The organism is Sporichthya polymorpha DSM 43042, assembly GCF_000384115.1.
GTDB lineage: Bacteria > Actinomycetota > Actinomycetes > Sporichthyales > Sporichthyaceae > Sporichthya > Sporichthya polymorpha.
The window spans coordinates 745,643-858,290 of sequence record NZ_KB913029.1 but is presented as its reverse complement, the minus strand read 5'-3'; the positions used below and the strand labels follow the sequence as shown (position 1 = coordinate 858,290).

Genomic DNA, 112,648 nt, shown 5'->3' with positions numbered 1-112,648 from the left:
TTCTTCGAGGCCTACGGCGAATGGATGATGACCCCGCCCCCGTCCTGGGAGGACGTGGCCTGGCTGCGCTCGCAGTGGGACGGGCCGTTCCTGCTCAAGGGCGTGTGCCGGGTCGATGACGCCAAGCGCGCGGTCGATGCCGGGGTCTCGGCGATCTCGGTGTCCAACCACGGTGGGAACAACCTCGACGGCACCCCCGCGGCGATCCGGGCCCTGCCCGCGGTCGCGGACGCCGTCGGCTCCCAGATCGAGGTCCTCTTCGACGGCGGCATCCGCCGCGGCTCGGACGTGGTCAAGGCCGTCGCCCTCGGCGCCCGTGCGGTCCTGATCGGCCGCGCCTACCTGTGGGGCCTCGCCGCCAACGGACAGGCCGGGGTCGAGAACGTCCTCGACATCCTCCGCGCCGGCATCGACTCCACCATGCTCGCCACCGGCAAGTCCGACGTCAGCGAGTTCTCCCGCTCCGACATCCTCATCCCCGACGGCTTCACCCGCACCCTCGGCGCGGAGTGACGGCTGATCAGCCGGCGGGGTTCTGGATGACGGTCACCCGACCGTCCCACGCGCCCCCGCCGGTGGTCTGCACGCTGCCGACGGGAAAGGCGAGGTTGCTCGGCATAGCAGTCGGGGCGGCCGCCGGTGGCGAGTAGGTCCGCCAGTGGCCCTTGTCCTGGATCGTGACGAGGTCGACCGTGTAGATCCCGGGCGGGAATCCCTGCGGGACGACGAACTTCAGCAGCCACCAACCGTCGGTGCGCGTGCCCTGGTGGAGCTTCGCCTCGTCCGCGTAGACCATCGGTGACGAGGAGCCGGGGTCCAGGTCGCGAAGAATGGCGCGCACTCCGGTCACTCCCTCGCCGGCGACGTCAGCGGCGCGCACGTACAGCTGGACCACCTGACTGCCTGGGAGGGTGTCGACCGAGGTGCGGTCGATCTTCATCGCCTTGGCCCACGCCGCGGTGGTCTCCTGGGTGCCGAGCACGGCGAACCGGCCGTTGGGGAGGAGATGGAAGCGTGGTTCGATCGGCTGACCGGGCATCGTTTGGTCGGTCCAGGACCGGTACTCGTCCTCACCGAACCAATAGTCGGGCGACCCGGCCTCGACCCGATCCTCGGTCAGGACGCCGAAGTTCCAGTCCCCGCCGAGGGAGCCCTTCGGGATGGTGAAGGTCCGCCGCCACGTGCCGTCCCGGCTGGTGCCGGAGATGCGCGTCAACGGCTGGCACTCCATCTGAAGCATCACGCCGTCGCCGGGCGCATACAGGCAACCGGTGACGTCCGCTGTGCCGGACAGGTCGTCGGTGACGCGAGCGGTCATCGTCAACGAGGCCGACTTCGAGCGGACGTCGAAGGAGCGCGCGTTCAGTCCGGCGCTACGAACGATGGGGTTCTGAAGATCAGGATTGCGGTCGACCACGCGGAGGGTCTCCGGTCGGCTCGCGAACGCCGATCGGCCGATCCGGTCGCTCAGGGACAGCTCGAGCGAGTAATTGCCCGCCGCCCAGTAGCGGGGCACGGTGGCGAGTGCCTGCCACACGCCGTCACGGATCGTGCCGGACACCAGGTGCGCGCCACGGAATCGCAGACCCGGCGCGCCCGGGGCGCGGAAATCCTGGGCGAACAGCTGAACGGCGTTGAGCGACCCGACGCCGGTGTCGTCGATGATGCGCATCCGCGCAGTCACCTCGGCATCCTTCGCGGTCACGTCGACCGACGACGGGGACAGCGTGATCCAGTCCGCCGATGGAGCTGTGCGGTCGTAGACGCACGCCTTCTGGGTGTCGGTGGCTCCGACGGTGCACCAGTTGGTGCCGGTGCCGCCGTCGAGGGTGTCGCGGCCGGACTGACCGTCCAGGTCGTCGTTGCCGGCGCCACCGAGCACGAGGTCGCCGCCGTTTCCTCCGGTGACGGTGTCATTGCCGGGCCCACCGTCGAGCCGGTCGGTCCCGCCGCCTCCCTCGACGCGGTCCCGTCCGCCGCCGCCGAGACCGCAGATCACGTCGCGGCCGGGCGTGCCCTTGAGAACGTCGTCGCCGGAGGTCCCCACGACCGTGCAGCGGTTGCCGGCCGCGCTGAAGACGCCGGCGGATGCAGGGATCGGCGCGGTCAGCGTCGTCAACAGGGCCAGGGGCGCGACGATGGCGAGGCGGCGAAGAAGTCGACGGGCGTGCGGCAGCGGGCGGAGACAGTCCACGACCCCAGGGGACCCGTTCCGGCGGCCCGCGGTGGCGTAACGACCTGGGGCGGGACCTTCGGCGACCAAGTCCGGCCGAAAGTCCTACTGCCTGCCGCCAGGGGGTTGCGACGATCGAACAGACGTACTATTATTCGAACATATGTTCGAGCAGCTGATCGAATCGGACGAGGTCGACGCGATCGACCTCGCTGAGCTGCGCGCGGGTCTGTGGCACGTGCCGGACGACGAACCGCCCGCGGAGCATGTGGAGGCCACGCTGGCGCGGGTGCTCGCGGAGGCGGACGCGCGGGAGTGGGACGAGGTCCCGGACGAGGTGTTCGCGTCGGGCCCGCCGCGCGAGGACGTGTTCTCGGTCGCCGATGAGGAGCTGTGGCGGGAGCGGGAGGCGACCGCGTTCGCGTTGTGGGAGCAGGAGTACGCCACCACCGACGGGATGCTCCAGCGCATCGTCCGCTCGCGGGCCGATGCGGCGCGGTGCAACGGCTCGGAGTTGCGGGGGATGGCGGAGTTCGCGATGCAGCGGGCGCAGGAGGCCGCGGTTGCGGTCGCGCAGGCCGCGGCCGAGGGCGCCACCCGTGAGGAGCTCGAAGCGGTGATCGAGGCCGCGGAGTCCTCCGCCGCGGCCGAGCTCGGGGTGGTGTTGCACCTGTCTCCGGCCGCGGCCCGTGCGCGCAGTGATTTCGCCTCGGGGTTGTTGCGGCGCCTGCCTGAGACCTTGAAGGCCCTGGAGGCCGGGGTTCTCACCGAACGGGCGGCGAAGGTCTTGTGGGAGGAGACCCGGGACCTGAATGTCGCCGATGCGGCGCGGGTCGAGCGGGACTGCCTGGACAAGGCCAAGAGCCTGACCCCGGCCTCGTTCGGGCGCCGGGTGCGTAAGCGGGTGGAGGAACTCGACCCCGCCGCCGCGCGTAAGCGCCATGAGCGGGCCCGCACCGAACGCCGGGTCTCGATGAGTCCGGCCGGGGACGGGATGGCGTGGATCTCCCTGTTGCTGCCGGCCGAGGAGGCCATGGCGGTCTACGGGGTGATCGATGCCGCCGCCCGCCTGAAGGTCCCCGGCGACCCGAGGACCCTGGATCAGCGCAAGGCCGACGCCGCGGTCGACCTGATCACCCGCCCCGGCAACCAGGACCCCCGCGTCGGCTACGTCGTGCACATGCACGGGAGCACGCCGCCCACCCCCGAACCCACGCACTCCGCCGCGGACCCCACCGGCGGCGGCGCGGACGCCGCGCACCCCACCGGCGGCGGCGTGGACGCCGTGGACGCCGCGGACGAGGGGTTCGTGCAGGTGCAGGGTGGGGAGCGGATCCCGGCGGCGCGGGCGCGGGAGAAGGCGGACCTGACGGTGTATCACCCGTCGGTGCCGGTGGACATCGCCGCGCTGCTCGAGGACTACAACTCCCGCGCCGATGTGTACCGGCCCCCCGCGAGGCTCAAGCGGGCGGTCCGGGCGCGGGACCGGCACTGCCGGTTCCCCGGGTGCCGGGTCCCGGCCGACCGGTGCGAACTGGACCACACCATCGCCTTCGAGATCGGCGGCCGGACGGTCTATTTCAATCTGTCCGCGTTGTGCAAGTTCCACCATCGGATCAAACACATGCCGGGATGGACGTGCTCGCAGGACGAGCACGGGGTCCTGACCTGGACCACCCCCACCGGGCAAGTGTTCATCACCCGACCACCCCCACCGGTCGGGGACGAACCCCCCGACTTCGAACAACCCGCCCCCACACCCTGGGCCCGGGCTGCTTCGACCCGGGCGACCGCGACACCGGCACCCGGACCCGACGACGAACCGCCCTTCTGAGGACAACCATGCCGCGGTCTCGCGCGTCTGCTGAGTGGATGCCGACCGTAGCGGCGGGCGGGGACATGGGGGCGGGGGGATGACGGACTTGAGTGCCGACGTGGGTGGTTCTGATCTGAGGTCAGAGGGCAGGGGAGTTCAGGACCTTGGTCCCTGGGCCCGCACCCCGCGTCCGCGATCTCCTAGGGACATGACGACGACCCTCGCCCCGGCACCCGAGTCCGCGGGCTCGGCGGCCCCGTTGCGACGGACGAGTGCGGACTTCCTCTCCGAGGCCGCTCGTGCCGCCCGAGTGGATCGCGTCCGCGCCCGGGAGGCCCGGGCGATGGCGGCGGCGTGCGAGCACCGTGCGCGCCGGGTGCCGGGTCAGTCCGCGATGTACCAGCGCGAGGCGATCCGGCTGCGCCGCGAGGCGGCCGCTCTTGAGATCGACGCTGCCCTCCACGACGAAGCCATCGCCGCGGTGTGGCAGTTGATCGATGCCGGGGATGTCCGGGCGGCACACTGACGATCCGTCAGCGGTATCCCACCTACTGGCTGAAGGACCCGTGTCGCCCGGCACCCCCGGCGAACCGAGACGCACCCGCCACGCTCTCGCCGCTCTGCAAAACGGCCAGCCCGCCCCGCGCCTCGTTCTCGAGCGCCGCCGCGGCGTCCAGCCCGTCCTGCGCGTACGTCGACGCCCGGTCGGCCAGCACGCACGTCTGCGGGAACTCGGCGATCTGGCGCGCGAGCTCGACCGCCGCGGCCAGCGTCTGCCCGGACGGGACGACCCGGTTCGCCAGCCCCATCGCCAACGCCTCGTCCGCGCCGACGGGCCGACCGGTGAGGATCAGGTCCAGCGCCCGGCTCTGGCCGATCAGCCGCGGCAGGCGCACCGTTCCGCCGTCGATCAGCGGCACACCCCACCGCCGGCAGAAGACGCCGAACACCGCGTCCTGCGCGATCACGCGCAGGTCGCACCACGCCGCGAGCTCCAGGCCGCCCGCCACGGCGTGCCCCTCGACCGCGGCGATCGTCGGCTTCGGCGGCACGTCCCGGCTCGGCCCCATCGGACCCGGCTGCCCCGGCCCCAACTCCGTCAGGTCCTCGCGGTCCAGCCCCGCCGCCGCGAAGGCGGCGAGGTCGTACCCGGCGCAGAAGGCGCCGCCGCGGCCGGTGAGCACCGCCGTCCGCACCGCGTCGTTCGCCGCCACCCACGCGAACGCCGCGCGCAGCTCCTCGGCGGTCTGCGGGTTCACCGCGTTCCGCACCTCCGGGCGGTTGATCGCCACGATCGCGACCGGCCCCTCGACGTCGAGCTGCACGTTGGCCAGCGCCGGCGTGGCGCCGTTCTCGCGGGACGCATCCATGCCCCGCATCGTGTCACCGCCCGGCCTGCGGGTAGTGCCTCCCACACCTCAGCACGTGAACGAAGGGGTACCACCTTGGAGCGACGGGAGCAGCGCAGCCGGTCGAGCGAGCGGTCCGGCCGGACCCGCGACAACGTGACGGTCTTCGAATGGGACGGATCCACGGACCCGCGTGCGACCGTCCGTCCGCCGCGCGCCGGCACGAAGCCGCCGGCCCCGAAGAACTGACCGGGCGCAGAACGCGTCAGCCCCGCTTGCTCCAGTTGTGCACGAGGTAGGAGACGACGAGCACCAGAACGGCCAGGAGAATGAGAATCCTCATGCTGGATGTGTACCGCAGCGACGGCCGCGTGCTCACGAATCCGCGAAATCGATCGGCGCCGCGGGGGATCGACGCGCAGGCAAGGCTGCCCTAAGCTCGGCCGCGGACGCCCGCCGTCGCACGCCCCAGCCCCCTGCTGCCCCGGGATCCGTCATGCGCCGAACGACCGCGCTTGCCTCCGCGCTCGCCCTGACCCTCGCGCTCGCCCTTCCCGCGTGCAGCGGGGACGACGAGGATCACCACGACGGCGCCTCACTGGCCGCGTCGGGCGACGGCACGGACCGCACGTACTACATCGCGGCCGACCCGGTGAACTGGAACTACGTGCCGGACGGCAAGAACCTGATCACCGGCCGGGCGTTCACCGCCGACGAGCGTGTCTTCACCGCGGCCGGCGACGGACTGATCGGCCCGACGTTCCGCAAGTGTCTGTACCGCGGCTACGCGGACGCGAGCTTCAAGGCTCCGCAGCAGCGCCCGGAGTCGGAGGCCTACCTCGGCTACCTGGGCCCGGTGATCCGCGCCGAAGTGGGCGACACGATCACGGTGGTGTTCCGCAACAACTGCTCGTTCCCGACGTCGGTCCACCCGCACGGCGTCCTGTACGAGAAGGCACACGAGGGAGCCGGTTACGCCGACGGGACGTCGGGCGACGACCGGGCTGACGACTCCGTTCAGCCGGGTGGCGAGCACACCTACCGCTGGCTCGTTCCCGAGCGCGCGGGCCCCGGTCCCATGGACGGCAGCTCCGCCGTCTGGATGTACCACGGGCACCAGGACGAGGTCGGTGACGTCTACGCCGGGCTCAACGGCTTCCTCGTCGTCACCGCCGCGGGCAAGGCCCGGGACGACGGGACGCCGAGCGACGTCGACCGCGAGGTCTTCTCGATGTTCCTCGTGACCGACGAGAACGCCTCGCCGCTGCTGCGGGAGAACCTTCGGCGCGTTCAGGGCGAGCGGCTGCCCCTCGACGACGAGGGCTTCGTCGAGTCCAACCTCAAGCACACGATCAACGGCTACCTCTACGGCAACGGCCCCGTGGTCACGATGAAGCGCGGCGAGCGTGTGCGCTGGTACTTGATGGCCATGGGAACCGAGGTCGACCTCCACACCCCCCACTGGCACGGCCACACCGCCGTCGTGAACGGGATGCGCACCGACGTCACCAACCTGCTGCCGGCCTCGATGCTGGCCGCCGATCTGGTCCCCGACGTCCCCGGGACGTGGCTGTTCCACTGCCACGTCGCAGACCACATCACCGCCGGGATGCAGTCCCTCTACCGCGTCGAGGCGTGAGCGACGGCCCAGCAGGAGCAGCACGGCGCCGGCCGCCATCAACGAGAGCCCGACGCCGATCCGACCGGCCGGCGTGGTCAGGACCGCCAGCCGGAGAAACGGCCAGCCCGCGTAGGGGACGACGACGTGCACCTCGGCGAATCGCGTCCGGGAGACGTCGAGGGTCCAGGGGTCGGGTTCGAGATTCCGATCGCCCTTCGTCCGAGCCGTCAGCTGACCATCCGTCAGCTTGAGCTCGATGATCCGGTGCGCCACCGGGTGGTTACCCGGCGGCTCCCACGGCGCCGGTGGGACGAACATGACGACGTCGCCGACCGCCAGGCTCCGAGCGCTGGTCTCCACCGCGATCGCCAGGTCCCCGCGGTCCGCGTGCCCCGCCATCGACCCCGACAGCACCGGCTGCACCGCCACCCGGCCCGAGAGCATCGCGACCGCCAGCAGGATCAGCAGAATCGCCACCAGGTCCGCGACCACCCGCCCGGTCGCCCGCAGCACCCGGCTCATCCGTTGGTCCGGTTCGCGCCGCCGCCGATCGGAGTGATCGCGAACGAGTTGGCCGCCATGGTGACGTTGAGAGCGAGGCCGAGGATCCCGGTGGCCTGCACCGCGACGTACCGCGTCGCACCTGCCGGCAGGCTCGCGGCGAGCGTCTTGGTTCCGGGTGCGTTTCCGAGATCAAGGCGGGTCCCGGAGCAATTGATCCCCGAACCGAAGGGCACCGTGCAGGTGTAGACCTTCACCGATCCGAGGTTCAGGCCCGTCGACGCGACGTGCGCCTCGATCGTCTCCGGAACCGTTCCGGTGTTGGTGACGGAGAACTGATCCGTCGCCAGCCCCAGCAAGCTGAGCACGACGGACCAGTTGTAGCCGCCCCCGCTCGTGTTCGACCCGCTCAGCGAGTAGCCGAGCTTGGCCGAGGCGAGCGAGGCGTTCCGGTTCCCGGTCCCGTGCCAGGCGCCCCAGGCGCCGGGGGAGACCAGCGAGAGCACCGCCGCCGCGGCCACCCAGAAGGTGGCGCGCGGCTTCATGCTCAGCCGTTCGTACGGTCGGCGCCGCCACCGTTGTTCGCGGTGCCGGTGAACGCCAGCGTCAGGGTCGAGTTCTGGTTCTGATAGGTCGTCTGGTCCGCGGACGCGCTGAACACCACCCGCACCAGCAGGTGCTTGCTCGCGCCGGCGTTGATCGTCCCGAGGTTCGAGAGCGACCCGAACGCGGCCGGCGTACCGCTGGTGCCGAGGTGGTTCGTGCTGGTGCCGGTGCAGTTCGTCGACCCCGCGGCGAAGGCGACGTCGCAGGAGGAGATCCAGGCGGTCAGCGCACCCGGCAGGGTCGCGGTCCCGGACAGGGTGCCGGCGAACTCCTGCGGCACGCTGCCGGTGTTCGTGACCGTCACCCAGCGGTGGAAGTAGTCCCCGGGCAGCAAGTTGGTGATGCCGGTGGTCCAGGTGGCCTGACCGGTGCCGGCGTCGGCGACGTTGACGGTCACCGTCGCCGAACTGACCGACTGGGTCAGGCTGCCGGTGGACTGCCAGGCGGCCCAGGTGCCCGACGCGGTGATCACCGCGCCGACGGCGAGGAGCAGGGCGGCCGCACGGCGCCGCCGGGGGCGGCGGGGGGTGGTCGGCTCGGTCATGGCGGGTCCTCTCGGCACCTGGTCAGGTCCTTCACGGCCCTCATCGACCGGCCCGCGACCAAGCTGAGGTTCCGGCTCTCGCCAGCTCGGCAAACGCATGCCCATTGGACGGTTCGCTTAAGGTTTTTGTCCGATCCGACAGGTTTGAGTCGAGCTCAGCTAACCCATAGCGCCTATGCGACTACAGAAAGTAGTCGCTTTTTCGCGTTGGAGCCCCCCACTCCCGGCCTGCGTCCCGAAAGCACGCCGGGCCCAGGTGACAGCGCGTGTCGATTCGAGAGCTTGCTCCGCCCTGCGCGGAGTCGAAGGGAAACACGACAGATGGGAATGCACTCCAAGCCTTCGCGAGCGGCCCTGGTCGCCAAGACCGGGGCGTGCTCGGGCGCTGCTCTGTTGCTGAGCGCGTCCGGCATCCTGCTCGCTCCGCCGGCGGGCGCCGACGGCACACCTCCGGGTGAGGCCGCGACGACCTCCACGCCGACGAAGGCCAAGAAGAAGTCGGTCAAGCAGGCCGACCGGCCGGCGGACGTCAACTCCGCCGGTGACCCGGCCGAGGACCCCGAGGTCGAGGGCGCCGACGCCCCGACCGACGACCCGACGGTCACCGTTCCCCGCGACCGCAACGTCAACGGGGTCGTCAACGTCGCCGACCTGAACGTCCAGGTCGTCGGGCAGGTCTGCAACAACTTCGTGCCGGTCAACGTCCTCGGCGGACAGGGCGCCGGGGAGGCGGTCACGGGCGGCCTCGCGCTCCTCGGCGACGCGGCCGGGGCGAACGCCGAGAACCTCAAGGCCTGCGAGCAGGCCGTCGACCAGAGCATCGGCGCGGGCGGCGACGACGCTGATGACACCGACGGCACCGACGGCGGGGCCGTCGCGGGCGGGACCGAGAACGTCAACGGCCTCGTCAACGTCACCGACAACAACATCCACGTGCCGGTGCAGGCCTGCAACAACTACGTGCCGGTCAACGTGCTCGGTGGGCAGGGCAGCGGAGAGAACGCGAGCCTCGCGGGGGCGCTCGGGATCCTCGGCGGTGCGCCGGCGGCCGAGTCGACCGCCGAGAGCTCGAAGTCCTGCGACCAGGACGCGGGGCAGCACGACCGCGACGGGGCCGGCGGCGACCGCAACACCAACGGCCTGATCAACGTCACCGACAACAACATCCACGTCCCGCTGCAGGGCTGCAACAACTACGTGCCGGTGAACGTCCTGGGCGGCCAGGGCAGTGGCGAGTCCGTCACCGGCGCCGGCGCGTTCGACCTCGGGGGTCTGCTCGGGGAGGACGACGACCCCGCGACGGCGAACGCCGACGCGAGCAACTCCAAGTCCTGCGACCAGGACGCGGACCAGCAGGACGACGACTGATCAGTTCGGCGAACGAGCCCTGCTGACGGGCGGGGCTCGAAGACAAAGCAGCTGCACGGAACGGCGCCGGGGGCCCCCGGCGCCGTTCGCCGTCTCCGGGGCGGCGAGTTGCGTCGGGCCTGCGCTACCGCTAATGATAATCGTTATCAATAAGTGGAGGGAGTGCGCCATGTCGGCAGCGGGGTACACGGTCGTCGTCTGTCAGTCCGACGGGTGCCGCAGCGGTTTGGGGCTGATGCCCGCCCTGCGCGCACTCGTCCGCGCCACCCCGCACGCGGTGCTGGTCTCCTCCGGCTGCACGGTCGGGACCCTCACCTGCCGATCCCGCGTCCCCGGGCCGGTCGTCCTCGTGCAGCCCTGCGACGAGCAGCGGCGTCCCGTCGGCCCGGCCGTCCACGTCGGCCCGCTGCGCACGCGCAGCGACGTCGCCGACCTGATCGCCTGGCTCCGCACCGGGGACCTCGACCCCGCCGACCTGCCCTGGTGGCTCCGGCTGAACGTCGGCCTCGACGCCGCCCGCCGGGCCGCGCTGCACAACTGACCCGGACCGACCCTGCGAACCCACCCCCAAGAGAGGCCGCTCATGGTTCCCCTCGTCGTCGTCTCCTCGATCGACCCCGTCATGCCGCAGGTGCTCGCGAGCGGGCTGCTCTGCGACGTCCCCGACCTCACGGTGATCCGCCACGAGATCTCCGCCGTCGAGCACCGGTTGCGCCGGGTGGTCACGCGCGCCGACCGGGTCGAGGAGGACGTCGACGTCGAGCTCGAGCACACCTGCCTGTCCTGCGCGCTGCGCGCGGACATCGTGCCGACGGTGGTCCGGGTCGCGGCGCAGCAGCCGGCGGCGATCGCCCTCGTGCTGCCCGTCACCGCCGACCCGGTGCCGGCCGTGCACGCCCTGGCCCGGCTGCGCGGGGACGGCGTCCGGGTGCGCGCGACGGTCGCGGCCGTGGACGCCCACCGCTTCGAGTGGGACCTGCTCGGCAACGACCTCCTCGCCGAGCGGGACCTCGCGTTCACGCCCGAGGACCGGCGCTCGGTCGGGGAGGCGCTCGCCCGCCAGGTGGAGAGCGCGGACGTGCTCGCCCTTGACGGCGACCTCGGCCGCCGCGCATCGGTGCTGCTCGACCATCTCGTCGGCGGCGAGCCCCGCCGGGTCGGCCTGCTCGACCTGCAGCCCGCCGACGTCCTCGACCCCGCGACGCCGTTCTCCTGGATCGGGCGCGGCGACCCGGCCCGCGCGCGCCCGACCGGCGCCGCCGCCGATTGTGGGATCTGGACCGTCGACCTCCAGTCCTGGCGTCCCTTCCACCCGCACCGGCTCCGCGAGCAACTCGAACGCCTCGGCACCGGCCCGCTCCGCGCCCGCGGCTACTTCTGGCTGCCCACCCGCTCCGGGATGCGGTTCGTCTGGGACGGCGTCGGAGGGCAGCTCTCCGTCGGTGACGTCGGCTCCTGGGCCGGTCCGCCCTCCACCCGGCTGGTCATCACCGGCACCGAGCGCGACCCCGACGACCTCCGCGACGCCTTCGACACCGCCCTGATGACCGAGACCGAGCTCGTCGACGGCGGGGACGGCTGGCGCGACCGCGAGGACGGCTGGGACGAGTGGCTCGGGCGCTGATCCGGCGTCAGCCGGGTGCTCATCCGGTGACGGGGAGGATGTGCGCCGAGACGATCCGGCCGTCGCCGAGCTCCAGCACCCCGAGGGTCCCGTGCGGCTGGCGGCGCTTGTCGGTGGGGGAGCCGGGGTTGAAGATGCGCAGTCCGTCCTCGGTGAGGTCCATCGGGATGTGGGAGTGCCCGTAGACGACGAGGTCCGCCTCCGGGAAGCGGCGCCGCATCCGGCGGACGCGTCCCGCGGCGGCGCCGGCGTCGTGGATCATCGCGACGCGCACGCCCGCGAGCTCCAGCTCGAGCGTCTCCGGGGCGCCCCAGGCCGCGACGTCCGGGCCGTCGTTGTTGCCGAGAACGACCGAGACCGGCGCGTAGGCGGACAGCTCGTCCAGGACGTCGGCGGTGCAGACGTCGCCCGCGTGCAGGATCCGGTCGGCGCTGCGCAGTCGGTCGGCCACGCGCGGTGGACAGCTCTTCCAGAACCGCGGCGCGTGGGTGTCGGAGAGGACGACGATCCGCACCGGTCCAGTGTGTCCGGTCAAGGTGTCCCCGTGGGCCCTGCCCCTGCTCGCAGCGCCCGCAAGTAGGTTGGCTCGGCAGGACCTTCCCGAGGATGCGGAGGATTGATGGCCGAGGGCGCCCTGATCGGTGTGGTCAGCCACGCGGGACACGGGGAGACCCGTGTCGCCGCCACCCCGGCGACCGTCAAGCAGCTGATCGGGCTCGGCTACCGCGTGCTGCTGGAGTCCGGCGCCGGCGCGCTGGCCGGCTTTCCCGACGACGCCTACCGGGCAGCCGGGGCCGAGGTCGGCGACACCAAGGCGGCCTGGGGCGCGGACGTCGTGTTCGCGGTGCGCGCGCCCGAGACCGAGGAACTCGCGCTGATCCGCGACGGCGCGACGCTGATCTCGATCCTTGCGCCCGGCCTCAACCCCGACCTGGTCTCCGCGCTCGCGGCCCGGCCCATCACGGCGCTGGCGCTGGACGCGGTGCCCCGCATCTCGCGCGCCCAGTCGATGGACGTGCTCTCCTCCATGGCGAACATCGCCGGGTATCGCGCCGTCGTCGAGGCCGCGCACGTGTTCGGTCGGTTCTTCACCGGGCAGGTGACCGCGGCCGGCAAGGTGCCTCCGGCCAAGGTCCTGGTGGCCGGGGCCGGCGTCGCGGGGCTCGCGGCGATCGGCGCCGCCTCGTCGATGGGGGCCATCGTCCGCGCCACCGACCCGCGGCCCGAGGTCGCGGACCAGGTCAAGTCCCTCGGCGGCGAGTACCTCGCGGTCGACGTCGAGATCGAGCAGAGCGGAACCGGCTACGCCACCGCCACGCCCGAGGAGTACAACCGCCGCGCCGCCGAGATCTACTCCGAGCAGGCGGCCGACGTCGACATCATCATCACCACCGCGCTGATCCCGGGCCGCCCGGCGCCGAAGCTGATCACCGCCGAGGACGTCGCATCGATGAAGTCCGGCAGCGTCATCGTCGACATGGCGGCCGCGCAGGGCGGCAACGTCGCCGGGACGAAGGCCGGCGAGGTCGTCGTCACCTCCAACGGCGTCACGATCATCGGCTACACCGACCTGCCGGGGCGGCTGCCGGCGCAGGCGTCGCAGCTCTACGGGCAGAACCTCGTCAACCTCATGAAGCTGCTGACGCCGGAGAAGAACGGGACGATCGTCCTCGACCTCGACGACGTCGTGCAGCGCGGCATCACCGTCGTGCGCGAGGGCGAGAACCTCTGGCCCCCGCCGCCGGTCCAGGTCTCGGCGGCCCCGGTGGCCAAGCCCGTGGCCGCGCCGGTCGCGAAGCCCGAGAAGAAGATGTCGGCCCGACTGCAGCTGGGGCTCGTCGCCATCGGCGCCGCGGCGCTCTTCCTGCTCAACGCCTTCGCGCCCGATCCGATCCCCGAGCACTTCACCGTGCTGACGCTCTCGGTCGTCGTCGGGTACTACGTCATCGGCAAGGTGCACCACGCGCTGCACACACCGCTGATGTCGGTCACCAACGCGATCTCCGGGATCATCGTCGTCGGCGCCCTGCTGCAGATCGCGCACGACGACACGACGATCCGGACGCTGTCGTTCCTCGCGATCCTGCTCGCGTCCATCAACGTCTTCGGCGGCTTCGCCGTGACCCGCCGCATGCTCGGCATGTTTTCCAAAGGCTGAGCCTCGAAGGGCTGAGGGGTATTCATGGACGCCGAATCCATCGCGCACGCCGCGTACATCGTCGCGGCCCTGCTGTTCATCCTGTCGCTCGCGGGCCTGTCCCGGCACGAGACGGCGCGTCAGGGAATTATCTACGGCATCGCCGGCATGGCCATCGCGCTCGCCGCGGTCATCGGCCTGGCGACCGAGGACATCGACGCCACCGGCGGCATCCTGATGGCGGTCGCCGTCGGCATCGGCGCCGTCATCGGGCTCTGGCGGGCGAAGGTCGTCGAGATGACCGGCATGCCCGAGCTGATCGCGCTGCTGCACAGCTTCGTCGGCCTCGCGGCCGTGCTCGTCGGCTGGAACGGCTACTACGAGGTCGAGGACGACCCGACCCAGACGCACTACACGGGTTCGCTGCTCGACATCCACCACGCCGAGGTGATGATCGGCGTCTTCATCGGCGCGGTCACGTTCACCGGCTCGGTCGTCGCGTACCTGAAGCTCTCGGCGAAGATCAAGTCCGCGCCGCTGATGCTGCCGGGCCGCAACTACCTCAACCTCGGCATGCTGGTCGCGTTCGCCGCGTGCACGGTCGCCTTCACGATCGAACCGAACCTCGGGCTGCTCATCGCGGTCACGGTGATCGCGCTCGTGCTCGGCATCCACCTCGTCGCGGCGATCGGCGGCGGCGACATGCCCGTCGTCGTCTCGATGCTGAACAGCTACTCGGGCTGGGCCGCGGCCGCCGCGGGCTTCCTGCTCTCGAACAACCTGCTGATCACGACCGGTGCGCTCGTCGGCTCCTCCGGTGCTTACCTGAGCTACATCATGTGCAAGGCGATGAACCGCTCGTTTATCTCCGTCATCGCCGGCGGGTTCGGCATGGAGGCCCCCTCCGGGGACGCGGGGGAGCAGGGCGAGCATCGCGAGATCAACGCCGACGGCGCGGCGGAGCTGCTCGCCGACGCGGAGTCGGTCATCATCACCCCCGGCTACGGCATGGCCACCGCGCAGGCGCAGTACGCCGTCGCGGAGCTGACGCGGAAGCTGCGCGAGCGCGGCATCGACGTCCGGTTCGGCATCCACCCCGTCGCCGGCCGGCTGCCCGGGCACATGAACGTGCTGCTCGCCGAGGCGAAGGTGCCCTACGACATCGTCCTGGAGATGGACGAGATCAACGACGACTTCCCGTCGACGTCGGTCGTCCTCGTCATCGGCGCCAACGACACCGTCAACCCGGCGGCGCTGGAGGACCCGGGCAGCCCGATCGCCGGCATGCCCGTTCTGCCGGTGTGGGAGTCCCGCCACGTCATCGTGTTCAAGCGCTCGATGGCGACGGGGTACGCGGGCGTGCAGAACCCCCTGTTCTTCAAGGAGAACACCTCGATGCTCTTCGGTGACGCGAAGGCCCGGGTCGAGGACATCCTCCGCAGCCTCGACGCCCTCGCCCCCGCGGGGGCCGGGTCGGCGTCGCGCTAGGAGTCGCTCGGCCGCCCGTTGGCGCGGGACAGGAACTTCTCCGCGTCGACGACGGCCCGGGTGACCTGGCCGCTGGCGACGAGGCCGCCGTCGGCGTGCTCGGCGGCGACCTCGAAGCGCATCTGGCGGCCGTCGACGTCCGCGAGCCGGGCGTGGACGATCACCTCGGCGCCGAGCGGGCTGGGCCGCATGTGCTCGATCTGGACGCGCATGCCGACCGAGGTCTGGCCGGGCGCGAGCTCGGCAGCGCCCGCCTCGACGGTCGCCGCCTCCATCAGGGCCAGCAGGCGGGGGGTCGCGAGGACCTCGACGCTGCCGGAGCCGAGCGCGAGCGCGGTGTCGTCCGGTCCGACGACGTGACGGACCGTCGCCTGCCTGCGGGAACCGGGGGCCTCCACGGCTTCGAGATTAGCCTCCTCGACGATCTTCGTCGCCTGTGCTGTTTGTGAGAGTCTGCAGCCGTGGGCGCGAATTCCTCCGAGGCGCTGGCCGAACTGACGGCCGCTCTGCCCGACGGCGTGGTCCTGACCGACCCCGACGGGCTCGACAAGTACCGCTGGGACCGGGCCCTCGACCCGGCCGCCGAGCCGCCCCTCGCGGCCGTCCGGGCCGAGTGCACCGAGCACGTCCAGACCACGATGCGCTGGGCGAGTCGGCACCGGATCCCGGTCGTCCCCCGCGGCGCGGGCAGCGGCCTGTCCGGCGGGGCGGGAGGCATCGCCCGCGGCGTGGTCGTCTCCACCGAGCGGATGCGCGAGATCTCCGTCGACCCCGTCACCCGGATCGCGGTCGCGCAGCCGGGGCTGTTCAACGCCGAGGTGAAGAAGGCCGCCGCCGAGGTCGGGCTCTGGTACCCGCCGGACCCGTCCTCGTTCGAGATCTGCTCGATCGGCGGCAACGTCGCCACCAACGCCGGCGGCCTGTGCTGCGTGAAGTACGGCGTGACAACGGACTACGTGCTCGGCATGCAGGTCGTCCTCGCCGACGGGCGGGCCATCCGCCTGGGTGGGCCCCGGGTCAAGGATGTTGCCGGGCTCTCGCTCACGAAACTCTTCGTCGGCAGTGAGGGGACGCTCGGCATCATCACCGAGGTGACGCTGCGCCTGATGCCGGCGCAGCCGCCCGCCCACACGCTGGTCGCGACGTTCCGGGACACCCGCGATGCGACCGCCGCGATCCTGAGGATCACCTCGACCATGCGCCCGTCGATGCTCGAGTACATGGATTCCGCCTCGATCAACGCGGTCGAGGACGTCATGAAGATGGGCCTCGACCGCTCCGCCGCCGCGATCGTCGTCGCCAAGTCCGACGCGGGCGACCGGCGCGAGATCGACACCCTCCTCGACGCCTGCCACTCCAACGGCTGCACCGAGTGCTTCGACACCGACGACGAGACCGAGGGCGAGATGTTCGTCGCCGCCCGCCGCGGCGTCATCCCGTCGGTGGAGCGGAAGGGCCGGCTGCTGCTCGAGGACGTCGGCGTCCCGGTGCCGCGCCTGCCCGACCTCGTCGCCGGGATCGAGAAGATCGCCGACGACCGCGGCGTCGTCATTGCCCTGATCGCCCACGCCGGCGACGGCAACACCCACCCGCTGATCGTGGTGGACCCGTCCGACCCGGACTGCGAGCGGCGGGCCACCCTCGCCTTCGGCGAGATCATGGACCTGGCCATCGCCCTCGGCGGCACCATCACCGGCGAGCACGGCGTCGGCCGCCTCAAGCGCCCGTGGCTCCGGGATCAGGTCGGCGACGACGTCCTCGACGTCACCCGCGCGATCAAGAACGCCCTCGACCCTCTCGGCATCCTCAACCCGGGGACGATCCTCGACTGACCCGCCCGCCTGTCAAGAAAGGGTGTCACCCTTTCTTGACAGCGCCGGCCGGGGTCAGCCGGTGACGGGGGTGAGGCCGGCGGCCTCGATGCCGGCGACGGCGGCGGCCTCGTCGTTGTCGGAGGTGTCGCCGGAGATGCCGACGGCGCCGGCGGTGGTGCCGCCCTCCTTCACCAGCACCCCGCCGGGGACGGGGATCAGCGCGCCGCCGATCGCGGCGCCGGCGGCGGAGACGAAGTACGGCTGCTGCTCGGCGCGGGCCATCAGGGCGCGGGAGCCGACGCCGATCGAGATCGCGCCGAACGCCTTGCCGTGGGCGATCTCGAAGCGCTTGTTCGACGACCCGTCCTCCCGCTCGACGGCGAGGACGTTCCCACCGGCGTCCAGGACGACGACGGTCAGCGGCGAGAAGCCCTTGTCCGCGCCGAACGTCCGCGCGGCCGCGATGATCGTGCGCGCGGTCTCCAGGTTGATGCTCACGAGCGCTGTCCCATCTGTGAAAGGCCCTTCTTGGCCTCAGCCCGGAGGGCGTGCAGGATCGGTTCGGTGTAGCCGGACGGGGACTCGGTGCCCCGGAAGATCAGGTCGTGCGCGGCCCGGAACGCGGGGCCGTCGAAGCCCGGCGCCATCGGCGTGTAGAGCGGGTCGCCGGCGTTCTGGCCGTCGACGACGACGGCCATCCGGCGCAGCGAGTCCTCGACCTCCTCGGCGGTGACCACGCCGTGCCGGAGCCAGTTCGCGATGTGCTGGCTGGAGATCCGGCAGGTCGCGCGGTCCTCCATCAGGCCGACGTTGGAGATGTCCGGAACCTTCGAGCACCCGATGCCCAGGTCCACCCAGCGCACGACATAGCCCAGGATCCCCTGCGCGTTGTTGTCGAGCTCGGCCCGGCGCTCCTCACCGCTCCAGTCGGCGGCGGGGGCGAGCGGGACCTGCAGCAGCTCGTCGAGCGATGCCCGGGTCTGTCCGGCCAGCTCCTGCTGACGGGCCGTCACGTCCACCCGGTGGTAGTGCGTCGCGTGCAGGGTGGCGGCGGTCGGGGACGGCACCCAGGCGCAGTTGGCGCCCGCCTGCGGGTGGCCGATCTTCTGTGTCAGCATGTCGGCCATGCGGTCCGGCGCGGCCCACATCCCCTTGCCGATCTGGGCGCGCCCGGCCAGTCCGCAGCGCAGACCGACGTCGACGTTCCAGTTCTCGTAGGCGGCGATCCAGGTCGTCGCCTTCATGTCGTTCTTCCGGACCATCGGGCCGGCGTGCATCGAGGTGTGGATCTCGTCGCCGGTGCGGTCGAGGAAGCCGGTGTTGATGAAGACGACCCGCGAGGACGCGGCGCGGATGCACTCGGCGAGGTTGACGGTGGTCCGCCGCTCCTCGTCCATGATCCCCATCTTCAGCGTGTCCGTCGGCAGGGCCAGCGTGCGCTCGACCGCGGCGAACAGGTCGGACGTCAGCGTGACCTCGTCCGGGCCGTGCATCTTCGGCTTCACCAGGTAGATGGATCCCGCGGGGGAGTTGCGGTCCGCGGCGTCGCGCAGCCGGTCGTGCAGCGCGCAGGCCGAGACCACGAACGCGTCGAGAATGCCCTCACCGATTTCGCGGCCGTCGCGGTCGAGCACGGCGGCGGTCGTCATCAGGTGGCCGACGGTCCGGGCGAGCAGCAGCGACCGCGCGCGGAGCCGGGCCGACGACCCGTCGGCCGCGGTGTACTCGCGGTCGGGATGAACGGTGCGGGTGAACGTCTGGCCGTTCTTGTGCACCGGGGCGGCCAGCGACCCGCGCATCAGGCCGAGCCAGTTCCGGTAGGCCTCGACCTTGTCCTCGGCGTCGACGCAGGCGACCGAGTCCTCGAAGTCCATGATCGCGGTGATTGCCGACTCCAGGACGACGTCCGCGACGCCCGCGGCGTCGGTCGCGCCGACCGAGTGCGCCCGGTCGATCTTGATCTCGATCCCGAGGCCGTGGTTGCGCAGCAGCACGGCGGACGGCGTGGCCGCCTCACCGATGTGGCCGGCGAACGCGGCGGGGTTCGCCAGGCCGACGGTCCGGCCGTCGTCGAGGGTGACGCGCAGCGCGCCGTCCGCGACGGAGTAGGCGGTCGCGGCGGAGTGGGAGCCCTCGGCGAGCGGGACGACGTCGTCGAGGAACGCGCGCGCCCAGGCGATCACGTGCTTGCCCCGGTCGGGGTCGTACGGTCCGGGCGGCGGGGCCTCGCCGAGGGCGTCGGTGCCGTAGAGCGCGTCGTAGAGCGAGCCCCAGCGCGCGTTGACGGCGTTGAGCGCGTAGCGGGCGTTGGTCACCGGCACGACGAGCTGCGGTCCGTTGATCTCCGAGATCTCGGGGTCGGTGTTCGTGGTCGTGACCGTGAAGTCCGGGCCGGGCGGGACGAGGTAACCCAGGCCCTCCAGCAGGCTTCGGTACCCGGCGGGGTCCCCGAGGCCGCCGTGGCCGGTGTGCCAGTCGTCGATCGCGGCCTGCAGCCGCTCCCGGACCGTCAGCAGCTCCCGGTTCCGCGGGCCCAGGGTGTGGACCGCGTCGGCGAGGCCCGCGAAGAACTGGTCCACGGACACCCCGGTCGGGGGCAGGACCTCGGTCGTGAGGAACTCGTGCAGTCCGGCGTCGACCGTGAGGTCGGCGACGGAGACCGACGTGGGGCTGGAGGACATCGGCGTACTCCCGTCTGTATGGCCCATCCGCTGAGCTCGGCCCTACCTTTTCATCTCAGGATTCACCTGAAGGCGTGCCCCGAACTCGTCGGGGAAGTCAGGGGACATGGCGATGGTCTCCGAGTCCGTGTCCGTCGAGCGCGACGACTCGCTCACCGAGTACCGGCGGAAGCGGGACTTCGAGAAGACACCCGAACCGGCGGGTGGACAGAGCCCGGAGCCGGGGGCGCGGCCGCGGTTCGTCGTCCAGCGGCACCGGGCGCGGCGGCTGCACTACGACGTCCGCTTCGAGATCGACGGGGCGCTCGCCAGCTGGGCCGTCCCGAAGGGCCCGACGCTCGACCCCTCCGCCCGGCGGATGGCGGTCCACGTCGAGGACCACCCGATCGAGTACATCGACTTCGAGGGCGTCATCCCCTCCGGCGAGTACGGCGGGGGCGACGTCATCGTCTGGGACACCGGCGAGTGGGAGCCCCACGGCACCGACGACCCCGCCGCGGCCGTCGCCAACGGCGAGCTCCATGCCGAGGTGTTCGGCGAGAAGCTCCGCGGGCGGTTCGTGCTCGTGCGCCGCGAACAGGACGGGTCGAGGAACGGCAAGGAGAACTGGCTCCTGCTCCACAAGAAGGACGACCACGCCGTTCAGGGCTGGGACCCCGAGGAGCATCCGCACTCGGTGCTGTCCGGCCGGACCAACGACGAGGTGGCGGTCGCGCCCGACAAGGCGTGGCACTCGGACCGGCCCGCGGCGGAGGCCGCCGAGGTGCTGCGCCCGGAACCGGTGCCGGGGCCGAGCGAGGACGAGCTCGCCGCGCTGGACGAGTTCGGCAGGTCCGGGTCGTGGGAGATCTTCGGCCGGCGGCTCAAGGTCACCAACCTCGACAAGGTGCTGTTCCCGGGTCGCAAGGGCGGGAAGCCGATCACGAAGCGGGAGTTCCTGCGCTACGCGGCGACGATCGCGCCGGTCGCGCTGCCGTACCTGCAGGGCCGGGCGCTCAACCTGCACCGCTATCCGGACGGGACGGAGAAGAAGGGCTTCTGGCACAAGCAACTCCCGCAGCACGCCCCGGAATGGATCGCCCGCTGGGACAACCCCGAGGCCGACCCGGGGGAGACCACGACCTACCTCGTCGTCGACGAGCCGGCGGCGCTGATCTGGGCGGCGAACTTCGGCGCACTGGAGTGGCACCCCTGGACCTCGCGCACCGAGGCGATGCACGAGCCCACGTACGCGCTGATCGACCTCGACCCGGGGCCGAGGACCAGCTGGGACGAGCTGCTCACCCTCGCCCGGCTGCACCGGACCGCGCTCGAGCACCTGGACGTGATCGCGCGGCCGAAACTGACGGGGAGTCGAGGAATTCAGATCTGGATCCCGATCGAACCCGGCCCGTCGTTCGACGAGACCCGCGCCTGGGTGGAGAAGGTCTCGCGCTCCGTCGGTGCCGTCGTCCCGGAACTCGTGTCCTGGAAGTGGGAGAAGAGCGACCGCAACGGGCTCGCACGCCTCGACTACACCCAGAACGCGATCAACAAGACACTCGTCGCGCCGTACAGCCCGCGGCCGTCGGCGGGCGCTCCGGTGTCGGTCCCGATCGAGTGGGACGAACTCGAGGACGAGAAACTCCGCTCGGACACCTTCACGATCCGGACCGTGGGCGACCGCCTCGCCGAACGCGGCGACCCGTTCCGCGCCCTGCTCGGGGTCCGGCAGCAGCTGCCGAAGCTGACCTGACTGCCCGTTAGCCTGAGCGCGATGGACGACCTGCTCGAACGCCTGCTGACGCCGGCGGAGCGCAAGCTCCTGCGCCCGGCGAAGCCGGGTTTCGTCACGCCGATGCTCGCCTCTCCCGCGGACCGGCCCGCGACCGGCGACGGGTGGCTGTACGAGCGCAAGCTCGACGGCGTCCGGATCCTCGCGGTCCGGGGGGACCAGAACACCCGGCTCTACTCCCGGATCCAGCGCGACAACAGCGCGACGTTCCCGGAGGTGGTCGCGGCCCTGAACGTCGCCGCGCCGCCCGGCCTGGTCGTCGACGGCGAGGTCGTCGTGTTCGACGGGGACTCCACCAGCTTCGGCCTGCTCCAGCAGCGCCTCGGCATCAACGACGTCCGGCGGTCGCTGGCGGTCGGGGTGCCGGTCCACTACTTCCTCTTCGACGTCCTCGTCCACTCCGGCCAGGATCTGACGCAGCTTCCGTTGCGTACGCGCAAGCAGGTGCTGGCCGAGGTCGTCACGTACGTCGACCCGCTGCGGTTCAGCGAGCACCGCGAGGGTGACGGCGTCGAGTTCCTCCGGGAGGCCTGCGCCGGTGGCTGGGAGGGGCTGATCGCGAAGCGGGCTGGAGCCCGGTACGAAGCGGGGCGCCGGTCCTCGCACTGGCTGAAGCTCAAGTGCGTCCGGGAGCAGGAGTTCGTCGTCGGCGGGTTCACGGTCTCGGCGGCGGCGGGGCGCACCGGCTTCGGTGCGCTGCTCGTCGGCTACTACGACGGCGACGATCTTCGCTACGCCGGCAAGGTCGGTACAGGCTTCGACCAGAAGACGCTGCTCGCGTTGCGGGCCGCACTCGACGACCTTGCGCTGCCGGAGTCCCCGTTCGTCGACGCCCCGCGGTCGAAGGACGCGCGGTGGGTGGACCCGGTCCTCGTCGCGCAGGTCGGCTTCACCGAGTGGACCCGCGACGGCAAGTTGCGCCACCCCCGGTACCTCGGTCTGCGCCACGACAAGGACGCGCGCGACGTCACGCGCTGAACCTGTCCGGACAGGCCGAAACTTCTCACCCCGGAGACAGTGGTCGTTGCCGGCACGAACCGGGACTTTGGTCCCACACGTCCTGGGACGAAAAACCCCTAGGACTGGCCGGTTCGTGGGGGAACGCTGTCCGGCATGGGGGATCCGGGGGGTCCGATGTTTCCGACATTCGTCGCGGCCGCGGTCGCGCGGGCGCGGCGGCGTTTTGCCGACCGTGGCGCGAATTCGCTGTGCCTCGAGGTGACCGGTCGGCTGGTGACGCTGCGTGGACCGGAGCGGTCGGAGGACCCGGCGCAGTTCCTCGAAGCCGGCGCGGCGTTGTTCGACCTCCGGGTGGGCGCGGAGGAACGGGGACTGCGGGTGGAGGTCGCGGTGCGGCCGCCCGAGGACGCGACGGCGTGGGCGACGGTGACGCTGCACCCCCGCGCGCTGGGCACGGACCCCGGCGAGATCGCGTGGCCGGCGCGGCCGCGGTTGCTCGGGGCCGGTCGGTCGGGACGCCGCAGCGCCCGTGAACTCGTCGCCGCCTGCGAACGGGGTGCGGCGAGTGAGGGCGTCGGCGTGCGCGTCGCGCCGATGCCGCTGCCCACGCACGTCGGTCTGGTCCTGCGCGCACGGGGTGACGACCCCGCGGACTGGATCGCCCTCGGCCAGTGCTGGGCGGGGATCGAACGGCTCGCCGAACGTTGCGGGTGGATCGCGCACCTGCGGTCGCGCCCGGGATCGACCCCGACCCTCGGCCGGTTCCTCGGCGCGCAGGTCGAGGTGTGGCTGTTGGCGCGTGAGGCGAAGGCCGCCGGGGGAGCCGCGGTCACCTCCGACGAATGGTGCGGGTTCTGAGCGCGGACGCGGTGCGCCCCGCCCTGACGGTGTTCGTGGTCGACGCTCACGAGTTGATCCGGCGCGGCATCGAGAAGGTGCTGGAGGCGACCTCGGACCTTCGGCTGGTCGGCGAGGCCGTCACCGCGGCGGAGGCCCTGGTGCGGATGCCCCTCCTCAAGCCGGACGTCGCGATCCTCGACGCGCGGCTGCCGGACCGCAGTGGCATCGACCTCTGCCGCGAGCTGCGGGCCGCCCTGCCGCAGACGCGCAGCATCATCCTCACCGGCACGCCGGCCGACGACGCGATCCTCGCCGCGGTGATGGCGGGCGCCGCGGGCTACCTGCTCAACGATCTACGCGGGCGCGAGCTCGTCGAGGCGGTGCGCCGCGTCGGGGCGGGGGACTCGCTGCTGGACCCGATGGCGACCGAGCGCCTGCTCGCGCTGCTGCGCGGCGACGACGCGACCCGCGCGAACCTGCGCCTGCTCTCCCCGCGCGAGCGCGAGATCCTCGGCCTCATCACCGACGGCAAGACCAACCGACAGATCGCGGCGGAGCTCTTCCTCGCCGAGAAGACCGTGAAGAACCACGTCTCCCATCTGCTCGCCAAACTCGGCCTCGACAGCCGGACCCAGGCCGCCGTCCTGGGCGCCTCGATCCGCCGCGCCCCCGCGGAGGACTGACGGTCGGTGTGCAAGGGTGACGCCCATGCGGAGTCATCTGTTCAGCGCCAACGTCGAGCTCGAGACCAGCGACTACATGTCGCTGCAGAACCCGAAGCTGCTCAAGGTGAAGCTCAACGGCGAGCTGCTCGCCCGCCAGGGCGCGATGGTCGCGTACCAGGGCGCGATCGAGTTCGCCTACGAGGGCGCCGGCGGCATGAAGAAGCTGATCAAGAAGGTCGCCACCGGCGAGGGCGTCCCGCTGATGCGCTGCCGCGGCCAGGGCGACCTGTTCCTCGCCCAGAACGCCTACGACCTCTATCTCGTCGACCTCGAGGGCGACTCCCTCACCGTCAACGGCGCCAACGTCCTCGCGTTCGACCCGAACCTGACGTGGGACATCCGCCGCGTCGAGGGCGCGTCGATGCTCGCGGGCGGCGTGTTCAACATGGTCTTCACCGGCGTCGGGCGCATCGCGCTCTCCTCGTTCGGGACACCGGTCGTGCTCGACGCGTCGCAGGCGCCCACGTTCGCCGACCTGCAGTCCGCGGTCGCCTGGTCGTCCTCGCTCTCGACCCGACTCGTCCGCACCGCCGGCGCCTCGGCCCTGATCGGCCGCGGCTCCGGCGAGGCCTTCCAGCTCGCGTTCGAGGGGCAGGGCTTCGTCGTCGTCCAGTCCTCCGAGGGCCCGTTCGTCGTCCCCCACAACCACTGAGCTCGTTGCGTCCGAACATGTGGTCGCTATTGCAGCCACATCGTCGGACGCAAGAATGGTTCGGCACCCACACCACGGGAGACGAGATGCCCACGCGCACCGCACGCACCGCCTGGACCGGGACCCTCGAGCAGGGCAGTGGCAAGGTCGAGCTGACCAGCTCGAAGGTCGGGACCTACGACGTCTCGTTCCCCAAGCGCGCCGCGGACGACGCGGACGGCACGACCAGCCCCGAGGAGCTGATCGCGGCGGCGCACTCCGCCTGCTACGCGATGCAGCTCTCCGCGCTGATCGGCCGGGCCGGCGGCACCCCGCAGGCGCTCGACGTCCAGGCCGATGTCGACCTCGGCCCCGACCCCGCCGGCGGCTTCCGTCTCACCGGCATCCGGCTCACGGTCCGCGGTGAGGTCGACGGGCTCGACGCCGACGGCTTCGAAAAGGTCGCCAACGAGGCCAAGGCGGCGTGCCCGGTGAGCAAGGCCCTCACCGGCGTCGAGATCTCTCTCGACGCCGCGCTCGAGAGCTAGCCGCCCGGTCCGGGGTTCGCTCGACGCTCAGGCGGCGGGCGCCCGGACCAGGTGCACGTCGCCGCGGCCGATGCGGGCGCGCAACGAAACGGCGCGCGAGCCCGCCTTCGGGCCGTCCTCGACGGGCAGGTCCGAGCGCAGGACGCCGGACCCGGTCCGGACGTCGAGCCGAACTGACACACCCTCAGGAATGCCGACGGTCAGCGTGCCCGAGCCCGCGGCCAGGTCGACGTCGCCGTGCGCGGTCCCGACGCTCGTGGACCCCGCCCCGACGCGGGCGCGCAGGTTCCCCGTCACGGTGGCGACGTCGACGACCGCGGTGCCGGCCGCGACGTCGGCGTCGGCGAGGCGGCCGGTCACCGAGATGTCCGCGGTGGCCGTGGCCAGCTTGGCGGTGGTCCCGGCCGGAACGACGATCGTCACGTCCACCGCGCCCCGGCCGCGGCGCCAGCCGGAGTTCCGCGGGGCGTGGACGACGAGCGTCCGGCCGCGCAGGTCGACCGTGAACCGGTCGAGCCCGTCGGCGTCGACCGGCGTGAGGGTGACGACGGCTTCGGTCACGTCCTCGCGGGCGTCGATCGTGAGGCTGCCGTGGCCGAGGCGGACGGACAGGTGGAGCGGGCCGTCGACGGGCCACGCGTAGGTCTGCGGGGTCATGCGGATCGCCTCCAGGGCGGGTGCGTGCGTGAGCTTGTGTGGGCGGGTCAGCCGTTGATCCAGCCGGAGATCCGGCCGGGTCCGCTGCTGGTGGTGTGGGCGGTGCGGCCGGGGCCGAGCGCGGAGGTGGCCGCGCGGAGCAGCCAGGTGTTCACCGAGACCCCGGCGGCGCGGGCGGCGGTGTCGATCCGGTCCTTCAGTGACTCCGGGAGCCGCAGCGAGATCCGGGCGTCGTTCTCGCCCTCGTCCGGCGCGGGCGGGGCCGGCTCCGCCGGGGGCCCGGTCCGGACGTCGATGCGGACCTCGTCCGCTTCGAGCCGCACCGACACCCCCGGCGCGCCGGGGACGTCGAGCAGAGCGGCGGTGATCTCGTCCGCGGCGGCGGAGACCGCCTCCAGGACCGCGAGCCGCACGGCCGGGTCGGCCGCGGTGGCCAGGGCCTGGGCCGTCTGCTGGGTGCGTTCGTCCCCGAGCGCGGCCGCGGCGAGGAGCTGGGCCCGCACGCCGTCGGTGAAGGGTGGCAGCTGCATGGCGCCAGCATGACATCACGATGATGTCATCGCAACCCGGTTTGCTGTCAGAGGGCGGGATGTCCGCTATGTCCGGCGTGGCGCGCGGGTCGCTCCGGGCGGCTGGGTCACGCTGGAACCATGCGAAACGGGGGAGCGATCCGGCGGGTCGGGAGCGGCGGGCTGTTGACGTCCGTGCTGGTGGCGGGCCTGGTTGCCGGGACGGCCACCGTCCCGGCGGCGGCGAGCACCGCGAGCGGTTCGGCCGGGACTGCCGCGTGCAGCTGCGGCGAGCAGCGGTCCGACGGGGACCAGCGACAGCGCGCCGACGTCGTGTTCGAGGGAACGCTGGAGGGCTCGACGAGCTCGGCGAGCACGGACGCGAACGGCAACGTCGTCGAGTCCGGCCTCGTCCACCAGTTCGCGCCGGGGACGGTCCACAAGGGCTCGGTACAGGACCCGCAGTACGTCGTCGAACTCCCCGACCGCCCCTGCGACCTCGGCCTCGCCGGCCCCGGCCCCTACCTGGTGTTCGCCGAGCGGCCGTCCCGCGTCGAGCAGAAGAAGTACTCGCTCAACCCCGACGACCTGATCGCCCACCCCTGCGGCGGCACCCGCGCGCTGCCGGCGGAACAGCCGGCCCCGGCGCCCGCCCCGGAACCGACGCCCGCACCGCCGAAGGAAGCGGGCTCCGACGACTCCGTCGACCCCGGGTCGCGGGAGGGGCTGACGCTGAACCGGCTGCTCGGGGAGACGCTCGGCGACCTGCTGAGCGGCCTGCTGGACGCCCTCGGGCTCGGCTCGGACGACGCACCACGCCGCTGAGGGCCCCGCGCCCAGCGGGCTCATAGAGAGCTCATAGGAATCGCACCTACGCTCCGCGCAAATCCGTCCATCTCGGGCGGTCGCCTGGGTAGGAGCGGTGCATGAGGGTGAAGACGCCGAGAGCGGTCGTCGCGGCGGCCGGGGTGCTCGGCCTCCTGGCTGCCGTCACGACGGGGGTATCGACCACCGCGCGCGCCGCGGACTCGCCCGCTGAGTCCGCGACGCGCGCCGGTAGCGCCCCGGACACCCTGCACCTGCCCGAGGTGACGAGCCTCGTGCTCTCGCCCCAGCTCCAGGAGATGCTCGGGACGACGACGATCGACCTGGACACGCTTGCGAAGCTGCGCGCGGCGCGACCCTCGATCCCGGGGGAGAAGACCCCGCCGGTCGGGACCACGCTGCTGTGGCCGGCGCTCGACGCCGCCAAGGGCGGGCCGATCGGGGTGTACCTCAAGCAGTACACGCTGCGGGCCGTCGGCAACCACGTCGAGGTGTGGGTGGCCTCGGGGCAGGACAACGTCTCCCAGGGCATCCGCTTCCCCGAGGGCGACTGCCGGAACGACGTCCCGGGCTCGGTCGAGATCACCGACGCGCAGCTCAAGGGCCTGGTCTCGGAGTTCGACAACAACATCTACCCGAAGGAGACGGCGGCCTTCTCCACGCCGCGGGACCGGGCGGGGATCAACACGGTCCCGGGCCTGTCCGCGGCCGGCGTGAACTTCGCCGGCGACGGCGACAACACCGTGACGCTCGTCGACAACGTGCGGGACCCGAACTTCTACGAGTTCCCGGAGAACCGGTCCTACATCGCCGGGTTCTTCATGCCGCTGCTGAACGAGCTCACCGACCGCAACATCATGACGATCGACGCCTTCGACTGGCTGCACCGCACGGGCGTGAACCCGAAGGACGAGCCGGACGACGACCTGTGCAAGTCGCGTCCCGCGCGGCCGCGGTCCTACGAGGGCACGTTCGCGCACGAGTGGCAGCACCTGCTGCACTACTACCAGGACGCGCTCGAGCACACCTGGGTCAACGAGGGCCTGTCCGAGTTCACCGAGACGCTTGTCGGTTATGCCGACGCGACTCTGACGGTGGATCAGGCCGGGTCGCAGGGCGCGCTGCACTGCTTCCAGGGCTGGTCGATCGTGAAGGCCCGCGGCAACCCGAATCCGCAGGCGTGCGGTGGTCCGCAGAACTCGCTGACCAAGTGGGGTGACGAGGGCGAGGGCTCGGAGATCCTCGCCGACTACGGCAACGGCTGGTCGTTCATGCTCTTCCTCTACGACCGGTACGGCGTGGACATCCTGGCCGGGCTGCACCGGGACTCCGAGGCGCAGGGGCTCGTCAGCGTGCAGCGGCAGCTCGATCAGGTCGCGTCGGGGACGAAGGTCATGGACGTCGTGCACGACTACCAGTTGATGAACCTCGTCGACCGGTTCGTCGACCGCAAGGACGCGCAGGTCCGCGGCATCGCCAAGGAGCGCGTGACCAGCAAGAGCCTGAACGCCACCGTGAACCTCGACAACCCGGCGTCGTACGCGAAGCCGGGCGCGGCGCCGAACGGCGCGGACTACCTCGTGCTGCGCAAGGGCAAGGACGCGCTGCCGAGCTCGTTCGGCTTCACCGGCGCGAAGATGCTCCCGGGTGCGCAGGAGACGTCGTCGAGCGAGGGCGACCCGGTCGCGCTGCTCGACGAGATCCTCTTCGGTCCGCCGGAGGAGGGCGCCGGCACCGTCGCGAACTGGCACGTCAGCCTCGTCGGCATCGACGCCAAGAAGCACCGCGTCCTCGTCCGCTCGGTCGACGGTTTCGACGCCTCGTTCAGCGCCAAGGACCTCGCCGCGTTCAAGGCCTACCCGCTGCTCGTCGCGGTGATCAGCCACGACGACCCGGTCGACACCGAGACCGAGTCCGACGAGAACGCGCCCTACACGTTCACCGTCAACGGCCGGGAGCAGACGGGCTGACGAGGCGCACGACGGTCTCGCCGATACCGAGCGAGAGCTCGGTGAAGAACCGGCGGCCGGCGGTGTGGAACGCCTCGCCGGTGCTGGCGCCGAGCGCGAGGAACAGCAGCAACTGCCCGTCGTAGTGGATCGGGACGGTCACGACCGAGGACACGCCCTGCTTCTCCAGCAGGTGGTCGACGATGGACTCCCGGTCCTCGCCGACGAGGAACGCGGTCGGGTTGCCCTCGCGCAGCTCATCGAGGACGCGCAGGATGATCTCCGAGATCGTCGCGTTGATCTCGGTCCCGGGGTCGAAGACGCTCTCCGCGAGCGACCAGGACGCCAGGATCCGGATCGAGGGCTCCTCGGACGGCTGCGCGCAGAAACTCGCGTGCCAGAGGTCGAACCGGGGCCGGAGGAGCCGGACCACCCCGTGGAGCGCGTCGTCCAGGCTCGCCGCGTCCTGCACGGCGGCGACCGTCTCCGCGACCAGCGTCGCGTCGTCCTTGGCCATCTCGCCGGTCCTCCGATCCCCTCGTCAGAAGGGTGATTCCGACCTTAGTCCGGTCTCTCACGTCCGGGTATCCCGCGGATCGCGGCCGCGATAACCTGACCGCGTTTGGTTACTGCGACGGAGAGGCCGGCCCGTGTCGCAGCAGTACGTCGAGGGCCGGGTGCGCCTGATCGGAATGCTGATCGCCACCTGCGGCGCCGCGACCAGCGTGTTCCTCACCCTTGGGGTCACCTTCTCCGGCGCCCCGCAGATCGCGGCGGCGCTGCGGGCCGACCAGGCCGACCTGCAGTGGATCGGGGACGTGTACCCGCTCGTGGTCGCGGCGATCCTGCTCCCCGCGGGCGTCCTCGGCGACCGCCTCGGCCGCAAGAAGGCGCTGGTGGCCGGCACGGCGGTGCTCGCGGCGGGGATGTTCCTCGTCGCCCGGGCGGACTCGCCCGGCGCGATGATCTCCGCGCTGTTCTTCTCCGCGCTCGGGGCGGGGGTCGCGTTCCCCGCGACGCTCGCGACGATCACGGTCGCCGTGGCTCCGGCCCGGCGCAGCACCGCGGTCGGGATCTGGGCCGCGGCCGTCCCGATGGGCGGCATGGTCGGGACGCTGATCGGCGGGGTGCTGATCACCGTCACCGACACCTGGCGCGCGGGCTACGTGGTGCTCGGCGTGCTCGCGGTGGTGTTCGCGCTGCTCGCGGTGGTCGCGGTGCCGGAGACGCGCGACCCCGTCCGGCAACCGCTGGACCCGGTGGGCGTCGTCCTGTCGGTGGTGGGCATCGCGGCGCTGGTGCTCGGCGTCACTGAGGGGCCGTCCCACGGCTGGACCGATCCGGGGACGCTCGGCCGGCTCGCCCTCGCGGCCGTCGCGCTGGCGGCGTTCGTGCGGTGGGAGCTGAGTCGCTCCCGCCCGCTGCTCGACCTGCGGCTGTTCCGCGAGGAGGGCGTCGCGCCCGCCGCGGTCGCGATCTGGGCCGTGTTCTTCGGCATCTACGCGATGGCGTTCCTGTCGTTCCAGTACCTCGCGTTCGCGCTGGAGTTCTCCGCGCTGCGCGCGGCGCTGGGCCTGCTCCCGTTCGGCGCGACGATGATTCCGCTGGCGGTCCTGGGCCCGCGGCTCGCGGCGCGGTACGGCACGCGTGCAGTGGTGGCGGCCTCGCTGCTGGCGGGCGCGATCGGCGCGAGCCTGTCGGGCGTGCTCGCCGTGTGGCACGGCTACTGGGGTCTCGCGATCGGTCTGGCCGTGCTCGGGGCGATCGGGCTCGGCGGCGGCCCGGTCACCGAGGAGATCACCTGCCGCCTGCCCGCGGCGAAGCAGGGCGTCGCCTCGGCGGTGAACAACCTGACCCGCGAGCTCGGCGCGGTCTTCGGCGTCGCGTTCACCGGGACCGCGTTCAACATCGGCTACCGGCACGAGATCTCCTCCGCGCTCGACCCCGCGGCCGACCCGCTCGCCGCGCTGGCGCAGGACTCCCCGGCGGCCGGGTTCGCCGCCGCCGGCCAGGCCGGGACGGAAGCGCCGACCTATCTGACGGCCGTCCTCGACGGCGTCGACACCGGCTGGCTCGCCGCGATGGGCACCGTCGCCGCGTTCTCCGCCCTCGCGACGGTGTACTTCCTCGCGCGCTACCCGGGCCGGGAGACCGTGACGACGGACGACGGCGTGGCGAGCGGCGAGGTCAGAGACCCGCGTCCGACAGCGACCGCAGCGTCTGGCTGATCGCCTGGGCGAGTCGCGGGTGCTGGGCCTGCCAGCGGTCCTCGGCGTCCTCGAGAATCTCGACGATCCGCGAGTGCTTCTCGGGGTCCTCGTCCGCCGGTCGCTCGGAGGCCAGGTGGTCCGCGACCTCGGCGCGAAGCTCGGAGAGGGACTCCCCGTTGTCGGTGGCCTCGTCCGCGTCGTGGCGGTCGAGGATCTCGTCCAGTTCGTCGAGCAGGCGCCGGAAGGGATTCACGGGCCCAGCCTAGGGGGCTGATCCCGTGTGAGACATCTTGCATGCAAGCTTGCATGCAAGCGGGTTATGCTGCTCGGCATGACTTCGGCAGCGCCCGCGGCCCAGCGCGTCTACGACCGAATCCGGCAGCAGATCCTCGACGGGACCCTCGCCGGTGGCACCCTGCTCAGCGAGGTGGAGGTCGCCGCGCGGCTCGGGGTCAGCCGGACGCCGGTGCACGAGGCGTTCCGCAAGCTCGAGGCCGAGGACCTGCTCGAGCTCGCCCCCCGGCGTGGCGCGATCGTCGTCCCGGTCCGTCCGGGGGAGGCGGCGGACGTCCTCGAGATCCGCCACGCCCTCGAGGTCTCGGCGGCCCGCCGCCTGGCGCACGCGGACCCCGCGGTGCGCGAGGCCTTCCGTGCGGCCGCCGCCGAACTGCTCGCCGAGCAGGACCGCATCGCCGCCGCCGGCGACCTCGCCGCCTTCGCGGCCGCCGACGCCGACTTCCACCGCGCCATCGTGACCGCCTCGGGCAACCTGATCGCCGACCGCGTCTATGCCTCGCTCGCCGACCGTCAGCAGCGCATGACGATCGGCGCCGTCGGCGCGCGCACCGATCGCCTGCCCGTCCTCGCCGACGAGCACCGGCAACTGGCCGGGCTGGTCGTCGACGCCGAGGTCGCAGCCTTCGAGACGCTGCTCGCCCGGCACTTCCTGACGACCCATCAGAGTGTGCTCGGCCAGGCCGGGACGCAGCCGATCTTCGCCGTGCGGGAGGACGCGTGAGCGTCGACGCCTCACTCCGTCCGCCGGCGGCCGATGCCGCGACCGATGTCGCGACCCTGGTGGCGGACCCGGTGGCGGACCCGCACCCCCACGCGTGGCGCCGCGTCGCCGCGGCGATGTTCGTCATCGGCTGGGGCGGCAACCAGTTCACGCCGCTGCTGTCGGTCTACAAGGAGCTCGGCGGGTTCACCCAGCTCGACGTCGACGTCTTCCTCGGTGCGTACGTCTTCGGTCTGATCCCGGGCCTGCTCGTGGCCTCGGCGCTGTCGAACCGGCTCGGCCGCCGTCCGGTGCTGCTGGCCGGTCTGTGGTCCGCGCTCGTCGGCACGCTCCTGCTCTCGCTCGGTGTCCAGGGCGGCTACGCCGGCGTGGTCGGCGGCCGGATGCTCAGCGGCGTCGCCGTCGGCATCGCGATGTCGGTGGGCACGACGTGGGTCAGCGAACTCGCGACGCGGTCGGGGAACCGCTCCGGCGCCGGTGCGCGCCGGTCCGCGCTCTGGCTGACCGCCGGACTCGGGCTCGGGCCGGCCTCGGCCGGTCTGCTCGCGCAGTACGCGACGCCCGCGCTGACGTGGCCGTTCCTGACGCACGCGCTGCTGTGCGTGCCCGCGATCGTGCTGCTCACCACGGCGCCCTGGGCGGAGACGCGGGCGCGCAGCGCCGAGCCCCTGCGCCTGGCCGACCTGCGCGTGCCGGCGGCGCGGCACCGCCGCTTCGTCCGCGTCGTGCTGCCGATGGCGCCGTGGGTGTTCGGCTCCGCCGCCGTCGCGTACGCGATCGTGCCCCAGCAGGTCGAGGGTGCGGTCGGGGAGTGGGCGCTGTTGTTCGCGGCCGCCCTCGCCGTCGGGACGCTCGGGACGGGCGTGCTCGTCCAGCCCGTCGCCCGTCGACTCGACGACGCCGGCTCGGCCCGCGCGATCGTCGTGTCGATGGCGCTGATGACTGTCGGCGTCGCGCTCGCAGCCGTCACGGCAGCGACCGGGTCGCCCTGGCTCGCCGCGCCGGTCGCGCTGCTGCTCGGCGCCGCGTACGGCATCGCGGTCGTGTCCGGTCTGCTGGAGGTGCAGCGCATCGCGCGGCCCGACGAGCTCGCCGGTCTGACCGGGGTCTACTACGCGCTCTGCTACGTCGGCTTCCTGCTCCCGGCCGTCCTTGCCGGGCTCGCGCACTGGTTCGGGTACCCGGCGATGCTCACCGCCGTCGCCGTCCTCGCCGCCGGCTGTGCCGTGGTCTGCGCCGCCCACTGGGCCAAGCACCTGCCCGCCGCGGTCTGAGCCGGCCGTCACGCCGAGCCGGAGCTCTGTCCGGTTTGCCCGCGGTTGTCCGACCGCGATTTCCAGGGGTTACCCAAAGGCAAGGCAACCCGGAGAACGATCACGCCCGCGTGCGGTCCACTGAGCGATAACTACGGGTTGTAGGTGAACCCTCGGAGCAAGGAGAGCGCCAGATGAAGATCGCCGTGCGGGCTGGTCGTACCGCCGCCGTCGTGGCCGGTGCCGTGGTGTGTGCGGCGGTCGCGCTGCCCACGATCGCGAAGGCCGACGCCGGGGACACCGCCGAGTGCCCCGCGGCCCGCGTCACCGGGCTCTCGTCCGCGCTCGACACGGTCGGCACCGCCGCGGCCGCCGGCCCGTCGATCGCCTTCGGCGTCCTGCTCGTCCCGCTGTCGCAGCCGCTGCCGCCGCCGTTCGACGCCGCCCAGTCCCAGGCGCTCTCGGGCGCGGCCGACGGCGTCCAGCAGCTCCGCGCCGACGCCCCGGGCTACGTCGAGCAGCTGCGCGCGGGCATCGCCCCGTTCGCGGCCGGCAACGAGTTTGCGAACCAGGGCGTGAATGCGGTCGCCGACACCCTCGACACCGTCGCCGACACCGCCGGCCCCGCGATCGCCCCGGCCGACCGGACCCTCCACGAGACCGCGACGATCGTCCGCTCCAACGCCGAGGTCTCCGCCTCCTGCTGACGTCACCCACGTAGAGTTTCGCGGTCGTCGGAAGGACCGCGGGGGACAGGGCGCGTGAGCAAGCAGTCGTACACCGCTGAGGTGACCGCGGTGACGCGGCAGTCGCCGAGCCTGGTCCGCGTGGAGCTCGGCGGCGCGGGCCTCGCGGACTTCCGCTCGCTCGGCGTCCCCGACGAGGCGTGCGTGTTCGAGTTCCCGACGCCCGACACCCCGCGCCGGCACCTGCCCGAGCCGGGGCGGTGGTACTCGCTCGCCGAGGTCGGGCCGCAGCGGATGGCTCTCGGCATCGTCCTGCACCCCGGCGGTCGGGGATCCGGCTGGGCGGAGCGCGCCACGGTCGGGGAGACGCTGCGCATCACCGAGCACAACAGCTGGTTCAAGCGTCCGGACGACGCGGCCTGGCAGATCCTCCTCGGTGACATCACCGCCCTGCCGGCGTTCGCGCGGATCTGTGCCGAGAGCGCGCTCCCGACGCAGGTCGTCCTCGAGGTCCCCGACCCGGGCGACGAGGTCCCGATCGCCGGTGGTGCCGGTGCGGTCGACGTCCGCTGGGTCCACAACGCCGACCTCGCCGCGTCCAGCACGCTCGGCGACCTCGTCCGTGAGCTGCCGCGCCCCGAGGGTCCGGGATACGTCTACGTCGCGGGGGAGTCCAAGGCCACCCGCACCGCCCGCAAGTTCCTCCGCGACGAGTGGCGTCTCGGCAACGACCGCTTCGGAGCGATCGGCTACTGGCGCCACGCGCGCTGACATCCGGGCGCTGTTGAGTTCGGCGCAGCCGAAAAATCGGTCGCATCACCAACTTTTGTGCTCGCGACCTCTTTACGGGACGGCTCGACGCGGGTGAGATATGTCCGGGCGTTTTCCTGACAAACGCCCCTCGTTGTCACGATTAGCCGAACCGCCCCCCGGCCCCGGTTCGGTCGCGAGGAGGACTCGGCATGCCCAGCCACCGCCATCGGAGCAGCGCCGTCGCGGCGTCGATCACCGCGTTCGCCGTTCTGCTGACGGGGTGTGGAGGAACCCGTGTCAGCGACGAGGCGATCGAACGTGCCGCCGGCGTCGGCCAGGCCGTCCAGGTCGCCAACCCCGACGCGGCCGCCGCCGTCGTTCCCGACGCCACCGGCGCGGTCGCTGCTGTGCCCGGTGCCGTCGACCCGGCCGCGGCCGCGAACCCCGCGGCGGTCGACACCGGTCCCGCCACGACGACGAACGCCACGACCGCGGTGGCGAACACCGCGGGCGGCACCAAGTCCAACGCGCAGACCGCAGCGTCGGGCGGCAGCAAGGCGAGCGGCAGCAGCGGCAAGTCGTCCGGTCCCGCCACCGGTCCGGTCATCCGCGTCGGCGCTGTGGGCACGTTCACCGGCCCGGTGGGTGCGCTGGTGAAGGACACCATCACCGGCATCCGCGTGTGGATGCAGTGGATCAACGCCCGCGGCGGCGTCGCCGGCCACCCGGTCGAGGTCCTTGTCGGCGACGACGGCGGCGACCCCGCGCGGTTCAACTCGATCGAGCAGCAGTTCGTCGAGCAGAAGGGCGCGGTTGCGTTCCTCTACGCGACGCTCGGCTTCTCGCCCAACGGCAACAACAAGTACCTGGACTCGAAGAAGATCTTCACGCTCGGAACCGAGGGTGGGTTGGAGACCGCCTACAACAACCCCTACGTGCTGACGGCGACCCCGACCGGCAAGGTCAACGCGGACTCGATCCTGCTCGCGCTCGGCGACGTCGCGCGTCCGCTGGGCAAGAAGAAGTTCGCCGAGTTCGCCTGCAGCGACTTCGGTCTGTGCGACAACTTCGACCAGCGCTGGTCGAACCCCGAGGCGCTCAAGGCCGTCGGGTTCGAACTCGTCGCGCGCGGCCGCCCGTCGCTGACGCAACCGGACTACACCGCGCAGTGCCTGTCGGCGAAACAGGGCGGCGCCGAGGTCATCATGCTCGCGCTCGACACCGCCAGCCTCCGTCGGTTCGCCGGCGACTGCGCGCGGCAGAACTACCGCCCGATCTTCGGCACCGCCGACCTGCTCGCGCTCTCCAGTCTGCCGACTGACCCCAATGCGGACGGCATGATCATCGCCTCGAAGATGGCGCCCTGGACGGACACGTCCGTGCCCGGCATCGCGAAGGTGACCCAGGCGTTCGCGCAGTACGCGCCGGGCGCGCCACCGACCGGCGGCAACACGAACGGCTGGATCCTCGGCCGGTTCTTCGAGTCGATCGGGAAGAACTTCCCGGCCGGCCAGGTGACGACCGCCGACGTCGAGGCCGGCGTGTACGCGGTGAAGAACGACAACCTCGACGGGATGACGTTCCCGATCACGATGGTCAAGGGTCAGCCGATGAAGCGGCAGCTCTGCTACGGCGTCGTCGTGATCAAGAACGCGAAGTACTCCCGCTTCCCGGGGAAGGCCCTGCGCTGCACCGGGACGCTGCCGGGAGCCAGCGGCTGAGCTCGTCGGACCCGCTCTCTCCGCGGCCCCTCACCCTGCCGGGGTGGGGGGCCGCTGGGTGTTTGGCGGGAACACCAAATAGCGGTCATTCGTCATCTAAAGTCTTGTCCGGGGCGGACCTGTGCATTAGATTACAGAGCGCATCTTAAAACAGCCCGAGTGCGCGCTGCGCCGGCCGGAGTGACGTCCTCCGGTCGCCGAGCTCTCGGGCGCACGCCCCCTCCATCTCGTCGTCGAGGGCGACGAGGGGCACTGCCCCCTGCCCCGCGACGAAACCCGATGCCGGTCTCCCCCGAGCCGGCGTGAAGGGAACGGTTCCATGTCTGCATCTCCCCGCCCGGATGTGGCTTCTGCGATCGACGCGATCGCCCCGACCGGCACCACCCGCCGTCAGTTCGTCGGGTACGTGCTCGCCGGCACGACGCTGGCTGTCACTGCCGATCTGACGCTCACTCCGAGCGCTGCTCGCGCTGCGGGCGCCACCCCCATCCCGAGCAACCCGACGCTCTCGGACGCGTACGACTTCCTCGACGCGTACCGCGACGCCTGCCTCCCGACCAACCACAACCTGAAGATCGAGATCACGTCGCAGGGCAAGGCGGTCTTCGCCCTCCCGCGCCAGGAGGCCGGTCAGGGCATCACCACCTCGTTCGCGCAGGTCATCGCCGACGAGCTCGACATGCGCATCGAGGACGTGAAGGTCACCCTCGCCGACGCCCGCCCGGAGCTGATCTTCAACCAGCTGACGGGTGGTTCGACGGCGCACTTCTCGCTGTGGATGCCCATCAAGACGATGGCCGCCACGGCGCGCACCGCTCTCGCCGTGGCCGCCGCCGAGAAGTGGGGCGTCCCGGTCTCCGCGGTCACGACCCGCGACGGTGCCGTCTACGGCCCGGACGGTCAGAAGGCCACCTACGGCGCGCTCTCGGCGCTCGCGGCCTCGACGATCACGAAGCCGCTCGACGTCAAGCTCAAGAGCACGTCGGGCAAGTACGTGGGCAAGGACGTCGGCCGCGTCGACGCGCTCGACATGGTCACCGGTGCGAAGAAGTTCGCCGGCGACCTGCCGGTGCCGAACGCCCTGCCGACGATGATCTGCCGGCCGCCGACGATCAACGGCACCGTGCAGTCGATCGAGAACCTCGAGAAGGTCAAGGCGATGCCGGGCGTCACGGACGTCGGCGCGATCTCGCGCGGTGTTGCGGTCCGTGCCCGCACGTTCGGTCAGTGCATCGACGCCATTCGCGCACTGAAGGTCACCTGGGGTGGTGGCACCGTCGACAACGAGAACAACGACACCCTCACCGAGAAGGTCACCTCGGTCCTGCTTCCGCTGGCGCCGACCCTCCCGACCGACGAGGTGATCCAGGAGGACTACGTCTGCCACTACCGCTCGGGTTCTCCGATGGAGCCCAACACCGCGGTGGCGGACGTGCGCACGGACCGGGCCGAGGTCTGGGGCGCGGCGAACATGCCGATCGTGACGCTCCAGCGCATCGCGATGATGCTGAACCTCCCCGAGGACAACGTCACGCTGCACTGCCCGCCGGCCGGTGGGTCGTTCGGCCGCAAGCTGTTCTCCGACGCGATCTACGAGGCCGTCGAGGCCTCGGCGCTGTTCGGCAAGCCGGTCAAGCTGATGTGGCACCGCGCCGACGACGCCCGCCACGGCCGCATGCACCCGATGATGGTCAACCGCGTTCGCGCGACGAAGCAGGGTGGCAGCATCACCAGCTTCGCGATGAGCAGCGCCTCGAGCGCGTGCGACTGGACCCACGGTCTCGGCGAGATCATCTCCGGGTCCGCCGCGGCCCAGGACCCGCGTCTGGGCTTCACGGGCAACAAGGAGCTCGGCAACCTCTCGGTGGCCGTGGCCTTCTACCAGCTCGTGACGACCGTGCCGTACAACTTCGGCCCGACCGCGCTGTACCTCAACGAGGTCTTCTCGTACGACACGCTGCCGACCTCCGCGGTCCGCAACGTGTACTCGCCGGACGTCGCGGTTTCCCGTGAGCTGTTCGTCGACAAGCTCGCTGACAACTTCGGCATGGACGGTTACGAGTTCCGTCGCGCGTTCCTCAAGAACGACCGCATGCGTGCGGTCCTCGACAAGGTTGCCGAGATGGGCAACTGGGGTCGCACCATGCCCGAGGGCACGGCGCAGGCCATCGCGTTCCACGAGGAGTACCAGGCCTACGTGGCGACGCTGATGGAGATCGACTGCCGCCCGGCGATGGTCAACCGCAAGATCCGTGAGGCCTACACCGGTCCGCGCATCACCAAGGCGTTCATGGCGATCGACGTCGGCAACCCGATCAACCCGCGCAACATCAAGGCGCAGCTCATGGGTGGTGCCATGGACGGCATCGCGCAGGCCCTCACCGCGGCCTGCCACATTAAGGACGGGACCGTCCAGGAGGCCTCGTGGGACAACTACCGGTACACCCGGCAGTGGAACGTCCCGTACGTCTTCGAGGCGCACGTCATGGAGGCCAACCGTGAGATCGGCGGTGGCGTCGGCGAGGCCGGCGTCGCGGCCGCGCAGGGTGCGGCGGCCTGTGCCTACGCCAAGGCCACCGGCAAGGACATCACCGAGATCCCGGTCAACTTCCGGGAGCCGCTGGGCTTCGTCGTCAAGCCGACCGTCCCGCCCATTCCGCAGTCGCCCGTCAACGGCCGTCGCTTCGCGCGCTGACCAACTCCGTCCTAACGGGTACTCAGAAAGGGAAATCCCGTGCCCAAGCACTCGTTCGTCCTGAACGGCAAGAAGGTCAGCGTCGACATCGAGAACAACGTCCGCATGCTGTGGGTTCTGCGTGACGTCCTCGGCGTCACCGGCCCGAAGTACGGCTGTGGCATCCGTGTCTGCCAGGCCTGCACGTCTCACCTGAACGGCAAGCACTTCAACCCCTGCTCGGTCCCGGTGTCGGACATCCGTTCCTCGGACCGGATCACGACTATCGAGGGTCTGGCCAAGACCGCCAAGGGCAAGCTGCACCCGGTCCAGGAAGCCTGGATCAAGTACGACGTCGCCCAGTGCGGTTACTGCCAGCCCGGCCAGATCATGGCCGCGACGGCGCTGATCAACCGCGTGAAGAAGTCCGGCCGCAAGATCTCCGAGGCCGACCTCGACACCCTGCGCAACGTCTGCCGCTGCGGCACCTACCCCCGCATCCGCGAGGCGATCAAGTACGCCGCCAGCAAGATGTAGGAGCTCCGCGGGAGCGTGCACCGTGGACGGCCCCCCACCCGAGTTGCTCGGGTGGGGGGCCGCTTCGTTTGCGGGTTACTGGTTGAGGCGGTCGCGGGCGGCCGCGAGGAACTCCTCGGACAGGGCGTCGCCGGCGGTGGCGCGGGCGAGCAGGAGGGCGCCCACGAGGATCGAGAAGTCGCAGATGATCCGCTCGCGCTGGACGGCAGCGTCGGCCTCGTCGGTCGCGGTGCGCTCCGCCAGGACGTCCAGCAGCGTCCGCATGCCCTCGGTGTAGGCACTGCGGGGCGCGCTGCCGGGCTCGGTCCGGGAGATGCCGCTCGCGAACGCGCTGGGGCACCCGTCGCCGGGGTTGTCGCGGTGGGCGAACGACAGGCAGAAGTCGACGAAGGCCTGCCGGGTCGCGATCGGGTCGTGGTCGTGGGCCTCGGAGAACGCATCGAGGCGCTCCAGGTGCTCGGCGAAGGCCTGTTTGACCGCGGCCGCGACGAGGGCGTCCTTGGACTCGAAGTGCTTGTAGAAGCCGCCGCGCGTCAGGCCGATCTCACCCATGACGTCGGGCACGCTGACGGCTCCGAGGTCGCGCTCCCGGAACAGGCGGGCCGCGGCTTCGATGAGTTGTCGGTGGTGCTGGTCGGCGACCGCACGCGACGCTCGGCCCATCTCAACGCTCCGGGACTTGGTGGCGGGCTGAGTCCGAAAATAGCAGTTATGTGACATCCAATACAGGGACGCCGGCAGAAATCGCGGATGGTCCGCGCGATCGACCGGCGGTTGCGCACCGGAGCGGGCCGCCAGAATGGGTGCCCATGAAGCGCATCGTCTGCACCTCGTTCGACCTGGACGCCCTCGCGCTCGTCGAGGAACCGACGCCGGAACCCGGGCCGGGCGAGGTGCTCGTCGAGGTCGCCGCGGCGGGGGTGAGCTTCGCCGACGGACTGATCGTGCGCGGGCTCTACCAGGTGAAGCCGCCACTGCCGTTCACACCGGGCACGTCGTTCGCCGGCACGATCGCGGCGGTCGGGTCCGGGGTCGACTCCGTCGCGGTCGGGACGCCGATCGCCGGGTCGGGCTTCACCGCCGGGGCGTACTCCTCGCACGTCGTGGTCCCCGCGGCGGCGGTGGTGCCGCGGCCGGACGGGGTCGACGCCGAGGTCGCCGCGAGCGTCCTGGAGAGCTACGGGACGCTCGTCTACGCGGTGACGCGGCGCGTGACGATCGCGCCGGGGGAGTGGGTCGTGGTGCTCGGTGCGGGCGGGGCGATCGGCCTCGCCGCCGTCGACGTCGCCCGCAGCCTCGGCGCGCGGGTCGTCGCCGTCGCGTCGTCGGAGGACAAGCGCGCGGCGGCCACCGCCGCCGGCGCCGAGACCGCGATCGACTACACCGACCTCAAGGACGGCATCCGCGCCGCGACGGGCGGCGGTGCCGACGTCGTTCTCGACCCGGTCGGCGGGGCCGCGGCCGAATCGGCGCTCCGGGCATTGCGCGCCTCCGGCCGCTTCTGCGTCCTGGGCTTCGCCTCGGGCGAGATCCCGCGCCTGCCGGCCAACTTGGTGCTGCTGCGCAACCGCACGGTCGTCGGCGTCGACTGGGGCGACTGGGCCCGCGAGGTCGCGACGGTCGAGGAGAACGCGGCGCTGCTCGCCGACGTCCTCGACCGCATCGGCCGCGGCGAGCTCCACCCGGGGCGTCCGACGGCCGTCCCGCTGGCTGACACGGCGTCAGTTCTCCGGGGCTTCGCCGACCGGTCCGCGACGGGGCGATACGTCCTCGTCCCCTGATTTCTTTGTGGTCCCGGCCAAACGCCCCATCGTCCGTCAGGTCGGGGGTTGGTGCGCGGACCGGCCCGGGTGATACTCGGCGCCATGTCCGCCCGGCTCCGCCTCGCCGTGCCCGCGATCGCGGCTGCTGTTGGGCTGCTCGTGTCCGGGTGCGGGACGCGGATGAGCTCGGACGAGGTGCGCGCCGGGGTCGAGACCGGCGCGGTCGAACTCGCGCCCGGGACGCTGGAGCAGCTGCGCGCGGCCCGCTCCGCCCCGGTCGTGCCGTCGGCCGGTGACCCGGCCGGGCCGGCGGCCGCGCCGGCACCGGGCGGGTCGGTGCCGGGCGGGTCGGTTCCGGGTGACGGTGCGGCCGCGGCGCCGGCGGCCGCTCCGGCTCGCGTCGAGGGCGCGGTGCCGGCGGAGGCGCGGGGCTCCGCGCCGACCGCGGCCCGGCCGGCGGCCTGCACGGGTCGGGAAGCTCCGCTGGCGATCGGCCAGATCGGCAGCTTCAGCGGGGTCATGGGGCCGATCACGGCCAGCGGGCGCACCGCGCTCGCCCTCTGGGTCAAGCACGTCAACGCCACCGGCGGGCTCGCCTGTCACCCCGTCACGGCCTACGTGATGGACGACGGCATGGATCCCAGCCGCGGCGCGGCCGCGGTCGGCACCCTCGCCACGCAGCGCAAGGTGCAGGCGCTGGTGTCGCTGTGGGCGCCGTTGTCGATCCCGGCGATGCGGTCGGCCATCGAGCGGTACCAGCTCCCCGTCGTCGGCGGCGACTCCGTCATGCCGGACTGGTACTCCCACCCGCTGCTGTTCCCCCAGGGCGCCGGCCTCAACGGGGCCGTCGCCGGCGCGCTGCGCCAGGCCGTCGACGCGGGGTTCACCAAGATCGGGATGCTCTACTGCGTCGAGACGCCGCTCTGCGCCGGAGTGCAGGATGTCGTGTCGAAGTACGCCGAGCAGATGGGCGCCGAACTCGTCTACAGCTCGCCGGTCTCGCTCACGCAGACCGACTTCACGGCCCAGTGCCAGAACGCCAAGAACGCCGGCGTGCAGTCGTTCGGGATGTGCGTCGACGGGTCCACGATCACGCGGGTCGTGCGCTCGTGCGCCGCCCTCGGCTTCCGTCCGCAGCTCATCTCCGGCGCGATGCTCGTCAGCGCGGCGCAGGCGACCGACCCCGGGATGCGGCAGAACACCCTCTCGGTCTCGACGCCCAACGCGCCCTGGATGCTGACCGAGAACGCGGGCCAGAAGGAGTACGCCGCGATCCTCGAGCGGTACGCGCCGGGGACGCCGCGCGACGCCGTCTCCCTCGCCTCGTGGGCCGCCGCGAAGCTGTTCGCCGCGGCGATCGGGAACCTCGGGGACGCCGCCCGAGCCGGGCCGATCACCTCCGCGGACGTCCTGACCGGGCTGGGCAGGGTGAAGAACGAGACCCTCGACGGCCTCGCCCCGCCGATCACCTTCTCGCCCGGCCAGAAGGCGGCCCGCGAGCACAACTGCGTCTACTACGCCCTGCTCACCGAGCGCGGCTGGGAGGCCCCGCGGGGCAACAAGTACGTCTGCTTCTGATCCACCCTCAGCGGCGGCGGGGCGGGCGTGACGCGGACCTCTGTTTGTGCGGAATCGGGGCGGGCAGCCAGACCGCACGAAGCATGCAGCATTCGTCCAGCTTCGTCCGCTTTTCCCCGGGCGGGCGAGACCCAGAGGAGTTGTGAATGCGAACCGCCCCCACGCACATCCGAACTCGATCCCTCGCGACCCGGCTCGCGGCCACCGGCGCGGCCGCGATCCTCGCGGCGACCGGCCTGGTCACGGCGGCCGACAGCGGCGCCGAGTCGAGCAGCACCCAGGTCGCCTTCGTCGACCCGGTCCCGCTGTTCCCGCTCCCGATCCCGTGCACCGGCGCGCCGCTCGACGCGCAGACGACCTGCGCCGGCGGCGGCCACTACAACAAGGGTGGCGACCGCGGTGACGGCGTCGGCGGCGACACCCCGTCGCTCGGCGGCAACAGTGGCGGCGAGAGCGGCGGCGGCGGCGAAGGTGGGCCGTCCGCCTGAGTCCACGCTCGCACCTTTGTGGGACAGAACAAAAACCCCTGATTGGCGGTCAGAACTGACCGCCACTCAGGGGTAAGACTTTTGTTGGTGCTGTCACACAACTTTGGTTGGACGCCTTTCGGGGGGCCCGCTCAGCCGTTAACCTGCGAGCTGCCCACCTTGTCCGGATTTGCCCCGCCGGACCGGTTTAACGATTGGGAGCGTCCCCATGCACAACACCTCGAGCGGTGGTCGTCACCGCAAGCCCAACCGCACCCGCGCCATCGCGCTGCGTACTGCTGTGTCGGCCGGCGCCGCGGCGGTCGCGGTCCTGGCGACTCCTGCCGCCGCGAGCGCCAGCACCCCGGGTGCCGCCCCGCCGTTCCCCTGCACGGGGAGCCCGCTGGACGGCTTCACCACCTGTGGCGCCTCCGGCTACTACGGCAACGGCGTGACCGGTGGCAACGCCGGTGACTTTGCCGGTGGAGACACCCCGGGCGGCAAGTAGCCCCCACGGTCGCAGCTCGACCGCACGAGCTCGACCTGTCGAACGAACTGAAGACCTCCCGCCGGAAGCGGGAGGTCTTCGGTCGTTAACCCTGGCGCGAGGTGACCGTGGCCGCGGTCGTGTGTGCGACCGGGGCGCCGGCGCCGGACTTGCCGGGCTGCTTGGCCGGCAGCTGGTAGGTGATGACCACCAGGCCGTCGTTGGTCGAGCCCTGCCCCATGAGCAACTGCACGGAGGCCAGGTCGGGGAGGCGCCACGCGGAGATGTAGCCGCTGCCTCCGCCCCCGCCGCCGCCGGCGGTCGCGCCGGCCGAGCCGCCACCCCCGCCGGCGTAGCCGCCGCCACCACCACCGGCGCCGACGGTGCCGCCGGCCCAGTTGCCGGAGTGCTTGATGGAGTTCGACGTGCCGTAACCGCCGGCGCCGCCGCCTCCGCCGTACTGCTCGTCGAACCCGTCGTGGCCGTCCTGGCCCGCGACCGTGTCGACGGCCGCGCCGCCGCTCGGGCCGACGGCGCCGATGCCGCCGGGACCGAAGAAGTCGCCGCCGCCGTCCTCGCCGCGCTCGCCGCCGCCACCACCGCCGCGGGCGTCCGCGGCGAACGTCGTCAGCGTGCCGCCGCCGCCACCACCGCCGCCGGCGACCAGGAGGCGCGCGTCGTGGCCGGTGCCGTTGAGCAGGACGCTCGAGGCGCCGCCGCCTCCGCCGCCGGCCGGGGCGCCCGCGCCGCCGTGGGCGCCGCCGTAGCGGCCGGCCGCACCGGGCTTCATGCCGTTGGCGTTCGTGCCGTGGCCACCGACCCGGACGTGGAGCTGGTCGCCGGCGCGGACCGGGAAGGTCGCGGCGACCATGCCGCCCGGCCCGCCCGGTGCGGGGGCGACGTCCGAACGCAGGACGCCGCCGGCACCGCCGGCCGCACCGTGCGCGGTGATGCGCACGTCGCGCACGCCGGCCGGGACGCGCAGGAGGTAGTCAGTGGCTGACGGGTCGTCATATGTGCAGGTGACGACCCCGAGAGCGGTGGGTGAACTGCACTCGCCGGCGACGCTTGCTCCGGCGGCCGGGACGCCCGTTCCGCCGAGCACGACCGCGAGCGTTCCGCCGATCGCTGCTGCTCTCATGTTGTTTGGCCCTTCGTCTGGCGCTGCCTCGAGAGAGCTTCGGAAGGAGGCTAACCCGATGTCTGTGTGCGGAGCGAGGGCCCGTCCGGCTCTTTCGGCCGGACGGGCCCTCGTGTTTCCCCGATGTCGCGCAACCGCCCGGAGCGCGACTACCCACTGATTGATGTCACCAACACCCAGCGGGGGCTCTTACATGTTTCGTGAGGCCTCCTTGATGGCCTCCCGGATACGCGGGTACGTGTTGCATCGACAGACGTTGCGCAGGTTGTCCAGGTCGGCGTCGGTGACCTTCCGACCCTTCTTCTTGGCCTTCTCGATGAGGTCGACGGCCGCCATGATCTGACCGGGCTGGCAGTACCCGCACTGCGGGACCGAGTTCTTGATCCACGCCTCCTGCACGGGGTGCAGTCCGTTCGGGCCCTTCTTCTTGCCGGCCGTGTCGGCCAGACCCTCGATGGTCGTGATCCGGTCGGTCGGCTTGATGTACTTCACCGACACCGAGCAGGGCGTGAAGGCCTTGCCGTTGATGTGCGACGTGCAGGCCTTGCACTGATTGATGCCGCAGCCGTACTTGGGGCCGCGGACCTTGAGGACGTCACGCAGAACCCACAGCAGGCGGACGTCGTCCTCGATGTCAACGCTGACCTTCTTGCCGTTCAGGATGAACGAGTGCTTGGACACGGGAAACTCCTTTCTTTCGCTCGAAGGTCAGCTGGGCAGGACGCGCGTCGGGCTCTGCGGCACCGACGGTGACTTGGGAATGTGCGTGAACTGGCTCGGGGTGTCCCGGAAGTAGACCGGGAGCTCGGTGATCTTGCGGCCGAGGACCTTCTGCAGCGCGATGGCCGCAGCGGCGTAGCCGGCGCCGTTGCCGGTCTCGCCGGTGCCCGAGGGCACCAGGCTGCCGTCGTCGATGACGATGGCCTCGAACTCGAGAGGCGACATCCACTGCCGGGTGAACATGTAGTCGTCCCAGCCGCCCTCGATCGGGAGGCCTTCCTCCCAGTGCAGGGCCTCGGTGAAGGCGGCCGCGATGCCGTCGATCATGCCGCCCATGAACTGGGCCTTGCACTGGTCCGGGTTGACCGGGACGCCCATCGCGCCGGCGAAGATCGCCTTGGTGATGCGCGGGCCCGGCCAGCCGCGGCGGGTCCGCCGACGTGTCGTCTCCGGCCGGTTGTCGATCTCCATCAGGCACGCGAGGTTGCACTTGTACTCGCTGTGGATGGCGATGGCCTGGGCCATGCCGGCCGGCATCTTCCGGCCCCAGTTGCCGCGCTCGGCGACCGCGTCGAGCGCGGCCTTCATGTGCTCGCTCTTCGCGAACGCACGGCGGAACTCGTACCCGTCCATGCCGAACGACTCGGCGAGGTCCTCGACGAGGAGCTCACGGGCCACCGCGACGTCCGGGGAGTACACGTTGCGCACCGCGGATGTGGGCAGGTAGTCGTACTGGAACGCCTCGGTGAGGGCGGTCTTGGTCGGCCCGAAGTTGTACGGGACCGAGGTGACGACCTGGTAGAAGTAGTCGGTGACGCCGGTATTGCCCGCATAGCGACCGGGCTCCTTCTTCACCGCGCGCCCGGAGATGACGTCGCCGAGACTGTGGGTGAAGTCGCAGGCCCCCGACGCGTGCCACTGGGTGAAGCTGGTGACGCTGTTGCCGACCTTGGTGGCCCGCACGTGCGAGATCGCTCCGGGGTGCTGACGACCGTGGCGGATGTCATCGGTGCGGTGCCACATCAGGCGGACCGGCTTGCCGAACGCCTTCGACGCCCGCGCCGCTTCCAGGATGTGGTCGCCGTGCAGCTTGCGGCCGAACGAACCGCCCGCGTACACGACGTTGATGACGACCTTGTCGAGGGGCAGGCCCAGCTCCTCGGAAAGCATGCCCAGCGGGGTGCCGGGGATCTTCGAGGCCGCCCACACCTCGCACTTGTCGTCGGTCACGTCGGCGACCGCGCTGTTCGTCTCGAGCGGAGAGTTGCTGCGGAACTGGAAGGTGTACTCGCCCTCGATCACCTCGGACCCGGGCAGTGCCGGCTCCATCGGGAGCCGCACCTTCTGGACCTCGGCCATCAGGCCCTCGGAGTTCACCTTGCCGGTGTCGCCGACCTCCCAGTCGACCTTGAGCGCGCGAATCGCGTCGACGCACTGACCGAACGTCTTCGCGCGGATGGCCACGGCCGAGGAACGGTGCGTGGACTCGATGACCGCGACGTCGGTGACGCCCGGCATCCCCTTGATCTGCTCCAGATTGTTGATCTTGCCGACCCGGCCGTTGAATGTCGGGGGCCGCGCGAGCATCGTCGGGAGCGCGTTCGGGATGTCCAGGTCCATCGCGAACTTCTTGGCGCCGGTGACGATGGCCTTGATGTCCTTGCGCGGCACCGACTTGCCGATCACGCCGCCCTTGGGCGGGCCGATCGCGGCGTCGAGCAGCGCACCGACGAGCTCGTTCTGGGGCGAGCCGATGGCGAGGGAGCCGTAGGGCGCCCGCTGGCCGTCGGGGCCGAAGACGAAGCCGTCCTTGGTGCGCAGGACGTCGGGCGAGACGTTCCACTTCTGGGCCGCAGCGCCGACGAGGCGCTGCCGCGCGAGCTCGCTGAGCTCACGCAGCGGCTCCCACAGCGAGTACAGCGACGAGGACCCGCCGGTGAGCTGGGCGGCGAACAGGTCCGCCCGGGCCTTGGACTGGGTGATGTCGACCTGCTCGTACGGGATCTCCATCTGGTCGGCGATGATCTGCGCGACCCCGGTCTCGACACCCTGTCCGACCTCGCAGCGCGGCATGTCGAAGCGGACCCGGCCGTCCTCAGAGACCTCGAGCGTGAGCAGTGGCGTCACGGCGCGGGTCTGGTCGCGCATGAGGTCCATGAAGTCGTAGTGGTCCGACGGCAGGTCGTTGCTCAGGATGGGGGTGGCCCCGCCGGCCGCGGTGGCCGGGCGCGAGTCGACCACGTACTGACCAGCCACGGTCAGCGTTGTCCCGGCCATGACATAGCCGACGAAGCGTCGACGGCTCAGGCCGTTCGCGGTCTCCTCAGGCCCGGTAGTGCCGAAAGCGTCTGCAGTTTGCGTCATGAGCGTGCTTCCTTTCGCGCCGGCTCGGGGGAGACCGGCTCAAGAGGCGTCGATCGTCAGCGGGCGGGGGCGTTCACGATCAACTTCAGGTCAATGCCCTTCGGCTGAAGAGCATGGCGGGTGGGAGTACTCACCACCTGCGCCCATGGCGGATGGGTGCCAGAACTGCGGAGGCCCTGGCGTGGGGCGGTGTTGTACACAGCGGGCGGAATGTGTGCACATCGGAGTAAGTGACGCGGACCACGAGGGTCTTACTGAGAAAATGTCCGGTCAGTTCAACTTGTCCGATCGCACCAAGTTCTGTGACGGCACGTCAGGGTTCGTCCGGTAAGAACCAAAGGTCGTGACGGCACTGACGAGGGTGAGTCGCCTCCTTCCGCCAGAGGAGCGAAGAGTCGTCGCGCGGAAGAGAAACGGACAACATCCCCATGCGGTTGCTGCCCTCGCCACGTCCCCGGCCCTCCACCTGCCTCTTCTCGGTGCTGGCTCTCGCCTGCTCCGTCGTCGCGGTCGCCGCCCCCACGCCGGTGGCCGCGGCGCCGGTCACCACGATCACCTCGACGTGGACCTCGGACGACGGCCAGGACTTCACGATCACCAACCACCTCAGAAACTTCCCCGGGGTGGACCGGGACGCGGCGGCAGCGCACGAGTACCTCGTCGTCTGGGCCGGCGACGTCAACGCCGCCGACCTCGAGTCCGGGGCCGGCGGCAAGCTCCACAACCTGCCGGGCGCGGCCGGCGAGGCGATGGATTCGCTCGGCCGTCCGCACACCCCCGCGGTCGGGCCGGACTTCCTCGCGGTGATCGACGTGCAGAAGGGCGCGCCGACCTACGGCAAGGTCGTCAACACCGTCACGGTCCCGCTCGCGGAGAACGAGCCGCACCACATGCAGTACGAGTGGCACCGCGGCGACACCATCTTCGCCGGCGGCCTGTACAGCGACGTCGCGTTCGCGCTCGACGCCACGAACCTGCCGGTGCTGACGCTGCGCGGCGTCAACCTGCCGACGGACACGCCCTGCGGCTCCGTGCCCGACGCGTTCTGGACGATGAGCGACGGCACGGCCTACGGCACGTGGATGGGCGGCCCGAACCTGCCCGGTCCCTGTACCTACACCAACGGTGAGACGCGGATGGGCAACGGCTTCGGCGGTGCCCCGGGTTCGGTCGTGCTGCTGGACCGGAACGGACGGACGATCTCCGAGTCACCCGCCGCGACCCCCGGGATGGAGCCGGTGCCGCACGAGTGCGCCATGACGCCGCCGGTCGAGCCGCGCTCGTGCGCGAACCCGCACGGCATCCAGCTCCGCGAGGACCTGAACCGGATGATCACCGGTGACTTCGCACAGCCGTCGGTGATCATCGAGGACCCGCTGCCGGCGCTGCCGCCGGTCGACGTGAACATGGTCCGCCGCACGGTGCGGATCTGGGACATCAGCGACCGGAAGAACCCGAAGGTCGTGTCGGTCTCGCGGCTGCCGGACGGACCGCGGAAGACCAAGCCCTCGGACGCCGAGAACATGGGCTTCATGGAGGTCACGGTCACGAACCGGCCGGGCCACAAGGGCGCCTTCGCCTCCTCGATGTGCGCCGGGGCGATCTACTACACGCCCGACATCACCGTGAAGGATCCGAAGTGGCGCGAGGTCTACGACCAGGCCGCCGTCTACCGCGCCATGAACGAGCGCGCGAAGGCCGGCATGGCCGGCAGCGGTGCCGGGCACCACGGCTTCGCCGACAGCGGGTGCGAGGGCAGCGGCTGGCTGCAGACCTCGCCCGACGACCGGTTCCTCTACACGGTGACGATGGGCCGCCGCGCCCACACCGCGAACACCTCCGACCCGGGCACGCCGGGCATCGTTCTCTCGCTCGACATCCGCAAGCTGCTCGCTGCGGGCAGTGACTACAAGTGCGAGATCGACACCGAGGCCGAGGCGTTCAACGGCGGCGCCGAGAAGGACTGCCCCACCGTGCACTCGGTGCTGCCCGTCGACGACCCGACGAGCGGCGGTCCGCACTGGGGCGCGCTGGACCACTTCGTCCAGGGCCCGGACGGGAAGTTCTCCGAGACGCGTGACCCGCGCCGGCTGGCGTACTCGAACTACTTCGTCGCCCGCACCGGCTGGGACGGTGACCACAAGGTCTGCCTGGTGACGATCGACGACCAGCACCGGCTCTCACTGGACCGCGACTTCAAGGACGAACACACCGGCGCACCGTGCGTCGACTTCAACCGCGTCTGGTGGCCCCACGGCCCCTGGGGTGACGCGAAGCCGCACTCGATGATCTTCGTGGTGCCCGACGCGGCGTTCCGCGACTGACATGGCGGCCCACCCCGGAGTTCGGCGCGTGCTGTCGCGCGCCGGGCGAGTGACGATCGGACTCGTCGCCGTGGTGGCCGCGGTGGCGACCGGCGTCGTCGTCACCGGGGTGTTCGCGGGCGGCGTCGGCGCGGGACCGCCGATGCCGCCCCAGGCCGCCGGCGGGCAGCCCGTCGTCGAGCAGGTGTCGGTCGACGGGCGCACGGCGCAGGTCGTCGTCGTCCCGCACCGGCCGGGGCCGAACCTCGTGTGGGTCGACGGCGAGGGTTACCTGGTCGGCGTGGGCGACGCGCTCGTCGCGGCGCAACGTCGGGCCGGTGCCCCGGGCGCCTGGGCGCTCGTCGACCTGCCGGCCGGCCCGACGACGCTGTGGGTCGAGCACTCCGGACGGCGCGCGGCGCTCGACGTGCATCCCGACGCGACGGTCCCCACCCTGCCGGCGATCACCACCGCCGCCGGCCCCGAATGCCTGTCGGCCGTCGTCGGCGCGGCCCTGGCCGGCGCGGTACCCCCCAGCCGCTGCCCGAACCAGGCGCTGACGGCGGCCGACCGGACCGCGCTGCGCGGGATGCTGCGCTCGATCGCGGACCGCGGCGTCCCCGGCGTCCGGCTCGTGGGCGGCGACTCGCCCCGGGCGGACGCGGCCGAGCGTCTCGTGCGCCGCGAGGCGGCGCGGCTGAACCTCCCCGTGGACGGCGTCCGCCATCCGCTCGACGCCCGCGTCGTCGTCGGGGACTGGTCGGCCGCGGAGCGGGCGCTGGCGACGCAGGCGCGGAAACCCGCCCGCTCCGGGGTCTACCTCGCGCCCTGGCTCGGCAACGGCACGTTGCTCGGCTACAGCTCGGGCGCGGTCGTCGTGCTGAACTACGACACCACCGCGGGCCCGGCGGCGGAGTACATCGCCGAGCTCGACAAGTACGCGCTGCGCAAGCTGGCGTCACCGGCCGGGTTCACGACGTGGCTCGCCGCGACCGGCCGGCCCGCCCCCGCCGGCCCGCCGCGCCTGTACGCCGCGCTGGCCGGGTTCAGCCTGATGGGTGTCGACCTGTCCCACCGGGGCGGCGGCATCGGCACCGGCGGCTGGGTGCCGAACGGGCGGCTGACCACGGTGAGCAAGCCCCTCACCACCGAGGGTTCGGCGAGCCGGTGAGCGCGAGCCTGGTCACGGCCCGAAATTTCGGGGTAAGACTTCGGGACCAGGCGACACCAACGTGGATACCTGCTGTATCTCTCCCCGAGCAGCTCGAAGAAACGGTCGTAGTGGAAAACTCCGACGCCGCCCCGTCGGACGAGAAGTGGATAGCCGATCTGACCGCGGACGGTCCGGACGGCGATGCCGCCCTGCGTCGACTCCATGAGCTCCTCCTGCGGGCGAGCCGGCACCAGGTGTATCGGCTCCGCGGCATGCTTCCGCACGCCGGCCCCGAGGAGCTCACCGATCTGGCGATGCAGGCCGCCGACGAGGCGACGGTCTCCGTGCTGCGGCGGCTGGACACCTTCGAGGGCCGGAGCCGTTTCTCGACCTGGGCCTACAAGTTCGCGGTCTACCAGGCCGGGGTCGAGGTGCGGAAGCAGGCCTGGCGACACAAGGAGATCTCGCTCTCCGACTCCGTCGACCTGGTGGGGATGGTCGACCACAGTGCTTCCCCGTCCGAGCTGGCCGAGGCGACAGAGCTGGCCCGGGCCGTGGAGAAGGCGATCCGCACCGCGCTGACGCCGCATCAGCGGCGCATCGCGATCGCACTCGTCATCGACGAGGTTCCGATCGACGTCCTGGCCGATCGGTTGGGCACCACCCGCAACGCGCTCTACAAGACCCTGCACGACGCCCGTCGGCGGTTGCGAGCCGCTCTTGCCGACTGCGGGCACCTGGATGCCATCACCGACCGGAGTACCGCATGAACGCTCCGCCCCCACCACGGTCGCTCGCCGAGGTCGTTGCCGGACTCACGGCCGACGCGGACCCCTACTTGTCGTGCGACGAGTGCTTCGATCAGATCTGCGCGTACGTCGAGCAGGTCGCCGCGGATCCCGCGTACGAGGACGTCGTGATGCGAAGACACTTGGATACGTGTGGCGCCTGCGCCGAGGAGGCGGCCACACTGCTTGAGCTCGGGGCTCTGGACCTCACGAGCTGACCCTCTTCCCCGCTTCTCGACCGCCTGGCAGCGGCACTTCGTGCTGCCCGCGTTCGGCCGGGGGAGGCCTGGGGTGTCGGCGGTCCATGACCGCCCCCGGCACCCGAGGAGATGTGCTGTTGTGTATACATCGTAACACGATATAAATCCGCCGCAAGACCCCTCCTGCGGCATTTCGCGGTGGGACCACGTCGGTGATGGCGATGCAGCCTGGGGCCCGCGGCCATTCGACTCGCGCGATACCGCGGAACTCGCGACCCAAACCTATCTGATATTCCGTCAGATTATGACGTGACGCACAAAACCATTAGACGTAAAGCTATGACCGCTCGTCGACGGACGGGCAAATCGGGCGATCTTCGCGTGTGATCCGGTGAACACTCGACGGGAAGCGAAGGCCGAACCAGGTCCCGTGTCCGTGCGCAGCCAGATCACCCGTCCAGGACCGGGACGCCCGCCCCAGGCTTTGCGCGAAGAGGCTGCCGCACGTTGTCCATCCCGTCGCCCGGCGGGAGCAGAACTTCCGCCGTGTCCGCGACGGCCCGAAAGCCGGTTCCCCCGAGCCGGCGTGAAGGGAAAACAGTTCATGTCACCAACACCCAGCCCCGACCCGACCACGCTTGCACCGCCTGCCGCACAGCCTTCGGGCACCTCGCGGCGCCAATTCGTCGGGTACGTGCTGGCCGGCACCACGCTGGCTGTCACTGCCGACATGGCATGGGAAGGCACAGCGTCGACGGCCCACGCGGCCGGTGCCTCCCCGATCCCGAGTAACCCCACGTTCTCGGCCAACTACGACTTCCTGGACGCGTACCGGGACTCGTGCCTCCCGACCAACCACCACCTGAAGATCGAGCTGACGCCCAAGGGCAAGGCGCGCTTCGCGCTGCCTCGCCAGGAGGTCGGTCAGGGCATCACGACCTCGTTCGCGCAGGTCATCGCCGACGAGCTCGACATGTCGATGGACGACGTGGAGGTCTACCTCTCCGACGCCCGTCCCGAGCTCGTCTTCAACCAGCTGACCGGTGGTTCCACCTCGCACTTCTCGCTGTGGATGCCGATGCGCACGATGGCGGCGACGGCTCGCACGGCGCTGTCCTCGGCGGCGGCGGAGAAGTGGGGAGTCCCCGTCTCCGCGGTCGAGACCCGCGACGGCGCCGTCCACGGCCCCGACGGTCAGCGGGCCACCTACGGCTCGCTGGCGGAGCTCGCGGCCTCGAAGGTCACGAAGCCGCTGGACGTCAAGCTCAAGGGCAAGCCCGGCAAGTACGTCGGGAAGAGCGTGGGCCGCGTCGACGCCGTCGACATGGTCACCGGCAAGAAGAAGTTCGCGATGGACCTCGCGGTCCCGAACGCACTTCCGACGATGCTGTGCCGGCCGCCGACGATCAACGGCACCGTGCAGTCGATCGACAACCTCGAGCGCGTGAAGGGGATGCCGGGCGTCACCGACGTCGCGGCGATCTCCCGTGGCGTCGCCGTGCGTGCGCGCACCTTCGGTCAGTGCATTGACGCGATCCGCGCGCTCAAGGTCACCTGGGGCGCCGGGACCGTCGACAAGGAGAACAACGAGTCGCTGGCCGCGAAGGTCGCGTCCGTCCTCCTGCCCGTGCCGCCCGCGGCGCCGACCGACGAGGTCATCGACGAGGACTACACGTTCCACTACCGCAGTGGTTCGCCGCTCGAGACGAACTGCGCCATCGCCGACGTCCGCAAGGACTCCGCCGAGGTGTGGGGCACGAACAAGATGCCGATCGTCACGCTGCAGCGGATCGCGCTGATGCTGGACCTGCCCGAGGACGCCGTGACCGTGCACTGCCCGCCGGGCGGTGGCTCGTTCGGTCGCCACCTGTTCTCGGACGCGTCCTACGAGGCCGTCGAGGCGTCGAAGACCTTCGGCAAGCCCGTCAAGCTGATGTGGCACCGCACGGACGACAACCGCCACGGGCGTATGCACCCGATGATGGTGAACCGCGTGCGCGCCACGAAGAACGGCAACAGCGTCACGAGCTTCACGATGTCGAGCGCGTCCTCGGCGTGCGACTGGACGCACGGACTCGGCGAGATCATCTCCGGTTCGGCGACCGCGCAGGACCCGCGTCTGGGCTTCTCCGGCAACAAGGAGGCCGGCAACCTCTCGGTGTCGATGGGCTTCTACCAGCTCGTCACCGACGTGCCGTACCACTTCGGCCCGACCGCGGTGTTCCTCAACGAGATCTTCGCCTACGACACGCTCCCGACGTCCGCGGTGCGAAACGTGTACTCGCCCGACACCGGGACGGCGCGTGAGCTCCACGTGTCGAAGATGGCCGACGCGTTCGGCATGGACGACTACGAGTTCCGTCGCTCCTTCGCGGCGAACGACGGCTGGCGTGCGGTTCTCGACAAGGCCGCCGAGGCCGGCAACTGGGGCCGCACGATGCCGAAGGGCACCGCGCAGGCGATCGCGCTCCACAGTGAGTACCAGTGCAAGGTCGCGTGCTTCATGGAGCTCGACGCCCGGCCCGCCATGGTGAACCGGAAGATCCGCGAGGCCTACACCGGTCCGCGTGTCACGAAGGCGATCATGGCCGTCGACGCGGGACGGGTCATCAACCCGCGCAACTTCCAGGCGATGATGATGGGCGGTTGCATGGACGGCATCGCCCAGGCCCTGACGGCGAGTCTGCACATCGAGGACGGCCTGCCGCTCGAGGGCTCGTGGGACAACTACCGGTACACCCGGCAGTGGAACGTCCCGTACGTGTTCGAGTGCCACGTCATGCCGGACAGCCGTGAGATCGGTGGTGGCGCCGGCGAGACCGGTGTGGCCGCCGGCCAGGCCGCCGCGGCGATCGCCTACGGCCGGGCGGTGGGCAAGCTCCCGACGATCAACCCGGTCAACTTCAACGAGCCGCTGGGATTCGTGGCGAAGCCCAAGGTGCCACCGATCCCGCAGTCACCCGTCAACGGCCGCCGCTTCGCGCGCTGACCTGATTACCCGGAAGGAGGAGACTTCATGAGTAAGCACACGTTCATCCTGAACGGCAAGAAGGTCAGCGTGGACGCCGAGAGCAACGTCCGCATGCTGTGGGTGCTCCGCGACCTGCTCGGTGTCACCGGACCCAAGTACGGGTGCGGCATCCGGGTCTGCCAGGCGTGTACCTCGCACCTGAACGGCAAGCACTTCAACCCGTGTTCGGTGCCGGTCTCGGACATCAAGTCCTCGGACCGCATCACCACGATCGAGGGTCTGGCCAAGACGGTGAAGGGCAGCCTGCACCCGGTGCAGGAGGCCTGGATCAAGTACGACGTCGCTCAGTGCGGTTACTGCCAGCCCGGCCAGATCATGGCCGCGACGGCGCTGATTCAGCGGGTTAAGAAGTCCGGCCGCAAGATCTCCGAGGCCGACCTCGACACCCTGCGCAACGTCTGCCGCTGCGGTACGTACCCGCGTATCCGTGACGCCGTGAAGTACGCGGCCGCCAGGATGTAGCGACGCCGCCCCGTATCGCGCACCCACGGCCCCCTCCGGTACCCGGAGGGGGCCGTGGCGGGTCGTCAGTCGCTGACCTTGCTCGCCGGCCGGCGGTAGTCGAGGTCCCGGTACTCCGGGTGCCGCCCCATCCAGCCCTGGACGAACGGGCAGATCGGGAGCACCTGGAGCCCGAGCGTCCGGACGTGGTCGAGTGCCGCGCGCACCAGCTGGCCGCCGATGCCCTGACCTTCGAGCGCGGGGTCGATCTCGGTGTGGGTGAAGACGATCAGCTCCGCCGTCTTCTGGTACGCCGCGTGGCCGAGCAGCTGCCCGTCCCGCCGGATCTCGTACCGGTTCTCGGCAGGATTGTCGCGTACCTGGGTGGTCACAGGGTTCCTCGTCTCGATCGGTTGCTCAGCCGTTGACGAACGTGCGGAGCTCCACGATGACACCGTCGCGGCACTTCTAGCGTCAGCGGGATCGCGCGTTATAGCGCGCGATCCCGCTGACGTTAAGGCTGCCTTCGACGGTCTTGTGCTTGTCGGCGCCTGGTCCTATACTCGAACATACGTTCGAACTGGGTTGGAGGTTTCGTGCCGGTCGGGTTGGTTGAGCGCGAGACCGCGGGGTGTGAGCTCCCGTGGGAGCCGGGTGACCGCCCGCCCGCGCCCGGGCATCCGGACTACGCCTCCTACCTGGACTACTGCGCGTACGAGGCGCGGCGGGATGCGTTCTGGTCCGCCCACGCGAACGGCCCGGTCCTGCCGGTGGATGCGCCGATCGACATGACCGCGGCCCGTTCCGACGCCGAGCTGGTCTGGGAGGTCGCGGACGCCGACCGGCTGGAGAACGCCGCGTACGGGGCGAAGTGCCGGGCGGTGTCGAACCTGGCGCTGCGCAAGCTGCGCGACCCGGATGCCGACTACGACCCCGAGTATCTGCGCCGTTCGGTCGAGGCCGAACTCGGGTGCCTGCTCAAGCTCTCCCCGGCGGCGGTGCAGAACCTGTGCCACGTGGCGATGGAGTTGACCCGCCGCTACCGAAAGACCTTTGCCGCCCTCGAACGCGGCGAGGTCAACCGGGTCCAGGTGCAGGCCATCGTGGACGAGGGCGCCGATTTGGATGTCGCCCAGGCGTCCCGGCTTGAGGACGCGGTGCTGCCCGAGGCGAAGGAACGGGGCGGGCGCTCGTTCCGGGACCGGGTCCGCCGCGAGGTCAAGGCCATCGATGAGGACGCGGTCCGCAAGCGGGAGCAGCGGGCCCGCGAGGAACGCTGCGTCTACGTCCGCCCGGAGTACGACGGCATGGCCACTCTGTGCCTGTTCATGCCCGAGGACGAAGCGAAGCGCATCTTCAAAGCGCTCAAGGAGCGCGTCCACCACGACCGGGCGGTCCAGAAAGAGCAGGCCGCCGAAGCGCCGCTGGTGATCGCCCGCCGGGACGAGCGCACCATCGCCGCCCAGGAGCTCGACACGATCCAGGCCATCCTCGGTGAGGCGCTCGGGCTCGACCCGACCGAGCCGGAGATCCGGGCCTCCTCCGCCCTGTCGGCCGAGGCAATCGAGCTGCTCGACCTGCACGCCGACAACTACGCGCCCACGGCGAAGATGAAGACCGCGGTGCGGAACCGGGACAAGCATTGTAGATTCCCCGGCTGCCGGCGCCCGGCCCGCCAGTGCGACATCGACCATTCGATCCCGTTCACGAAGGTCAAGGGCAAGGTCGTCCAGGGCTGGACGCGTTACTGGAACCTCGGCTGCCTGTGCCGGTTCCACCATCAGGTCAAACAGATGCCCGGCTGGCATCTGGAACAGGACCGGGGCCGGTTCATCTGGACCACCCCGACAGGGCTGAGGTTCATCACCTATCCCGGTGCGGATGACCCCGACGCTGAACTACCGGACTTCATCAAGGACCTGACCGCGCCGGTCCCGTTCTGACCTGACGGATCGTCAGGGGGTGCCGCGCGCCGTTGAGCTGGACCCGCAGGTCCGCCGGGGCCCGGCGGGGCGGCGGAGTTCGGGGTGTCCTCAAGGAGCGTCAAGCCGACCCGCGTGGCCGAAGGACACGCGAGCAGGACGCGCGGCCGCCGACCGTCACCATGCACCCACGCGGTCCGCGCGGCCGGGAGGTCAGCGACGGAGGACATCCCGAACGGAGCCGTCCCGCCCCACTTCGGTCAGTACCGGTAGACGCCGGCCGCGGCGAAGCGGCGGCGACGCTTGGCCACCTTGAGCGCCAGCACGCCCAACGCGGCCGCCACGGCGAGCAGGCCGCCGGTCATCGCCGAGGTCTTGGCTGAGAAGCCGCCGACCAGCAGGTCGTCGGAGTCCGACGCGTTGGCGACCGAGGTCGGCCGGATGTCGTTGGTACTGACGCCGACGACGGGCGCGAGGTCGGCCTCGCTGACGACCGCCTTGGACAGCGGCTCGACGAGCTGGCCGACCGGCTCGACACGGCCGGAGTTGGCGAAGCCCCACTCCAGCAGCGCGGCGGCGTCGGGGGTGATGCGGCCCTGGGGCGTGAACATCAGGCTGGCGACGATCCGGCGTCCGTCGCGCTCGGCCGCGGCGATCATCGTGTTCTGCGCCTTGGTCGTGTAGCCCATCTTCACGCCGATCGCGCCCGGGTACTCGTTCTGCACGAGCCGGTTCTCGGTGCGGGCGTACATCGCCTCGTCCTTGTACTTCGAGTCGGCCGGGACGGAGACGGCGTTGAACGAGTGCCGGACGGTGGTCATGTACCTGCGGAGGTCACCGCGCTGCAGGGCGGCGCGGCCCCAGAGGGCGAGGTCGTAGGCGGAGGAGAACTGGCCGTCCGCGTCGAGGCCGCTCGGGTTGACGACGGTGGTGTCGTTGGCCTGCAGGCGCCGGGCCTCGGCCTGCATCATCGCGATGCCCTGCTGGAGACTGCCGGCGCCGGCCTTCGCGAGCGCGGTCGCCGCGTCGTTGCCCGACTTGAGCATCAGGGCGTACCAGAGGTCCCCGACCTTGTACGTGTGGCCGGGCCACAGGCCGATGCGCGTGCCCTCCTGGTTCGCGTCCTCCCAGTCGGCGACGTAGAGGTCGGTGTTGTTCAGCCGGGGCGCCATCGTCAGGGCGAGCAGCGTCTTGAGCGTGCTGGCGGGACGCAGCTTGCGGTGCGGGTCGCGCGCCGCGAGCACCTGGCCGGTGTCCGCGTCGGCGACGACCCAGGCCGCCGAGGAGATGTTCGGCAGCGCCGTCGCACCGGAGGGGACGACGAAGCCCTGCTCGGCCATCCGCGGACCGCCGATCACCGAGCCCGTGTCGGCGGCCGCCGTCGACGGCACCGTCGCCGGCAGCAGCGCGGCGAGAACCAGTCCGAGCCCGGCGACACCCAGCCGCCCACGTCGAGAACGCATCCGCCCCTGCTCCTTGCCTCGCCGCAGAGTGCGGCCCCCCAGCGGAGGCGGGCGCGGGTGCATGCCTCCGTGCGTCGAATTTAACGGCGAAGATCCCGCCGCGGTGGGCCTTTGACCTGATCGGGCGCCGCCCGGTGGCGGGTCGTCCCGTTGTGTCCGGAAAGGTCGTCGGTCGGCGCCCCACTCGGTTCCGGACAGGCGGGACTTAAGGCCCTCAAGTGCGAGACGTGCCACACCGAAGTTCCCTCCGTCAGGGGAGAGCTTTGGGGGTGCTCGATGACGGCAGACGCCGACCCCGCACTCCCGGACCTGTTGCTCGGCCGCTATCGGGTCCTCGGTGCGCTGAAGGACGGACATCCGGTACGCACGGTCCTCGCCGAGGACGTGCGGACCGGGATGCGGGTCGTGGTCAAGACGGCCGCAGTCCCGCGCCTGCTGCCGGCGGCCCGGCTGCGCCTGGAGCACGAAGCCGCGGTCCTGCGGCACCTGCGCAGCGAGTGGGTCGCCCCGCTGCTCGACTTCGACCGCGACGACGAGCTCGCCTGCCTGGTCACCCCGCTGATCCCGGGCGTCAGCCTGGAGGAGCGACTGGCCACCGGGCCGCTGTCGCTCGACGACGCGCTGACCGTCGCCCGCGCCGTGCTCTCCGCCCTGCGGGACGCGCACGACCAGGGCGTCCTGCACCGCGACGTGAAGCCCTCGAACATCATCGTCGGCGAGGAGTCCCCGCTCGTCCGCGCGACCCTCATCGACCTGGGTCTCGCCCGCACCGAGTGGCTGCACCCGGAGATCCGCGACGTCCCGGTCGGGACGGTCCGCTACATGTCGCCCGAGCAGGCCGGCCTGATCGAGCGCAGCCCCGACGAGCGCTCCGACCTGTACTCCGCCGGCGTCGTGCTCTACGAATGCCTCGCGGGACGTCCGCTGTTCTCCGGCACCACGCTCGGCGAGGTTCTGCGCCGGCACTTGTCGACGTCAGTGGCGGACTTCGGTGCCCTCGTCGGCGAGGTGCCCCGCGCCGTCAACCAGGTGCTCGGCCGGCTGCTGACACCGGATCCCGACGACCGGTACCAGTCCGCCGACGCCGCGCTGGCCGACGTGTCGAGCATCGTCGCCGCGCTCGGCCGCGGTGAGCCCGAGCCCCGCATCGTCGTCGGCGCCCGGGACCGCAGACGCACGCTCGCCGAGCCGGCCTTCGTGCACCGCGACGCCGAGATGACTGCCTTGCTTTCCCAGGTGACGCAGGCTCAGATCGGTCACGGCGGGGTCGTTCTCGTCGAGGCGGAGTCCGGCGGCGGCAAGAGCCGCCTGCTGGAGGAGTTCGCCTCGCGCGCCACGGCCGGCGGTGCCCGGATCTACCGGGGGCAGGGCGTCGACCAGGCCGCCCAGCGTCCCTTCGAGGTGCTCCGCGCGATGGCCGCCGAGGTGCTGGCCCAGACCCGCGCGGATGCGACCGTGGCCGAGGCATTGCGTGAGCGCCTGGGCGACCGCCGGGAGGCGCTCAGTGCCGCGCTGCCCGATCTGGAGGAGATCTTCGGTCGCAGCGCCGAGCCGCTCGGGCCGGAGGCGTTCGCCGAGATCCGCACGATCGAGGCGATTGCGGCCCTGCTCGAGGCGATCGGGATGCCGGACCGCCCGGCGGTCCTGCTGCTCGACGACGGGCAGTGGGCCGACGACCTCAGTCTCAAGCTGCTGCTGCACTGGCACCAGCAGGCCGGGGCGGCGCCGCGGCACACGCTGGTCGTCGTCGCGTTCCGGACCGAGGAGGTCGAGGCCGCGCACCCGCTGCGCCGGCTCACGACCGCCGAGCGACTCGAGCTCGCGCCCCTCGGCGCGGAGCAGGTCGTCGAACTCGCGGAGTCCATGGCGGGCCCGCTGCCGCGGGAGGCCACGGACATCCTCGTCCGGCTCTCGGACGGCATCCCGTTCATGGCGGCCGCGGTCCTGCGCGGTCTCGTCGAGTCCGGCGCGCTGTTCCGCGAGGACGGTGGCTGGGGGACCGACGCGGTCGCGCTCGCCGACGTCCGGGCGTCCCAGCGCGCGGCGGCCTTCCTCTCGCGCCGGATCGGCCTGCTCCCGCCGGCGGCGCGCGAGCTGCTGTCGGTCGGGGCCGTGCTCGGCAAGGAGTTTGACCCCGAGTTCGCCGCCGAGCTCGCCGGTCAGCAGCCGGCCGCCGCCTTCACGGGGCTGGAGGAGACGCGCCGCCGGCACATGATCTGGATCCGGGCCGACCGGTGCGCGTTCGTCCACGACAAGCTGCGGGAGACGTTCCTCGAGCTGCTTCCTCCGGCGGAGCGCCGCCGCCTGCACCGCCTCGCCGCGGAACGGCTGGAGGCGCGCGACCCGGACAACACCTTCGACCTCGCCTTCCACTTCGACGCGGCCGGCGAGCCGGAGCGGGCGCTGCCGCACGCGTTGCTGGCGGCTGAGGGCGCCCGCCGGCGCCACGCCCTGTCGGCGGCCCAGCAGCAGTACGAGATCGCCGAGCGCGGTGCGCCGGGCGCGGACGTGGCGACCCGGCTCGCGATCGCCGAGGGCCTCGGAGACGTGCTGATGCTGCGCGGGCTCTACGACCTCGCCCGGCACCACTACGAGACGGCCCGGGACCTCGCCGGCGACGCCATCTCGACCGCGCGCCTGCAGGGCAAGCTCGGCGAGCTGGCGTTCAAACGTGGCGAACTGGAGGTCGCGAACACGGCGCTGGAGAGCGCCCTGCGTTCGCTCGGCCACCGCGTCCCGAACGGCCGGTTCGGCTTCTTGCTCGCCGCGATGCAGGAGCTGCTCGTGCAGCTGCTCCACACGCTGCTGCCGCGCTTCTTCGTTGGCCGCCGGGCGGTGGGACCCGAGGAGGAGTTCGTCGCGATCCGGATCCACAGTCGGCTCGCGCACACGTACTGGTTCTCGCGCGGTTCGCTGCCGACGTTGTGGACCCACCTGCGCGGCATGAACCTCGCCGAGCGGTACCCGCCGTCCGCCGAGCTCGCGCAGGCGTACTCCGAGCACGCCCCGGTGATGACGCTGATCCCGTGGTTCGAGCGCGGCATCCGCTACAGCGAGCGGTCCCTGCAGATCCGCCGCGACCTCGGTGACATCTGGGGTGAGGGTCAGTCACTTCACTTCCTGGGTGCCCTGCTCTACAGCGCTTCCCGGTTCGAGGAGTGCATCGCGCGCTGCCGCGAAGGGGTTCGCCTGCTCGACCGGACCGGCGACCGGTGGGAGGCCAACACCGCGCGCTGGCACATCGCGTTCTCCCTCTACCGGCTCGGCGACCTGCGCGGCGCGGCGGAGGCCGCGCGCGCGGTCTACGCCTCGGGCGCGGAGATCGGTGACGCGCAGGCGCGCGGCATCGCGCTCGGTGCCTGGTCGAAGGCCAGCGGCGGTCACGCCCCGGTCGAGTTGATCGAGGCCGAACTGAGCCGTCCGACCCACGACGTGCACACCAGCGCCGAGGTGCTCCAGGCCCAGGGCGTGCGCCTGTTGGCCGAGGGTTCGCCCGCTGCGGCCGCCGCCGTGCTCACCGAGGCAGCCGGCATGGTTCGGTCCGCCGGACTGCGACAGGAGTACGTGGCCCCGGTCTGGCCGTGGCTCACCACCGCGCTGCGCCTGCAGGCCGAGACCCTGCCGGCGACCCTGCCCGCTCGCCGGCGCGCCGTGCTGCGCGCGGCGGCTCGCGAGGCCCGCCGGTCCCGCCGGCTCGGCCGGTCCTACCGCAACAACCTCCCGCACGCTCTGCGCGAGGCCGGCCTGATCGCCGCGATGCGGGGACGCTCGCGGAAGGCGCGTCGGTTCCTGCAGCGCAGCCTCGCCGTTGCCGATCAACTGAGGATGCGTCACGAGCACGCGCAGTCCGTCGTCGCGCTCGCCGCACTCGAGCCGAACCTCGACCGGCGCGACGTCGGACTCGACCTGCAGACCGCCCGCGCGGTCCTCGGCGAGCAGGAGTGGCGCGAGCCCGAGACCGACGCGGTCACGCCGTCGCTCGTCGACCGCTTCGACGCGATCCTGGAGTCCGGGCGGTCGATCGCCTCCGCCCTGTCGCGTGGTGCCGTGTATTCCGCGGTGCGCGACGCCGCGGCCACCCTGCTTCGCGGCGAGCACTGCCTGGTGCTGGAGGCGCTCGACGGGCCCGACGGGGATCTCGTCGCCGTCGCGGGTCACGCGCCGGGGGAGTTCAGCCGAGCCGTCGCCCGGCGTGCGCTCGCCGAGGGCCGGCCCATCGTTCCGGACGACGAGACCGCCGCCGACGCCAGCGAGAGTCTCGTACTCTCCGGCATCCGCTCCGTGCTGTGCGCCCCGATCCACGTGCACGGCCGCCCGGTCGCCTGCGTCTACACCGAGCACCGTCGCGTCGGTGGTCTGTTCGGGGAGAACGAGGCGCAACTCGCCGAGTTCATCGCGACCCTCGCCGGCGCGGCGCTGGAGAACGCCGAAGGCTTCGCGGAGATTCAGGATCTGACACGCACTCTGGAGCAGCGGGTCGAGGAGCGGGCCGCCGAACTCGCGGAGGCTGTGGCCGAGGTCGCCGCCGCCCGTGACGCCGCTCTCGCCGCCGCGGCGGCGTCGTCGACCTTCCTCGCGACGATGAGCCACGAGATCCGGACGCCGCTGAACGCGGTCATCGGGTTCACCGGGCTGTTGCTCGGATCGCCGCTCTCCGACGAGCAGCGCGACCTCGCCTCGTCGGTGCGGACGAGCGGTGAGGCGCTGCTCGACATCATCAACGACATCCTCGACTACTCGAAGATCCAGGCCGGCGAGCTGCACATCGAGCGGGCGCCGTTCGACGTCGTCGACCTGCTCGACAGCGCGGTGGAGCTGGTCGCGAACACGGCCTCGCTCAAGGGCCTGGAGCTCGTCAGCACGGCCGACGGGTCGTGCCCGGCCGTCGTCCTCGGCGACGTCACGCGGCTGCGCCAGGTCGTGGCCAACCTGCTCTCGAACGCGGTGAAGTTCACCGTCTCGGGCTCCGTCGCCGTCCACGTGCGCGCGGTGCCGGACTCCGACCCGGACGACCTGACCCTGGAGATCGCGGTCTCGGACACCGGGATCGGCATTCCGGCCGACGCGATCGAGCGCCTGTTCGCCCCCTTCAGCCAGGTCGACGCCTCGACGACGCGGCTGTACGGCGGGACCGGGTTGGGCCTGGCGATCAGTCGCCGGCTCGCGACCGCCATGGGCGGCGAGATCTCCGTGCGCAGCGAGCCCGGGGTGGGTTCGGCGTTCACGGTCCGGGTGCGGGTGGGGCGGGCGTCGACGTCTTCGCTCGACCACGCGGCGGCCCTGCGGTCCCGGTCGGTACTCGTCGCCCTGCCCGAGGGCCTCCTCCGCTCCGCGCTGGTCGACCAGCTGACGGCGTGGGGCCTGAAGTGCCGCACGACGGCCGAGGGCAGGTGGGACGTCGCGATCGTCGACCAGGGCATCGCGCCCCCGGAGGCGCAAGCGCTCCGTCGGGGCGGGGCGCCGCTGGTGGCGATCACCTCCATCGGGGACGGGCTCGCCGGTGGGGACCGGCGGCTCTTCGCCGCCACCGTCACCAAGCCCGTGCGGCTGCGGGCGCTCGCGGACACGCTGCTGCGGGTGCTCGAGCCGACGCGGGGCATCCCGGCGCAGTCTCCGCCGGTCGGCGCCGAACCGGTCTCGGCGGGCGCGCTGCGCATCCTGCTCGTCGAGGACAACGCGATCAACCAGAAGGTCGCCCGGTTGCAGCTGAAGAACCTGGGGCACGACGCGGTCGACGTGGCCGGCAACGGCCTCGAAGCGGTCGCGGCGCTGGAGGCCCAGGCCTACGACCTGGTCCTGATGGACGTCCAGATGCCGGAGATGGACGGGCTGGAGGCCACGCGCACCATCCGGCGCATGACGTTCCCGGACGGACCGCCCCGCATCGTCGCCATGACCGCCGGCGCCCTCGCCGCCGAGCGCGACGCCTGCACCGCGGCCGGCATGGACGCCTACCTCGCCAAACCCGTCCGGCTCGACGAGCTCCGCGACGTCCTCACCGAGGTGCTGGGGCCCGTGCAGTAGTCGGCCGCTTCCGGGGAAGATGTGCGCCCATGGCGCAGATCGTGCAACTCGTGGGGGCGTTCCTGGTGCTGGCCGGGTTCATCGGCAACCAGCGGTTCGGGCTCTCGACCGGGAGCCCGTGGTATCTGCTCGCGAACGCGCTGGGGAGCTCGATCCTCGCGACCGTGGCCGCGACGAGCGGCAACTACGGCTTCCTCCTGCTCAACGTCGTCTGGGCGGTGGTCGCCGTCCTCGGCCTCGTCCGTCTGGCGCTGGGGCGGCCCGCGACGGCGTGAGCCGGCGGGGTGCCGTCACGGGCTGAGCAGGGGGTCCTCGGCCCGCAGGGGCTCGTAGAGGGCGGTGGCAAGGGCGGCGAGTTCCTCGGCCTCGGCGACCGGAAGCGCCTTCGCCCAGATCTCGGCCTCGCGGGCGTCGGTCAGGTCCTCGGCCGCGCGCTTGCGTTCCTGGTAGCCGTCGGCGGGCGGGAACGGCTCGGACCAGCCGAGCATCCTGGCGTACTCCGCGCCCTGGTTCAGCAGGTGCGCCTCGAGCATCGGCAGGCCGACGGCGGTCATCGCGGCCAGGTGCAGCCCGAAACGCAACTCGCGCAGCAGGACGGCCACCTGCAGGGCCCGGCCCGGGGCATCGGACGCACGGGGCAGCGTCACCTGGACGGCGAAGAGCGGAAGTCCCGTCGTCGGAGCCCCGGCGAGGACCTTCTCGCCCAGTTCGACGAACCGGGCCGTACCAGGGGCGTCGGCGAAGCGTGACCGGCCCCAGTCCGCTGCCTGGGCGAAGTACAGCTCGGCGCCGCCGCGGGCCCCGTGTGGGCGTACCGCCAGCGGCCAGAACTTCGCGGCGAGCCCCGGGCCGAGGATGCCGAGGACCGCGTCGACGACCGTCGCGCTCGTGTCGCCGAGCAGTCCGGCGCGCCCCGCGAGGTAGCCGGCGTAGGGGTGCTCGTAGCCGGCCTTCGTGCTGGCCTCGAACTGCTCGGGGTGCAGCATCCACACCGAACCGATCCGCTGGATCGGGTGTGCCGCAGCCCGTGCGGCGGCGGCGACGGCGGGGTCGGTCATGGGCGTCCTTCGTTCGAAGCGGCCGGTCCCGATACCCGTATCACAGGCGGGTGCGCGAGGATCCTCGGAGAAGGTCCGCCAACCCCGGGGAGCTCCGCCGTGTCGATCGCCGATCTGCAGAAGCTGGAGTCCGGCGCCACCGCGGCGCAGGCGTGGGAACTGTTCGACTCGCTGCCCGCGGTCCGGGCCGAGGACCTGCGGGGCCGGTGGCGCGGCCGCGAACTGCCGACCGGCCACCCGATGGACGGGATCCTCGAGGCGTCCGGCTGGTACGGCAAGCAGTTCGACGACGCCGAGTCGGTGCACCCGCTGCTGTTCGCGATCGGGGGCGACCCGGACTCGGTGTTCGCCGTCGACCCACGGCGCGTCCCGGTCGGGCTCGCGGACAAGGTGCCGCCGTCGCTGGTGGCGAAGGGGCGCGGGGTGCTCGGCGTCCTGCGGCCGGGCCTGCGGACGCGGCGCCACCGCGCACGGCTGCGGAACCTCGAGCATCGCGGGGTCGTCACCGCCGCGATGGTTTACGACCACCTGCCGATCATCGACGTCTTCCGCCGGGTCGACGAGACGACCTTGCTCGGCGTCATGGACCGGCGCGGGATGCCGGAGCCGTACTTCTTCGTCCTGGCCCGGGAGTCGGCGTGAAGCGCCAGCGCGTCACCGAGGTCGCGCGGATCCTCGGTGAGCTGCTGACGAGCGAGGCGACGCGGCAGGCGCGGCGGATTCGCCGGACGGACGTCGACCCGCTGGCGGCCGAGCGCGAGCGGGCCCGGGCGCTGCGCGAAGCGTTGGAGGGTCTGGGCCCGCTGTACATCAAGATGGGCCAGGTCCTCTCCACCCGGCCGGACATGGTGTCGGCGACGATCATCGAGGCGCTGCAGGACCTCCACGAAGAAGTGATGGTCCGTCCGTTCGACGAGTTCGAGCACGTCCTGGTGAAGAACCTCGGGCCGGACTGGCGCGCCCGGTTCGCGACGATCGAGACCGAGCGTCCGCTGGGTGCCGCGTCGATGGCGCAGGTCTACGCGGGGACGCTGCACGACGGCCGCGAGGTCGTCGTCAAGGTGCTGCGCCCGCACGTCGCGGCGCAGGCGCGCCTCGACATGGAGATCCTCGCGCAGGCCGTCCGGCTCGTGATGCGGCGTTTCCCGGTCCAGGCCGAGCTGTTCCAACCGGAGGCGATGCTCGAGAGCATCTTCGTCGCGATGCGCCCGGAGATCGACTTCACCGTCGAGGCGGCCAACATCGAGGCCTTCCAGAAGTACACCCGCGACTACAAGCACCTGACGGTGCCGGACGTGGTGGAGGTGACGAAGGAAGTCCTGATCATGACCCGTGCGCCGGGTCGTTCGATCCGTTCGGCGGACCTGACGCAGTTCTCGGGCGAGGAGCGCCGCGCGATCGCGCGGGACGCGTCCGAGTTGCTGTTCCGGGGCTTTCTCGTCGACGGGGTGTTCCACGCCGACCCGCATCCGGGCAACATCTTCGTCGCGGTCGGGGAGCCGGCGACCCTCATCGACTTCGGGATGATCGGCCGGATCGACCGCCGGACCGCGCTGGGCTACACGCGGTTCATGCTCGCGATGGCGTTGAACGACGGGCAGGCCGCCGGTCGCGCCGTCGTCGAGATGTCGACGCTGACGACGAGGTCCGACGTCCCCGGCTTCCTCAACGACATGGGGCGTTGGGTCCCGTCGGTGGTCAACCTCTCCCTCGACAACGCCGAGTTCGGCGCGACGTTCAACCAGTTCCTGGTCTTCTGCTCCAAGCGTGGCATCGCGGTGAACCCGGCCGTCGCGTTGTTCGGCAAGGCGTCGGCGAACCTCGAGGGCACGCTGCGCGCGATCGCCCCGGAGCTCACGCCCGTCGAGGTGTTCCGCGAGGTGATGGCCGACGTCCTTCGCGACCAGGCCAAGAGCATGGCCGCCGGCGGCGAGCTCATGCGCCTGGCCAACGAGACCTTCATCGCCGCGTACTCGCTGCCCGAGCAGGCCCGGTACCTCGCCCAGTCCGTCTTCGACGGGCAGTTCGTCCTCCGCACCCGCGACGACGCGCTCCTGATCGCCCAGGACCGCGAGGACGCCCGGGCGAAGAAGATGCGCCGTCTGATCCTCGGCCTCGGCGCCGCCGCCCTGTGGGTGAGCTACCGGAACCAGAGTTGAGATGAGCGAGGACCGGAGCCGGGTCTGGGCCGCGGACATGTCCGCGGCGTACGACCGGTACCTGGTGCCCGCGGTGTTCCGGCCGTTCGCCGACGACCTTGCAGCGCGGGTGGCGCGGCACCGGCCGCGGCGGGTCCTCGAACTGGCCGCGGGCACCGGAGCGCTCACGCAGGCCCTGACCGCCTTGCCGGGCACGGAGGTGGTGGCCACCGACCTGAACACCGCGATGGTCGAGGTCGGGTCCGCGCGTGTCCCGGCCGCCACCTGGCGCGCGGCGGACGCGATGGATCTGCCCTTCGAGGACGACGAGTTCGATCTCGTCGCCTGTCAGTTCGGCGTCATGTTCTTCCCGGACCGGCCCGGGGCGTACGGCCAGATCGCGCGCGTCCTGCGCCCGGGTGGTCGGTTCCTGTTCAACTCCTGGGGTCCGCTCGCCGCCCACGAGGTGGAGGCCGCGGTGATCGACGCGCTTGCCGGGTGCTTCCCGGACGACCCGCCCACCTTCCTCGCCCGCGTGCCCCACGGTTACTCGGACGCCGACCGCATCCGGGCCGACCTCGCGGCGGCGGGCCTCCGCTCCGCCGAGGTCGAGACCGTCGACGCGGTGTGTCGTGCCGACAGTGCGCTCGACCTCGCGACCGGCTACTGCCGCGGCACACCGCTTCGGTTCGAGATCGAGGCGCGCGGCGACCTGGAGTCGACCACCCGAGCGGTGGAGGCCTTCCTGGCAGAACGCTACGGGCCCGGTCCGGTCGCCGGGAGGATGAGCGCGCTGGTCGTCTCCGCAGCGAACTGACGCTACGTCATCCGGTCGCGCAACGCCTGCTTCGCGATGATGACCTGCTGGATCTGGCTGGTGCCCTCGTAGATCCGGAACAGGCGGACGTCGCGGTAGAAACGCTCGACGGCGATGCCGCGCATGTACCCGGACCCGCCGTGGACCTGGACGGCGCGGTCGGCGATGCGGCCGACGGCCTCGGAGGCGAAGTACTTCGCGGCGGACGGGCCGAGGCGGCGGTCGGCGCCGGAGTCGAAGTCGCGCGCGACGTCGAGAACGAGGCTGCGCGCGGCGCGGTACTCGGTGACCGAGTCGGCGATCAGGCCCTGGATGAGCTGATACTCGCCGATGAGCTGCCCGCCCTGCTCGCGGGTCGCGGCGTAGCCGACGGTCTCGTCGACGAGCCGCTCGGCGAGGCCGACGCAGACCGCGGCGATGTGCACCCGGCCGTGGGCGAGGCACTGCATGGCGGTGAGGTAGCCGCGGTGCAGACCCGCGTCGCCGCCGATGAGGTTGGCGTGCGGGACGCGGACGTCGTCGAGGTAGACGTCGGCGGTCCAGGCGCCGAACTGACCCATCTTCGCGTCCTTGGGCCCGACGGTCAGGCCCGGACTGTCCTTCGGGACGAGGAAGGTCGAGATGCCGCGGGCCGGAGCGGCGTCCGGGTCGGTGCGCGCGTAAACCATGAAGACGTCGGCACCCGGCGCGTTGGTGATGAACCGCTTGGTTCCGTTGAGCACCCAGTCGTTGCCCTCGCGGCGGGCCGAGGTGCCCAGCCGCGACGGGTCGGACCCGGCCTCGGCCTCGGTGAGTGCGAAGGAGGCGACGACGTCCCCGCTCGCGATCTTCGGCAGCCACTCCGCCTGTTGCTCGGGTGAACCCCCGGCCATCAGGGTGTGCCCGGCGATCCCGTTGTTGGTCCCGAACAGCGACCGCAGCGCCGGCGTCGTGTACCCGAGCTCCATGACGAGCCGGACCTCGTCGTACATCGACAGCCCGAGCCCTCCGTGCTCCTCCGGCAGCGCGAACCCGTAGAGCCCGAGCTCCTTCACCGCCTTCCGCAGGTGGGCGGGGACGTCGTCGTTGGCGTCGATCTCCGCCTCGAGCGGAACCACGTCGTTCCGGATGAACGACCGGACGGTGACCAGGATCTCCGACACGGAGCTTTCTTCGAGCACGGCCCGAGTCTTTCCGATCGGCCCGCCCGGCGCCAGCGTCCGAGCCGTGCAACGCAAGGACCTCCCGGCGACCGGCCGGGAGGTCCTTGGTACGACAGGGGGCGTGAGGGTGCGTCAGGCCTTCTTCGCCTTGTAGATCTGGCCGCCCTCGACGATGATCGGCTTCTTCGGCAGCGGCTTCTTGGCCGGACCGTCGAGGACCTTGCCGCTCTTGATGTCGAACTTCGCGCCGTGGCACGAGCAGTTCATCTCGCCGGGGGTGTCGAAGGCGTCGACGGGGCAGCCCTCGTGGGTGCAGAGGGAGTCGTAGCCCAGGAACTGGCCGGCCTTCGGCTGGGTGATGATGTACTCGTCCGCCTCGAAGAGAGCCCCGCTGTTCACGGGGATGTCCTCGGTGGAGGCGATGGGGGTGTCGCCGTCCTTGACGAGCTTGCCGCCCTTGGCGGCGCCCTTCTTCTTGCCCTTCGCCGCGCCCTTCTTCTTCCCCTTCTTCTTGGGGTCGGGCTTCGGGAGGGGAGCGGTCTCGGCCTCGGTCGTCGCGACGGCGTTCGAGCTCAGGGCCATCGGGACGGTGAACGCGGCGAGACCCATCGCCGAGATTCCCCGCAGGACGGCGCGCCGGCCGGGTGCGCCTTCCGGTTCGTCGGGGTGATGGGGCGTTTCCGCAGCAGCCATGATGCCTCCGATTCGGGCGGGCGTGAGAAAAGTACGGGTTTGGGCGTTCTGACCCTATTTCGCAGCGGGGTGGAAGTACCTCGGCCGGAAGCCCCCGTGTTGTGGACAGCCGGTGCGGTCGCCAACCGGTCGCCCACCTGCGCCGAGCGGCCGAGTTTGGCCGACGAACGGTTCAACTCCCGGGGCAGCGGAGATGGCATCTCCACCGCCGGGCGTTGCGTCCGGGAAAGTGGTCGCCGGAGCAACCATTTTCCCGGACGTTAGGCGCCTTTCTGCGATGCTCGCCGCCGGCGATGGCGACGCAGAAACCGACGATCAGAAGCAGTCGGTCGCGGCCGATACTTCGGTCCTGGGCCTTTGGGGTGAGAAGCGCTTCATCCCTGCTCCGGGCTGGCCGGAACCGCCACCGGGGTGGGTGCCGCCCTGGGGTTGGCGACCGGACCCCTCGTGGCCGCCTGCGCCCCCAGGGCACCGCTGGTGGGGGAGGCCGAAGCGCACCTGGGGCCAGCGAGTCGCTCTGCTCGGGGTGGCCTGCGCCGGAGGGGCGGTCGTCCTGAGTTTCATGCTCGGAGCTCTGCTGGCTGCCGGCTGGTACCTCGAGGAGTACGGCGATCCGATCTACGGACACAACGCCTGCAACGACCGGTGGGGCGGCAACGACTACATCGAGGACGCCATCATCGACGACATCCCGGAAGGATTTCTGCGCGGCTACCTGGACATCGGCCCCGACTGTGACGACCGCCGGACCGGATCCGTCGGCGCCGCGTGGAGCAGCACGGCCCGCCCGGCCTCTGTGGTGGACCAACTCGTCCGCCAGGGGTGGACGCGCACCGACCCACCGGGCGGTGTGCCGGCCTGGTACTCGGCGAACGAGCCGGCGGCGGATCCGCGGTGGTCGTGCCTGACGCCCACCGGGGGCCCGTGGCACCCGCTCAAGCGCAAGAGTATCCGAGCAAGTCGTGCGGCGGTCGCGCGGAGGAACAGATCGTGCTCACCGCCGAACGTGGCCCGCGCCTGTTCGTCGCCCGCTTCGGGCCGAGCGGACTTACTGTCGACGCCGCCCACAAGCGAGACGAAGAAGGGGTGGCGGCGATCCGCAGAACCGCTGTCCCCGGCGACTACTGATCCGTCGGGCTTTCCCGATTGCCGGACCTGGGTCGCGACGCCACGATGGCGTGATGGAGCCGGACGCGCCTCAGCGCGAGCTGATCGAACTATTGGATCGCGTCGCCGCATCGGGCGACTTGCCCACCGACGACGACGCGATGGCCGCAGCCGTCGAGGAAGTGCGGTCCGTCCGGGCGCAACGGCGGACGAATCCCGCCTGAGGCTCGCGGAAACGTCGATGCCCTTGAGCAGTCCGAGCTGAGCGACGTCGAGAGCGGGCCTCCTCCTCGTCCGCGCCGGCAACCCGGATCAAGTGGTCCAGTACTTCGGCGACGCCGACAGACGTGAGCGCAGCTTCACCGGCGTTCAGGAGAGTCACCACCCGGGCCGCCGCCGGTTCGCCGCGCAGCAGCCGCCGAGCAGTTCCAGATTGCAGGAGTAGCCCTGCGTGCCGCTCGAAACAGGGCAACTGCTCAGGAAGACTTGCGCCTGCTGCGTTTGGGGGGCGCGGGTGGCGGTGCGCCGTTAAGGAGAGCGGGGACGAGGAAGAGCTCGAAGAGCTCGCGCTGGCGCTTCGGGTCGACGTCGCTGCGGAGCAGGAAGGCGTAGTGGACCGAGGCCAGCCACTCGATGAGGTCGGCGTCGGAGAGGTCGCTCCGCAGCTCGCCGGTCTCGCGGGCGCGGTCGAAGACGGGCTTCCACAGGCCGGACACTGCGGCGTACGGAGGCCGGGTCGGGTCGAGGAGCAGGCTCGGCAGATCGTCGAGCGTGCTGGCCTCGAACAGGTCGGCCAGCAGGGTCTCGCTGCGTCCGATGTCGATCGCGGCGAGCGAGCCCTCGACCACGGTTTCCGCAAAGCCGGCGCCGACCGGGAGACGCTTGCGGTTCTCCTCGATGATGCGCTCGATCTCGTCCTCGGCCAGGGCGGCGATCAGACCCTGGCGTCCGTCGAAGTACTGGTAGAGCAGCGGGCGGCTGATGCCGGCGGCCTGCGCGATGTCCTCGATGCGGGTGCGCACGACCCCGAAGCGCTTGAAGCAGTCGCGCGCCGCGTCGAGAACGCGGCGCCGTACGGGAGCGGACTCGGCGGCCACGGATGCTGGCATGGGCGGGAGGCTAACAGATCCCGTCAGATGTCAGGCGTCTTGCGTTGACGCCTGACACGAGCCGGTTTAGTGTCACATGTCAGGTGTAAACCGAGCTCGGAGCCTCTTGATGAACCCCGCCCCCTCGAAAGCGCCGGCACGACGATCGGCCGTCCGCCGTGCGCTGGTCGCCGGGCTGTTGGCCGCCGTGGTGCCGTTGTCCGGTTGCGGCACCCGCATGTCCTCCGAAGCCATCGAGGCGGCCGACGGTTCGGCGATCTCTGCGCAGGTCGCCGCCGGTGACGCGTCGAGCCCGGCCGCGGGCTCGGGCGCGGAGGTGCCGGTGGCTGCCGGTGGGGAGGTCGCGCCGGTGCCGGGCGCGCCGGCGGCTGCGGGCGGCAACAGCGGACCCGCCGCCGCCCCGGCGCCGGGGTCGACCGTCGGGGGAACGAAGTCGGAAGGAAACTCGACGGGCTCCGCGGGCGCCGCCACGGTGCCGACCGGGCCGAACGCGCCGTGCAAGCAGTCCCTGGCGCCGATCGTGCTCGGTCAGACGGGGGCGTTCTCCGGGATCATCGGGTCGCCGATGATCAACGTCCGCACCGGCATCGCGCTGTGGTCGCGGGCGGTCAACGCCGCCGGGGGAGTGCAGTGCCACCCGGTGCAGGTGATCCAGATGGATGACGGCGCCGACCCGGCTCGCGTGAGCTCGAACCTCAGCTCGTTGAAGGGCAAGGGCGTCGTGGCGATGATCGCCGTCAACGTCCCGACGACGTTCTCGGCCGCCAAGCGGTTCGCCGAGCAGAACAGGATGCCGATCATCGGCGGGGACCTCATCGAGACCCCGTGGTACTCCAGCCCGTGGTTCTTCCCGCAGGGCGGCGGCCCGCTGGCCTCCTACGCCGGCGCGATCAAGCAGGCGGCGCTCAAGGCCAACACGAAGAAGGTCGGCCTCATCTACTGCGTCGAGGCGGCGATCTGCGGAACGATCAACCAGAACTTCGACGCGATGGCCAAGATCTCCGGGCTGGAGGTCGTCGTCCGCAAGGTCTCCTCGATCACCTCACCGGACTACACCGCCGAGTGCCAGGCGTTGAAGGCCGCCGGCGCCGAAGCCATCTTCGTCGCGCTCGAAGGTTCCGGGGACGCGCGCTTCGCGCGCTCGTGCCTCTCGTTGGGCTACGCGCCGCCGACCGCCACGTCCGCGTTGTCGGTGAACGCCGAGGCGGCGCAGGACGCGAACTTCCGCAAGCTCGGCGTCTTCCTCGGCACGCCGAACGCCCCGTACCTCGCCCAGGACTCCGGGGGCGTCAAGGCGTTCCAGGCTGCGTACAACCGCTTCGCCGCGGGCTCGATGCTCGACCAGAACCTGATCAGCGGATGGGCGGCGGGCAAGTTGTTCGAGAAGGCGCTCTCCCACGTCGCCGATCGGGCCCGCAGCGGCGAGGTGACCACCGAACTCATCCTCGACGGCCTGTGGCGGATTCAGAACGAGAAGCTCGACGGGCTCTCCTCGCCGATCACCTTCAACAAGAACGCACCGCCGGACCCGAACGACTGCTACGCGCTGCTGAACCTGACGACCACGGGCTACAGCGCGCCGCTGGGCAGCAGGTTCGAGTGCTTCAAGGGCCTTCCGAAGGGATTCTGAGCGTGGATCCCCGCCTGGAGTTCGTCCAGATGACTGCGAAGGTCGCGCGCAGCTACGCAGCCGAACGCCTCACCAAGCCGCACCCGGCCACGCTCCGGGAGGTGCCGCCGGGGCCGGACTCCGTCACGCGCGAATGGCTGACGCTGGCCCTGTGCGACGGAGTGCCCGGGGCCGAGGTGACGTCGTTTCAGTTCGGTGACCGGGACGACGGCGCCACCGCGCGCTGCCCGTTGACGGTGCAGTACAACCGCGCGGGGCAGGACGCCGGGCTGCCCGTGCATCTGTTCACCAAGTCCTGTCCTACGTTCACCACGCGAATGCTCTCGGCGGCGGTCAACCTCAACGAGGTCGAGTCGGCGTTCTACACCCACCTGCGTCCGGAGCTCGACATCGAGGCCCCGCACGGGTACTACACGGCCTACGACCCGCTGACCGAACGTGGCTTCTTCATCCTCGAGGACATCGGGAAAACCCGGGGTGCGGTCTTCGGAACGGTGATGACCCGTCAGCTCAGCCGCGCGCAGGCGGAGAGCCTGGTCGAGGTTCTGGCGACGATCCACGCCCGGTACTGGAACGCGCCGATCCGCCGGCGGTTCGGCGGCTGGATCCGCAACTCCGTCGAGTACATCGAGCGCCTGAACGCGACGCTGCCCGCGAAGAAGCGCATGGCCGTCGGGGTGGAACGCGGCCGCGACGTCATCCCGCCCGAGATCTACGCCCGGCGGGACGAGATCCATCCGGCGCTGATGCGCGCGATGGCGCTCAACGTCGAGGGCCCGCAGACGTTGCTGCACACCGACGTCCACCCCAGCAACTGGTACGTGGCCCGTGACGGACGGATGGGACTGTTCGACTTCGCCTGCCTGACCACCGGCGGATGGGCCCGCGACGTCGCGTACGCGCTGGCGACCCATCTTCCTCCGGAGGACCGCCGGGAGTGGGAGCGCGACCTGGTGACGCTCCACGGTGAGTACCTCGCCAAGGCGGGCATCACTCCGCCCTCGCCGGAGGAGGCATTCGGTCTCTACAGCCGGCAGATGACCCACGGCATGTTGATGTGGCTCGGCACCCTCGGCCTCAGCAAGCTCATGCCCTCACCCCACCCGCAGGACGTCATGCTGGAGACGGTCCGCCGCGTCACGACCGCTGCGCTCGACCTCGGCACCCTCGATCTGCTCCGGGACTGACCCTCAGCCGACCTGGATCGTGCCCATCATCCCGGCGTCGCTGTGGTCGACGATGTGGCAGTGGTAGACGGTCTTGCCCTGCTGACCGTCGAACCGGATGCGGATGCGGACCCAGCTCCACGGCGGGACGAGGACGACGTCCTGCAGCACGGGAACGAGGGGCTGGTTGTCGTTGGTCGCCACGACCTGGAACGGCCAGACGTGGAGATGGAACGGGTGCGCGAGCGGGCCCGCGTTGTTCAGCAACCACTCCTCGGTGGTGCCGGCGGTGACCTCCTGGTCGATCCGCTGCGGGTCGTAGAGCTTGTCGTCGAAACCGAAGGCGATGTCCGAGGACCGGCCGCGGCCCATCGTCATCGTGATGACGCGCTGGCGGGTCGGGCGCGGCAGGTCGGGAGCCGACGCCGTCGGCACCGTCGGTCGCGGTGCCGCCGCCCCGCTGCCCGTCACGTCGAGCACCGCGAGCGTGGTCGTCGACGTGGACGCCTTCGCTGAGCCGTGACTGCCCCGGTCGACGCCGCGGGCGAGGACGGGAAAGCGGCCGGCCGCCGACGCGGGAACGAGGACGTCGACGCGGTTGCCCGGGCTGAGGCGGACCCACTCCTGCTCGAGCGGACTCGGCAGCAGGCTGCCGTCGAGCGCCACCTGAACGACCGCGCGGTCGGACAGGCCGATGTCGAGCACCCGTGAGGTGCAGGTGTTGATCAGCCGCCAGCGCTGCCAGGTGCCGGCCTGCGCCGCGATCGTCGGACGCGCCTGCCCGTTGACGAGGAGCAACTCGCCCTCGCGCCCGATGACCCGGTCGTCGTGCGACGGGCCGACCGGCGTTCCGTCCCCGGAGAGCGTGGTGTCGCAGACCAGCAACACCAGGTCCTCGGCGACGTCGATGTCCATCGGCTTCCGCTGTGGGACGACGAGCAGCGCGCCGGCCAGGCCGCCGAAGATCTGATCGGCGGCGACGCCGTGGTGGTGGGGGTGGTACCAGAACGTGCCGACCGGATGGTCCGCCGGGACGCGGATGCGGTAGTCGAACGACGCGCCCGGCGCGATTTCGACGAACGGGTTGTCCGCCGCTCCTGAGGGAGACACCCGCAGGCCGTGCGTGTGCAGGTTCGTCATGTCCGGCAGTTGATTGACCAACCGCAGCGCGATCTCGTCACCCGGCCGCACGCGCAGGGTCGGTCCCGGTGACGTGCCGTTGTAGCTGAAGCCGCGCGTGGCGCGTCCGGCGAGCTCCGTGCCGACGGCCGCGGTGAGGGTCGCCTGCAGGCGACCGTTCCGGGAGTCGAGGACGGCGGGCTGCCGTAGCGGCGCCTCGACCGCGGCCGCCGCGAGGTGGTCCGAACCGCCGAGCTGCCGCCACGCGACACCGCCGACCGCGAGGGAGGCCGCCGTTCCTCCGAGAACCAGCGCCCGGCGTCGCGTGATGCTCAATGCGCCCTGCGTGCGACGTGGGAATGACGGCAACTCATCTCGCCTCAGGGTATCGCTGCGGCAGACCAATCGCTTTGCGGTGGCGGCGATGTAGACTAGAATTCTGGTCCATGGACATCCTGCCTCTGTCGGAGGTCAAGGCGCGCCTGTCCGAGATCGCCGAGGAGGTGGATCGGACGCATCAGCGCGTGCACATCACGCGCAACGGGCGGTCCTACGTCGTGCTCATGGCCGCTGAGGATCTGGAGTCTCTCGAGGCAACGATCGAGTTGTTGTCCGATCCGGAAGCGGTCGCTCGGGTTGCTCAGGCCGAGCAGGACGTGGCGGCGGGTCAAGGCGTCGGGGGCGACGAGGTGGCCGAGTTGATGAAGCAGCGCCGCGGGAACCGCCGCGGTGCCTGACCCGGAGGGCTCCGGCGAAAGGTCGCCCTACCGACTCGTGCTTGCACCCGGCGCACGCCGAGCGCTCACGGACGACCTTCCGCCGACTGTGGCGTTCGCCGTGTGGGAGTTCGTCTCGGGTCCGTTGCTCGCGCGACCGACGATCGTCGGAGCTCCGCTGCGGGCGCCCCTCGAAGGCTTGTGGCGAGCGCGCCGCGGTGAGTACCGCGTTCGCTACCGGATCGACGCCGACCGCCGACACGTGGTGGTGCTCGACATCGACCACCGCCGTGATGCGTGCCGGACCTGAACGGGTAACGGGTGCCACCACGCCACTCAGCTGATGGGGCGCTGACGCGCTACCTCACGTACTCGTCGGGGACGGCGAACACCATCGCGTGGGGTTTCGCGTCCCCGAAGGCGCCGTGGGGCCAGGAAGTCCGGTCGAACTTCACGCACGGGGTGCCCTCGTACTCGTCGACGAAGCTCCTGTCGAGGCTCAGCTTGCCCTTGCTGAAGTTGAGCAGGCAGAGGTCGTGGTTGCCGTCGACGGTGGTGCGCGCGACGAAGGAGTTGGCGAACGCGATGCGCTTGACGTTCGTCGTCTCGTGGTAGAGCCCGTCGCTGCCTAGGGCGAAGTTGTCCATCGCGCCCCAGTGCGGACCGCCGGAGGAGTTGTCCTCGACGCGGAAGGTGTCGCTCAGCGTCGGGCAGTCGGGCTCGGCGCCGCCGCGGACGACCTCGTCGTAGTTGTCGATCGAACACGTGGTGTCGGTGCCGGCCTTCAGCAGCTTGCGGATGTCGAGGACGTAGACCTGCTTGTCCTCGGTCGAGCGCGGCAGGGGAGAGCCGGGCCCGGCCCCGATGACGATGTGGAACAGGTAGTTGTCGTCGAGGCTGACCTGCACCCAGCTCGCTCCGCTGCAGCCGCCGTCGCCGCGGTACTGCGGCGCGTGGTGGAGCGTCGAGGCCGTCACGTCCCAGACCTCTCGCCACACCGGCTGCTTCGCGGTGATGTCGGGCGTGTAGTAGATGACGCCGCCGCAGGAGGACGAGGCGAACGCACCCTTGTGCTTCGGCTGGTGCGTGACGCCGACCTCCATCACGCCGCGGGGTTCGTTGTGCATCGGGTCGCGCGGGTTGCGGGGGCCGTCGGGCATGTGCGACACCGAGATGACCTTGGCGTTGTTCCGGTTGGTGATGTCCCAGATCCGCACGGTGTCACGGAAGATGTAGGGGTCCGGCGCGGTCACCGGGTCGAGGATGATGTTGCGCGGTTCGGCGTAGTCCGCGGTGATCAGCCGGTTCAGGTCCTCGCGGGCCTGGATGCCGTGCGGGTTCGCGCACGTCGGCGTCGGCAGCTCCGGGTAGCTGTTGCAGGGGCCCTCGGGGCGCGTCAGCGCGGCCGGCACCTCGGAGAGCGTCTGGCCCTGCGGACCGACGCGGACGAGGGATCCGGGTGAGCCACCGAAGCCGTTGCTGACCCGCACCTCGCCGTTCGTGTACGAGCACGGGCCGGGCAGGTTCGCGCCGCCCATGTAGGTGCCGTAGGCGGTGCCGTCCTTCAGCGTCACGTACGCGTCGGGAACGGAGCCGCAGGGCGTGTCGGTCGGCAGGTTGACGCCGGTGATCTCGATCAGCGGCAGTTTGGTGACGTCGAAGACGTACGTCATGTCGGTGAAGAGGCTGCCGGTGTAGATGCGATCGCCCTTGTGCCACATGTACTGCATGTGGTGCGGCTCGTTGCCGACGAACGGCCCGGTCGTGACGGTGTTGACGACGTGGCCGTAGGTCGGGGAGCCGCGGGTGACGTCGATGACCGCGAGGAAGTCGGGTGCGGCCGAGTTGTCACGGACCCAGTCCGGGACGCCCTTGGTGTCGAGATCGAGCGGGGTCTCCGGCAGCGTCGCGGTGCTGTTGTCGAGGGCGTTGCCGTCGCCGGCCCAGACCACGAGGTACTCGTGGCGGATCGAGCCGTCGCTGCCGACGAGATGCTTCGTCGCGGGGTCCTGGCCGCTGAGCGCGCGCTCGATGAACTTCTGTTTCGCCGCGGCGATCGCGGGGGTGTCCTGCACGAGGTGGTTGGTCGCGGTGACGACCTGACCGTTGCTCGCGGTCACGCTCGACGTCACCAGGGTCACGGACGCGGCAGCCGTCGGCGCCGACGTGAGGAATTGCAGGGCCGCGGCGCCGAGAAGGGCACCGGTTCCGAACAGGGCGATCAGTTTGCGACGCACGGTCGGCACGGCTACGCACGCTCCTTGGCCAGGTCAGGGTCGGGCGGAGGTGTCGGCGTGCGGCAGAAGCGATGCGTCGACAGGCGGGTCCGGCGCGCCCGGGAGGGGGAGGTGTTTCTCCTGGTTTAGTTGGCTTTAGAGGGCTCGGTCTTACCCCGTCGGCGCTCTTGGACTTTTCTTCGGAACGAGGGCGTAAGACACGTCGGCGCCGCGACACCCATGGAACGTCCTCACCCAAACCGGAGTTCAGCATGGGCCCGTCCGTCGCACCGTCTCTGCAGGACGTCGTGGCCGCGCTGACGTTCGACGCCGGTCCCTACCTCAGCTGCGACGAGTGCTTCGACCGGCTGTGCGCCTACGTCGAACAGGTGGCGACGAACCGCCAGAGCGATCCGGTGATGCGGCGGCACGTCGAGGCGTGCCTCGTGTGCGGGGAGGACGCGCAGTTCCTGCTGGAGGTCGTGGTCGCGGATCGGGTCGGGGGGCGGGCGGCGTCGAACCTGCTCAGTCGAGGCCGCGGACCGCGAGCAGGAAGCGACGCGCGACCGGCCCCGCGGTCTTCGACCCGCTGACGCCGTCCTCGACGATCACCGCGAACGCGATGCGCCCGGTGAACCCGATCATCCAGGCGTGCAGCCCGGCCTTGTCGCCGCTCCCGTACTCGGCGGTGCCGGTCTTGGCGCCGATCTCCTCGCCGGCGATCTGCAGGACGTTCGCCGTTCCCTCGCGGACGGTGGCGAGCATGAGATCGCGCAGGGTCTCGGCCTCGGGCAGCGGCTCGCCGGTTTCTGACGGCTCCTCATCCATGAGCAGCCGGGGGGCCCGCGGGGTGCCGGAGGCGACGGTCGCCGCGACCGACGCCATCGCGAGCGGGCTCATCAGGACGCGGCCCTGGCCGATCGCGGCGGCGCCCTGGTCGATCGGGCTGGTCGAGGTGGGGACGCTGCCGGAGTAGCTGGGGACGCCGAGGTCCCAGCCGGAGCCGAGGCCGAACGCCGCGGCGGCCTGAGTCAGGCCGTCGGATGCGAGGTCGCCGGCGCGCGTGATGAACGCGGTGTTGCAGGACTCGGTGAAGTCCTTGCGGAACGGGACGTTGCCCAGGGCGCCGAGACCGTCGTAGTTCTCGAACCGCTTGCCGCCGACGTTGACGGTTGCCGGGCAGGCGACGGTGTCGGTGGTCTTCAGCCCGTCGCGCAGCAGCGCCGTCGTGGTGACGACCTTGAAGGTGGAGCCGGGCGGGTAACGGCCGGAGAGCGCGCGGTCCTCGGCGGACCGGTCGACGGGACCGTTCGCGACCGCGAGGACGTCGCCGGTCTCGGTGTCGATGGCGACGAGCGAGGCCCCGTTGGTCACGGCGGCGAGCGCGCTCTCGGCCGCGTCCTGCACCCGCTTGTCGAGGGTGAGCTGGACCGGGGAGCCGGGCTTGGCGACGAACTCGTGCAGGGTCTCGACGACGGTGCGGTCGGGGGTCTTCACGAGGTTGACGCGACCACCGGGCAGGCCGGCGAGCTGCTGCTGGAACTTCGCCTGCAGGCCGAACGACCCGACCTCGTCGGCGCTGGAGGCCATGGGGCCGGCCTTCTCGAGCGTCTCCTTGGTGGCGGGGGTGACCGCGCCGAGCAGGGCCCGCGCGTACTGCCGGGTCGGGGCGAGGGGGAGGGTGTCGGGCCGTTCCAGGACGCCCGGGATGTCGTCGAGTTGGAGCTTGACCGCGTCGTGCTCGGACTTGCGGAGCACGACCGCCTCGACGAACTGGCTCGTCGGCGTGTTCTTGCTGCGTTGGGCGAGCGTCTCGTAGTTCAGGTCGAGCACCTGGGCCAGCTTGCGGATGCTCTCCTCGAGCGTCTTGCCGGCGGTGATCCCGACGCGGACGACCTCCTGGTCGGTGACCAGGGGCCGGTTCTCGCGGTCGAGGATCGGGGCGCGCGGCGGCAGCTCGCGGACGCGCGCGAGCGCGGTGTCGGCGGTGAGTTTCGGGTGGACGACCGCGGGGCTCCACTCGACCTGCCACGCCTCCGCGGCCTGAGTGAGCGTCAGCGCGCCCGCGTAGGTCCAGTCGCCGAGGGTCGCGAGGGAGAGGGTCGCCTCGAACCCGAGTTGGCAGGGCTCGTCGTTCTGGCAGCCCGTCAGCGCGCCGGGTCGGAGGGTGCGGCTCGACAGACGCAGGGCGTCGGACACCGACTTAAGTGTCTGCTCCGCCTTCGCCGGGTCGGTCGTCCGCGCCGCCGCCTCGGGGTACCGCCCCGCCGCCCAGTCCTCGAGGAACGCCGTCCCCGCCGCGGTGATCTCGTCGCTGTCGTCGTCTCCGCCGAGCAGTCCGCACCCGGCCAGAAGAAGAGCGACCGACGCGCCGCCGGCGATGTCTCGGATCCGTCGGCGCATCGGTCGCTCGATCTCCTGTCTGGGTCTACTTGGCCTTCTTCGCCTTGTAGATCTTGCCGTTCTCGATCACGATCGGCTTCTTCGGCAGCGGCTTCTTCGCCGGGCCGTCCTCGACCTTGCCGGTGGCGAGGTTGAACTTCGCGCCGTGGCACGAGCAGTTCATCTGCCCAGGCGTGCCGAACGAGTCGACCGGGCAGCCCTCGTGCGTGCACAGGGCGTCGTAGCCGACGAAGTGCCCGGCCTTCGGCTGGGCGATGACGTACTGCTCGGCCTCGTAGAGGACACCGCTGTTGACCGGGATGTCCTCGACCGAGCCCATCGGCTCCTTGCTCGCCTTGACGTACTTGCCCTTCGGCTCGACCGACTTGACCTCTGTCGGGGGCTTCGGCGCCGGGGTCGGAGCCGGCTCCGACGGCGCGGGCTCGGACCCGCCGCCGCCGAGCAGGGAGTTGAGCAGGTCGGTGACGGGATCCTTCGGTGCCGCGGCCGCCGGGGCCGCCACCGCGGCCAGGCCGACCAGGGAGAAGTTCCGTAGCGCCGATCGACGGTCGAGGAGCTCCTGGGGCTCCTGACCTGGGGTTTCCTTGTTGTCCGCAGCAGACATGGGGGGCCTCCGTTTCTGCGGGCGATTGTCGGAGATGTACCCGGCCAATGTGAGCTTAACTGCCCATTTCTCGGCCCTGCGCCCGGTCTCGGGAACGATGGTTGCTCTCCGTCATCAACCGGTGGCACCCGGTGAGACCGGCGGGTTGGTCAGAACGTCTGGAAGTCCACGAGCCGAGTGGTTCCGGTGGGCTTCGTCGTCACCTTCATCGTCGCCAGGTCCAGGCGGCCGACGACATAGGTGTTGTCCGCGAACCGCAGCCCGTCGAACATGACCGAGTTCGTCGCGGGGAGGTGGTGGAGCCGGTAGACCTCGGCCTCGTTCGCGGCCCCGACCACCACGGACTCGGTGTCGGTAGCGGTGTCGAGCACGCTGAGCGAGTTCACGCCCCCTGCGCCCAAGCCGGCGACAAAGAGCCTCCCCGCTGATCCGGCGGCGAGGTTGGTGACCTGATGGATGGTGGTCGTCGGCTTGCTCAGCGTCGGGTAGAGCTGAAACACCCGACCCCCGGTTACGGCGAACACCTCGTTGTTCTCGGTCGTCACGACGTTGCTGACATACGCGCCGTTGGAGCCGCAGAACGCGGGATCCCAGCGGTCGATCGCGCAGTAAGTGCTGATGTCCATGCGGTTCGGGTCCATCGTCCCGCTGGCGGTGAGGAAGCGGGCAACCCCGCTACCCGAGCCGTCGTAGAGGCCGATGTAGACGTTTCCGTCCGGGAACTGGTGGAGGAGGTTGCCCGAGTTGTGCGTGGCCAAGGTCTGCAGGCCGCCCTGCGGGGTGATGCGCCGAACCCACGATGTGCCGGAGACGTTGGTGGAGCCCCGCAGGAAAACGCTGCCGTCGCCGATGACCAAGAAGTCCTGGAGAGAGATGGCGTCGTTGATCAGGTTCTTCGTGACGCCGTTGTGGGACCGGCGGAGGACGGTGCGGCCGTCGGTGGTCCAGCCCTCGTAGTAGACCGCGCCCTTGTCGTCGAACTGCACCGCGGGGTTGCGGTACCCCCACTGGTCGTCGGGCCAGGTGATGGACGACAGGGTGCTGTCCACGCAGCTCATCAGACCCGTGCTGCGGTCCACCCGGGCCAGCAGGCAGTCGCCGTCCCCGCCGGCGCTCGCGTTGGTGCGGCGGCTGAAGAGCACGTACACGTCGCCGGTCGGCGCGATCATGAAACGACTGGCCGAGGCCTTGCCCTCGATCGCACTCGTCAAAGACCCGTCAGGCTTGACGATGACGAGCGTGGGCTCCGTGGCCGTCGTCCGCACCGTGCCGGCCGGGGCGCCGCCGGCCACGGCCGAGGTGATGCGAGACCCAGCTGGCGCCAGCGCGAGCCCGGTCGCACCTTTCAGTCCCATCCGAAGTCGCGGGCCTACGTAGACCACGCGCTCGCTGCCCTTCAGGGCTGCCTGGGTGGGGGATCCGTCGGCGACCGCCCGGAGCCGCCACTCTCCGGCCTTCGGAAAGATGATCGGGGCCGTGAACCTACCGTTCGCTCCGGAGGTGGTGACGGCCGCCGTCTGCCACGTCTTGACGGCCACGGGCCGAATCTGGATTTGGATCCGGCGCACCGCTGGGGGATTGACGTCGCCCGGGACGGTAAGGCGTTCTCCGGTGGCGGCCCTGCTCGCTAGGCGGGTCCCGACGCTCTTGGTCGGGGTCGCCGTGCCCTTGACGGTGACCACGCGCTTTCCGGTGACCACCTTGCCGGCGGATCGGGTCGCGGCCACGAGCAGCCGCACCTCCCAGACCCCCCGCGCAGGCGGCTTGAAGACCACGTACGCAGCACCTGCGCTCGAGCTGGCGATGCGCGACCGCGTCAGCCACTTGGTCGTTCCGCGCTTGCGGTACTGAACGTCGATCGTCCGCTTCGCCTTGGGCGTGACGGTGACGTCGGTACCGAGTTCGCCGTTGAGCCGGACGGTGACGGCCTTGGTCGACCAGCCGGCGAGTCGGCTCTTCGCAGCAGCAGCGACCTGTGCTGTCGCCGGCGCCGACGCGGATGACGAGGCATCAGCCGATGGCAGGGTGAAGAGCATCGACGCGCTGACGCTCGCCATGCACAGAACAGCAACGCGCGTCATCCGCTTGGTCCGCGACACCAGCAACCTGCCCGATCGACCTATATGTCCCGGAAGCGCCGTCGGACCCCCGGTTTCCGGGCAGCGTCAAGCCGCCCCGCTCCGAAGTGTCGGCGGGGCCGGGCCGTTGCCGGATCGGCCGATCGGCCGGGGCCGGGTCGGCCGTTCAGTTCGGTCCGCCCGTGGTGGGACCCCGGTGGACCGCCACCGCGCGGGATCGGGAACGCTGCTGCCCGGGGCCGAGGGAAGGGACGGGATGAGCGACACCGCGAAAGCGTTCTGGGAGGCGAAGAACAGCCGGTTCGCTGTGCCCGACCCGCGGGACGAGTTCCTGCACCCCGAGGCGCGGGTGGCGCAGCCGGGGCCGGAGCTGACGGAGACGCAGGCGCTGGGGTTCAGCGTCCCGGAGCACGGGATCTGCGGGCTCGGGTACCTGTGGCATCACCCGAACCTCGGGGTCGTCACCGGCGGGGCGTGGGTGTGGCGCGGGGTGCAGCCGAACAGCCTGGGTTCGGACCTGTTCGACATCGTCACCTACGTCGACGACGCGGTGCTGGCGGACGACCTGCACCGCTACCGGCTGCCGAACGGGTACGAGGCGGAGGTGGTCGAGCCGCTGCGGACGCTGCGGGCCCGGTACGCCGACGAGTCGCGCGGCAGCGCCTTCGAGGTCGAGTTCACCGCGCTCGCCGAGCCGATGGTGCTGGAGACCGGGTTCCACCTGGAGCAGCCGATGCGGACGCACGGGACGCTCACCCTCGCCGGCCGGCAGTACGCGGTGGACGGCTACAGCGTCCGCGACCGGTCCTGGGGTCAGCTCCGGCGCGAGGTGCACTGCGACCTGCCGCCGATGACGTGGCTCAACGGCGTCCTCGGTCCGGACCTCAGCTTCGGCGCCACCGCGTTCGACTCCCCGGACCTGAAGCCGGAGTGGGCGGGCACGCTCGAGGTCCCCGGGGGTGACCCGCTGCGTGCCGGGTGGATCTGCCGGGACGGCGGCTACTCACCCGTCGTCGCGATCCGCAAGCGCACGCAGCGCAACCCGGCCACCTTGTTCCCCGAACGCGTCGACGTCACGCTCACCGACGACCGCGGGCGCGACCTGCCGCTGCGCGGCACGATCCTCGCCGCGTCGGAGTGGCGGGCCTGGCACAACATGTCCTCGTTCATGTGCCTGGCGCGCTGGGAGACCCCGGACGGGCGGGTCGGTCACGGTGACTTCCAGGACATCCTCTCCTCCGGGTACCTGCGCCACTTCCTGCCGCGCGCGTGGTCAGGAGACGAGCACCTCGGCCAGCGGGAAGGACCGGTGCGCCCGGGGCGGTAGCAGGTAGTTCTGCCGGTGCGTGGTGGTGAGGACGTCGGTGAAGCCGAGGTTCTCGTCCGGCAGGCCGTGACGCTCCTTCAGATCCGGGCTGTCCATCTCGCGCCGCATGAGTTCGTAGTGCTGGGAGCAGGGCCCGAGGCCGACGAAGTGCACCCCGGCGCGAGGTTCGGGGGAGACGGGTTCGTCGACGGAGAAGCCGAAGGGGTTCTCGACGGTGTCGAAGTCCTGCCGCAGGAAGAACGCGGTGCCGCGCTCGACCTTCTCGCCGTAGGCGGTGACGGTGTCGGTCTCGACGCGGGAGAGGAACTGCATCTGCTCGTTGTGGCCGACGAGTCGGTAGCGGGCGGCGTCGCCGTCCCGTTCCTCCTTGAACGTCGTGGTCGCGGGGGACTGGTCCGGGCTGAGGACCTCCTCGGTCTCCGTGCGCCGGGGGTGGAACATGCGGTGCAGGCGCTCCCGTGGGGTGAACGCGTACCACCGCTCCAGGTCGAGCGCGATGTGGGAGAGGTGCATTGCGGTGCCGTGCGCGAAGTAGCTCCCGGGAAGCTGGTCGGTGAACCCGGGGAGGGTCTCGAAGCTGGCGAGGTTCCCCGCGGCGAGGCCGTGCACGTGGCTGGACGTGAAGCCGAGGAACAGCATCGCGCCGTCCGGGATCCGGTCGGCGCCGGCGATGCCGAGGTGTTCGCCGACGAGCTTCGGCATGCTCCGTCCGGCGAATCCGCGGCGGGTCGAGGTGACGGTGACCAGATCGCCGATGAACACACCCTGGGCGGGGATGCCGTTGAGGCGGTGGTCGCCGGGGGAGAAGAGGGCGTCGATGACGTCCTCGATGTGGTGGCGGTAGTCGCTCTTGAAGTGGAGGCAGATGTCGTTCTGCTCCAGGAGCAGGTCCGGCGGGTCCATGGGGAACCGGATGCTGTCGACGAGCGCCCACTCGCCCTCGCTGCCCGGCATCACCGACTTCGGCATGAACTCGTCGGTCAGGCTCGTCGGGAACCGCTCCCGGAAGTACGGCGTGCCGTAGGCGACCTGGACGAAGAGGCCGCCCGGCTGCAGCGGGTACACGCGCTCGATCTCGGCGAGCGCTCGGTCCAGGCGGGCCTGGGCTGTGCGCAGCGTCGCGCGGTCATCGGCCGGGAACGCCAGACGCCCCGTCACGACGGCGTGCCAGAGCGGCACGACCGCGACCGGGACGTCCTTGTGCATCTCCTCGGTGATGCCCGGCAGTTCGTACTGCGTCAGCGGGGGATCGACCGGCACCCGACGGGTGTAGTCGACGACCGTGGTCCAGTCGAAGGCCTCGGCCATACGGAACCTCCTTCGATGCCGAAGGGCGCGCTCACCAGCGGTCGGGAGCGTCTGGAGCGGGGAGCCCGCGCCCGTGGCTCGGGCGGGGGCTCTCCGGATTTATATCGTAACACGATATAAATCCTCCGTTTGTCAAAGGGTGCGTTGGATAAACTGCGACCTATGACGGACGGGCCTCGCGCGGACGGGCCGGCCCGCGGCCGGCGCGCGGAGGTGCTCCGGGTCCTGGCGGACGCGGCCGACCCGCTGACGGTCTTCGACGTCGCGGCGGAGCTCGGGGTCCACGCCAACACGGTGCGGTGGCACCTGGACGCGTTGCTGGAGCAGGGACGCGTCGAGCAGGTGCGGCCCGACCGGTGCGGTCCGGGCCGGCCGCCGGTGCTGTACCGGGCGGTGCCGAAGATGGATCCGGCCGGACCGCGGAACTACCACTTCCTGGCGGCGGCGCTGGTGACCGGTCTCGCGGCCGGCCCGGACCCGGCCGGTCAGGCGTTGGCGGCCGGTCGTGCGCAGGGTCGCGCACTGGCGGCGGCGGACGGAGGAGCGGCGCGGCGGAGTCCGGTCAGTCGGTTGGTCGACCTGCTCGACGAAATCGGCTTCGCCCCCGAGCGCCGACGGGAGGGTGGGCACACGCAGATCGGCCTGCGGAACTGCCCGTTCCTCGAACTCGCGGAGCCGGGGTCGGCGGTGGTGTGCTCGCTGCATCTCGGGGTGATGCAGGGAGCGCTCGAGGAGTGGGGCGCGGACGTGACGGCTGATCAGCTGGAGCCGTTCGTTGCCCCGGATCTGTGCCTGGCTCGCCTGACCAAGCTGCGCTAGCCGGTCTCCTCGTCCCCGTCCAGGACCAGGGTCAGCGTCTCGGTGGGGCAGTTCTCGACGGCTTCCTCGAGCTGCTCGAGCGTCCACTCCCCGTCGGGGCGGAAGATCGTCAGCCCGTCGGGCCCGGCCTCGAACGCTCCGGGGGCCCAGGCGATGCACATCTGCACCCCCTGGCACCGGTCCCGGTTCACCCGGACGAACGGCTTGGTCATGAACCCACCTCTTCTCGCCGACGGACCCATTCTGGCGTCCCGCAGTTTCTACAAGACGTGATTGTATAAACTGTCGCCATGACCTACGTGATCGGTGAGCCCTGCGTCGACGTGACGGACCGGTCGTGCATCGAGGAATGCCCGGTCGACTGCATCTACGAGGGCGCGCGGGCCCTGTACATCCACCCGGACGAGTGCGTCGACTGCGGCGCCTGCGAGCCGGTCTGCCCGGTCGAGGCGATCTACTACGAGGACGACCTCCCCGAGGCCTGGCGTCCCCACCTCGCCGACAACGAGGCCTTCTTCGCCCAGACCCTCCCGGGGAAGGACGGTCCCCTCGGTTCCCCGGGCGGTGCCGCCAAGCTCGGCCGGCTCGGCATCGACGCCCCGCTCGTCGCGTCCCTCGCGCCGCGGGAGGAGTCCGAGAGCGCCTGACCGTCAGCTCTTCGGGTACGGGGAATCGCGGAGCAGCCGGGCGAGGTGGGCGGCGTTGGCGGCGAGGGTCTTGGTCGCGGCGCCGGTGGTCTCGGGCTTCGGGCCGGCGTCGACGTAGTCGGTCTTCTGCATCGCCTCGCCCACCCAGTAGGTGCCGCCCGCGGCAGGGACGGTGAAGCCGACGTCGTTGAGGGTCTGCATCACCTCGGCGCAGCAGTGGTGCGCCCCGTCCTCGTTGCCGACGACCGCGGCGACGGCGACCTTGTTGTACATCGTCGGCCGGCCCTGGTCGTCGGTCTCGGACAGCTCGGCGTCCAGTCGCTCCAGCGTCATCTTGGCGACCGCGGAGGGTTGACCCATCCAGATGGGTGTCGCGATCACGACGATGTCGGAGTCGAGCACCTTGCGTCGGATGGCGGGCCAGCCGTCGCCGTCGCCCTCGTCGGTGCTCACACCGAACTTCACGTTCCGGTCGGCGACGCGCACCACCTCGCCGTCGACGTCGTGATCGGCGAGCGCGACCAGCACCTCCCGCCCGAGCTTCTCCGAGCTCGACTCGGCGTCGCCGGACTTCAGCGTGCAGCACAGCACCAGGGCGCGAAGGGTCGACGTCATACCAACGCACTGCCCGCCAGGGCACTCCGCTACGCGTAGGGCGACAGGAGCGCCTTCGCTGCTGCCGTCACCCGTTCCAGGACTTGCGATGATCGTTCGCTCGGGCCGAGCACCACGAGAAAGCGTTTCGTGCACCTCCGGGCCATCGGGTTGTTAGGAGGGTGCCCTGTTCGGGCAGGCGAGCGGACATGAGCAAACCGCTCGAGGATTACGCCGTACTCGGAGACCTGCAGTCGGTCGCACTGGTGGCCACGGACGGGTCGGTGGACTGGTTGTGCCTGCCCCGGTTCGACTCACCGGCGTGCTTTGCGGCGCTGCTCGACGACGAGCGCGCCGGTTGCTGGCGCATCGCTCCGGTCGGCGCCGACAGATGCTCCGACCGGCGCTACCGGGGCGACACGATGATCCTGGAGACGGACTGGGACAGCGCGGACGGCAGTGTGCGTGTCATCGACTTCATGCCGCCGCGGGGGGACGACCCCGATCTGGTTCGGATCGTGGAGGGGCGCAGCGGGCGCGTCCGGATGCGCATGACGCTACGGTTGCGTTTCGACTACGGCCGTATCGTCCCCTGGGTGCGGGCGCTGGACGGCCGCATCGTGGCGGTCGCCGGACCGGACGCGGTCTGGCTGGATGCCGCGGTGCCGACGCACGGAGAGAACCTCACCACGGTCGCCGAGTTCGAGGTCGCCGCCGGCCAGCGGTTGACGTTCGTCCTGATCCAGCATCCGTCCCACCTGCCGCCGCCGGCGCCCCTCGACGCCGAGCAGGCACTCCGAACCACGGAATCGTTCTGGACGGACTGGATCTCCCCGTGTCGCTACCGCGGTCGATCCGCCGACCTGGTGCGCCGGTCGTTGTTGACGCTGAAAGCGCTGACCTACGCCCCGACCGGCGGCATCGTCGCCGCCGCCACGACATCGGTGCCGGAGCAACTGGGCGGCGTCCGCAACTGGGACTACCGCTACTGCTGGTTGCGGGATGCGACCTTCACCCTGCATGCCTTGATCGGTGCGGGATTCGAGAACGAAGCGCGGGCTTGGCGGGAGTGGCTGTTGCGTGCGGTCGCCGGGAATCCAGCCGACCTGCAGATCATGTACGCCGTCGACGGTGCCCGCCGGATTCCCGAACTGGAACTCGACTGGCTTGCGGGCTATGAGCAGTCCCGGCCTGTGCGCGTGGGCAATGCGGCCGCCGGGCAGTTCCAGCTCGACGTCTGGGGTGAGGTGCTGGACGGGCTCCACGTCGCCCGGGAGGCGGGTGTCGCCGCCGACGACGACGCGTGGGCTCTGCAGCGTCACCTGCTCGACTTCCTGGAGGGCAACTGGCATCGGGACGACGCCGGCCTGTGGGAGGTGCGGTCGAAGGATCGGCCGTTCGTGCACTCGAAGGTGCTGTGCTGGGCCGGTCTCGACCGCGCGGTCCAGGCCGTCGACAGGCACGGCAGGGACGGACCGGTGGAGCGCTGGCGCGCGCTGCGCGACCACATCCACAATGAGGTGCTGCGCCGTGGGTATGACTCCGAGCGGAACACCTTCACGCAGTTCTACGGCTCCCAGGGACTCGACGCCGCCCTGTTGCTGCTCCCGAGGCTCGGATTCCTTCCCTGGAGGGATCCGCGCATTGTCGGGACCGTGGAAGCCGTTCGACGCGAGCTCGACCACGACGGGTTGGTGCTGCGCTACAGCGTGGACGCGGACGGCGGAGTCGACGGTCTGCCTGGCGAGGAAGGGGCCTTTCTCATCTGCTCCTTCTGGCTCGTCGATGCGCTCCAGGGCATAGGCCGCACCACCGAAGCTGCAGCGTTGTTCACCCGGCTGTGCTCCCTGGCGAACGACGTCGGCCTGCTCGCCGAGGAGTACGACGGCCGCGCGGGACGCCTGGTCGGGAACTTTCCCCAAGCCTTCAGCCACATCGGGTTGGTCAACGCGGCCCGGCATCTCGATCCCGCATCGCCACTGGTGGACGGGGAGCATGCCGTCTTCCCTCGGCCCGGGGCCGTGTGATGCGCGCGGTGACCACCCGTCCGGGAGTACCCGGAAGCCTCGCGCTGGCCGAGTTACCGGAGCCCCAACCGACCGCTGACTCGCTGCTCGTGGACGGGCTCGCCGTCGGCATCTGCGGCACCGACCGGGAGATCGTGCGCGGGGAGTACGGAAGCCCGCCGGCGGGGGCGGAGGTCCTGGTGCTGGGGCACGAGTCGCTCGGCCGCGTCCGTCATGCGCCTCCAGGTTCGGGATTCTCGGCCGGTGACCTGGTCGCGGGCGTCGTTCGACGCCCCGACCCGGAGCCGTGCGGAGCCTGCGCCCACGGCGAGTTCGACATGTGCCGCAACGGGCGGTACACCGAGCGCGGCATCGTCGGTCGGGACGGGTATGCGGCCCAGGTCTGGAGCGTGGCCCCCGCCTACGCGGTCAAGCTGAGTGCGTCCCTGGCCGATGTCGGGGTCCTGGTCGAGCCTGCCTCGGTGGTCGCCAAGGCGTGGGAGCAGGTCGAGCGGATCGGAGCCCGCGCGTGGTTCGAGCCCCGCAGGGTGCTCGTCACGGGGGCCGGGCCCATCGGGTTGCTCGCCGCGATGATGGGGGTGCAGCGCGGCTTGGACGTCCACGTCGTGGACCAAGTCACCTGCGGACCCAAGCCGGTTCTGACGGAGCGTCTGGGGGCCAGCTATCACACTGCCGCGGTCGACGCGGTGATGACTGAACTCCGACCGGATGTCGTGATCGAAGCGACGGCAGCGGCTGACGTGGTGTGGGCGGTCGTGGGGAACACGGCGCCCTACGGCATCACGTGTCTGACCGGTGTGAGCTCCGCGGGTCGCCAGGTCCCCGCCGACCTCGGCGCGCTCAACCGCAGCTTGGTCCTCGAGAACGATGTGATCGTCGGATCGGTCAACGCGAACCTGCGGCACTACGCGGCCGCCGCCGAAGCGCTCGCCCGCGCGGAACCCGATTGGTTGTCCGGGCTGCTCACGCGGCGGGTCCCGCTGGCCGACTGGCAGAGCGCTTATGAACCGCACCCGGAGGACATCAAGGTCGTTCTCGACCTGACCGGCGGTTAGCCGTAAGGAGAGCTCGCGGGTCTCCTGGCGAACTGGCAGGTTGTCGATCACCTGGACGGGAATGGTCCAGCTGAGCGACTTCGGCGCCGAGAGAGCGGAGGTGCGGGCGATGGTCGCTGAGAGCATGCGGCCCACCGTCGTGGTGGGAATCCACGATGCGGAGACCGGCGCCCTGGTGCTGGCTCAGGCGATGGACCTTGCCGCACGCCTGGAGGGGCAGCTCGTCGTCGCTCACGTCGAGGAGATGCCCATCGCGGCGGGCGTGGGTCTTCCGGTTTCAGGGATGGCGGGACCTCCGATCGTTCCCGCCCCCGTGGACCCGAGGACTGCAGGTGAGGGTGCAGAGGACTCGGCAGGTTGGCTTCGCGACCTGCAGGCCGAGGTGAGCGAGGAGGTGCGAGCCGACGCGGTGCCGTGCTCGTATCGCACGGCACGCGGCGAACCGGCCACGCGCTGGCCGAACTGGCGGCGGAGACCGACGCCTATTGCGTGGTCGTCGGATCGCGGGGAGAGAGCTTCTGGGCGTCGCTGGGACGCTTCTTCCGTCCTTCGGTGTCCCGGTCGGTGCTGCGGGAACGGGTGACCCCGGTGCTCGTCATTCCCTCCGAACTCGACGAGGACGGTGGTTAACTCACCTTCAGGGCAGGCGGATCGGCTTCCGGGTCAGCTCGACCGCGGCGTGGACGAGGTCGGCCCAGTCGGCGCCTTGTTCGACGTGGGTGCGCTGCCAGCGCGCGTTGGTGCCGTCGGTGAGCAACTGGTCGAGCAGGGCGCGCACGAGTGGCAGGTCGCCTGTCTCGGTGAGGGCGTCGGTGAGGTGGTCGAGCAGTGTCGCGACCGCGTCGCGGGCGGGCACCGGTCGGCCGGAGCGGGGATCGAGCAGGTCGCCGTCGAGGCCCCAGCGGGCGGCGGTCCAGTAGGCGACGCGGAGCAGTTCGAGGCGCATCGGGTCCGGGTCCACGCCGGCACGCCACTCGCGCGCAGCGGTGGAAACGAGAGCGCGGGCCAGCGCCGCGATGAGCAGGGCGTGCTCGCTGCGGGTGCAGACGTCGGCGACGCGGATCTCGACGGTCGGGAACTTCGCCGAGAGGCGGGCGTTGAAGTAGAGCATCCCGCGGTCGAGCAGCGCGTCGGTCGCCACGAGCGCGTCGACCGTACGGTCGTAGTTCTCGACCGACCCGAACAGTTCGGTCGGTCCGGCGGAGGGGAATCGGCCCCAGGCCTCGTGGCGGTAGCTGGCGAAGCCGGTGTCCTCGGCCTGCCAGAACGGGAATTCGCCGAGACCGCGACGAGGAGCGGCAGCCACGGGCGGATCCGGTCGAGGACTGCCACTCCTTCAGTGCGGTCGTCGATCTCGACGTGGACGTGCGTGCCGCAGGTGAGTTGTTCGCGGGCGGGCAGCCCGAGCCGGTCGACGAGCCGGCGGTAGCGCCGGTCGGAGCTCGGTCGCGCCTGCACCCGTCCCGGGTAGGTGCCGAGGGCCGCGAGGGCGACGCCGCGGTCTTCCGCGGCGGCGATCGCGGACGCGCGTTGTTCGGTCAGGTCGGTGGCGAGCTCGGTGAGGGTTTGCCGTGGCGAGGACGCGATCTCGACCTGCTGGCGCTGCAGCTCCTTCTCGACGCCCTCGTCCGCGGCGTCGACCACGTCGTCCGCGAGCCCGCGCGCCGATCCGGTGCGGGGGTCGACGATCAGGAGTTCTTCCTCGACGCCGACCGTGCGCATGGGGCGAGGGTCTGGTCTCAGCGCTGCCTGGAGCGCGTGGCGAAGAACGCGGCGACGGCAGCAACGACGACGAGGAGCAGGAGAAGCTTCATGTCCTGACACTGTCCGGCCTGGGGCTGCTCAACCGGCGCGCGGACGTTGCCCGCGCCACACGTAGGCCGCCGTGCCCCTGGACGCCTTCGGCGAGCTGACGGTCTGTCATGTCTATCGTGGTACGATAGATGCAATCAGCCGCGCGGAGGCGCGGAGCTTCCTCGCCGGCCTCCGTGCCGAGATCGAGGGGAGTGACGATGCCAGTTCTGCCGAGTGTTCGGGGGTCGGAGCTCGACCCGATCCGCAGTCAGCTGGTGCAGCTGGACCGCTGGGAGAACGAGGGCGGTCGGGTGGTGGAGTCGATCATCCGGTACGTACCGAACCCGCGCGATCGTCAGCTCGCCGAATCGCGTCCTGATCTGACACGCGTCTGACCGGAGATCATCTGGTGGCCGGAACCGATACGACCGTACGGTTCCGGCCATGGCTGCTCCGGATGGAATCGACTACGACTGGGCCCGCGCAACCGGTGGGGTGCTGACCAGGTCCCAGAGCCGGGCGCTGTTCCCGCCCCTGCTCCGGTCCGTCGCCAAGTACCCCGGCGTGCGACTGCGTCTGGCGACTGGGCGCCGGGGGACCGCGCAGGTCGACCTGGACGCCTTCGTCCTGCCGGACTCCACGCTGGCGAAGGAGACGATCGAGCACGCGGCCGAGGTGCTCTCGCCGTGCGTGCTGCAGCACTCCTGGCGGACGTTCTGGTTCGGTCTCGCGATCGCCGAGCATCAGCGGCGGACGGTCGATCTCGAGCAGGCGCTCATTGCCAGCCTCCTGCACGACATCACCCTCGAGACCCCGACGCCCGGCCGGTGCTTCGCGCTTACGGGGGCCGAGCAGGCGGAGGCGTTCCTGCTCGCCCACGGCGCCGACCCGGCGTTCTCGGCCCGCGTCGGTGCGGAGATCTGCGGCCACATCACGGTCGGGGCGCTGGAGGACGTCACCTCGCCCGGCGGCTTCGTCTCCGCCGGCGCGTTCACCGACGTCGCCGGCAGCGGACTCGAGCTCATGCCCGCCGCCTACGTCGACGACGTCCTCGCCCGCCACCCCCGGCTCGGGTGGAAGAAGACCCTCCGCACCAGCTGGACGGCCCAGACCGCCGCCCTCCCCGGCGGCCGGCAGCAGTGGCTCACCCGGTGGGCAATCCTCCCCACCCTCGCTCGCATCGCTCCGTTCCCGGAGTGAGCCGCGACCCTGTCATGCGACCGAGGCGGTCCAGTGCAGGTGGGTGGTCCGGTCGCCCGTGGTGTTCTCGGTGATCCGGACGAGAAGTTCGCTGAGTTCGGGAACGAGGGTCAGCGCGACCTGCGGCTGATCGACGTTCCCTTCCCGGGCCATCTCGGTCAACGCCCCGAGGATCACGACGACGACCTCCTCGAGCAGCTCGGCGCTGACCATGACCTCCAGGGGGCCGGAGAAGAAGACGGCCGGCGGCTTGGGGAACAGGGGCGCGACCTCGGCCAGCACGTCGTGGACCCGATCCCGGACCGCGACGGTGCCGCCGCCGGAGGCGCGGAGGCCGTAGATGGCGCTCCGGATCCGCGCGATCGTCTCGTCGATGTCGTTGATGGACCGGCTGAGCTGGTCGGCGTGCGGACCGGGCTCCACCCGCGTCTCGAGCATCTGCAGCGACAGGCCGACGGCGAAGAGCCCCTGCACGACGTGGTCGTGGAGGTCGGTCGCGATGCGGTGCCGGTCCTCCATGACGCGCAGCTTCGTCTCCGCCGCGTGCATGCGCGTGAGGTCGACGATCTGGGAGATGAAGTGGGCCGGGCTGCCGTCGCGGTGGCGGATCAGCCGGACGGACAGCCAGGTGTGGACCGCCTCGCCGGTCGGCGCGATGTAGCGCTTGGGCATCTCGTAGGAGTCGCGCGCGCCGTCGAGCACCTGCTGCAGAAGGACGAGGTCGGAGTCCAGATCCTCCGGATGCGTGAGCTGTTGGAAGTCCGCGGCCAGCAACTCGGACTCGGAACGCTGCAGCAACCGGCACAGCGCGGCGTTGACGCGCAGGAAGCGTCCGTCGGGGGCGACCAGGCACATCCCGATCGGGGCCTGGTCGACGGTGGCGGCGAACAGGTCCCGAGCCTGCTGCTCGGCGGCGGCGTGGGCCTTCTGCTGCGTCAGGTCGGCGAGGTAGACGAGGCGGTAGAGCAGCCGTCCGTCCGCGTCCCGCGGTGAGACGACCTCGACGTCGACCGGGAACACGGACCCGTCGTCGAGCCGGACGTGCTCGCTCTCGAAGTGCACATAGGTCTCGACCGCGACCAGCTCGACGTGGTGGGCGGTTCGCGCCCGGCCGTCGGCGGTCACCATCTCCACGAGGGGGCGGCCGGCGAAGTCCTCGGGGGTGCCGCCGTGCATGGCCGCGAAGGCGGGATTGACCTGCACGATGCGGTGCTCGCTCGGGTCCAGGAGAGCGATGCCGCGACTGGTGGCCTCGAAGCTGAGCTGCCACTGCCGCCGCAGGTCCTCGTCGGCCTTTCGCAGCGTCACATCGCGCGTGGTGTTGTGCAGCTCCAGCAGCTGACCGGCGTCGTCGAACAGTCCGCGCAGGGTGCCCTCGAACCAGTGCCACGTGCCGTCGGCGTGCTCGCCGCGCACCTGGAACACCTGCGGCTCCTGGGTCCGCAGCAGGGCGGCCATCGCGGCGTCGCGCCGGCCCACGTCCTCCGGATGCACGACTCCGCGGGCCTTGACCCCGACGATCTCGGACATCGGCTTGCCGGTCAGCGTCGCCATGCTCGGGGACGCCCACAGCACGATCCCGTCCGGATCCAGCCGGTAGTGCCCCTCGACCGAGGTGCCGACGAAGGACTCGAACTCCCGGGCCACCCGCTTCAGCTGGGTCTGCGCGTCCCGCACCGCCGTGACGTCGCGCATCGAGATCGAGGCCGCGACCACGCGGCCCTCGTGAACGACGGGGCTGCCGGTCAGCTCCACGACCGTGTTGCTCCGGGGGCAGACGTCGTCGGCGGTGAGGGTCCGCCCGGCCAGAGCGGCCGCGCACACCGGCGCAAGTGCCGCCCACGAGCCCGCCGGGAGAACGTCGGGCAGTCGCCGTCCGAGCAGGTCGTCGGTCGAGAGTTCGGGGCACGCGGCGATCGAGCCGCAGCCGGTGAGCACGCGGTGCTCGGCGTCGACGACGAGCACGCTCAGGCCCGGCAACTGGGCCATCGCGGCCGCGAGGAGATCAGCCGGGCGCGTCAGGTCGAGCTCAGCCACCACGCCCATACCGGCCTTATCGGCGCTCGCCAGATCGATCTGAAGGAACCGGGCGAGATTTCGCCCGGCCTGCCCCAGGTTGGCGCGGAGGTCAGGCGTGCGCGGCGCGGCCACCCCGAGCGCGCTTGATCGCGGTCACGAGGGCCACGACGACCGCGCCGACGAGGGCGCCGAGCAGGGCGGAGCCCAGGGTGTTGGTCAGCCACCCGAGAACACCCGCGAACGCGCCGGTGGCGTCGTGGACGGCCTCCTCCGCGTCGTGCACCAGTCCGTAGGGCCCGTGCCACCCGATGTCGTCGAGCCCCACGAGGAGGATGTGCCCACCGACCCAGAGCATCGCCGCGATCCCGACGGTCGCCAGCAGGGCCAGCACCTTCGGCATCGCGGTGACGAGCCCGCGACCCACCCGCTGGGCGGCGGCGCCCTTGCGCTGGGCGAGGCGCAAGCCGATGTCGTCCATCTTCACGATCAGCGCGACGACGCCGTACACGAGCGCGGTGATGGCGAACGCCACGACGAACAGGACGATGAGCCGGGTCAGGAACGGCTCGTCGGTCACGTCGTCCAGGGCGATGACCATGATCTCGGCCGAGAGGATGAAGTCCGTACGGATGGCCCCCTTGACCATCGTGTCCTCTTGGTCGTTGCCCACGGCGGCCGCGGGGGCGTGGTGGGTGTCGTGGTGGGCGAACTTCTCCCAGATCTTCTCCGCGCCCTCGTAGCAGAGGTAGGTGCCGCCGAGCATGAGGATCGGCGTGAGCAGCCCCGGCAGGAACTCGCTCAGCAGCAGCGCCACGGGGAGGATGAAGAGCACCTTGTTGCGCAGCGAACCCTTGGCGATCTTGGCGATGATCGGAAGCTCGCGCTTAGCGGCGAGACCGTGCACGTAGCGCGGGGTCACCGCCGTGTCGTCGACGACGACACCCGCCGCCTTCGCGCCGGCGCGTCCTGCCGCCGCACCGATGTCGTCGACCGACGCCGCGGCCAGCCGGGCCAGCGCGGCGACGTCGTCGAGGAGGGCGACCAGCCCGCCCGCCATGAGTGCTCCTCCGGGTCGTACTCCCCGCCGCGGCCGCGGACCCGGGTCTGGGGACGAGCGTAGCCGGGCCGCGGGGCCGCCCGGGGAGATGGCGTCCGGGCGGAGTGACGTGCACCCGTCGCGAGGTGGCGGGTGGCGATCTTGAGGGTCGGGACGGGTCAATTTTCCCGGCCCGGGACCTAGGTCCTGAATCACCCGATCGATGACTAAAGGCCGCGAAGTTTCGCGCCGAGGGACCCCCTGTACGCACGACACACGGGGGAACCGAATGAACCGACTCTCAGCCCGCCGGCGCACCACGAACGGCGCCGCAACTGCCGTCCTCACCGCGGTGCTGAGCGCCGCGGTCGCGGGGGCGACGCTGGCTCCGCTGCCCGCAGCGGCGGTGGCGGAGCGCCCGGAGGCGCCCACCGCGGCCGCATCCTTCGTCCCCGGCCTGCGGCTGGGCGAACCGATCCCCGGACAGTGGATCGTGACGTTCAACGGCGACGCCAGCGCGACTCACGTCGCGCGCATCCGCGAGCTGATCGACCGGGGCGGGAAGGTCCGGTTCGACTTCAAGGCCGCGGCGCGCGGGTTCGCCGCCGTGCTCGACGAGGCCGCTCTGGCGCGGCTGCGCCAGGACCCGCGGGTGGCCGCGATCGAACCGGACCGGCGGGTCTACGCGACCGGGACGCAGTCCCCGGCACCGAGCTGGGGCCTGGACCGGCTCGACCAGGAGGCGCTGCCGCTGTCGAACAGCTACCGCTACGACGCGACCGGCGCCGGCGTCACCGCGTACGTCCTGGACACCGGGGTGCGCACCACGCACCGCGAGTTCGGCGGTCGCGCCAGTGCCGGGTTCACCGCGTTCGACGACGGCCGCGGCGCGCAGGACTGCAACGGCCACGGCACGCACGTCGCCGGGACGATCGGTGGCGCCACCTACGGCGTGGCCAAGCAGGCCAAGATCGTCGGGGTCCGCGTACTCGACTGCGACGGCAGCGGTTCCACGTCCGGCGTGATCGCGGGAGTGGACTGGGTGACCGCGCACCACCGCGGCCCGTCCGTGGCCAACATGAGCCTCGGCGCCGGCGCCTCGGCCGCGCTCGACGAGGCGGTGGCGCGCTCCATCGCCGCCGGCGTGACCTACGCCGTCGCCGCCGGCAACGACAACGTCGACGCCTGCACGCAGTCGCCGGCCCGTCTCGCCGGCGCTATCACGGTCGGGGCGAGCACGAAGACCGACGCGCGTGCCTCGTTCTCCAACTACGGCCGCTGCGTGGACCTCTTCGCCCCGGGCGAGGCGATCCGCGCCGCGGGATTCAAGTCCGACACCGCAACGGCACTCTTCTCCGGGACCTCGATGGCCACCCCGCACGTCGCGGGTGTCATCGCCAACTACCTGCAGACCAACCCGGCGGCCACGCCGGCGCAGGTGGCGTCCGCGCTGGACCGCGGCGGCCGTCGCGGCCTGCTCAGCGCCATCGGTGCGGGTTCGGTGAACCTGCTGCTCGCCCTGACCAACCCGATCCCGGCGACGCCGCACGCTCCGGCGCCGATCACCGGTGCGCCGCAGGCGGCGATCCCGGCCGGCCAGCGCGTGACCTCCGCCGGCACCCCCGTGCGGCTCACCTGGGACACCGCCTCGGCGGGGAGCGGCGCCGCGGTCCACGAACTGCAGCGCAGCGCCGACGGCAAGCGCTGGCAGAACGTGCGCCTGGCGACCCCGACCGCGCTGCGCGCCACTGTGAAGCTGCCGACCGGCTCCTGGCGGTTCCGTGTCCGGGCCACGAACGCGCAGGGCGTCACCGGGTCGTGGTCGAGCGTCGCGCGGGTGAGCGTGCGCGTGAAGCAGCAGCACGCCGCGATCTACCGCGCGCCACATCGCTGGAAGAAGGCGAAGCAGAGCGCCGCCCTCGGCGGCAGCGTGACCCGGACCAATTCCGCGGGTGCCGCCGCGACCTTCCGTTTCACCGGGAGCGCGGTGGCCTGGGTGGGGACGCTGGCGCCGAACCGCGGCCGGGCGCGGGTCTACCTCGACGGCCGCAGCATCGGCGTCGTCGACCTTTACGCGAAGAAGACCAGCACCCGTCGCCTCATCCTGACCCGCCACGTCGGCCCGGGCCGCCACGTCCTGTCCATCCGTGTGCTCGGCAAGCGCACTCGCGCCGCTGCCAGCAGCTACATCGACGCCGACGCCTTCATCACGCTGGGCTGAGCGGCGCAGGGCTAGAGCGTGATCTGGATCACAATGAACGCCCGAGTTTGTTGAGCAGGACTAAGTTACCGAGTGCGATCGATTGATTGCAGGCAGGTGAATTCCGGGGGTTCGGGGTCGCCGTGGTGCACGACAGGACGTCCGCCCATGCTTAGGCGGTTCGCGGACGCCGATGTGCTGCTCGTCGACGACAACCCGGCGAACATCACCTTGCTGCGCGCGATTCTCGAGCGGGCCGGACTGCAGCACCTGCGCGCGTACACCGACCCGCGGGAGGCGGTCGGCACGCTCGACCATCCACCAGATCTCGCGCTGATCGATCTGCACATGCCGCACCTGGACGGGTACGCGGTCCTCGACGAGCTCGTCGACCACGCCGCGGGGACCTATCTGCCCACGGTCGTTCTCACGGCGGATCCCAGTCCCGAGGCCTTGCGGCGAGCGCTCCAGCGGGGTGCCCAGGACTTCGTCACCAAGCCGTTCGATGCGACCGAGGTGGTGCTGCGCGTTCGCAACCTGTTGCAGACCGGCTCGCTCCACAAGCAGCTGCGACTGCAGAACCGCTGGCTGGCCGGACGGCTCAGTGAGCAGCGCGCTTTCGCCGCGGCCGAGCGCGACGCGCGGGTCGAGCAGTACGAGCGCATCACCTCCGTTCTGCGTCACGGGCACCTCACCACCGTCCTCCAGCCGGTGACCGACCTCAGGACCGCCTCGATCGTGGGTCTGGAGGCGCTCTCGCGGTTCGCCGCGGAGCCGTCGCGTCCACCCGACGTCTGGTTCGCCGAGGCCGAGCGGGTCGGTCTGGGTGTCGAACTGCAGCTCCTCGCGATCGAGCACGCGGTGCTGGCCCTGAAGGATCTGCCGTCCGAGGTCTTCCTCGCGATCAACCTCACGCCGGGCGTGATCCTGGACCGCGAACGCCGGTTGATGGCGCTGGCCGAACCGGTCCTGGACCGTCTGGTGCTGGAACTGACGGAGCAGATCCCCGTCGAGGACTATGACGTCCTGAACGCCGCCGTCGCCCCCCTGCGGGCGGGCGGGGCCCGCCTGGCGGTCGACGACACCGGCGTCGGGTACGCCGGTCTGCGGCACCTGATCGCACTGGCGCCGGACGTCGTGAAGCTCGACATGTCATTGACCCGCGGAGTCGATCGCGACCCCGTCCGCCGGGCCCTGGCCAACGCCCTCGTGCACTTCGGCCGCGAGACCGGCGCCCTCGTGGTCGCTGAAGGCGTCGAGACCGCGGCCGAGCTGCAAACCCTGCGCGACCTCGACGTGCCGTGGGTCCAGGGGTACTTCATCGCCCGGCCCCAATCCCTCACCGAGGTGCTGCGCATCTGCGACCGGCGACCCGGTCCACCAGGACCACCGAACTAGTCGAGTAGTCGCCGAGGGGGGAACCGCGGATGCCGAACACCCGATCAGCCGGCGGCGCTCCGCCTGCGGCGTACACGGATCATGACGAACCCTTGCCGTCGGGCCAGATCGCCCGCTGGTGGTCGGACCGATCCCTGCGGTCGAAGGGTCTGCTGGTCCTGGCGCTGCCCCTGGCGATGTTCCTGTCGTCGGCACTGGTGTTCCTGTTCGTCCTCTCCGAGGTGGGCAAGTCCCAGGACCGGGTCGGCGAAGCGCGCCGGTCGCAGGACCAGCTCACCCTGCTCTACGCCTTGGTGCTCGACGGCGAATCCGGCGTTCGCGGCTACCTGGCCAGTGGCGACCGGAGCTACCTGCAACCGACGGAGCGAGCCCGGGAAGAGCTGCCGGAGGCCATTGCCGCGCTGACCCGGGACGTCGGTGACGACGCGGCACAGGCGGGGCGCCTGCAACGACTGCAGAGCATCCTCGAACGGGGATACCAGCTGCGGCCTCCCCCCGGGGGGCGAGCTGCGGATGGAAACGTCGCGCAGTCCTGGCTCGAGGCCCAACGCGCCTCGACCGAGGAATTTCGTGGCGTCCTGGCCGACATCCGGAACACCGAGCACCGTCGACTGGCGGACCGGCTGCACGAACGCGACACCTGGATCGAGCGAGCCCGCGCGACGACGGTGATCGCTCTCGGAGTCGGTGTCGCGGGCGGGCTTGCGGCCACCCTGGCCTTCACGCTCGGAGTCTCCCGGCGCCTCGAACGGGTGGTCGCCAGGACCGACCGGCTGCGCGAGGGCGAAGTCCCCGACTTCGTCGATCCCGGGCAGGATGAGATCGGCGTGCTGTCCCGTCGCCTGACCGAGGTGGCGTCGCGTTGGCAGCTGTGGAAGGCGGAGGCCCAAGCGGCCCGGGTCGCGGCGGAGTCGGCGAACCAGGCCAAGAGTGAGTTCCTCTCGCGCATGAGTCATGAGCTGCGTACTCCGATGAACGCGGTGCTGGGGTTCGCGCAGCTGCTCGAGCTGGACCTGCCGATCGAGCACCGGGACAACGTCCGGCAGATCCGGCGGGCGGGGGTGCACCTGCTCGACCTGATCAACGAGGTGCTGGACATCTCCCGCATCGAGTCCGGCCAGCTCACCCTCTCCACGGAGCCGGTGCGCGTATCCGACGTCGTCGGCGAGGTCACCGAACTGATGGGTCCCATCGCGGCGCAGCGTGGCGTCACCCTCCGCGCATCGCACGCGCTCAGCTGCACCTGCCACGTGCTCGCCGACCGGCAACGGGCCAAGCAGATCGTGCTGAACCTCGCGTCCAACGCGGTCAAGTACAACAAACCAGGTGGGAGCGTCGAGCTGCGCTGCGTGGTCGAGGACGGCACCGCGACCGTCGAGGTGGCGGACGACGGCATCGGCATCCCCGAGGCCGACCTGGACCGGTTGTTCGTCCCCTTCGAACGGCTGGCGGCCGCCAACAGTGAGATCGAGGGGACCGGCGTCGGTCTGGCGATCTCGCAACGGCTCGCCAACGCCATGCAGGGACGGATTGAGGTGGCCTCGACGGTCGGCCAGGGCAGCACGTTCCGGCTCGTCCTGCCGACCGCGCCGGCGCCGGCAACTCCGGCCCCCGCGCTCCCCGCCCCGCGGCCGGGGACGTCGGCCGTGCCGGCCGCTCCGAGCGCGGAGCTCACGGTGCTCTCGGTCGAGGACAACCCGGCGAACATCCGGCTGCTGCAGGAGATCGTCAGCCGCCGACCCGCCTGGCGGCTCGTCAGTGCTGGGCAGGGGCAGCTGGGCCTCGACATCGCGACCGTCGACCCGCCGACTCTGATCCTGCTCGACCTTCACCTGCCGGACATGCGCGGGGAAGAAGTGCTCCGCCGCCTGAAGACGGAGGATCGCACCGCCTCCGTCCCCGTGGTCGTCGTCAGCGCCGACGCCACCCCCGGCCAGATGGACCGCCTCCTCGCCGCCGGCGCGGCGTCGTACCTGACCAAACCGATCGAGGTCTCCCAGCTGCTCGGGGTTCTCGACCGCATCTCCGGCACCGCCGCGTTCGGGGAGTGGTCTGAAATCTGATGCAGTGTCAGCGCTGTGCTGGGGATCAGTAGCCGAAGTTCTGGACGGAGTACTCGCCGGTGGTGTTGTAGCCGATGCCGATGTAGCGGAACTGGCAGTTGAGGATGTTGCGGCGGTGACCGGGGGAGTTCATCCAGGCGGTCATGACGCTGCTGGGCTTGTCGTAGCCGCGTGCGATGTTCTCGCCGCCGGGGGACTTCCAGCCGGCGGCGAGCTGGCGCTTCACCCAGGAGCGGCCGTCGACGGAGGTGTGGCTGAAGGAGCGGGTGCGCGCCATGTCGTCCGCGTGGCGCTGGGCGGACCTGGTCAGGGCCTTGGCGACCTTGAGGGGGCGGCAGCCGTGGTCGGCGCGGATGTCGTTGACCGAGGCGACGATGCCGTTCTTCATGGTGGTGCGGCTGGTGGCGGCGTTGGCCTGTTCGGCGGTGGCGGTCAGGCCGCCGAGCGTGATCGCGGCGAGGGTGGCGAGGGCAGCGGTGCGGGTCAGTGGCGTGCGGGCGTGCGTCATCGACGTCTCTTTGGACGAGGGGTGGAGAATCTCCGCGCGTAGAGGCGGAGGGGCCGTGGTGGCCGTGAGGTCTGTGGTCGGCGGGTTCGCCCGGTTGTTCCGGCTGCGTGGTGCCGACACTGGACATGTCGGATTTCCGCGGCGGTGATCTTGAGGGCCGGCGGGGGTGAATTTTTCTGGCCCGGGACCGCGGTCGCGGCCGGGCCGGTGGCGCCGGGGACCGCCGTCGCTGCGCCGGTGGGGTCCGCGTCGGCGAGCCGATCCCCGATCAGTGGAGCGTCACCTTCGACTCCGACGTCACCGCAGCGCACCCCGGTCGCGCGCGCGATCACCCTCGGCTGCCGCGGTCAGGACTCCAGCGATGGTCCGTCAGATTTGCGGAGCGCAGCCCTCCGCTCGCGTTCGCGGTAGCTGTAGGCCGCTTGGCGGACGGCGTCCTCGCTCTCGAAACCGGTGCCCAGGGCGCCGGCCACGACGGCCATCGAGCTGGCCAGCCAGGTGACGGTCAGGTAGTCCCCGACGTGTGGAGGGTGGCCGATCTGGGCGTGGAAGTACCCGGGGTCCATGGTGAAGGTCGACGCCCCGAGCACGACGGCGAAGACGCCCGCGTACATGACCAGCACCCCGATCAGCAGGGTGAAGACCGTGGACAGGTTGTAGAGCCTCGCGCGTGCACTCTGCGCGGGCGGAGTCCACAGGTGGTGGTCGAGGATCAACCACACCACCATCAGGGAGACCGCGAACGCCGCGGCGGCCGTGAGCTTGAGCCCGCCGAGGTGGAGCGCCAGCTCCCAGACGCTGGAATTGACGAGGACGTACGCGCCGATCGCCAGCGCGGCCGCCAGCGCGCTGGTCAGGCCCGAGACGAGTCGCCACGGCCGGTTGGCCCGGACCATTCCGACCAGCAGGCGCCAGCGGCCGCGCGTGGCGAGGATCCGCAGGTCGATCCGGTCGGCAGCTTGCTGAAGGCAGGCGAACGGTTCGGGTAGTTGCAATTCAGGATCGCTGGATGCCGCGCCCTGAGCGTCGTCAGGTGCAAGCCTCCTCGGTCGGCATCGCCTACGGCGGAACCTTCGACGTCCCGCAAACTCTGATCCGGACACCACTGCAAGACGGCGACAGCTGGTCCGGGCGCTGGCGCGCCGGCGGGACCCGCGGCACCACGGACACCACCGTCACCGGTACCGAGACGATCACGGTTCAAGGCCGTGGCCTCACGTGTTACGTGCTGACGCGGGACACCACACTGAACGGCGACGTCATCGGCATTCAGCACCAACAGACATGCTGGGCACCGGAACTCGGAATGCCCGCCCGCGACGACCACCGGGTGGACGGGACCTATCAAGGCGTCAGATTCTCCGCCCGGGTACGGATGGAACTCATCACCCTGCCCGTCGGGGAGGCGCAGCAGCCGGCCGGCTCAGCGCACGCACCCGGTTCAGCCGCTTACGGGTTCGCTCACGCCGGGGCATCGCCGGGGCAGGCGACATCCAGGGTCCACCGCCCCGCTGCCCGAAGAGCGGACGGCTGAGCTCCGGCGCGCAGAGCATCGCCCTCCAGGGTAGGTCGGTGACCGACCTGATTAACGCTTTACCCCCTCGCCCGTCCTGGGACAGCATCGACGGTGCTGAGCCGGGGCCATCTCCCCGTTGAGCTCCGGCCCGACGCTGGTGTCAGCGGCCAGGGCGCCGGGATGAACGAACGCATCCACCCGGCACGCCGGGAGGCCGCACTACTCCGCGTGCAGTCTTCAGTCGGCGTCGCGTTCGATGAGGGCCTCGCGCAGAACGTCCAGCGATTCCGGGCGCAGGCCGTGCGCGAGTAGGTATCCCTCAGCTCCCCCGAAGCGGCCACGCAAGGCATCGAGGGTTGCCTGCAGAACGCGGGGTGGGCTGCCCATCAGTGTCACCAGCTTCTGGGTACTGATTCCGAGCTGCTCGCTCTTGGCGGCGATATGGGTCCGCAGTTCCCCGGTGAGGAACTCCTCGGTGAGGCCGTAGTCCTGAGCGACGACCTCATCGGCCGCGCCGATTGCCGAAAGAGTCAGCCCGATGACCAGCCCGGTGCGGTCCTTCCCTGCGCTGCAGTGCACGACGGCCGGAAGCGTCTCTGGGCTGGCGAGCAACCCGATGGCCGAGACAATCTCCGGCGCGCACTGTTCCAGGATCTGGAGGTAGAGCGGCTCCAGATCTGTCACCGTGCCGACGATGTCCCGCTGCCGGAAGATCGGGTTACTCACTCGCGCGAAGGTGCCAGCATGATGGGGTGCGGGGGCGTCGCCAGCTTCGACGGTCTCGCGCAGATCCACCACGGTGCGGATGCCGAGTCCGGTCAGTTGGGCTCGTGTCGCCTCAGAGATGCCATGGAGCGTCCCGGCCCGGTACAGCACACCCCAACGGGTCGTGCCGCCGGCGACGGGATAGCCGCCGACGTCGCGAAAATTGTGCATGTCCTCGACCTCGATGAGGCGCGAGCGCCCGCGAGGCGAGCCCGCCTAACGACAACGACAACGACAACGGCATGCGGCACCAGCACGACGCTGAACCCGCCTCCGGATGCCGGCCGCGACGACCAGCCTGACGCACATGCGATCAAGCTCATGAAACGCGAGGCCCGCGAGCTCGCGCTGCCGCGCCACGCTGGCTGCGTCAGCTGCGCGGAACGCCGCATTGCGCGGCCGTGCAACTAACGGCACCCGCACTCCGGCGCGGCTGTCCCCGTCACCGTCGCCGCTGCGCGCACACACTGTCTAGGCGTTAGTGCCGTCTACCCGAAACTCCCTCTAGATGCGGCATATCGAAGCCGAGAATTGCGGACACAACCGCTAGACAAGGTGTTTGCGGCGGCGCACACTAGCGACAAGGCACGGGTGTTGCCTGCACTGATTTCTGGAGGACGGCATGCGCTCACGGTTTTCGGCCGCGCGCCATCGGAACAGCCGCGCCGATCGCCGTGTTGCTGCAGCTCTGGTGGTCGCGATGGTGGCGGTAGTTGCCCTGGCGGGGTGTGGCTCGCGCCGTGACTACGAAGAGTTCGTGGCCGCAAATACGGCGGGCGGCGTCGCGGTCGAGCAGACGGACGGCGGCATGGTGGCCGCGCCGGGCAGCGCGGGGGGGGCAGCCGCCGCATCGGGTGCAGTCCCCGCTGGCACGAGCACCGCCCGCGGGTCCGCGGGTAGCGCGACGGCGCCTGCCGTTTCTGCGGGGAAGAGCCCGCAGGGCACCGCCCCCCGGCCAGATCCCGCAGCGGGCGCCGCGGCTTCGGGGAAGTCCTGTGCGATCTCCGGATCGACTATCACCATCGGCAACATCGCCACGCAATCGGGCTTCCTCGGTGAGTTGTTCAACGGTCTGCCGGAGGCGTTGCAGGTCTGGGTCAAGGCGGCCAACGCTTGCGGCGGACTGGGGGGGCACCCGGTGCGCTTGATCTCGGCCGATGACGGCGGGGATCCAGCCGTCGCGCTGACCCTTGCCCGCCGCCTCGTGGAGAAGGAAGGCGCGATCGCGTTCGTCGGATTGGCGAACCCGTTGTCCGTCCAGGGTGTCGCGTCGTACCTGAAGGACGAGGGAATTCCTGCCATCGGCGGGGAGTCCAGCTCAACGGTCTACTACACCAATCCCGTCTTCTTCCCGATCGGTCCTCACGCGGCCGTGATCGGCGGCGCGACCGCCGACGTCGCCATCAAGCGAGGGGCAAAGAAGCTGGCGGTCTACTACTGCATCGAGGTTCCCAATTCCTGTGGGCCGCCGGGGGCGGCCAAGGACCTGGCTGTCGGTTCGCCTGCGATCAAGCGCATCGGCGGCGAGGTCGTGATTTCACAGCCTGCTTCGGTAGCTGCGCCCAGCTACACCTCGCAATGCATCGCCGCCAAGCGTGCGGGAGTTGACGGGATCATCGTGATCCTGGACGGGCCGAGCATCGGGCGCTTCGCCGGCAATTGCGAAGCACAGGACTATCACCCGAAGTTCATCGGCATCAGTCTGGGAGTCAGTCGCACCCTGCCCGAGTATCCGCAGCTGAACAAGGACAACTTCTTCGCACCGTCCATCGTGTTCCCCTGGATGGACCGTTCGCTGCCCGCGACGCGTGCCTACAGTGACGCGGCCATCAGGTACTTCGGCCGCCCGATCGTGGGGCCGAGCCCGGCGATGGCCTGGGCGTCGGGCGTGCTGGCGCAGGAGGCCACCAAGGGCGGCCTGCCGGCGAACCCGACCCCCGCCGACATGCTCAAAGCGATGTACACGGTCAAGAACACCAACCTCGGAGGCCTGACCTCACCTCTGACGTTCACGACCCAGCTGCCGCGGGTCATGACCTCCTGCTACTTCGTGCTGGGGTTGTCGAACAAGCAGTACCTCGCGCCGGAGGGGGCGAAGTGCGTCCCGGTGGACATCCGGTACCCCTGAGTTGGCGAGTGCCCAACCTGGCCGAACCACCGCCGTCACCCCCATCCGCGCAATCGCCTGATCCGCCCCGTCGCATACTGACCAAGGAGATCCCGTGCCGAATCGCGTCCGCTTCGCCGTCCCGTTCGACAATCACCGGACCACGCCGCTGTCGATGATCGCGCCCTTCACTGCTGGGCTGGAACAGGGTGGCATCGACTTCCTGTGGCTGTGGGACGAGCTGTCCTGCTGGTTCCCGGGCAATCTGTGGAACACGCAGAACTCGCCGGCGGCGGACTTCGTCGACGGATCGGCCACTCACGACCCCTTCGTCGAAGCCGCCTTCGCCCTCGCTGCCAACCCGCACGCCAATGTCCGGGTCACGACTGACGCCGTCCGCTCTGCGCCCGCGGAGCTGCTGCGCAAGATGCTGACGCTGGCTCACGGCACCGACGGGGACGTCGTCTGCGCGTTAGGTGCCGGCGAGCTGCGCCAGACGAAACCGTTCGGCTACAAGCGGGCTGAGGGTCTCAAGCGGCTGGAGGACATGTTCGTTCTCATGAACAAGCTCTGGGAGGCCGACGCGCCGTTCAGCCACGAAGGCAACATCTGGAACTACAAGAACGCCTTCATTGGCACCTCCCGTCCAGAGAAGCGCCCGGAGTTCTGGGCGCTCGGCGGCGGGCCGATGCTGCTGGAGATCGCGGCCAAGCATGCGGACGGCTTCGAGGCCGCCGTGCCGCAGGCGATCACCACGCCCGAGAAGTTCGCCGATCAGGTGAAGGCGGTCCGCCGGCAGGTCGAGGAGTTCGGCCGGGATCCCGACGCCTTCGGGTTCGGCATTTGGAACATCTGCATCTGCCACGACGACCCCGACACGATCGATCGCATCGTGCGCAACCCGCTCGCGAAGTACTTCGCCGCGCAGTTCGGGCGCCTGGACACCAAGAGCTGGGCCGACGAGGGCTTCAATTCCGTGATGCCGGAGAACTGGCACTACGCCATGCACTGGGCCCCTTTCGAACAGTCGGACGAGGAGATCAACGCTTTCGTCTCCAACGTCAGCGACGCGATGTCACGCGCCGCGTTCTTCGTCGGCTCCCCGAAGGAGATGGCGGAGATCAATGCCCAATTCGTCGAGGCGGGCGCCAGTTTCGTCGGCCACCTCGACTTCTCGCCGCTCGTGCTCGGTCCGGCCGACGCGCAGGACTCGGTCCGCCGTGCGATGGAGGTCGCCGCACAGACAAACGCGCTGGTCGAGGCGTCGGCGTGACCGCCCCGGTCACCAAGATCGACGAACTCGACAGCGCCTGGCTGACCAGCGCGCTGCAGGAAACGGGTCGGCTCGCGGCCTCTCAGAAGGTCGAGGTCGTCGAGGCGACCGAACTGACCGCCGGCGTCGCGTTCAGCACCCGCATGTATCGCCTCCACCTCCAGGGCCCGGCGGATCTCCCGGCCACGGCGATCGTCAAGCTGCCCGTCGAGGGCCCGGTGCGCGACCTTCTCAACGCGATCGGCGCCTACCGCAAGGAGTGCACGTTCTACCGTGACTTCGCGCACGAGAGCCCCGTCCGCGTCCCGGCACCGCTGGTGGTGGTCTTCGACGAAGACACCTCCGACTTCGTGCTCGTCATCGAGGATCTCGTCGAGCACACCCCGATGGATCAGCTCACCGGAATGACCCTGGCCGAGGCGGAGACCGCGGCGCGCGAACTCGCCCGCTTCCACGCCCAGTGGTGGCGGCACGATCGCCTGGACGTCTACGCCGGCTCGTTCCCGGCACTGGACTCCGCGACGGGCCGCGGGCTGCTCGGGCAGTACGGGCAGGTCTTCGGGGCCGTCTGGCCGGCGGCCTGTGCTGCTACCGGTGTCGACGGGGCGGTGCGGGAGTTCGGAGAGTCCCTGCCCGGGCTGCTGGAGCAACTCGCCGCAGCGCTGGGGGAGCCCCGAACCCTCGTGCACGGCGAACTGCGCGCCGAGAACCTCTTCCTCGGCGCCGGCGGCGAGCTGGTCTTTGTGGACTTCCAGACCCTGCAGCAGGCCGCTGGGCCCGTGGACCTCGCCTACCTGATCAGCCAGAGCCTGCCGACCGAGGTCCGGCGGGGCCACGACGAGCGTCTGGTCCGGATCTACCACGACGAACTGGTGCGGTCCGGGGTCGCGGACTACCCGTGGGTCGAGGCCTGGACGGCCTACCGGCTGGCCGTCGCCTACAACCTCGTCCTGCCCGGGATGGCCTTCATGACCTACGAGCACGTCGGCGAGCGCCAGCAGGCTCTGCTGGTCGCCATGATCCAGCGGGCGGCCCACTGCATAGCCGACAACGACAGCCTGTCGTTGATTCAAACGCAGGTAGGCAACTGATGGTCAGTCAGGTTGTGGAGGCCCGGCAGTACCGGCCGCACTACCTCCGTGCGATCGACGACCTTCCG

General features: G+C 70.9%; 101 protein-coding genes and 2 pseudogenes (2 of these 103 cut by a window edge). 66 read left to right on the top strand and 37 right to left on the bottom strand.

Annotated elements, in window-relative coordinates:
* Positions 1-513: the 3' portion of a pre-mycofactocin synthase MftD gene (gene mftD, locus SPOPO_RS0104250; protein WP_019873541.1), read on the top strand. The gene continues 663 nt to the left of window position 1, outside the view; 513 of the gene's 1,176 nt are visible here — the last part of the coding sequence; its start codon lies off the left edge, out of view; it ends in the stop codon at positions 511-513.
* Between the two features lie 7 nt (positions 514-520).
* Here the strand turns inward: mftD and SPOPO_RS32370 are convergent, their stop codons facing one another.
* Positions 521-2,194: a calcium-binding protein gene (locus SPOPO_RS32370; protein ID WP_019873540.1), complete on the bottom strand. Its 1,674-nt coding sequence runs from the start codon at positions 2,192-2,194 to the stop codon at positions 521-523.
* Between the two features lie 142 nt (positions 2,195-2,336).
* Here SPOPO_RS32370 and SPOPO_RS0104240 point away from each other — a divergent pair, with 142 nt between their 5' ends.
* A complete protein-coding gene (locus tag SPOPO_RS0104240) occupies positions 2,337-4,007 on the top strand; it encodes an HNH endonuclease signature motif containing protein (protein ID WP_019873539.1) in 1,671 nt (556 codons plus the stop codon).
* A 190-nt stretch (positions 4,008-4,197) separates the two neighbouring features.
* Entirely contained in the window at positions 4,198-4,515 is a 318-nt protein-coding gene (locus tag SPOPO_RS0104235; protein ID WP_019873538.1) for a hypothetical protein, read from the top strand.
* A 22-nt stretch (positions 4,516-4,537) separates the two neighbouring features.
* Here the strand turns inward: SPOPO_RS0104235 and SPOPO_RS0104230 are convergent, their stop codons facing one another.
* Complete coding sequence (locus tag SPOPO_RS0104230) at positions 4,538-5,359, bottom strand: crotonase/enoyl-CoA hydratase family protein (protein WP_019873537.1); 822 nt, start codon at positions 5,357-5,359, stop codon at positions 4,538-4,540.
* A gap of 75 nt (positions 5,360-5,434) precedes the next feature.
* On the opposite strand from SPOPO_RS0104230, the gene SPOPO_RS34175 reads away from it, so the two are divergent.
* Together SPOPO_RS34175 and SPOPO_RS0104215 are read left to right on the top strand one after the other, a co-directional pair.
* The gene (locus SPOPO_RS34175; protein ID WP_019873536.1) at positions 5,435-5,587 is read left to right on the top strand and encodes a hypothetical protein; all 153 of its coding nucleotides are present in this window, start codon (positions 5,435-5,437) and stop codon (positions 5,585-5,587) included.
* A gap of 247 nt (positions 5,588-5,834) precedes the next feature.
* Positions 5,835-6,977 carry a multicopper oxidase domain-containing protein gene (locus tag SPOPO_RS0104215; protein WP_019873534.1) on the top strand — a complete coding sequence of 381 codons (1,143 nt, stop codon included), beginning with the start codon at positions 5,835-5,837 and terminating at the stop codon, positions 6,975-6,977.
* Positions 6,978-7,088: 111 nt separating this feature from the next.
* Here the strand turns inward: SPOPO_RS0104215 and SPOPO_RS36125 are convergent.
* The 3 genes and pseudogenes from SPOPO_RS36125 to SPOPO_RS0104200 form a co-directional block, all read right to left on the bottom strand.
* Positions 7,089-7,481, bottom strand: a pseudogene (locus SPOPO_RS36125) (signal peptidase I); the annotation flags it as partial.
* On the bottom strand, positions 7,478-8,005 hold the full coding sequence (locus SPOPO_RS0104205) for a hypothetical protein (protein WP_019873532.1): 528 nt from the start codon (positions 8,003-8,005) through the stop codon (positions 7,478-7,480). The pseudogene SPOPO_RS36125 and the gene SPOPO_RS0104205, both read right to left, overlap by 4 nt.
* A gap of 2 nt (positions 8,006-8,007) precedes the next feature.
* Positions 8,008-8,610 (bottom strand): hypothetical protein, encoded by a 603-nt coding sequence (locus SPOPO_RS0104200; protein ID WP_019873531.1) that lies wholly within the window; start codon positions 8,608-8,610, stop codon positions 8,008-8,010.
* 321 nt (positions 8,611-8,931) lie between these two features.
* Between SPOPO_RS0104200 and SPOPO_RS32365 the strand changes: the two genes are divergently transcribed.
* From SPOPO_RS32365 to SPOPO_RS0104185, 3 genes are all read left to right on the top strand, one after another.
* Entirely contained in the window at positions 8,932-9,978 is a 1,047-nt protein-coding gene (locus SPOPO_RS32365) for a hypothetical protein (RefSeq protein WP_211210849.1), read from the top strand.
* 169 nt (positions 9,979-10,147) lie between these two features.
* Positions 10,148-10,519: a hypothetical protein gene (locus tag SPOPO_RS27665; protein ID WP_019873529.1), complete on the top strand. Its 372-nt coding sequence runs from the start codon at positions 10,148-10,150 to the stop codon at positions 10,517-10,519.
* A 42-nt stretch (positions 10,520-10,561) separates the two neighbouring features.
* Complete coding sequence (locus SPOPO_RS0104185; protein ID WP_019873528.1) at positions 10,562-11,602, top strand: CobW family GTP-binding protein; 1,041 nt, start codon at positions 10,562-10,564, stop codon at positions 11,600-11,602.
* A gap of 19 nt (positions 11,603-11,621) precedes the next feature.
* On the opposite strand, the gene SPOPO_RS0104180 is transcribed toward SPOPO_RS0104185, so the two are convergent.
* Entirely contained in the window at positions 11,622-12,116 is a 495-nt protein-coding gene (locus SPOPO_RS0104180; RefSeq protein ID WP_019873527.1) for a metallophosphoesterase family protein, read from the bottom strand.
* 105 nt (positions 12,117-12,221) lie between these two features.
* Between SPOPO_RS0104180 and SPOPO_RS0104175 the strand changes: the two genes are divergently transcribed.
* Positions 12,222-13,760, top strand: a complete 1,539-nt coding sequence (locus tag SPOPO_RS0104175) for a Re/Si-specific NAD(P)(+) transhydrogenase subunit alpha (protein WP_019873526.1) — start codon at positions 12,222-12,224, stop codon at positions 13,758-13,760.
* A 24-nt stretch (positions 13,761-13,784) separates the two neighbouring features.
* Positions 13,785-15,227, top strand: coding sequence for a Re/Si-specific NAD(P)(+) transhydrogenase subunit beta (gene pntB, locus SPOPO_RS0104170; RefSeq protein ID WP_019873525.1), 1,443 nt, complete (start codon positions 13,785-13,787; stop codon positions 15,225-15,227).
* Here pntB and SPOPO_RS27660 read toward each other — a convergent pair.
* Positions 15,224-15,625 (bottom strand): thioesterase family protein, encoded by a 402-nt coding sequence (locus SPOPO_RS27660; protein ID WP_019873524.1) that lies wholly within the window; start codon positions 15,623-15,625, stop codon positions 15,224-15,226. The genes pntB and SPOPO_RS27660 overlap by 4 nt on opposite strands.
* Positions 15,626-15,688: 63 nt before the next feature.
* Between SPOPO_RS27660 and SPOPO_RS0104160 the strand changes: the two genes are divergently transcribed.
* Positions 15,689-17,059 (top strand): FAD-binding oxidoreductase, encoded by a 1,371-nt coding sequence (locus SPOPO_RS0104160; RefSeq protein ID WP_019873523.1) that lies wholly within the window; start codon positions 15,689-15,691, stop codon positions 17,057-17,059.
* A gap of 54 nt (positions 17,060-17,113) precedes the next feature.
* Here the strand turns inward: SPOPO_RS0104160 and SPOPO_RS0104155 are convergent, their stop codons facing one another.
* Complete coding sequence (locus SPOPO_RS0104155; protein WP_019873522.1) at positions 17,114-17,539, bottom strand: GlcG/HbpS family heme-binding protein; 426 nt, start codon at positions 17,537-17,539, stop codon at positions 17,114-17,116.
* A complete protein-coding gene (locus SPOPO_RS0104150; RefSeq protein ID WP_019873521.1) occupies positions 17,536-19,722 on the bottom strand; it encodes a malate synthase G in 2,187 nt (728 codons plus the stop codon). Before SPOPO_RS0104150 ends, SPOPO_RS0104155 begins: the two co-directional genes overlap by 4 nt.
* 106 nt (positions 19,723-19,828) lie before the next feature.
* Between SPOPO_RS0104150 and ligD (SPOPO_RS0104145) the strand changes: the two genes are divergently transcribed.
* The 6 genes from ligD (SPOPO_RS0104145) to SPOPO_RS0104120 all read left to right on the top strand — a co-directional run bounded on the left by ligD (SPOPO_RS0104145) (position 19,829) and on the right by SPOPO_RS0104120 (position 25,200).
* The gene (ligD, locus tag SPOPO_RS0104145; protein WP_019873520.1) at positions 19,829-21,457 is read left to right on the top strand and encodes a non-homologous end-joining DNA ligase; all 1,629 of its coding nucleotides are present in this window, start codon (positions 19,829-19,831) and stop codon (positions 21,455-21,457) included.
* A gap of 21 nt (positions 21,458-21,478) precedes the next feature.
* A complete protein-coding gene (ligD, locus tag SPOPO_RS0104140) occupies positions 21,479-22,474 on the top strand; it encodes a non-homologous end-joining DNA ligase (protein WP_019873519.1) in 996 nt (331 codons plus the stop codon).
* Between the two features lie 156 nt (positions 22,475-22,630).
* Complete coding sequence (locus tag SPOPO_RS0104135) at positions 22,631-23,314, top strand: hypothetical protein (RefSeq protein ID WP_019873518.1); 684 nt, start codon at positions 22,631-22,633, stop codon at positions 23,312-23,314.
* A complete protein-coding gene (locus SPOPO_RS0104130; protein WP_019873517.1) occupies positions 23,299-23,979 on the top strand; it encodes a LuxR C-terminal-related transcriptional regulator in 681 nt (226 codons plus the stop codon). The genes SPOPO_RS0104135 and SPOPO_RS0104130 overlap by 16 nt, the downstream gene beginning before the upstream one ends.
* A gap of 25 nt (positions 23,980-24,004) precedes the next feature.
* On the top strand, positions 24,005-24,673 hold the full coding sequence (locus SPOPO_RS0104125; RefSeq protein ID WP_019873516.1) for an AIM24 family protein: 669 nt from the start codon (positions 24,005-24,007) through the stop codon (positions 24,671-24,673).
* Positions 24,674-24,759: 86 nt separating this feature from the next.
* Entirely contained in the window at positions 24,760-25,200 is a 441-nt protein-coding gene (locus SPOPO_RS0104120) for an OsmC family peroxiredoxin (RefSeq protein WP_019873515.1), read from the top strand.
* A gap of 27 nt (positions 25,201-25,227) precedes the next feature.
* On the opposite strand, the gene SPOPO_RS34170 is transcribed toward SPOPO_RS0104120, so the two are convergent.
* Positions 25,228-25,857 carry a DUF4097 family beta strand repeat-containing protein gene (locus tag SPOPO_RS34170; protein ID WP_019873514.1) on the bottom strand — a complete coding sequence of 210 codons (630 nt, stop codon included), beginning with the start codon at positions 25,855-25,857 and terminating at the stop codon, positions 25,228-25,230.
* A 47-nt stretch (positions 25,858-25,904) separates the two neighbouring features.
* A complete protein-coding gene (locus SPOPO_RS34165) occupies positions 25,905-26,387 on the bottom strand; it encodes a toxin-antitoxin system HicB family antitoxin (RefSeq protein ID WP_019873513.1) in 483 nt (160 codons plus the stop codon).
* Between the two features lie 120 nt (positions 26,388-26,507).
* On the opposite strand from SPOPO_RS34165, the gene SPOPO_RS0104105 reads away from it, so the two are divergent.
* Together SPOPO_RS0104105 and SPOPO_RS32360 are read left to right on the top strand one after the other, a co-directional pair.
* Positions 26,508-27,191, top strand: coding sequence for a hypothetical protein (locus tag SPOPO_RS0104105; RefSeq protein WP_019873512.1), 684 nt, complete (start codon positions 26,508-26,510; stop codon positions 27,189-27,191).
* 101 nt (positions 27,192-27,292) lie between these two features.
* Positions 27,293-29,161 (top strand): hypothetical protein, encoded by a 1,869-nt coding sequence (locus SPOPO_RS32360; protein WP_156869557.1) that lies wholly within the window; start codon positions 27,293-27,295, stop codon positions 29,159-29,161.
* Here the strand turns inward: SPOPO_RS32360 and SPOPO_RS0104095 are convergent.
* On the bottom strand, positions 29,136-29,657 hold the full coding sequence (locus tag SPOPO_RS0104095; RefSeq protein WP_019873510.1) for a GAF domain-containing protein: 522 nt from the start codon (positions 29,655-29,657) through the stop codon (positions 29,136-29,138). The genes SPOPO_RS32360 and SPOPO_RS0104095 overlap by 26 nt on opposite strands.
* 133 nt (positions 29,658-29,790) lie before the next feature.
* On the opposite strand from SPOPO_RS0104095, the gene SPOPO_RS27650 reads away from it, so the two are divergent.
* Complete coding sequence (locus SPOPO_RS27650) at positions 29,791-31,368, top strand: MFS transporter (protein ID WP_019873509.1); 1,578 nt, start codon at positions 29,791-29,793, stop codon at positions 31,366-31,368.
* On the opposite strand, the gene SPOPO_RS0104085 is transcribed toward SPOPO_RS27650, so the two are convergent.
* Positions 31,328-31,603: a DUF4404 family protein gene (locus tag SPOPO_RS0104085; RefSeq protein ID WP_019873508.1), complete on the bottom strand. Its 276-nt coding sequence runs from the start codon at positions 31,601-31,603 to the stop codon at positions 31,328-31,330. The two genes, SPOPO_RS27650 and SPOPO_RS0104085, sit on opposite strands and share 41 nt — an antisense overlap.
* A 78-nt stretch (positions 31,604-31,681) precedes the next feature.
* Here SPOPO_RS0104085 and SPOPO_RS27645 point away from each other — a divergent pair, with 78 nt between their 5' ends.
* From SPOPO_RS27645 to SPOPO_RS0104045, 7 genes are all read left to right on the top strand, one after another.
* A complete protein-coding gene (locus SPOPO_RS27645) occupies positions 31,682-32,368 on the top strand; it encodes a GntR family transcriptional regulator (RefSeq protein ID WP_156869555.1) in 687 nt (228 codons plus the stop codon).
* The gene (locus SPOPO_RS0104075; protein WP_019873506.1) at positions 32,365-33,642 is read left to right on the top strand and encodes an MFS transporter; all 1,278 of its coding nucleotides are present in this window, start codon (positions 32,365-32,367) and stop codon (positions 33,640-33,642) included. Before SPOPO_RS27645 ends, SPOPO_RS0104075 begins: the two co-directional genes overlap by 4 nt.
* 173 nt (positions 33,643-33,815) lie before the next feature.
* Positions 33,816-34,328, top strand: coding sequence for a hypothetical protein (locus SPOPO_RS0104070; RefSeq protein ID WP_019873505.1), 513 nt, complete (start codon positions 33,816-33,818; stop codon positions 34,326-34,328).
* 54 nt (positions 34,329-34,382) lie between these two features.
* Positions 34,383-35,078, top strand: coding sequence for a siderophore-interacting protein (locus SPOPO_RS32355; protein WP_019873504.1), 696 nt, complete (start codon positions 34,383-34,385; stop codon positions 35,076-35,078).
* 191 nt (positions 35,079-35,269) lie between these two features.
* On the top strand, positions 35,270-36,781 hold the full coding sequence (locus SPOPO_RS0104060) for an ABC transporter substrate-binding protein (RefSeq protein WP_019873503.1): 1,512 nt from the start codon (positions 35,270-35,272) through the stop codon (positions 36,779-36,781).
* A 319-nt stretch (positions 36,782-37,100) separates the two neighbouring features.
* Positions 37,101-39,476: a molybdopterin cofactor-binding domain-containing protein gene (locus SPOPO_RS0104050; protein ID WP_084670879.1), complete on the top strand. Its 2,376-nt coding sequence runs from the start codon at positions 37,101-37,103 to the stop codon at positions 39,474-39,476.
* 39 nt (positions 39,477-39,515) lie between these two features.
* Positions 39,516-39,992, top strand: a complete 477-nt coding sequence (locus SPOPO_RS0104045; RefSeq protein ID WP_019873500.1) for a (2Fe-2S)-binding protein — start codon at positions 39,516-39,518, stop codon at positions 39,990-39,992.
* A 75-nt stretch (positions 39,993-40,067) separates the two neighbouring features.
* Here the strand turns inward: SPOPO_RS0104045 and SPOPO_RS0104040 are convergent, their stop codons facing one another.
* Positions 40,068-40,655, bottom strand: coding sequence for a TetR/AcrR family transcriptional regulator (locus tag SPOPO_RS0104040; protein ID WP_019873499.1), 588 nt, complete (start codon positions 40,653-40,655; stop codon positions 40,068-40,070).
* Positions 40,656-40,801: 146 nt separating this feature from the next.
* Here SPOPO_RS0104040 and SPOPO_RS0104035 point away from each other — a divergent pair, with 146 nt between their 5' ends.
* From SPOPO_RS0104035 to SPOPO_RS0104020, 4 genes are all read left to right on the top strand, one after another.
* Positions 40,802-41,773, top strand: coding sequence for an NADPH:quinone oxidoreductase family protein (locus SPOPO_RS0104035; RefSeq protein ID WP_019873498.1), 972 nt, complete (start codon positions 40,802-40,804; stop codon positions 41,771-41,773).
* A gap of 84 nt (positions 41,774-41,857) precedes the next feature.
* The gene (locus SPOPO_RS0104030) at positions 41,858-43,333 is read left to right on the top strand and encodes an ABC transporter substrate-binding protein (RefSeq protein ID WP_019873497.1); all 1,476 of its coding nucleotides are present in this window, start codon (positions 41,858-41,860) and stop codon (positions 43,331-43,333) included.
* Between the two features lie 146 nt (positions 43,334-43,479).
* Positions 43,480-43,821: a hypothetical protein gene (locus SPOPO_RS27635; RefSeq protein ID WP_019873496.1), complete on the top strand. Its 342-nt coding sequence runs from the start codon at positions 43,480-43,482 to the stop codon at positions 43,819-43,821.
* A 208-nt stretch (positions 43,822-44,029) separates the two neighbouring features.
* The gene (locus SPOPO_RS0104020) at positions 44,030-44,308 is read left to right on the top strand and encodes a hypothetical protein (RefSeq protein ID WP_019873495.1); all 279 of its coding nucleotides are present in this window, start codon (positions 44,030-44,032) and stop codon (positions 44,306-44,308) included.
* Between the two features lie 85 nt (positions 44,309-44,393).
* Here SPOPO_RS0104020 and SPOPO_RS27630 read toward each other — a convergent pair whose 3' ends face one another.
* From SPOPO_RS27630 to SPOPO_RS0104005, 3 genes are all read right to left on the bottom strand, one after another.
* Complete coding sequence (locus tag SPOPO_RS27630) at positions 44,394-45,428, bottom strand: hypothetical protein (RefSeq protein WP_156869553.1); 1,035 nt, start codon at positions 45,426-45,428, stop codon at positions 44,394-44,396.
* 189 nt (positions 45,429-45,617) lie between these two features.
* Positions 45,618-46,109, bottom strand: coding sequence for a (2Fe-2S)-binding protein (locus SPOPO_RS0104010; protein ID WP_019873493.1), 492 nt, complete (start codon positions 46,107-46,109; stop codon positions 45,618-45,620).
* Between the two features lie 27 nt (positions 46,110-46,136).
* Positions 46,137-48,512 (bottom strand): molybdopterin cofactor-binding domain-containing protein, encoded by a 2,376-nt coding sequence (locus SPOPO_RS0104005; protein WP_028984501.1) that lies wholly within the window; start codon positions 48,510-48,512, stop codon positions 46,137-46,139.
* Between the two features lie 428 nt (positions 48,513-48,940).
* On the opposite strand from SPOPO_RS0104005, the gene SPOPO_RS27625 reads away from it, so the two are divergent.
* The 6 genes from SPOPO_RS27625 (at position 48,941) to SPOPO_RS0103970 (ending at position 56,449) form a co-directional block, all read left to right on the top strand.
* On the top strand, positions 48,941-50,836 hold the full coding sequence (locus SPOPO_RS27625) for a selenium-binding protein SBP56-related protein (RefSeq protein ID WP_033384901.1): 1,896 nt from the start codon (positions 48,941-48,943) through the stop codon (positions 50,834-50,836).
* A 28-nt stretch (positions 50,837-50,864) separates the two neighbouring features.
* Positions 50,865-51,986 carry a hypothetical protein gene (locus tag SPOPO_RS0103990; RefSeq protein WP_156869551.1) on the top strand — a complete coding sequence of 374 codons (1,122 nt, stop codon included), beginning with the start codon at positions 50,865-50,867 and terminating at the stop codon, positions 51,984-51,986.
* Positions 51,987-52,096: 110 nt separating this feature from the next.
* Complete coding sequence (locus tag SPOPO_RS0103985) at positions 52,097-52,738, top strand: sigma-70 family RNA polymerase sigma factor (protein ID WP_019873488.1); 642 nt, start codon at positions 52,097-52,099, stop codon at positions 52,736-52,738.
* Positions 52,735-52,974: a hypothetical protein gene (locus tag SPOPO_RS0103980; protein ID WP_019873487.1), complete on the top strand. Its 240-nt coding sequence runs from the start codon at positions 52,735-52,737 to the stop codon at positions 52,972-52,974. The genes SPOPO_RS0103985 and SPOPO_RS0103980 overlap by 4 nt, the downstream gene beginning before the upstream one ends.
* Before the next feature lie 586 nt (positions 52,975-53,560).
* Positions 53,561-55,945: a molybdopterin cofactor-binding domain-containing protein gene (locus SPOPO_RS0103975; protein WP_033384898.1), complete on the top strand. Its 2,385-nt coding sequence runs from the start codon at positions 53,561-53,563 to the stop codon at positions 55,943-55,945.
* A gap of 27 nt (positions 55,946-55,972) precedes the next feature.
* Complete coding sequence (locus SPOPO_RS0103970; protein ID WP_019873485.1) at positions 55,973-56,449, top strand: (2Fe-2S)-binding protein; 477 nt, start codon at positions 55,973-55,975, stop codon at positions 56,447-56,449.
* 65 nt (positions 56,450-56,514) lie between these two features.
* Here the strand turns inward: SPOPO_RS0103970 and SPOPO_RS0103965 are convergent, their stop codons facing one another.
* A complete protein-coding gene (locus SPOPO_RS0103965; protein ID WP_019873484.1) occupies positions 56,515-56,820 on the bottom strand; it encodes a GNAT family N-acetyltransferase in 306 nt (101 codons plus the stop codon).
* A gap of 204 nt (positions 56,821-57,024) precedes the next feature.
* Between SPOPO_RS0103965 and SPOPO_RS0103960 the strand changes: the two genes are divergently transcribed.
* Positions 57,025-58,371 (top strand): HNH endonuclease signature motif containing protein, encoded by a 1,347-nt coding sequence (locus tag SPOPO_RS0103960; protein WP_019873483.1) that lies wholly within the window; start codon positions 57,025-57,027, stop codon positions 58,369-58,371.
* Between the two features lie 239 nt (positions 58,372-58,610).
* On the opposite strand, the gene SPOPO_RS0103955 is transcribed toward SPOPO_RS0103960, so the two are convergent.
* Positions 58,611-59,813 carry a D-alanyl-D-alanine carboxypeptidase family protein gene (locus SPOPO_RS0103955; protein WP_019873482.1) on the bottom strand — a complete coding sequence of 401 codons (1,203 nt, stop codon included), beginning with the start codon at positions 59,811-59,813 and terminating at the stop codon, positions 58,611-58,613.
* 276 nt (positions 59,814-60,089) lie between these two features.
* Between SPOPO_RS0103955 and SPOPO_RS27620 the strand changes: the two genes are divergently transcribed.
* Positions 60,090-65,837 (top strand): ATP-binding protein, encoded by a 5,748-nt coding sequence (locus SPOPO_RS27620; RefSeq protein ID WP_019873481.1) that lies wholly within the window; start codon positions 60,090-60,092, stop codon positions 65,835-65,837.
* Positions 65,838-65,866: 29 nt separating this feature from the next.
* Positions 65,867-66,112 (top strand): CBU_0592 family membrane protein, encoded by a 246-nt coding sequence (locus SPOPO_RS0103945; protein WP_019873480.1) that lies wholly within the window; start codon positions 65,867-65,869, stop codon positions 66,110-66,112.
* 15 nt (positions 66,113-66,127) lie between these two features.
* Here SPOPO_RS0103945 and SPOPO_RS0103940 read toward each other — a convergent pair whose 3' ends face one another.
* Positions 66,128-66,895, bottom strand: coding sequence for a helix-turn-helix domain-containing protein (locus SPOPO_RS0103940; RefSeq protein ID WP_019873479.1), 768 nt, complete (start codon positions 66,893-66,895; stop codon positions 66,128-66,130).
* Positions 66,896-66,994: 99 nt separating this feature from the next.
* Here SPOPO_RS0103940 and SPOPO_RS0103935 point away from each other — a divergent pair, with 99 nt between their 5' ends.
* Genes SPOPO_RS0103935 through SPOPO_RS0103925 form a run of 3 tightly spaced genes read left to right on the top strand, consistent with a single transcriptional unit; the run spans position 66,995 to position 69,850 of the window.
* Entirely contained in the window at positions 66,995-67,537 is a 543-nt protein-coding gene (locus tag SPOPO_RS0103935) for a DUF4334 domain-containing protein (RefSeq protein ID WP_019873478.1), read from the top strand.
* The gene (locus tag SPOPO_RS0103930) at positions 67,534-69,054 is read left to right on the top strand and encodes an ABC1 kinase family protein (protein WP_019873477.1); all 1,521 of its coding nucleotides are present in this window, start codon (positions 67,534-67,536) and stop codon (positions 69,052-69,054) included. Before SPOPO_RS0103935 ends, SPOPO_RS0103930 begins: the two co-directional genes overlap by 4 nt.
* A 1-nt stretch (position 69,055) precedes the next feature.
* Positions 69,056-69,850 carry a class I SAM-dependent methyltransferase gene (locus SPOPO_RS0103925; RefSeq protein WP_019873476.1) on the top strand — a complete coding sequence of 265 codons (795 nt, stop codon included), beginning with the start codon at positions 69,056-69,058 and terminating at the stop codon, positions 69,848-69,850.
* Between the two features lie 2 nt (positions 69,851-69,852).
* Here SPOPO_RS0103925 and SPOPO_RS0103920 read toward each other — a convergent pair whose 3' ends face one another.
* Entirely contained in the window at positions 69,853-70,992 is a 1,140-nt protein-coding gene (locus SPOPO_RS0103920; protein WP_019873475.1) for an acyl-CoA dehydrogenase family protein, read from the bottom strand.
* A 132-nt stretch (positions 70,993-71,124) separates the two neighbouring features.
* Entirely contained in the window at positions 71,125-71,685 is a 561-nt protein-coding gene (locus SPOPO_RS27615; protein WP_156869549.1) for a Rieske (2Fe-2S) protein, read from the bottom strand.
* A gap of 990 nt (positions 71,686-72,675) precedes the next feature.
* Here SPOPO_RS27615 and SPOPO_RS34160 point away from each other — a divergent pair.
* Together SPOPO_RS34160 and SPOPO_RS34155 are read left to right on the top strand one after the other, a co-directional pair.
* Positions 72,676-72,813, top strand: a complete 138-nt coding sequence (locus tag SPOPO_RS34160) for a hypothetical protein (protein ID WP_156869547.1) — start codon at positions 72,676-72,678, stop codon at positions 72,811-72,813.
* 53 nt (positions 72,814-72,866) lie between these two features.
* Positions 72,867-73,016 (top strand): hypothetical protein, encoded by a 150-nt coding sequence (locus SPOPO_RS34155; RefSeq protein WP_019873472.1) that lies wholly within the window; start codon positions 72,867-72,869, stop codon positions 73,014-73,016.
* A gap of 252 nt (positions 73,017-73,268) precedes the next feature.
* On the opposite strand, the gene SPOPO_RS0103890 is transcribed toward SPOPO_RS34155, so the two are convergent.
* Entirely contained in the window at positions 73,269-73,901 is a 633-nt protein-coding gene (locus tag SPOPO_RS0103890) for a TetR/AcrR family transcriptional regulator (protein ID WP_084670877.1), read from the bottom strand.
* A 109-nt stretch (positions 73,902-74,010) separates the two neighbouring features.
* On the opposite strand from SPOPO_RS0103890, the gene SPOPO_RS0103885 reads away from it, so the two are divergent.
* Positions 74,011-75,531: an ABC transporter substrate-binding protein gene (locus SPOPO_RS0103885; RefSeq protein ID WP_019873469.1), complete on the top strand. Its 1,521-nt coding sequence runs from the start codon at positions 74,011-74,013 to the stop codon at positions 75,529-75,531.
* 2 nt (positions 75,532-75,533) lie between these two features.
* The gene (locus SPOPO_RS0103880) at positions 75,534-76,718 is read left to right on the top strand and encodes an aminoglycoside phosphotransferase family protein (protein ID WP_019873468.1); all 1,185 of its coding nucleotides are present in this window, start codon (positions 75,534-75,536) and stop codon (positions 76,716-76,718) included.
* A 3-nt stretch (positions 76,719-76,721) separates the two neighbouring features.
* Here the strand turns inward: SPOPO_RS0103880 and SPOPO_RS0103875 are convergent, their stop codons facing one another.
* On the bottom strand, positions 76,722-78,152 hold the full coding sequence (locus SPOPO_RS0103875; RefSeq protein ID WP_019873467.1) for a multicopper oxidase family protein: 1,431 nt from the start codon (positions 78,150-78,152) through the stop codon (positions 76,722-76,724).
* Positions 78,153-78,262: 110 nt separating this feature from the next.
* Between SPOPO_RS0103875 and SPOPO_RS0103870 the strand changes: the two genes are divergently transcribed.
* Positions 78,263-78,553, top strand: coding sequence for a type II toxin-antitoxin system Phd/YefM family antitoxin (locus SPOPO_RS0103870; protein WP_019873466.1), 291 nt, complete (start codon positions 78,263-78,265; stop codon positions 78,551-78,553).
* An 88-nt stretch (positions 78,554-78,641) separates the two neighbouring features.
* Entirely contained in the window at positions 78,642-78,842 is a 201-nt protein-coding gene (locus SPOPO_RS35510) for a type II toxin-antitoxin system RelE family toxin (RefSeq protein WP_019873465.1), read from the top strand.
* Positions 78,843-78,891: 49 nt separating this feature from the next.
* Here SPOPO_RS35510 and SPOPO_RS0103860 read toward each other — a convergent pair whose 3' ends face one another.
* On the bottom strand, positions 78,892-80,778 hold the full coding sequence (locus SPOPO_RS0103860) for a hypothetical protein (RefSeq protein WP_019873464.1): 1,887 nt from the start codon (positions 80,776-80,778) through the stop codon (positions 78,892-78,894).
* 242 nt (positions 80,779-81,020) lie between these two features.
* On the opposite strand from SPOPO_RS0103860, the gene SPOPO_RS27600 reads away from it, so the two are divergent.
* Positions 81,021-81,341 (top strand): hypothetical protein, encoded by a 321-nt coding sequence (locus SPOPO_RS27600; RefSeq protein ID WP_019873463.1) that lies wholly within the window; start codon positions 81,021-81,023, stop codon positions 81,339-81,341.
* On the opposite strand, the gene SPOPO_RS0103850 is transcribed toward SPOPO_RS27600, so the two are convergent.
* From SPOPO_RS0103850 to SPOPO_RS0103840, 3 genes are all read right to left on the bottom strand, one after another.
* The gene (locus tag SPOPO_RS0103850; RefSeq protein ID WP_019873462.1) at positions 81,274-83,151 is read right to left on the bottom strand and encodes a penicillin-binding transpeptidase domain-containing protein; all 1,878 of its coding nucleotides are present in this window, start codon (positions 83,149-83,151) and stop codon (positions 81,274-81,276) included. The genes SPOPO_RS27600 and SPOPO_RS0103850 overlap by 68 nt on opposite strands.
* Before the next feature lie 25 nt (positions 83,152-83,176).
* A complete protein-coding gene (locus SPOPO_RS35505) occupies positions 83,177-83,755 on the bottom strand; it encodes a Rieske (2Fe-2S) protein (RefSeq protein WP_019873461.1) in 579 nt (192 codons plus the stop codon).
* Between the two features lie 149 nt (positions 83,756-83,904).
* Complete coding sequence (locus SPOPO_RS0103840; RefSeq protein WP_019873460.1) at positions 83,905-85,812, bottom strand: hypothetical protein; 1,908 nt, start codon at positions 85,810-85,812, stop codon at positions 83,905-83,907.
* Between the two features lie 277 nt (positions 85,813-86,089).
* Here SPOPO_RS0103840 and SPOPO_RS0103835 point away from each other — a divergent pair, with 277 nt between their 5' ends.
* Positions 86,090-87,160, top strand: a complete 1,071-nt coding sequence (locus SPOPO_RS0103835; RefSeq protein ID WP_019873459.1) for a DUF7064 domain-containing protein — start codon at positions 86,090-86,092, stop codon at positions 87,158-87,160.
* Here SPOPO_RS0103835 and SPOPO_RS0103830 read toward each other — a convergent pair.
* Positions 87,107-88,468, bottom strand: a complete 1,362-nt coding sequence (locus SPOPO_RS0103830) for a DUF7405 family protein (protein ID WP_019873458.1) — start codon at positions 88,466-88,468, stop codon at positions 87,107-87,109. The genes SPOPO_RS0103835 and SPOPO_RS0103830 overlap by 54 nt on opposite strands.
* A gap of 162 nt (positions 88,469-88,630) precedes the next feature.
* Here SPOPO_RS0103830 and SPOPO_RS0103825 point away from each other — a divergent pair, with 162 nt between their 5' ends.
* Positions 88,631-89,287, top strand: coding sequence for a helix-turn-helix transcriptional regulator (locus tag SPOPO_RS0103825; protein WP_019873457.1), 657 nt, complete (start codon positions 88,631-88,633; stop codon positions 89,285-89,287).
* Here the strand turns inward: SPOPO_RS0103825 and SPOPO_RS0103820 are convergent.
* Positions 89,284-89,499 carry a ferredoxin gene (locus SPOPO_RS0103820; RefSeq protein ID WP_019873456.1) on the bottom strand — a complete coding sequence of 72 codons (216 nt, stop codon included), beginning with the start codon at positions 89,497-89,499 and terminating at the stop codon, positions 89,284-89,286. The two genes, SPOPO_RS0103825 and SPOPO_RS0103820, sit on opposite strands and share 4 nt — an antisense overlap.
* 78 nt (positions 89,500-89,577) lie before the next feature.
* Between SPOPO_RS0103820 and fdxA the strand changes: the two genes are divergently transcribed.
* Complete coding sequence (gene fdxA, locus SPOPO_RS0103815) at positions 89,578-89,934, top strand: ferredoxin (RefSeq protein ID WP_019873455.1); 357 nt, start codon at positions 89,578-89,580, stop codon at positions 89,932-89,934.
* A gap of 3 nt (positions 89,935-89,937) precedes the next feature.
* Here the strand turns inward: fdxA and SPOPO_RS0103810 are convergent, their stop codons facing one another.
* Positions 89,938-90,549, bottom strand: coding sequence for a flavodoxin family protein (locus SPOPO_RS0103810; RefSeq protein ID WP_019873454.1), 612 nt, complete (start codon positions 90,547-90,549; stop codon positions 89,938-89,940).
* A 188-nt stretch (positions 90,550-90,737) separates the two neighbouring features.
* Between SPOPO_RS0103810 and SPOPO_RS0103805 the strand changes: the two genes are divergently transcribed.
* The 3 genes from SPOPO_RS0103805 (at position 90,738) to SPOPO_RS0103795 (ending at position 94,240) form a co-directional block, all read left to right on the top strand.
* On the top strand, positions 90,738-92,555 hold the full coding sequence (locus tag SPOPO_RS0103805) for a glycoside hydrolase family 15 protein (protein WP_019873453.1): 1,818 nt from the start codon (positions 90,738-90,740) through the stop codon (positions 92,553-92,555).
* Positions 92,555-93,610 (top strand): alcohol dehydrogenase catalytic domain-containing protein, encoded by a 1,056-nt coding sequence (locus tag SPOPO_RS0103800; protein ID WP_019873452.1) that lies wholly within the window; start codon positions 92,555-92,557, stop codon positions 93,608-93,610. The genes SPOPO_RS0103805 and SPOPO_RS0103800 overlap by 1 nt, the downstream gene beginning before the upstream one ends.
* Before the next feature lie 414 nt (positions 93,611-94,024).
* A complete protein-coding gene (locus SPOPO_RS0103795; protein ID WP_019873451.1) occupies positions 94,025-94,240 on the top strand; it encodes a universal stress protein in 216 nt (71 codons plus the stop codon).
* A 7-nt stretch (positions 94,241-94,247) separates the two neighbouring features.
* Here the strand turns inward: SPOPO_RS0103795 and SPOPO_RS36020 are convergent.
* Positions 94,248-95,332: pseudogene (locus SPOPO_RS36020) on the bottom strand (carboxylate-amine ligase).
* Between the two features lie 290 nt (positions 95,333-95,622).
* Between SPOPO_RS36020 and SPOPO_RS34145 the strand changes: the two are divergent.
* Positions 95,623-95,799 carry a hypothetical protein gene (locus tag SPOPO_RS34145; protein WP_019873449.1) on the top strand — a complete coding sequence of 59 codons (177 nt, stop codon included), beginning with the start codon at positions 95,623-95,625 and terminating at the stop codon, positions 95,797-95,799.
* A 49-nt stretch (positions 95,800-95,848) separates the two neighbouring features.
* Positions 95,849-96,604, top strand: coding sequence for an HD domain-containing protein (locus tag SPOPO_RS0103780; protein ID WP_028984494.1), 756 nt, complete (start codon positions 95,849-95,851; stop codon positions 96,602-96,604).
* Between the two features lie 12 nt (positions 96,605-96,616).
* Here SPOPO_RS0103780 and SPOPO_RS0103775 read toward each other — a convergent pair whose 3' ends face one another.
* Both SPOPO_RS0103775 and SPOPO_RS0103770 read right to left on the bottom strand, forming a co-directional pair.
* Positions 96,617-98,650, bottom strand: a complete 2,034-nt coding sequence (locus SPOPO_RS0103775) for a sensor histidine kinase (protein ID WP_156869545.1) — start codon at positions 98,648-98,650, stop codon at positions 96,617-96,619.
* A gap of 82 nt (positions 98,651-98,732) precedes the next feature.
* Positions 98,733-99,680, bottom strand: coding sequence for a DUF808 domain-containing protein (locus SPOPO_RS0103770; protein WP_019873446.1), 948 nt, complete (start codon positions 99,678-99,680; stop codon positions 98,733-98,735).
* 268 nt (positions 99,681-99,948) lie between these two features.
* On the opposite strand from SPOPO_RS0103770, the gene SPOPO_RS33555 reads away from it, so the two are divergent.
* The 3 genes from SPOPO_RS33555 (at position 99,949) to SPOPO_RS27580 (ending at position 105,320) form a co-directional block, all read left to right on the top strand.
* On the top strand, positions 99,949-101,880 hold the full coding sequence (locus SPOPO_RS33555) for a S8 family serine peptidase (RefSeq protein ID WP_019873445.1): 1,932 nt from the start codon (positions 99,949-99,951) through the stop codon (positions 101,878-101,880).
* Positions 101,881-102,027: 147 nt separating this feature from the next.
* The gene (locus SPOPO_RS0103760; RefSeq protein ID WP_033384892.1) at positions 102,028-103,257 is read left to right on the top strand and encodes an EAL domain-containing response regulator; all 1,230 of its coding nucleotides are present in this window, start codon (positions 102,028-102,030) and stop codon (positions 103,255-103,257) included.
* Positions 103,258-103,349: 92 nt separating this feature from the next.
* Positions 103,350-105,320, top strand: a complete 1,971-nt coding sequence (locus tag SPOPO_RS27580) for an ATP-binding protein (RefSeq protein ID WP_019873443.1) — start codon at positions 103,350-103,352, stop codon at positions 105,318-105,320.
* A gap of 25 nt (positions 105,321-105,345) precedes the next feature.
* On the opposite strand, the gene SPOPO_RS27575 is transcribed toward SPOPO_RS27580, so the two are convergent.
* A complete protein-coding gene (locus SPOPO_RS27575; RefSeq protein WP_019873442.1) occupies positions 105,346-105,828 on the bottom strand; it encodes a CAP domain-containing protein in 483 nt (160 codons plus the stop codon).
* Positions 105,829-106,175: 347 nt separating this feature from the next.
* Positions 106,176-106,823 carry a hypothetical protein gene (locus SPOPO_RS27570; RefSeq protein WP_019873441.1) on the bottom strand — a complete coding sequence of 216 codons (648 nt, stop codon included), beginning with the start codon at positions 106,821-106,823 and terminating at the stop codon, positions 106,176-106,178.
* Between the two features lie 14 nt (positions 106,824-106,837).
* Between SPOPO_RS27570 and SPOPO_RS27565 the strand changes: the two genes are divergently transcribed.
* Positions 106,838-107,362 carry a hypothetical protein gene (locus tag SPOPO_RS27565; protein ID WP_156869541.1) on the top strand — a complete coding sequence of 175 codons (525 nt, stop codon included), beginning with the start codon at positions 106,838-106,840 and terminating at the stop codon, positions 107,360-107,362.
* Positions 107,363-107,581: 219 nt separating this feature from the next.
* Here SPOPO_RS27565 and SPOPO_RS27560 read toward each other — a convergent pair whose 3' ends face one another.
* Entirely contained in the window at positions 107,582-108,280 is a 699-nt protein-coding gene (locus tag SPOPO_RS27560; protein WP_019873439.1) for a tyrosine-protein phosphatase, read from the bottom strand.
* Between the two features lie 451 nt (positions 108,281-108,731).
* On the opposite strand from SPOPO_RS27560, the gene SPOPO_RS0103735 reads away from it, so the two are divergent.
* From SPOPO_RS0103735 to SPOPO_RS0103720, 4 genes are all read left to right on the top strand, one after another.
* The gene (locus SPOPO_RS0103735; RefSeq protein WP_245541695.1) at positions 108,732-110,237 is read left to right on the top strand and encodes an ABC transporter substrate-binding protein; all 1,506 of its coding nucleotides are present in this window, start codon (positions 108,732-108,734) and stop codon (positions 110,235-110,237) included.
* A 94-nt stretch (positions 110,238-110,331) separates the two neighbouring features.
* Entirely contained in the window at positions 110,332-111,489 is a 1,158-nt protein-coding gene (locus tag SPOPO_RS27555) for an LLM class flavin-dependent oxidoreductase (protein WP_019873437.1), read from the top strand.
* A complete protein-coding gene (locus SPOPO_RS0103725; RefSeq protein ID WP_019873436.1) occupies positions 111,486-112,580 on the top strand; it encodes a phosphotransferase in 1,095 nt (364 codons plus the stop codon). Before SPOPO_RS27555 ends, SPOPO_RS0103725 begins: the two co-directional genes overlap by 4 nt.
* Positions 112,580-112,648, top strand: partial view of a DUF7065 domain-containing protein gene (locus SPOPO_RS0103720; protein ID WP_019873435.1) — the beginning only. It continues 936 nt past the right edge of the window; only the first 69 of its 1,005 coding nucleotides appear in the window; its start codon is at positions 112,580-112,582; its stop codon lies off the right edge, out of view. Before SPOPO_RS0103725 ends, SPOPO_RS0103720 begins: the two co-directional genes overlap by 1 nt.

What these genes read in the sequence shown, in the direction of transcription:
- SPOPO_RS0104240 (WP_019873539.1), top strand. Translation starts at nt 2,337, where the DNA reads ATGTTCGAGCAGCTGATCGAATCGGACGAGGTCGACGCGATCGACCTC.
- SPOPO_RS0104235 (WP_019873538.1), top strand. Translation starts at nt 4,198, where the DNA reads ATGACGACGACCCTCGCCCCGGCACCCGAGTCCGCGGGCTCGGCGGCC.
- SPOPO_RS0104230 (WP_019873537.1), bottom strand. Translation starts at nt 5,359, where the DNA reads ATGGATGCGTCCCGCGAGAACGGCGCCACGCCGGCGCTGGCCAACGTG.
- SPOPO_RS0104215 (WP_019873534.1), top strand. Translation starts at nt 5,835, where the DNA reads ATGCGCCGAACGACCGCGCTTGCCTCCGCGCTCGCCCTGACCCTCGCG.
- SPOPO_RS0104205 (WP_019873532.1), bottom strand. Translation starts at nt 8,005, where the DNA reads ATGAAGCCGCGCGCCACCTTCTGGGTGGCCGCGGCGGCGGTGCTCTCG.
- SPOPO_RS0104200 (WP_019873531.1), bottom strand. Translation starts at nt 8,610, where the DNA reads ATGACCGAGCCGACCACCCCCCGCCGCCCCCGGCGGCGCCGTGCGGCC.
- SPOPO_RS32365 (WP_211210849.1), top strand. Translation starts at nt 8,932, where the DNA reads ATGGGAATGCACTCCAAGCCTTCGCGAGCGGCCCTGGTCGCCAAGACC.
- SPOPO_RS27665 (WP_019873529.1), top strand. Translation starts at nt 10,148, where the DNA reads ATGTCGGCAGCGGGGTACACGGTCGTCGTCTGTCAGTCCGACGGGTGC.
- SPOPO_RS0104185 (WP_019873528.1), top strand. Translation starts at nt 10,562, where the DNA reads ATGGTTCCCCTCGTCGTCGTCTCCTCGATCGACCCCGTCATGCCGCAG.
- SPOPO_RS0104175 (WP_019873526.1), top strand. Translation starts at nt 12,222, where the DNA reads ATGGCCGAGGGCGCCCTGATCGGTGTGGTCAGCCACGCGGGACACGGG.
- pntB (WP_019873525.1), top strand. Translation starts at nt 13,785, where the DNA reads ATGGACGCCGAATCCATCGCGCACGCCGCGTACATCGTCGCGGCCCTG.
- SPOPO_RS0104150 (WP_019873521.1), bottom strand. Translation starts at nt 19,722, where the DNA reads ATGTCCTCCAGCCCCACGTCGGTCTCCGTCGCCGACCTCACGGTCGAC.
- ligD (WP_019873520.1), top strand. Translation starts at nt 19,829, where the DNA reads ATGGCGATGGTCTCCGAGTCCGTGTCCGTCGAGCGCGACGACTCGCTC.
- ligD (WP_019873519.1), top strand. Translation starts at nt 21,479, where the DNA reads ATGGACGACCTGCTCGAACGCCTGCTGACGCCGGCGGAGCGCAAGCTC.
- SPOPO_RS0104135 (WP_019873518.1), top strand. Translation starts at nt 22,631, where the DNA reads ATGTTTCCGACATTCGTCGCGGCCGCGGTCGCGCGGGCGCGGCGGCGT.
- SPOPO_RS0104130 (WP_019873517.1), top strand. Translation starts at nt 23,299, where the DNA reads ATGGTGCGGGTTCTGAGCGCGGACGCGGTGCGCCCCGCCCTGACGGTG.
- SPOPO_RS0104125 (WP_019873516.1), top strand. Translation starts at nt 24,005, where the DNA reads ATGCGGAGTCATCTGTTCAGCGCCAACGTCGAGCTCGAGACCAGCGAC.
- SPOPO_RS0104120 (WP_019873515.1), top strand. Translation starts at nt 24,760, where the DNA reads ATGCCCACGCGCACCGCACGCACCGCCTGGACCGGGACCCTCGAGCAG.
- SPOPO_RS34170 (WP_019873514.1), bottom strand. Translation starts at nt 25,857, where the DNA reads ATGACCCCGCAGACCTACGCGTGGCCCGTCGACGGCCCGCTCCACCTG.
- SPOPO_RS34165 (WP_019873513.1), bottom strand. Translation starts at nt 26,387, where the DNA reads ATGCAGCTGCCACCCTTCACCGACGGCGTGCGGGCCCAGCTCCTCGCC.
- SPOPO_RS0104105 (WP_019873512.1), top strand. Translation starts at nt 26,508, where the DNA reads ATGCGAAACGGGGGAGCGATCCGGCGGGTCGGGAGCGGCGGGCTGTTG.
- SPOPO_RS32360 (WP_156869557.1), top strand. Translation starts at nt 27,293, where the DNA reads ATGAGGGTGAAGACGCCGAGAGCGGTCGTCGCGGCGGCCGGGGTGCTC.
- SPOPO_RS0104095 (WP_019873510.1), bottom strand. Translation starts at nt 29,657, where the DNA reads ATGGCCAAGGACGACGCGACGCTGGTCGCGGAGACGGTCGCCGCCGTG.
- SPOPO_RS27645 (WP_156869555.1), top strand. Translation starts at nt 31,682, where the DNA reads ATGACTTCGGCAGCGCCCGCGGCCCAGCGCGTCTACGACCGAATCCGG.
- SPOPO_RS0104070 (WP_019873505.1), top strand. Translation starts at nt 33,816, where the DNA reads ATGAAGATCGCCGTGCGGGCTGGTCGTACCGCCGCCGTCGTGGCCGGT.
- SPOPO_RS0104060 (WP_019873503.1), top strand. Translation starts at nt 35,270, where the DNA reads ATGCCCAGCCACCGCCATCGGAGCAGCGCCGTCGCGGCGTCGATCACC.
- SPOPO_RS0104050 (WP_084670879.1), top strand. Translation starts at nt 37,101, where the DNA reads ATGTCTGCATCTCCCCGCCCGGATGTGGCTTCTGCGATCGACGCGATC.
- SPOPO_RS0104040 (WP_019873499.1), bottom strand. Translation starts at nt 40,655, where the DNA reads ATGGGCCGAGCGTCGCGTGCGGTCGCCGACCAGCACCACCGACAACTC.
- SPOPO_RS0104035 (WP_019873498.1), top strand. Translation starts at nt 40,802, where the DNA reads ATGAAGCGCATCGTCTGCACCTCGTTCGACCTGGACGCCCTCGCGCTC.
- SPOPO_RS0104030 (WP_019873497.1), top strand. Translation starts at nt 41,858, where the DNA reads ATGTCCGCCCGGCTCCGCCTCGCCGTGCCCGCGATCGCGGCTGCTGTT.
- SPOPO_RS27635 (WP_019873496.1), top strand. Translation starts at nt 43,480, where the DNA reads ATGCGAACCGCCCCCACGCACATCCGAACTCGATCCCTCGCGACCCGG.
- SPOPO_RS0104020 (WP_019873495.1), top strand. Translation starts at nt 44,030, where the DNA reads ATGCACAACACCTCGAGCGGTGGTCGTCACCGCAAGCCCAACCGCACC.
- SPOPO_RS27630 (WP_156869553.1), bottom strand. Translation starts at nt 45,428, where the DNA reads ATGAGAGCAGCAGCGATCGGCGGAACGCTCGCGGTCGTGCTCGGCGGA.
- SPOPO_RS0104005 (WP_028984501.1), bottom strand. Translation starts at nt 48,512, where the DNA reads ATGACGCAAACTGCAGACGCTTTCGGCACTACCGGGCCTGAGGAGACC.
- SPOPO_RS27625 (WP_033384901.1), top strand. Translation starts at nt 48,941, where the DNA reads ATGCGGTTGCTGCCCTCGCCACGTCCCCGGCCCTCCACCTGCCTCTTC.
- SPOPO_RS0103980 (WP_019873487.1), top strand. Translation starts at nt 52,735, where the DNA reads ATGAACGCTCCGCCCCCACCACGGTCGCTCGCCGAGGTCGTTGCCGGA.
- SPOPO_RS0103975 (WP_033384898.1), top strand. Translation starts at nt 53,561, where the DNA reads ATGTCACCAACACCCAGCCCCGACCCGACCACGCTTGCACCGCCTGCC.
- SPOPO_RS0103970 (WP_019873485.1), top strand. Translation starts at nt 55,973, where the DNA reads ATGAGTAAGCACACGTTCATCCTGAACGGCAAGAAGGTCAGCGTGGAC.
- SPOPO_RS0103955 (WP_019873482.1), bottom strand. Translation starts at nt 59,813, where the DNA reads ATGCGTTCTCGACGTGGGCGGCTGGGTGTCGCCGGGCTCGGACTGGTT.
- SPOPO_RS27620 (WP_019873481.1), top strand. Translation starts at nt 60,090, where the DNA reads ATGACGGCAGACGCCGACCCCGCACTCCCGGACCTGTTGCTCGGCCGC.
- SPOPO_RS0103945 (WP_019873480.1), top strand. Translation starts at nt 65,867, where the DNA reads ATGGCGCAGATCGTGCAACTCGTGGGGGCGTTCCTGGTGCTGGCCGGG.
- SPOPO_RS0103940 (WP_019873479.1), bottom strand. Translation starts at nt 66,895, where the DNA reads ATGACCGACCCCGCCGTCGCCGCCGCCGCACGGGCTGCGGCACACCCG.
- SPOPO_RS0103925 (WP_019873476.1), top strand. Translation starts at nt 69,056, where the DNA reads ATGAGCGAGGACCGGAGCCGGGTCTGGGCCGCGGACATGTCCGCGGCG.
- SPOPO_RS27615 (WP_156869549.1), bottom strand. Translation starts at nt 71,685, where the DNA reads ATGGCTGCTGCGGAAACGCCCCATCACCCCGACGAACCGGAAGGCGCA.
- SPOPO_RS34155 (WP_019873472.1), top strand. Translation starts at nt 72,867, where the DNA reads ATGGAGCCGGACGCGCCTCAGCGCGAGCTGATCGAACTATTGGATCGC.
- SPOPO_RS0103890 (WP_084670877.1), bottom strand. Translation starts at nt 73,901, where the DNA reads ATGCCAGCATCCGTGGCCGCCGAGTCCGCTCCCGTACGGCGCCGCGTT.
- SPOPO_RS0103885 (WP_019873469.1), top strand. Translation starts at nt 74,011, where the DNA reads ATGAACCCCGCCCCCTCGAAAGCGCCGGCACGACGATCGGCCGTCCGC.
- SPOPO_RS0103870 (WP_019873466.1), top strand. Translation starts at nt 78,263, where the DNA reads ATGGACATCCTGCCTCTGTCGGAGGTCAAGGCGCGCCTGTCCGAGATC.
- SPOPO_RS27600 (WP_019873463.1), top strand. Translation starts at nt 81,021, where the DNA reads ATGGGCCCGTCCGTCGCACCGTCTCTGCAGGACGTCGTGGCCGCGCTG.
- SPOPO_RS0103850 (WP_019873462.1), bottom strand. Translation starts at nt 83,151, where the DNA reads ATGCGCCGACGGATCCGAGACATCGCCGGCGGCGCGTCGGTCGCTCTT.
- SPOPO_RS35505 (WP_019873461.1), bottom strand. Translation starts at nt 83,755, where the DNA reads ATGTCTGCTGCGGACAACAAGGAAACCCCAGGTCAGGAGCCCCAGGAG.
- SPOPO_RS0103840 (WP_019873460.1), bottom strand. Translation starts at nt 85,812, where the DNA reads ATGGCGAGCGTCAGCGCGTCGATGCTCTTCACCCTGCCATCGGCTGAT.
- SPOPO_RS0103835 (WP_019873459.1), top strand. Translation starts at nt 86,090, where the DNA reads ATGAGCGACACCGCGAAAGCGTTCTGGGAGGCGAAGAACAGCCGGTTC.
- SPOPO_RS0103830 (WP_019873458.1), bottom strand. Translation starts at nt 88,468, where the DNA reads ATGGCCGAGGCCTTCGACTGGACCACGGTCGTCGACTACACCCGTCGG.
- SPOPO_RS0103825 (WP_019873457.1), top strand. Translation starts at nt 88,631, where the DNA reads ATGACGGACGGGCCTCGCGCGGACGGGCCGGCCCGCGGCCGGCGCGCG.
- SPOPO_RS0103820 (WP_019873456.1), bottom strand. Translation starts at nt 89,499, where the DNA reads ATGACCAAGCCGTTCGTCCGGGTGAACCGGGACCGGTGCCAGGGGGTG.
- fdxA (WP_019873455.1), top strand. Translation starts at nt 89,578, where the DNA reads ATGACCTACGTGATCGGTGAGCCCTGCGTCGACGTGACGGACCGGTCG.
- SPOPO_RS0103810 (WP_019873454.1), bottom strand. Translation starts at nt 90,549, where the DNA reads ATGACGTCGACCCTTCGCGCCCTGGTGCTGTGCTGCACGCTGAAGTCC.
- SPOPO_RS0103805 (WP_019873453.1), top strand. Translation starts at nt 90,738, where the DNA reads ATGAGCAAACCGCTCGAGGATTACGCCGTACTCGGAGACCTGCAGTCG.
- SPOPO_RS0103800 (WP_019873452.1), top strand. Translation starts at nt 92,555, where the DNA reads ATGCGCGCGGTGACCACCCGTCCGGGAGTACCCGGAAGCCTCGCGCTG.
- SPOPO_RS34145 (WP_019873449.1), top strand. Translation starts at nt 95,623, where the DNA reads ATGCCAGTTCTGCCGAGTGTTCGGGGGTCGGAGCTCGACCCGATCCGC.
- SPOPO_RS0103780 (WP_028984494.1), top strand. Translation starts at nt 95,849, where the DNA reads ATGGCTGCTCCGGATGGAATCGACTACGACTGGGCCCGCGCAACCGGT.
- SPOPO_RS0103775 (WP_156869545.1), bottom strand. Translation starts at nt 98,650, where the DNA reads ATGGGCGTGGTGGCTGAGCTCGACCTGACGCGCCCGGCTGATCTCCTC.
- SPOPO_RS0103770 (WP_019873446.1), bottom strand. Translation starts at nt 99,680, where the DNA reads ATGGCGGGCGGGCTGGTCGCCCTCCTCGACGACGTCGCCGCGCTGGCC.
- SPOPO_RS33555 (WP_019873445.1), top strand. Translation starts at nt 99,949, where the DNA reads ATGAACCGACTCTCAGCCCGCCGGCGCACCACGAACGGCGCCGCAACT.
- SPOPO_RS0103760 (WP_033384892.1), top strand. Translation starts at nt 102,028, where the DNA reads ATGCTTAGGCGGTTCGCGGACGCCGATGTGCTGCTCGTCGACGACAAC.
- SPOPO_RS27575 (WP_019873442.1), bottom strand. Translation starts at nt 105,828, where the DNA reads ATGACGCACGCCCGCACGCCACTGACCCGCACCGCTGCCCTCGCCACC.
- SPOPO_RS27565 (WP_156869541.1), top strand. Translation starts at nt 106,838, where the DNA reads ATGCCGCGCCCTGAGCGTCGTCAGGTGCAAGCCTCCTCGGTCGGCATC.
- SPOPO_RS27560 (WP_019873439.1), bottom strand. Translation starts at nt 108,280, where the DNA reads ATGCACAATTTTCGCGACGTCGGCGGCTATCCCGTCGCCGGCGGCACG.
- SPOPO_RS0103735 (WP_245541695.1), top strand. Translation starts at nt 108,732, where the DNA reads ATGCGCTCACGGTTTTCGGCCGCGCGCCATCGGAACAGCCGCGCCGAT.